This is a genomic window from Gemmiger formicilis (assembly GCF_018784445.1).
Lineage (GTDB): Bacteria > Bacillota > Clostridia > Oscillospirales > Ruminococcaceae > Gemmiger.
Genome location: NZ_WQOH01000052.1, coordinates 97,439 through 212,413, shown reverse-complemented (window position 1 = coordinate 212,413; position 114,975 = coordinate 97,439). Strand labels below are relative to the sequence as shown.

Genomic DNA, 114,975 nt, shown 5'->3' with positions numbered 1-114,975 from the left:
TGGCTGCGCGGAATTTCTGGCTGAAATACGCGCCCGAGCAGTAGCCCATCTGGGCCGCGACCTCGCCGGGGGATGCCCCGCGTGCCAGCAGCTGGGCCGCATACTCGATGCGCATGGCGGAAAATTCCTCCATGGCCGTGCGGCGCAGCCGGGCGCGGAAGGCCTGCTGCAGCTGGGGACGGGTGCAGCCCAGGGCCTCGCAGACCTCGTCCACTTTCAACTCCCGTTCCAGGTTTTCGACAAAATAGGCGCGGGCATCCTCCACCAGGGCATTCTGGCGGCGCTCCCGCCGAACGCGGGCCACGGGGCGGCGCAGGCGGCGGCAGCGCCGGGCCAGCAGGATCAACAGGTTTTCCAGGTGGATGATGAACTGCTGCATCGCGCCGAAGGGCAGCTCTTCTTTTACGACGGGCCGCCCGCCCGGTACGGGCGCGGCATCGAACAACTCGTTGGCGGCGTTGGCCAGCCAGCTCAAATCGTGCTGCTCGGCGGGCTCGGCGTGGAGCATCGCACCCCGGAACCGATCCATGGCCGCGCCGGTGCAGTAAAAATCGATGCGCAGCGTCTCGGGCGGGACCTCCCCCACCGTCGTCATGGCGAACACCTCGCCGGGCTGGTGGAACAGAAGCCCGCCCGCCCGCAGCAGCACATGGCGGTCGTCGCAGCGTTCCTCAATGGTGCCGCTGCGCACAAAAATCAGCTGCCAGGCCTCGGTCTCGCTGGGCAGAAAGGAGTCGTCGGCGCGCCATTCGGTGGTGTGGGCGGCGGGAACCGCCTCGACCCGCAGCGGAAAATCATCGTTCAGCATGGGGCCTCCTTATGCCGCCACGGCTCCCGGCCAGGCATCGGCGGTTTCGTCAGATGTGTCTGCCGTCAATTCACGCCGGAACACCCCTGGCTCGACCTGGGTCAGCAGCGGGAACTGTTCCAGCTCCGGACAGGTGTCGGTCAGGCCCAGGCAGTAGGCCGTCAGCGGGCTGATCTCCTTCGTGATCACGTCAAACCGGCTCGTGCCGTCGTCCTCGTAGGTGCTTACCATGATGTCGTCGGGGTAAGTCTCGGCCACGTAGTCTATCAATGCGCGGTCCACATAGGGGTCGCCGCTGCCCTCGTAGAGGTCAGGTGCTCCGAACAGGTGCAGGATCTCGTGGGCGTAGGTCGCCGGGCTTTCCCGCTCACCGTCGGTGTAGGCGTCGTGGCGGTACAGGCAGCTGTACTCGTAGTAGAAATACTCGCCGTCGTCGGCATAGTGGGCCATTGTGAAGGACGTGCCGCTGATGGGTAGGTAGAACAGAAACCCGATGTGCCGCGTGCCGTAGACCGCCAAGCGGCTGTCCGCGGCCAGCGACTCACACAGGGCGTCCATTTCCTCAATGAAGGCGGTGCTCTCGTCGGAATCCTCGCCCCCGCGCATGGCAGACTGCACAAGATAGCTGCGGGTCAGGGCGGCGTTGCTGCCATCCTCGGTGCGGTCACAGATTAAATCCGGCATCACGCCGTAGCTTTCGGCCTGGGCTGTGATCCAATCCACGGCCATCCGGGTTTGCTGCACGGCGGCGGTGCGGTCGGCCTCGTCCCAGGTCAGGCCGCGGGCGGCGTCGTTCAAAAAGACACTGACCAGCACCGTCGGCTCACTCAATAGGGACGCGCTGCCGTATTTTTTTTGCTCCTCGGTAAAGGTGGGCGTCGGTTCCGGCGTCGGCGTGGCGGCGGGGCTTTCGGCCTTCGGCAGCTCGGCCGGGATGCGCTGCACCGTCACTTGGGCTGCGCAGCCGCAGAGCAGCGCCACGGCCAGCAGCAGGGCGGCCATTTTTTTGTACATGGCGGGCCTCAAATTTCCAGAACGGCCTTACCATTGTGGTCGGCCAGTTCCAGCGTGACCTCGCGGCCATCCAGCCGGCCATCCACCAGTGCCTCGGAGACCGGATCCTCGATGGTCTTGCGGATGGTGCGGCGCAGTTCACGCGCACCGTACTTGGTGGAGCTTTCGGCTACGATGTCCGCCAACGCGGGCTGGCCGTAGTGCAGCGTGATACCGTGGGCGGCCAGGCCGGGCTTGTACTCGTCCAGCATCAGCGCGGTGATTTTTTCAAGGTTTTCTTCGCTCAGCGGGTGGAAGGTGATGATCTCGTCCACGCGGCCGATGAACTCGGGGCGCAGGAACTCCTGCAGCGCCTTCAGGCTGCGGTCCGCGCTGGCGACCTCTGCCTTTTTGCCAAAGCCTGTTGCCCCGGCTGTGTCGGTGGAGCCTGCGTTGGACGTCATGCAGATGACCGTGTTGGAAAAGTCCACCGTGCGGCCCTGGGCGTCGTTGATCTTGCCCTCGTCCAAAATTTGCAGCAGGATATTCATGACGTCAGGATGCGCTTTTTCGATTTCGTCAAACAGCACGACGCTGTACGGATGGCGGCGCACCTTCTCGGTCAGCTGCCCGGCCTCGTCGTAGCCGACATAGCCCGGAGGTGAGCCGATCAGGCGGGACACCGCGTACTTTTCCATATACTCGCTCATGTCGATGGAGATAAGCGGGTCAACAGTGTCAAACAGCTGATTTGCCAGCTGCTTGACCAGCTCGGTTTTGCCGACGCCGGTGGGGCCGACGAAGATGAAACTTGCAGGGCGGTGGCGGCCGGACAGGTCCGCCCGGGCGCGTTTGATGGCCCCGGCCACGGCATGGACGGCCTCGTCCTGGCCGATGATGTGGGCTTTCAGGGCATCTTCCAGCCCTTGCAGGCGGCCGTACTCGGTCTCCTTGATCTTCACGGCAGGCACACCGGTCCACAGCTCAATGACCTGGGCCACGTCGTCCATTGTGACTTCAATTTCAGCCACTTTCAGCTGCAGGGCGGGCAGCTTTTCGCGCTGCTTCGCCAAATCGGTCTTGACCTGGGCCAGCGCTTCGTAGTCGATGGCGGCGTCCTGGCCGTTCTGCGGCTCGGGGTTTTCCAGCTCGTGCTCGCGGGCTTCCAGGTCGGCCACGGTGCGCTGCGTCTCGATCAGTTCGGTGATTTCGGGGTGGCGCAGGTTGCAGCAGGCGCAGGCCTCATCCAACAGGTCAATGGCCTTGTCGGGCAGGAAACGGTCGGTGATGTACCGCTCGGACAGCTTGACGATGCTCGTCACGATGGGATCCGGCACGCGGACGCAATGGTGCTTCTCGTAGTAAACGCGGATGCCCTTGATGACCTCGATGGTGTCCAGCAGCGACGGCTCCTCGACCTTGACGGGCTGAAAACGGCGTTCCAGCGCGGAGTCTTTCTCGATATATTTGCGGTACTCGGCAAAGGTCGTCGCGCCGATGACCTGCATCTGCCCGCGGGAGAGCGCGGGCTTCATGATGTTGGCAGCATTCATCGAGCCATCGGAGTCGCCCGCACCCACGATGGAGTGAATCTCATCGATGAACAAAATGATGTTGCCGGCGGCCTTGACCTCGCTGATAAGGCCCTTGACGCGCTGCTCAAACTGGCCGCGGAACTGGGTGCCGGCGACGAGGGAGGTCATATCCAGCAGGAAAATCTCCTTGTCCTGCAAACGCGCAGGGACTTTGCCCTCGGCAATGCGCTGGGCAATGCCCTCGGCAATGGCAGTCTTGCCGACACCGGCCTCGCCGATGAGGCAGGGGTTGTTCTTCTGGCGGCGGCAAAGAATTTGGATCGTGCGGTAAATTTCGCGGTCGCGGCCAATGATGCGGTCGGTCTTGCCGTCGCGGGCCTTCTGGGTCAGGTTCTCGCAGTAGGTATCCAGGAACTTGCGGCGGGGGGCCTTGTCCTTCTTGCCGTTTTTTCCCTTGGCGTCGTCAGTTTTCTGCTGGCGCGCACCAAAGCCGAAGGGGAAAACCGGGCTGCCGCCGGGGACAAAATCGTCCTGCGGGGCGTTCTCGTCGCCGCCGTCGGTCATATCGCCGCCCATCATGGGGGCCATCATGCCGGAGTCGGCGGCCTCCTGCAAAAAGCTGGACATACGCTCTTCCATGCTCTCCAGGTCCTGGTCGGACATACCGAACTGTTTCATCAGGTCATCCACCGGCTGGATGTGCATAGCACGCGCGCAGGTCAGGCAGTAGCCCTCCTGGATGGCCTTGCCGTTTTCCAGCCGCTGCACAAAGACAACGGCCGGGCGTTTCTGGCATTTAACACAAAGCATATACTTCACCTCTATGGAAAGTGCCGCATGGGCACGTGGGATTGCTGAAAATTTGTGGGGGCGTCCTCAACGCCCTGCGGCGGCATATGGGCATGACCACCCCGCCGTACCACCTTATTACTATTATCAAGCAAACCCTGCCAAAATGCAAGTTTTGGCGGGGTTTGTTCAAAAAATGTTTAATAATGGACTAAAAACGGATTGAACGCGCCAAAAAAGCTGTACCCGACGCTGCGCTGCAATACGGCGGTGTTCAGCCAGTCCAGCCCGCCCGCGGTGACGCTGACGAGGAACCAGAGCACCAGAGCCAGCAGCCAGCAGTCCAGCGCGCCGGTGCACAAGCCCAGTGCCAGGCCCAGCAGGCGGTTGACGCCGCCTACCAGCGGCACGCCGTTGATGCCGCGCAGCAGACGTACCAGCAGGGCGAACACCCACCGTACCACGACGCAGAGCAGCACGAACAGAACGACCTGCACCAGCGGCAGGAAAAGCGGCTCCAGCAGTGCGGTGATTTTTTCCGGCAGCTGGTCGCCTGCGGTTTGCAGCCCGGCGGCCACGGCAGTGCGCAGGCTTTCCGGTAAAAAGTCCAGCCCCTGCACGGCAGCGGCCATGTCCCCGCCCGACTGTGCCACGGCCTGATCCACCTTGTTGGCGATGGCGTCACTGAAGAAGCGCTGGTAAATTTCCGGGGCCAGCGCGCGGCTGCCCCATACGGCAATGCCCACGCCAAGCACCGCGCCAATCAGCTCAGCCAGCCCGGCAAGGAAACCCTTCTGCCAGCTTTTGACCGCGGCGAAGGAAAACACGATAAGGAAGAGAATATCATAGAGAATAGCGGGAGAAAATGACATAGATGGGTACTTCTTTCTGTGTAAATGTTTTGGGGTGCGCATGGCTTCCCCCAAGGGGGAAGGCTTTTAGTTCGGTGCCTCCAGCACGCTGGCCCTGCTCCCGGTAAACACCAGCGTCTGGGCGGCGTCCAGCACGGCCAAAGGGCGGGCATCGAGGCTGCTCTGCACCCACTTTTGCACGCCGTCGTAGCCGAAGCACTCCACAGCGTTGGGGCACAGTAAATAGATATCCGTGTCGGTGGCCGACACGCCAAACGCCTGCCGGGCGGGAATTTCCGCCATGGCAGCCAGGTTTTCATCCAGCGTGACCAAGCTGTTGCCGCCGCGCACATTCAGCAGCAGCGCGGTCTGGCGGCGGCCCGGTGCGGCACTTTGCAGCGTGGCACCGCCAAAATCATACCGCGCGGTCTCGGTGCCGGTGCGGGGGTCCAGCACGGCAATGTAGGTATCAAACACCGCCATGACGCGGCTCTCGCTCTGCCAGTCCAGCCGCAGCAGCATACTCCCCTGCTGGGCCGTGTAGACCGGACCTTCGGTGTCGGCGTCGGTGTTCATAAAATAGACCGAACAGCTCAGCTGGCCATCGCGGGCGGCCAGCATCCCGGCGGCAAATTTGCGGCTGTCGGGGGCAAAATCCACCGCGATAGGGGTGCCGTCGGACTGGGTCATCTCCCAGCTGTACGTCTGCCGCATCGAGGGGTCATAGATGCGCACCTGGGCGGCGTAGCGGCCCGACTCGGTCACAACGGCCAGCGAGTTATTGTTGGACATGGCGCAGAGCAGGATGCCGCTGTCAAAATTCTGGGAGTAGAGCGTGCGGGTGCGGCTGCACACGGTCAGCTCGTTGCCTGCGCGGTTGTACACGGCAAAGCGGGTACCGCCCACGGCCAGCACCGGCCGCGCGTAGGATGGCTGCAAGCTGAGGATTTTGGATCCGTAGGCCGAGTAGACGAGCACGTCCTCGGCCCCCAGTTCCACAAAGCCACCGGCCAGCGGCTCGATTTGCAGCGGGTCGGTGATACCGGTGGTGGCGGGCCAGCCGCCGTCGGTGCGGTCAATGTACAAAATGGCGCTGTCGATGGTATCGCCCAGCAGCGCCAGCGACGCGGAGAGCGTACCGGTCATGACCACGACGGCCACGGCCAGCGCGGCGATAACGACAGCGAAGAACACCCGCCGCCGATGCTGCCGCTGCTTGTAGAGCGGTGTCAGGGACTTGAGCCGCGCGGCGGTCTCCCCTGCTGCGGGGTCAGGCGTTTTGGGCGGGGGCGCACCGCGCCGCACCGGCTTAGGCACGCGCAGGCTGACATCCCCGCTGGTGCCGCGGATACCGGCTTCGGGGGCTTGCCCCTGTTCCCGCGCCAGCATCCGCTGCCGCCGCGCCAACCGTTCTTTTTCCGATTTGTTCATGGGGCGGGCCTCCTTTCGTTACGGTATCGCATTGTAGGGCAAGCAGGAGCTTGCGGGAAAGCTGCGGGCGGGGCATACCCCGCCCCTGCATACAGAATCCGTGGGGGCGCATTCCATAGGCGCCCGCGGGGCGTCGAGGACGCCGCCCCTACAAAACGGCGTTCAGCCTCGGATACTCTACCTTCTCCAAAAACAGCCCCTTTGCGGGCAGCGTCGGCCCGGCCTGGCGTCGGTCGCGGCTTTCCAGCAGTGCCGGGATGCTTTCCGGCGTGCGCTTGTGCAGCCCGGCGTCCACCAGCGTGCCCGCCAGGATGCGCACCATATTGTACAGGTAGCCGTCCGCTGTGACGGAAATGACAATTTGGTTGCCACTTTGTATAACAGTACAATCTGTAATTGTCCGCACTGTGTCGCCGTGGGCGGCGGCGCTGGAACCTGACGCACAGAGCGCCGAGAAATCATGCGTGCCTACGAACTGTTTTGTAGCAGCCTGCATGGCGGTCACGTCCAGCGGCGGGCCGACCCGGTAACAGGTGTCGAAAGTGAAGGGGTCATCGACCCGCGCATTTAAAATATAGTAGTGGTAGGTCTTGGCGTGGGCGGCGTACCGCGCGTGGAAGTCGTCCGGCACAGGCTGGATGTCTACCGCGCGGATATCCGGCGGCAGATGCGCGTTGAGCGCGGGCACCAGCTTTGCCATGGGCACCTTGCCAGTATAGCAGAAACTGAGCGCGAAACGCCGCGCATGGACGCCGGAATCGGTGCGGGAGCAGCCTTTTACATCGGGCCGCTGGCCCAGCACCGCCTGCATGGCGTCCTGCAAGACCGCGCACACCGTCGGTGCGTTGGGCTGCACCTGGAAACCGGCGTAGCGGGTGCCTTTGTAGCTTATCCAGAGTAGATAATTCATAGTAAGAACTGTGTAGGGGCCGGGTATGCCCGGCCCGGTCGTGTAAGAAAAGCAGGTACTTGCGGGAAAGCTGCGGGCCGGACATATCCGGCCCCTACAGGGCGGCAAAATCTTACGCCAACCCCGGCACAAACAACCGTGTGCAGGCAATGACTACCAACGCCACCGCGATTACCACCAGGCAGCGGAAATCCTCGCTCGTGAATTTCAGCTGCTTCAGCCGGGTGCGGCCCTCGCCGCCGTGGTAGCAGCGGCATTCCATAGCCATGGCCAGCTCGTCCGCGCGGCGGAACGCCGAGATGAACAGCGGAATCAGAATGGGCACCAGCGCCTTGATGCGCTGGGTGAAGGTGCCGCTGTCCAGCATGGCACCGCGGGCCTTCTGGGCGTTCATGATTTTTTCCGTCTCTTCGATCAAAGTCGGGATGAACCGCAGCGCGATCGTCATCATCATCGCCAGCTCATGCACGGGAAAATGCAGTTTCGCCAGCGGGCGCAGCAGGCTCTCGATGGCATCGGTCAGCACAATCGGGCTGGTCGTGTAGGTCAACAGGCTCGTGCCCGCGATCAGTGCGCAGACGCGTACCGCCAGCAGGATCGCGTACTTGACACCCTCAATATAAATGTTCAAAACCCAGAAGTGTACCAGCGGCTCCCCCTGCCCCGTGACGAAGAACAGGTTCAGCACCGCCGTAAAAATAACGATGGGCACGATGGGCTTTAAGCTCTTCAAAATCATCTTGCCGGGAATCTGCGCGATTTTGTACAGCGCCGCCAAAAGCGCAATGGACAGCGCCAGCCCCAGCGGATTCGGCGCAACAAACAGCACGACGATGTAGGCAATCGTGGCGACCAGCTTTAACCGCGGGTCGCAGCGGTGCAGCACAGAATGCCCGGGAAAATGCTGACCGATCGTGATATCTTTAAGCATTTACTGCACCTCCCCTGCCTGCTTGGCGGCCAGCGCCTTTTGGATGGTCTTGACCGCATAGGGTATCGTGTAGACGTCTGCGGGGATGTCAAGTCCCATCTGGCGCAGCTTTAAGAAAATCTGCGTGACCTGCGGCACAGACAGCCCCAGCTCCAGCAATTCCTGTGCGCGGGCAAAGACGTTTTCTACCGTGTCATACATGGCGATTTTGGCGCGGTGCATGACCAGCACGCGGTTGGCGTACTTGGCAATATCTTCCATCGAGTGGCTGACCAGCAAAACCGTGATGCCGGTTTTTTTGTGGTAGTCCTTGATCTGGCTCAAAATCGTGTCGCGGCCCTCGGGGTCCAGGCCCGCGGCGGGTTCGTCCAGCACCAGCACGCGGGGGTGCATGGCCATAACGCCCGCAATCGCAACGCGGCGCTTCTGCCCACCCGAAAGCTCGAAGGGGCTTTTTTCCAGCAGCTCATCCGATAAACCGACGAAGGCGGCGGCCTCCTTGATACGGCGCTGGATCTCGGCCTCGTCAAGGCCCATGTTGCGCGGGCCGTAGGCGATATCCTTGGCGCAGGTTTCCTCGAACAGCTGGTACTCAGGGTACTGCATGACCAGACCGACGAGAAAACGGAAGCTGCGCAGGTCAGCGCCCTGTTCCCACAGGTCTTTGCCGTCCACAAGGACGCGGCCCGACGTGGGGCGGTTCAGGCCGTTGAAATGGCTGATCAGCGTAGACTTGCCGCTGCCGGTGGAGCCGATGATGCCGACAAAATCGCCTTCCTCGACGGTGAAAGACACGTCGTCCAGCGCCTTGGTAGCGTCGGGCATCCCCAGGTTGTAGATGTAGCTTAAGTTTTCTACACGAATGATTTCGGACATAGTGATTCCTTTCCCGCCGGATACAGCCCGGGTGTGGTGCCGTTCCGGCATACGTGGGATGTTTCTGAACGAAAGGCTTCCCCCATCGGGGAAAGCAGTCAGCGGCTTGCCCGCTGACTGATGAGGGGCAGGTATGCGGATATTGCCCGTGAGCGGGATATCTCCGTGAGGCCGTCCCCCATCCGACCTCGCTTCGCTCGGCCACCTTCCCCCTCGGGGGAAGGCAGGGGTTACTTCAGCAGCTTAAACAGTTCCTCCGCGCACGCCTCCGGCGTAATCACGTTCTCCGGCATCGGGATCCCGGCCTTGACCAGCTCGTCGCGCAGTTCGGCGGCCTGGGGTACATCCAGATGGTAACTGTGCAGCTTCTCGGTCTGGCTGAACACCTGCTCGGGCGTGCCCTCCATTACGATGCGGCCCCGGCTCATGACCAGCACGCGGTCAGCCTGGGCGGCTTCCTCCATATAGTGGGTGATGGACACGATGGTGATGCCCGCCGCCCGCAGCTGGTGGATGGTTTTCATGACCTGGGCGCGGCCGTGGGGATCCAGCATGGCGGTGGACTCATCCAGCACCAGGCAGTCGGGCCGCATGGCGATAACGCCCGCGATGGCGACGCGCTGCTTTTGGCCGCCGCTCAACTTATACGGCGCAGCATCGCGTTTTTCGTAGATGCCGGCCAGCTTCATGGCCTCGTCGATGCGGGTGCGGATCTCCTCCGGCGGTACGCCGAGGTTTTCCGGCGCAAAGGCCACGTCCTCTTCAACGATGGTCGCTACGATCTGGTTGTCGGGGTTCTGGAACACCATGCCGACCTTCTGACGTACATCGTAGAGGTGGTCCTCGTTGCGGGTGTCCATGCCCTCCACGAGGACAGTTCCGGCCTCGGGCAGCAGAATCGCGTTGAAATGCTTTGCCAGCGTGGATTTGCCGCAGCCGTTCGCGCCCAGCACGGCCACGAACTCACCGCGGCGGATGTCCAGTGTCACGCCGTCCACAGCGTACTTTGGCTGCTCCGGATCATAGCGGAAGTGTACGTTCTGCGCCTGTAAAATCGATTCCTGATTTGGCATAATTACTTCTCCCAAATAGCCGTTGCGCCGCAGGGCACGACGCCGCCGGTGGCGGAGACCGGCAGGCCAATCTCATCACAGTGGGTGTGGCCGCCCTGGATGGGGCAGAGCGTCGTCTTGACGATGTACTCCATGACCGCCGGGCTAAGTCCTTCGGTGTAGGAGTTGATGGCGAAAAACAGCGGGTCGTCGCTCAGCACCTGCTCGGTCAGGGTGATGAGGTCGTAGACGTTGTCCTCCAGCTTCCAGATTTCGCCGCCCGGGCCGCGGCCATAGCTCGGCGGGTCCATGATGACGGCATCGTACCTGCTGCCGCGGCGGATTTCCCGCTGTACGAACTTGACGCAGTCGTCAACGATCCAGCGGCAGGGGCGGTCAGCCAGGTTACTGGCGGCAGCATTCTCACGCGCCCAGGCCACCATGCCTTTGCTGGCATCCACATGGGTGACGGAGGCACCCGCAGCCAGACAGGCCAGCGTCGCACCGCCCGTGTAGCCGAAGAGGTTCAGCACACGGATAGGGCGGCCAGCGGCCTTGATCTTTTCCTGGTACCAGGCCCAGTTCACGGCCTGCTCCGGGAAAACGCCGGTGTGCTTGAAGCCGGTGGGGCTGACGATGAGGGTCAGGTCATTCCAATGGATCTGCCATTTCTGGGGCAGCTTTTTGTGGTAATTCCACTGGCCGCCGCCCTTGGCGGAGCGGTAGTAGACGGCATCGGCCTTGGCCCACAGCGGGCTGGTCTCGTCGTTTTTCCAGATGACCTGCGGGTCGGGACGAATGAGCAGGGTCTGGCCCCAGCGCTCCAATCGGTTGTGGTTGGTGGCGTCGAGCAGCTCGTAATCCTGCCATGTATCAGCAGGGCGCATAGGCGGTTCTCCTTTCCAAAACGGTCAGCGGGGCGGGTTTTCCTCCAGCTTGACCACCAGTATATCGTCAAATTTTTCCAGCGAGCCCTCGGCCGGGTAGACCGGCATTTCTTTAAACGCCTCGCTGTCGATGATGTCATAGTATTCGTCAGTGTCCACTTCGCCGATCCAAACGCCGTGATAGTCGTACAGATAGTGCTTCCAGTTGCCCAGCACGCCCGCGCGGCCATCCCAGAAGACCATGTTCTTTGTGTAGGCGCTCTTGTCGAACAGGAAGTTGAACTTCTGCGCCTCGCTCTCGTCGGGCAGACCAGCGATCAGTACGCGGGTATCGGAGGTGTAGTCGGTGCTGTTGAAGACGCGGGTCAGAATGGCGGTGGACAGCGTGTCGACGTACTCGTAGGCCAGCGCAACGGTGCGGTAGGACGCATAGGCCGTGACGGTGCAAAGCCAGCACAGCACGACGGCCGCCGCCCCTGCCCCGACGCGGGCGAGCTTTTCCCACGCGTCGCAGCCGCGCGTCTGCTCGGCCAGCACGAGCGCGAAGGGCACCATCAGCTGCATCGGGTGGCTCATTAAAACGTTGATGTTGCCCTCAATCAGCACGTCAACGATGTTGATAGCCAGCGGCAGCAGCAGCCCCAGCGCGGCCAGCAGAATGGCCTGCGGCTTGCGGCGGCGTACCAGACGCAGCCAGCCGAGGAACAGCAGCACCGCCGTGCCCAGTAGAATCACCAGCAGCATCTTGCCGGTATGGTTGGGGCCAGAGGTGAAGTAATCCTTGAAATCACGATAGGCCTGCAGAATTTTGCTGCCCAGCCCGCTCAAGAAGCTGCCTGCGCCGAAGCCGCTCAGGCCGCCTTTGTCGGAAAGTTCGATGTTGTAGCGATGAATCTCAAACTGCAACACGGCAAAATACACCGCCGCGCCCAGCAGCCCCATCGCCAGCGCTTTGCCCGCGCGGCGGAAAATATCCGGCAACGGGCGCTCCTGCAGGCAGTCGAGCATCAGCGTCATAACGATGACGCCCGTCGCAAAGCCGATCCACGCCTGATAGCCGCCCATGCCGCAGGCCAGCGCCAGCACGGCCACCACAAACGACGGACACCCTTTCTTTGCCAGGACGAGGTAGGATGCCAGCGCGGTCATCAGCAGGCTGAAACCGTAGACATAGGCCATGTAGATGACAAGGTGCTGCTCGATGACAGACGGCGCGACGACGAGCGACACCGTGCTCAGAATCAGCAGCGGCTTGCTCTCGATGTGCCACAAATCGGCCAGCAGCAGCATGGCGACGGCGGTGCAGGCGGCGTTGAACGCCAGAAAGATTGCGGGCATGACGACGTTGCAACCCGCCGCGCTGAGGTAGCGCATCATCCACCGACCGATGGAGAGCGCCCAATTCTGATTCCAGTAATAGAATAGCCCCTCGTTCGTGCCGTCCGGGCTGGTGTAACCGTAGAACAGGAACAGCGCGTGGCACAAAAACATGCCGAGGAACGCCGCCTTGAACACGGCGAAGGCATATTTGCGGAAGGTCTCGGCGCAGCCGCGCCACTGCTCCCGCTCGGCGGTAAGCCATCTAGACAAGGTGTCCACTTCCCTTCTTGATTTTAGAACCTTTAAAACATACTCGTCTGGCCGCTGTCCTCTTCGTCGAAGCGCTTGGGCACGGCCATGTGCAGGTGCTCGTAGGCAAGGCGGGTCACGCAGCGGCCGCGCGGGGTGCGGGTCAGCATGCCCATCTGCATCAGGTAGGGCTCGCAGACATCGTAGAGCGTGACGCTCTCCTCGCCCAGCACGGCGGCCAGGGTATCCAGGCCAACCGGTCCGCCGTTGTACATTTCGATGATGGCGCGGAGCAGGCTGCGGTCCAGCTCGTCCAGGCCCAACTCGTCAATGTCCATCCATTTGCGGGCGGCGATGGCGGTCTCCCAGTCGATGGTGCCGTCGCCCTGCACGGTGGCAAAGTCGCGGGCACGCTTGAGCATGCGGTTGGCGATGCGCGGCGTGCCGCGGGCGCAGCGGGCCAGTTCCAGTGCGCCTTCCTCGGTGATGGGCACGCCCAGGATGCCGGCGCTGCGCATGATGATACGGCCAAGCTCCTTCGGGCTGTACAGCTCGAGCTTGAGCAGGATGCCGAAGCGGTCACGCAAGGGCCCTGTCAGCTGGCCCGCGCGGGTCGTGGCACCCACCAGCGTAAAGCGCGGCAGGTTGATACGGATGCTTTGTGCGCTCGGGCCTTTGCCAATCATGATATCCAGCGCGAAATCTTCCAGCGCCGGGTACAAAACTTCCTCAACCTGGCGGGACAGGCGGTGAATCTCGTCGATGAAGAGAATGTCGCCCTCCTGCAGGTTCGTCAGCAGGGCTGCCAGGTCGCCGGGCTTCTCGATGGCGGGGCCGGAGGTAATGCGGATCTGCACGCCCATCTCCTGTGCCACGATGCCGGCCAGCGTGGTTTTGCCCAGACCCGGCGGGCCGTAGAGCAGGATGTGGTCCATCGGCTCGCCGCGCTGCTGCGCCGCCCGCAGGTAGACTTTCAGGTTGCCCTTGGCCTTCTCCTGGCCGACGTAATCGTCCAACGTTTTCGGGCGCAGGCTGATTTCCTCGGCGTCGGCGGCGCTCATATCGGGGCTGACGAGGCGGCTGGGGTCAACGGTATATTCCTGGTTCAATTCGGCACTCCCCTTCTGTTACACGCGCGACAGGCTGCGCAGCGCAATGGTGATGATCTCCTGCACGGAGAGCGTTTCGTCCACGCGGGCCACAGCGGCAGCGGCGTCGCTGGCCGAGTAGCCCAGGCTGACGAGGGCGGCCACGGCCTGGGCCGGGGCGCTGGAGGGCGCGGGGGTCGCAATATTGCCGGAGAAGCCGGTACCGGCAGCCAGCCCCTTGCCAACCTTGTCTTTCAGCTCCAGGGCGATGCGCTGGGCCAGCTTCGGCCCGACGCCGGACGCCTTGGTGAAGGCCTTGTGGTCGCCGCTGGACGCCGCGAGGGCAACTTTTTCCGGCGTCATGATGGACAAAATCGACAGCCCGGCCTTGGGGCCGACGCCGGTGACGCCGGTCAGCATCTTGAAGCAGTCGCGCTGTTCCTCGGTGGCAAAGCCGTAAAGCGAGACGTCATTCTCGGTCACGTTCATGATGGTGTAAACGGTGCCCTCCTGCCCGGCGGAGGGCAGGGCTTCGCCGGTGGTGGCGGGTATCTGGACAAAATAGCCGACCCCGGCGCAGCTTATGACGACGGAATCCAGCGATTTTTTAATGATTTTTCCAGTCAGACAGTAAATCATGGTTGATCCTTCTTTTATAGGGGGAATTTGTTACCGCACAGGTGTGCCCATCAGGCGGCTGCGGCTGCAATGGCAGTGGGCAATCGCCATGCCCAGGGCGTCGGCGGTGTCGTCGGGCTTGGGGATGGTTTCCAGATGGAGCATCATGCGGGTCATTTCCTGAATCTGCTTTTTCACAGCCTTGCCATACCCGGTGATAGCCTGCTTGACCTGCATGGGGGTGTACTCATAGATCGGCACGCCGCACTGGGCAGCCGCCAGCAGAATGACGCCGCGGGCCTCAGCCACGCCGATGACGGTTGTCTGGTTGTGCTGGTAGTACAGCTTTTCGATAGAGAGGGCTTCGGGCTGGTAGCGCTTGCAGATATCCAGCACACCCTCGTAAATTTCGACGAGCCGCTGTTCAAAGGGCGTGTCTTTTTCGGTGATGACCGCGCCGTACCCGATGGGGGCAAAGCGGTTGCCGATGTATTCCACAACGCCCCAGCCCACAATAGCATACCCAGGGTCGATGCCTAAAACGCGCATGGTCCTATACCTCCCCACTATAACTGATATAGTATAGCATAAAATCGGGGGTACGTCCACTGCCTGCAAATAAAAAAGGCTTCCCCTTTGGGGAAGCTGTCCGCAGCGCGGACTGATGAAGGGCGACTTACCGCTATTGCCTCTTCAAGGGTTACTGTGGCACACGCGCCCCTCATCCGGCCCTGCGGGGCCACCTTCCCCCAAGGGGGAAGGCAAAGAGCTGCCACCCAACCTGCCTTTTCGCCGCCCTCAGCGCTTTCCGCAGCGGGCGGTACAGCACCAGCATGATGGCAAAATTGCCGACGCCGTGCATGGCGTCGCAGCTTAACCCACTCAGCCACCAGCTCAAGGCAAAGGCGGGGGCTTTACTGCTTACCCCTTCATTTGCTCCTTATGATATTGCAGCGTATACAGCTGGTAATACCGCCCATGCTTTGCCAGCAGCGCCTGGTGGCTGCCCTGCTCCAGAATCTTGCCGTGGGACAATACAATGATATTGTCCGCGTGCTGGATGGTGGAAAGCCGGTGCGCCACGATCAGCATCGTGCCGACAGAACGCATTTTTTCCAAGCTATCCTGAATCAACAGCTCGGTCTCGGTGTCGATATTCGCCGTGGCTTCGTCCAATATCATGACGCTGGGTTTGTGGATGATGGTCCGCGCAAAGCTCAGCAGCTGCCGCTGACCAGCCGAGAAATTGTTGCCGCGCTCGCGGACCTCCTCGTCGAGGCCGTGATCCAGCTTGTCAATGAACTTATCGGCGTTGACATAACGGCAGACCTGCATGATCTCCTCGTCGGGAATGCCTTCTTCCCGCAGGACGATATTGCTGCGGATCGTGCCCGAGAAGAGGAACACATCCTGCAGCATCTGGCCGAAGTGGCGGCGCAGCGACGAAATTTTGATTTTGCGGATGTCGATGCCGTCAATTAAAATCTCGCCCTTCTGGAACTCATAGTTGCGGCAGATCAGCGACAAAATCGTGCTCTTGCCCGAGCCAGTGGAGCCGACAAAGGCCACTGTCTCCCGGGGGCTCACATGGAACGACACGCCCTGCAAGACCCACTCGCCGGGGATGTAGCTGAACCAGACGTCGCGGAACTCAATGTCGCCCCTCACCTCGTCCAGCTCAACGGCGTCGGGTGCGTCCACCATCTTGGGCTGAATGTCCATGATAGAGAACACCTTCTCCGACGAGGCCAGCGCCGATTGCAGCCAGTTGAACTGCTCGGCCAGATTCTGGATGGGGGTGAAGAACTTGGAGATATACATATAAAAGGTAACGATAGTGCCGCCGGAAATTGTCTGCCCCAAAAACGCCGCGCCGGTCAGGTGGCCCATGCCGCCCAGGTAAAACAGACACAGGATCGAGCAGATGTACAGCATATACACCAGCGGCCGGAACACGCCGAAAACAAAAATCTGCTCCTGGTTGGCCTTGGCAAGCCGCTGGCTTTTCTCGCGGAACTCCGCCATTTTTTCATCCTCGCGGCCGAAAATCTGCGTGACCTTGATGCCGGAAAGATTCTCCGACAGGTAGGTGTTGATATCCGTCGTCGCGTCCTTGACCTTGCGGTAGGCGCGGCGGGAGAATTTGCGGAAAATCACCGTGAAAATCACGATGAACGGCACAAAGCACAGCACCATCAGCGTCAGCTCATAGTTGAGGGACAGCATGGCGATGAGAATGCCGAGGATGACGAAGATGTTCTTGGCCAGCGTGACCAGCAGGTTCGTGAACATCATCGAGATAGCGTTCGTGTCGTTGGTCACGCGGGTGACGAGCTTGCCGACCGGGATTTCGTTCAGCTGCTCGTGGGCCAGCGACTCAATGTGGGTGAACAGATCTTCGCGCAGGTCGGAGATAATGCGCTGGCCGACGCGCTGCAAAATGACGGCCTGGAAGTAGGTGCTTGCCATCGAAAACACCAGCACGCCCGCATAGACGGCCACGCCCGCAAAGAGGCGCGGCAGCGCAAACTCCCCGGCCACCAGTTCTTCCAGCGCACCGACGATGAGGGGCGAGATAATGTCGTAGGCAATCGAGAACAGCATCAGGAACAGCACAATGACAAATTTCGCCCAGTAAGGCTTGGCGTACCCGGCCAGGCGGCGCAGGATTTCGCTGTCCTTCATCGTGCGCTCAAAGCCCATCGTCTCCTTTTTGTCCTTGACAAGGGCATAGGCGAAAATCAAAATGGCCGTGACCGTGCCGATGACGCCCCCGACGAGAAGCAGCGGATTCAGGTTAGTCATTGCCGTCACCTCCCACTTCATCTTCCAGCTTTTGCAGGTCTACCATGCGGCGGTATTCGTTGCAGGTACGGTACAATTCGTCGTGCGGGCCTACGGCCTCCACCCTGCCGTCCTCGATAAAGATGATTTTGTCCAGCTGCTCCACCGTGGAAATACGGTGGGCAATCAGCAGGGTGGTCTTGCCCGCGCGGCTCGTTTTCAGGTTGTCGAGGATGATGCGCTCGGTGCGGGTATCGACTGCCGAGACCGAGTCGTCCAGAATCAAAATCGGCGCGTTTTTCAGCAGTGCCCGGGCAATCGAAATGCGCTGCTTCTGCCCGCCGGAAACGGTCACGCCGCGCTCGCCGAGGACGGTTTCGTAGCCATCTTTAAAGTCCACGATGTTGTCCCGCACATCGGCCAGCGCGGCGGCGCGGTCAATGTCCTCCCGGCTGGCGTCGTCCACGCCGAAGCCGATGTTGTGGGCAATCGTGTCCGAGAACAGGAAGTTATCCTGCGGCACATAGGCGCAGGCGTTGCGCACCGAATGGATGGACACGGTGTTCACGTCCTGCCCATCCACAAACAGCGTGCCGTCGGGCACATTGTAGGTGCGCAGCAGCAGATCTACCAGCGCGGTTTTGCCCGCGCCGGTCTTGCCCACGATACCGACGCTCTCCCCTGGTGCGATGGTAAAGGAAATATCCTTCAAAACATCGTACTCGCCGTCCGGGTAGCGGAAGTTCAGATGGCGGAACTCGATGCCGCCGCGGGGATTTTTCAAATCGGCCACGCCGTCACGGTCGGCCACATCGATGGGCGCGTCCAGCAGCTCGGTAATGCGGTTCAGCGACGCTTTGCCGCGGGCGGTCTTTTCAATCAGCATCGAAATCGCCATGATGGGCCAGACGATGGCCTCAAAGTAGCCGATGTACTCCACCAACTGGCCCGCGTTGAACTGGCCCCGGTAGACGAGCCAGCCGCCGTAACCGAGGATAACGCAGATGACCGATTCAACAAACAGGGTGACGAGGACCTCCAACAGTGTGGCAATTTTTGTATAGGTAACGTTGATTTCCTCGTTTTCCTTGTTTAACTTGCGGAACGCCATCAGCTCTTTCAGCTCTTTGACAAACGCCTTGATGACCGCAATGCCGGAGAAATTTTCCTGCGCAAAGTCCGATAGGTCGGAAAATGCCTGCTGGCGTTCCTCCCAACGCTTGGTCATGACCTGGCTCATCACGGTGCCAATGGCGAACATGACCGCCGCCGGGATCAGGGCCAGCAGCGTGAGTTTGATGTCCATGCGCCACATTTTGACCAGCGCCAGAATGCCCAGCACCGACGCATCAAAGAACATGAGGATGCCGTCGCCGAAGCACTCTTGGATGGTGTCCAGGTCGTTGGTATACAGGCTCATCAGGTTGCCCACTTTGTTGACCTGGTAATACTGCTGGGACAGCTGGCGGCTGTGGTCAAACATCTGCTCCCGCAGGTCGGCCGCCACCCGGACCGCCGAGCCGAAGAAACAAACGCGCCACAGAAAACGCCCGATGACCATGAGCACCACAATGTAGATCATGGGCAGGCAGATGTGTTGGAACAGCACTTCTTTGGTGAAGGCCATCGTCTGGCCGTCCACCACCACCTGCCCCAGGTTTACACCGTTGATGACCAGCCGGTACAGCTCCGGGATGAGAAGCTGGATATAATCCACCGTCAGCAGCGACAGAATACCCAAAAGCAGTACAGGCGCGTGCTTGAGGTAGTAGCGGTTGATATACTTGCCGAAAATCACGGCGGTTCTCCCTCCTTTTATACACACATTGCGGCCAGAGCCGTAAATATTTAGTATATCGTACCAGCGCGGATTCGTCAAGCGTCGCACAAAGAAAAGCGCCCTGTGCCGAACAATGGCACAGAGCGCGGAGAAGGCAGCGTGTTTTACGCGCCGAACACCTTGGTGTAGTCGGCCTGGAACTTCTCAATGCCGGCATCCGTCAGCGGGTGGTGGAGCATCTGCTCGATAACTTTGTAGGGCACCGTGGCAATGTCCGCCCCGGCCAGGGCGCAGTCCGTCACATGGATGGGGTTGCGCACGCTGGCGGCAATGATCTGGGTCTCGATATCGGGATAGTTGAGGAACATATCGTGGATCGTCTCGACCAGTTCGATGCCCGGCTGGCCGATATCGTCAAGACGACCCAGGAAGGGGCTGACGTAAGCTGCCCCCGCGCGGGCGGCCAGCAATGCCTGGTTGGCACTGAAAATCAGCGTGCAGTTGGTGGGGATGCCCTCGGCGGACAGCACCTTGATGGCCTTTAACCCCTCGGCAGTCAGGGGGATTTTTACCACCATGTGCTTCGGGTCCAGCGCGTAGATGGCGCGGCCCTCGGCGATCATGCCTTCGGCGTCGGTGGTGGTAGCCTTGACCTCGCCGGAGATGGGGCCGTCCACGATGGTGGCGATCTCCTTCAGCGTCTCGGCGTAGTCGCGGCCCTCCTTGGCAATCAGGCTCGGGTTGGTGGTGACACCGGCGATAATGCCCATGTCGTTGGCCTTGCGAATCTCGTCCACATTGGCGGTATCAATGTAGAATTTCATAAGACGAACCTCCTTATTTCTGCCCATAATAGGCATTTGGTCCATGCTTGCGCATAAAATGCTTGTCCAACACGTGCTGCGGTGCGGGATGGGCGTTGGGGTCGATGGTCAGGGTCAGGATCGCCATCTTTGCCACTTCTTCCAGCACAACCGCGTGATAGACGGCCTGGGCCGCATCCTTGCCCCAGGTGAACGGCCCATGGCTGGCGCAGAGCACGCCGGGCACGTGTACCGGGTCGATGCCGCGTTCTGTAAACGTCTCGATGATGACCTTGCCGGTGTTCTTCTCGTAGTCCTCGTCGATTTCCTCCGGCGTCAGCTCCCGCGTGCAGGGCACCGGGCCGTAAAAGTAGTCAGCATGGGTCGTGCCAAAGGCGGGCAGGTCGCGCCGCGCCTGGGCAAAGGCCACCGCGTGGGTGGAATGGGTGTGTACGATGCCGCCCAGCTGCGGGAAAGCTTTGTACAGTTCCAAATGCGTTTTCGTGTCGCTGCTGGGGTTCAGATCGCCCTCGACCTTGTTGCCGTCCAGGTCCATGACAACGAGCATTTCCGACGTAAGCTCGTCATATTCAACGCCGGAGGGCTTGATGACGAACAGGCCGCGCTCCCGGTCAATGCCCGAGACATTCCCCCAGGTGTAGGTCACAAGCCTCCGACGGGGCAGTTCCATATTGGCTTCATAAACTTGCTGCTTTAATGCTTCCAGCATAGGTTATCCTTTCAATTTCCACGCTAAATCGTTCAAGAACAGCTGCTGTTCCAGACTTTCCACCGTGGTATCTTTTGTGATATGGACAAATTCAATACCCATCATGTTGGCCCAGTCCTTCATCTGGTCGGCGGTCACATCGTAGGTCAGTGTCGTGTGGTGTGCGCCGCCCGCCGTGATCCAGCATTCCAGGCCGGTGGTCAGATCAGGCATAGCCTGCCACATGACGCGGGCCACCGGCAGGTTGGGCATGGGCAGAATCGGCTTGACGCAGTGGATGTCCTGGCAAATCAGCCGCAGGCGGCCGCCCATGTCGATGAGGCTCACGACGATGGCGTCACCCTCGTGGCCCTCAAACACCAGGCGGGCAGGCGGCTCACGGTCGCCGATGCCCAGGGGGTGAACCTCCACGCGGGGCCTGGCGGCGGCCACGGACGGGCAGACTTCCAGCATATGGGCACCCAGGCTGTACATGGCCCCGGGCACGAGGTTGTAGGTGTAATCCTCCATAAAGGCGGTGCCGCCGGTCTTGCCCTCGGCCATTGCCTTTATTATAGCAGTCATTGCGGCAACTTTCCAGTCCCCTTCGCCGCCGTAGCCATAGCCTTGGGCCATCAGATGCTGGCTGGCGATGCCCGGCAGCTGGCGCATACCGTACAAGTCCTGGAAAGTATTGGAAAATGCCTTGCACCCTTCGGCGTCCAGCATTTTCTTCATGGCGATTTCCTCGCGGGCCTGGTAGCGCACGGTCTCGATAAAGTCCGTGTCCTCGCTGGCAAAATCGTAGGCGGCGCGGTATTCATCCATCAGGGCGTCAATTTCCGCATCGGTCACGGCGTTCATCGTGTCCACCAGCTGTCCCACGGGCCAAGTGTTGACCTGCCAGCCGAGCTTTGCCTGCACTTCGACCTTGTCGCCCTCGGTCACAGCGACCTCGCGCATATTGTCGCCGAAACGCATGACCTTCAATTCTCTCGAGACCGCCACGCCAACGGCGGCACGCATCCAATCGCCCAGGCGCTTCTGCACGTCCTCGTCCTGCCAGTAGCCCGCAATGACCTTGCGGGGCATCCGCAGGCGGGCGGCGATAAAGCCGTGCTCGCGGTCGCCGTGGGCGGCCTGGTTCAGATTCATGAAGTCCATGTCAATCTCTTCATTGGGAATCTCGCGGTTGTACTGGGTGGCAAAGTGGCAGTAGGGCTTTTGCAGGTTGGCAAAGCCGTTGATCCACATTTTGCTGGGGCTGAAGGTGTGGCACCAGGTGATGATGCCCGCGCAGTGCTTGTCGTAGTTGGCCTCGCGCACCACGTCGGAGATTTCGGCGTTGGTCTTGGCGGTAACTTTGTAGACGATTTTGCAGGGCAGATTGCCGGAAGCGTTCAGCTTATCGGCCATCTCTGCCGCGCGGGCGGCGACGGTCTCGAGGACTTCAGGGCCGTACAAAAACTGACTGCCCACGACGAACCAAAATTCATAGGTATGCAACATAAAAGTTTCCTCCTTCTTTTAAATAACCAGTGCCTGCAGTACTCGGTAGGGGCCGGATATGTCCGACCCGCAACTTTCCCGGAAGTGCACACTTGCCTTACACGACCGGGCCGGGCATGCCCGGCCCCTACGGCGGGGAAATTTTTCAGGACACCACCGCCCGCTCGGCGTTCAGCGCATTTTTATATTCGATCAGGAACTTCGCGAACCCATCTGTATCGTCGGCATCCGGGGCCAGCGTTACGCTTCTGGCATCAGCGAACACGCAGCGGTTCAGATATGCCGTCAGCGTCTCCCCTGCCCCGCGGTACAGGCGGTAGGCCGCCAACAGCGCCATGCCGTAAGGGCCGCCCTCGCCCGCGGTCTCCATGCAGGTGACGGGCGCGCCTGCCGCAGTGGCCAGATACCGCTGCGCCACGCCCGGCGTTTTGAAAATGCCGCCGTGGCCCAGCAGCGTATCCAACGCCACGTGCTCCTGCTTCAAAATGTTTAGCCCCAGCGCCAGCGTGGCAAAGGCCGAATAGATATTGGCCCGCATAAAGTTCGCCAGTGTAAAATCACTGTTTGGGCGGCGCAGCAGCAGCGGCAGGCCCGCATCAAAGTGGGTCACGCTCTCACCGGAGATATAGTTGATGGGTACCACGCCGCCGCAGTCGGGCGCACCCTTCAAAGACTCGTTGAACAGCCGGGTGAACAACGCGCCCTTGTCGATGCCAGCCCCGCAGAGCGCCGCGCTCTCGGCCAGCAGATCGACCCAGGCGTTCAGGTCGCTGGTGCAGTTGTTGCAGTGGACCATGGCCACCGCCGCGCCATCGGGGGTCGTGACCATGTCGATTTCCGGGTAGACCTTGGAAAGCGGCTTTTCCAGCACGACCATGGCAAAAATACTCGTGCCTGCGCTGACATTGCCGGTGCGCGGGGCCACACTGTTCGTGGCGGCCATGCCGGTGCCTGCGTCGCCTTCGGGTGGGCAGAACGGCACGCCGGGCTGCAAAACGCCGGTGGGGTCCAGCAGCTTCGCGCCCTCGGCTGTCAGCGTGCCCGCGTCCTCACCTGCGGGCAAAACGGTGGGCAGCAGACTGGCAAGGTCTACAGGATAGCCCTGCTTTGCCGCCAACGCGTTGAATTTTTCCAGCATGGCAGCGTTATACCCGCCGGTGGCGCTGTCAATCGGGAACATACCGCTGGCGTCGCCCACGCCCAGCACCTTGCGTCCGGTCAGCTGCCAGTGTACATACCCGGCCAGCGTTGTGAAGAAATCCAGCTGCGGCAGGTGCGGCTCGCGGTTCAGCATGGCCTGGTACAGGTGCGCTACGCTCCACCGCTGGGGGATGTTGAACCCGAACGCCGCGGTCAGCGCTTCCGCCGCTTGGCCGGTCATCGTGTTGCGCCAGGTGCGGAACGGCACGAGCAGATTGCCCGCCGCGTCAAAAGGCAGATAGCCGTGCATCATGGCCGAAATGCCGATGCAGCCCACCGTGGTCAGCGGCTGGCCGTACCGGGCTTGCACATCGGCGGCCAGGGCGGCGTAGGCGGCCTGCACACCACGCCAGACTTCGTCCAGCGGGTAGGTCCAGACACCGTTTTCCAGCCGATTCTCCCAGGTAAAGTCACCCTGAGCGACCGGCTTGCAGGCATCGTCCACCAGCACCGCTTTAATGCGGGTGGAGCCGAACTCAATGCCGAGGGTACAATTTCGTAAGGTAAGCATGGATTTTCCTCCTTGACAAGTGGAGCTTTGTTTTCTATGATGAAACTGTCTGGATGTTCAAAATGAAGGGGGGCAACCTATGGGAACGGTTTTCAATAAGGAAGAAATGCTGGTTTTGTTGCAGGATTTCCACCGCCTGACCGGGCTGCGCACCGTGGTGTTTGACACCTACGGCATGGATATCCTCTCTTACCCGCCGGAGCTGCCTGCCTACTGCAAGCTGGTGCGCGGCGTGCCGGAAGGGGTCATCGGCTGCCATCTGTGCGACCAAAACGCCTGCCGCAACGCCACGCGGCGGAAAGAGACGGTCATCTACACCTGCCACGCCGGGCTGATCGAGGTCATCACGCCGATTTTGATAGACGGCGCGGCGGTGGGATTTCTGCTGCTAAGCCATATCGTGCAAGGCGCGGACGAGGCGGCCGAGTGGGCCGTGGCCAAGGAGCGCTGCGCACCCTACGGCATCGACGAAGCGGCGCTGCACAGCGCCTACGATGCCCTGCCCCGCACGCCCTACCCGACGCTGAAATCGGCATCGGACCTGCTGGCGTTGGCAGCGTCCGCGCTGTACCAACAGGGTTTGGCGCGGCTGAACCCCGGCAGCAGCGAGGCACGGCTGGGCCAATATCTGAGCGACCACCTGGCAGAGGAACTGACCAGCGAAAAGATCTGCCGGGCGCTGTCCTTGAGCCGCACCGGGCTGTATTATCTCTCCCGCCAGACCTACGGCTGCGGCATCAATGAGCAGATCACCCGGCTGCGGGTGCAGCGGGCCATGGAACTGCTGGCCACAACGTCCCTGTCCAACGTGGAGATCAGCCGCCTGACCGGGTTTTCGGACTACAACTATTTTTACCGTGTGTTCCGCCGACAGACCGGCCTGACCCCGCGCCGCTACCGTACCTCTATGGTAGCAGATACCTAGCCGCCAGAATAGGAACATCTGTTTTAAAAATTGGATTTTTGTTCAAAAAAATGCCCGGCTGCACCTTGCAGCCGGGCGTTTATAATGGCGGGACTCGAAGCGTTCACCCGCCGTAATTGCACTCTAAAAGAAAAATCCCCACCGTAAATCGGTGGGGATTTTTAGAGTGCGCGGTACAGGACTCGAACCTGTGACCTCCTGCACGTCAAGCAGATGCTCTACCAGCTGAGCTAACCGCGCATAGTTGCGCCGCCTGTTGGCGACGCATATTAGTATAGCAGATTGCTTTACAAATTGCAAGCCCTTTTGGCAAAAAAATTCAACTTTTTCAGTCCAGAATGCGCCCATCGGTGGAAATCGTCACGACCTGCCATGGAATGAACTTGCCGGACGCCTGCAACGCACGCTTGGCGGCGTTTTCCAGCCCGCCGCAGCAGGGCACTTCCATCCGCACGATGGTGACTTCCTTAATATCGTTGTTGCGGATGATGGCGGTCAGCTTTTCGCTGTAATCCACATCGTCCAGCTTGGGGCAGCCCACCAGCGTGATGTGCCCGCGGATGAACCGTTCGTGGAACGCGGCGTAGGCGTAGGCCGTGCAGTCAGCGGCAATCAGCAGCTTGGCACCGGCAAAGTAGGGCGCGTTGATGGGCACCAGCCTGATCTGTACCGGCCACTGGCGCAGCTGGCTTGGGGCCATCGTGGGGGCGGTGCTCTCCCCTGCCGCGTCGGCGGGGTGCAGGGCCTTGGCCATGCTGCCCGGGCAGACGTGCATTGTTTTGGGGGCACTGCCGGGGCAGCTGTGGGGCGCGTGGGCGGCCTTGTGTGCCTTGGCGGCCTGGACGGCGGCCTCGTTGTAGGGCGCAGCCTCGCGCTGCTCAAACGTGATGGCCCCGGTCGGACAGTGGGGCAGGCAGTCGCCCATGCCGTCGCAGTAATCGTCGCGCATCAGTGTGGCCTTGCCCCCGACCATTGCAATAGCGCCTTCGTGGCAGGCGGCGGCGCAGGCCCCGCAGCCGTTGCATTTTTCCTGGTCGATATGAATGATCTGTCGTTTCATAGTCAGCCTCCTTGACTTTATGCTGCTATTTTACTACAATGGCAGAAAAGAATCTGTTGTAGTAACAACATACGAGGTGCAAAAAATGGAAAGCTGCAAACTGCCCGATGTGCCGCTGTTCCGCGGCCTGACCGAGACGGAGGCCGCCGCGGCCATAGAGGCCCTGCGGATGCGCCGCCGCCCCTTTGCCAAGGGCGAAGTCCTGTTGGAGGCCGGCTGCACCGCGCCGCCATTGGGCGTGGTACTGGCGGGCCGCGTGCATATGGAGCATCTGGACGTCTGGGGCAGCAAAACGCTGTTGGGTCAGGCCGGGCCGGGCGATCTGTTTGCCGAGACTTACGCCTGCCTGCCCGAGGAACCGCTGCTGGTCAGCGTGGTGGCAGCCGAAAGCGGCGAGGTGCTGCTTTTGGACACCGATCAACTATTGCGGTGCGGCTGCGAACCGTGGCGCTGGAAGATGACCCAAAACCTGCTGCGTATTGCTGCCCGCAAAAACCTGGGGCTGGCCCAGCGCAGCCTGTACACGGCTCCCAAGACGATACGCGGGCGCATCACGGCGTATTTTTCGGTGCTGGCGCGGCGCAGCGGCAGTATGCAGTTCAATCTGCCCTTTGACCGTCAGCAGCTGGCCGACCACTTGGGCGTTGACCGCAGCGCCCTGAGCAATGCCCTCTCCCAGATGCAGCGCGAGGGCCTGCTGACCCTCGACCGCCGCAAGGTGGAGCTGAGACAGGTGGACGAGCTGTAAACGGGCAGCAAGCAGTAAAATACCATTACAGCCCATATTTTTCGTATGTTTCCATCAAAACATCGGCAAGCGGACGGCCTGCCGATGTTTGTATTTATGTGTACAGTGAAAGTGAGTGTGTACCAAAAGAAAAAGACACATGAATCTTAACGATTCCATGTGTCTTTTAGAGTGCGCGGTACAGGACTCGAACCTGTGACCTCCTGCACGTCAAGCAGATGCTCTACCAGCTGAGCTAACCGCGCATATTGCGTCACCACTTGGCGACGCAGATTATTATAGCAGATGCCAATGCAAATTGCAAGGGATTTTTTGAAAAAAGTTTGGATTTTTTCAACTTTTTTCCGCGCCAGGTCACTGCACCGTGGTTTCCACCTGGGGTGCACCGCCTGCCAGCTGTTCGGCGGTCAGGGGCGCGGGGGCTGCGGCGGGCTGTTCCAGCTTTTCGCGGGCCACGGCCAGCATCAGCTTGATGCGGTTCTCCTGGTTGACGCGGGTTGCGCTGGGGTCGTAGTCCACCGGCGTGATGTTCGCATCGGGGTGCAGGGCGCGGATCTTGTTGATCATACCCTTGCCTACGATGTGGTTGGGCAGGCAGCCGAAGGGCTGGGCACAGACGATGTTGCCATAGCCGCCCTCGACCAGCTCGATCATCTCGGCGGTCAGCAGCCAGCCCTCGCCCATCTTGGCACCCAAAGAGATGATACCCTCTGGCTTTTTCATCAGCTCGCGGAAGGAGCCGGGCGCGTAGAAGCCGTACTTGCGCATGGCGTCGTAGCTGGCGCAGCCGATGCCGTCCAGCCAGCTCAGGAACGCATCCGCGCCGCCCGCGACCAGCTTGTTGCCGCCGTACAGGTCGATGTCCAGCTTGTAGTTGGCCACGCAGTACTCTACAAAGCCCATCAGACCGGGCAGGTTGACCTCGCAGTCCTGGCTCTCAAGGAATTTTTCCAAATCGTTATTGCCCAGCGGCGAATACTTGACGTAAATTTCGCCGACAACGCCGACCTTGACCTTCGGTACGCGGGTGATGGGGATGGTGGCGTAGTCCTTCGCGATGTCGTAGAAGCGGCGTTTCATATCGTGGGCGGAGTAGTTCCTGTCGCCGCGAATCCAGCCCTGGATGGTGGCGATCCACTTTTCGGTCATGGCGTCGGCGTCGCCCTTGTGATCCTCATAGGCGTGGGTCTGGCTGCGCAGGGCCACCAGCATATCACCGTAGAAAATCGATGCAATGACTTTGCGCAGCAGCGGTACAGTCAGCGGCAGGCCGCTGCCCTTTTCCAGACCGGAGAAGTTCAGCGACGCGACCGGGATATTGCCGTAGCCCGCCTTGACGAGAGCCTTGCGCAGCAGCTTGATGTAGTTGGACGCGCGGCAGCCGCCGCCGGTCTGGGTGATGAGCAGCGCCGTGTGGTCCAGGTCGTACTTGCCGCTGTTCAGCGCGTCCAAGAACTGACCGATGACCAGCAGCGCCGGGTAACAGGTGTCGTTATGGACGTATTTCAGGCCCAGCTGGGCGACCTCGCTGCCGCAGTTGCCCAGCACCTCGGTCTGGTAGCCCTCGCTGGCCAGCGCCGCCTGCATGAGCCGGAACTGGGTGACCGCCATGTTGGGAATCAGGATTTTATGGGTCTTTACCATATCCTTGGTAAAATTGGGAGTCATGTATTCCATGGGTTGCCTCTTACTTATGGTCTTCTTTCCGTTCTTCCAGTGCTGCAAACAGGCTGCGCAGGCGGATGTTCACCGCGCCCAGGTTCGTGATCTCGTCGATCTTCAGCTGGGTGTACAGCTTGCCGCCCGCCTGCAAAATCTCGCGGGTCTCGTCGGTGGTCACGGCGTCCAGGCCGCAGCCGAAGGACACCAGCTGCACCAGATCCATGTCGGGCTGTTCGGTGCAGTACTTGGCGGCGGCATACAGGCGGCTGTGGTAGGTCCACTGGTTCAGCACGGCGGTTTGGAACTTCTGCTCGTGCCAGCTGACGGAATCCTCGCTGACGACGGCCGCGCCCTGGCGGATAATAAGCTGGTTGATGCCGTGGTTTACCTCTGGGTCAACGTGGTAGGGGCGGCCCGCCAGAACGACGATATGCTTGCCTTCCTTGCGGGCAGCGGCGATGATCTCGGTACCCTTGTCGCGCAGCTGCTGCATATGGCGGGCGTACTCGTCGTAAGCCGCATCGATGGCCTCATGCACGGCCTTTTTGTCCAGCCCCGGGAAATATTTGTCCAGCGCCTGCTGGAATTTCTTGTAGAAATCCTTGCGGCGCTCGAGGTTGAAGTAGTCGTAGATGAACTTCGTCGCGTTCAGCTCGGGGCAGTTGCCCTCCAAAACCTCGGGGTAATAGGCGACGACCGGGCAGTTATAATGGTTGTCACCCAGGTGCTCGTCCAGGTTATAGCTCATGCAGGGGTAGAAGATCGCATCCACGCCCTGCTCACACAGCCAGCGGATGTGGCCGTGGGTCAGCTTGGCCGGGAAGCAGGCCGTGTCGCTGGGTATGGTCGCCTGGCCGCTCTGGTACAGCTTGCGGTTGGAGAAGGGGCTGACGACGACCTCAAAGCCCAACTTGGTGAACAGTGTGTGCCAGAACGGCAGCAGCTCGTACATATTCAGGCAGAGCGGGATGCCGATTTTGGCGCGGGGGCTGGCCGGGGCGGCTGCCTTGCGGTAGTCGTCCAGCAGCTTCAGCTTGTAGGCGTAGAGGTCCAGATCCTCATTGTTGGCCTTGCCGGTCACGGGTTTATCGCACCGGTTGCCGGAGATAAACCGCTTGCCATCGGCAAAAACGTTGACGGTCAGCTGGCAGTGGTTGCCGCAGCCGTTGCACTGCACGGTGTTGACCTTCTGGCTGAACGCTTCCAGCTCGGCCTCGGTCAGGACGGTGCTGTGGGCGTTCTCGCCCGCGCGGCTCTTGCCGTACAAGGCTGCGCCGTAAGCGCCCATCAGGCCTGCAATGTCGGGGCGGATGACGTTGACGCCCATCTCTTTTTCAAAGGCGCGGAGGACCGCTTCATTATAGAAAGTACCGCCCTGCACGACGATGTTGCGGCCCAGCTCTTCCGGGCTGGACGCGCGGATGACCTTGTACAGCGCGTTCTTGACGACGGAAATCGACAATCCGGCGCTGATATTTTCAATCGATGCACCGTCCTTCTGTGCTTGCTTGACAGACGAGTTCATGAACACGGTGCAGCGGGAGCCAAGATCGACCGGTTTGTCGGCAAACAGGCCCAGCGCGGCGAACTCCTTGACATCGTAGCCCAGCGCCTGGGCAAACGTCTGTAAAAAGCTGCCGCAGCCGGAGGAACAGGCCTCGTTCAGGAAGATGTTGCTGATGGCACCATCCTCGATCTTGAAGCACTTCATGTCCTGGCCGCCGATGTCGATGATGAAATCGACGTCGGGCAAAAAGTGCTTGGCGGCGGTGAAGTGGGCCACCGTCTCCACCAGCCCGCGGTCACAGTGGAACGCATTCTTGACGAGTTCCTCGCCGTAGCCGGTGGTGGTCACGCTGGCAATTTGCAGGCCCGGGTGCTCCTGATAGAGTTTGAGCAGCGTCTCTTTGACCAGCGGGATGGGGTTGCCTAGGTTCGGACGGTAGCTCTCGAACAGAATGTTGGCGTCGTTGTCGATGACCACCAGCTTGATGGTGGTGGAGCCGGAGTCAATGCCGATATGTACCGGCCCACAGTCTGCACCAAAGGGCAGGCAGGGCACGGTGGCTTTCAGGTGGCGCGCGTGGAATTCCTCGTACGCCTGCTTATTGGCAAACAGCGGTGGCAGGCTGACGTAGGTGGCCGTGGCACTGTAATCGTCCAGGCGCTTGGCAACCTCGCGCAGGTCGGATTCCTCGTCGGCGTAGAACGCAGCGCCCATGGCGACGAAGAGAAGGCTGTTCTCCGGCAGAGTGCCGGTGACGCCCAGCGTACGGTCAAAGCTCTCGCGCAGGGTCTTGGCGAAAGTCAGCGGACCGCCGAGGTACAGAATGTTGCCCTTGATGGGGCGGCCCTGGGCCAGGCCCGCAATGGTCTGGTTGACGACGGCCTGATAGATGGAGGCCGCGATGTCGCCCGCCTGCGCACCCTGGTTGATGAGGGGCTGGATGTCGCTTTTGGCAAACACGCCGCAGCGGCTGGCGATGGTGTAGGTGCGGGTCGCGCCCTGGGCGGCCTTGTCCATCTCGTCGGCACCCATCTTCAGCAGGGTAGCCATCTGGTCAATGAACGCGCCGGTGCCGCCGGCACAGCTGCCGTTCATGCGGACCTCGGTACCGTTGGTTAGGAACAGAATTTTTGCGTCCTCGCCGCCCAGCTCAATGATGCAGTCGGTGCCGGGGGCCAGGCGGTTGGCTGCCACGCGGGTGGCGAAAACCTCCTGCACAAAGGGCACCTTACAGCTGTCGGCCAGGCCCATGCCGGCCGAGCCGGAGATGGCCAAATATGCGTGGCCGTCGGGCAGGTACTCTGCCGCGACCTTTTCCAAAAGGGCCTTGCCCTTCTCTAAAATATGGCTGAAATGACGTTCGTAGGTAGAATAGATGATTTGATCGGCGTCGTTCAGCACGACACATTTAATCGTGGTGGAACCAATGTCCAGACCAACTCTCATAGGATTTTGCCTCCTGCGGGTATGAGTGTCTGCGGGATACCGTAGGCCGGGTCTGCCCCATGGCGATACAATATCAGCTTATATTATACAGGTTTCGGCAACATTCGGCAAGGGGCGCGGCGCCGAAAAAACGTTGTCAAATGCGAAAATTTGTACAAAAAAACACGAAAGCGGTGCGGAGATGATCCGCACCGCTTTCGCGTCAAAAGAAAAGAGGAGTATGGATGAAAAACTTGGGGTCCTGTTCTGGGGGCCGGGTCCCTGCTCCCTTCCCGGAGAACACTTATAGTATATCCGGCAAATGTGTCAAAGTCGTGAAGGAAAATTCAACAAATTAAGAAGGGTTTGTGAACAAACGGGAGGCTCTTACAGCAAAAACCACCTGGCTTTATGCCAGGTGGTCATGTACTTTATTTACTGATCGTCCCCATTCAGCCGATCAATCTGGTCCTGCAACAGCTGCGACACAGGCCGCCGGGTGTTGCGCAGGCGGTGAACCGGGGCGGGGGCAGCGGGCTTATGCTGCACCGGTTGGGCCTTCGCCTTCACGCGCAGGCGCTCAGCGGGTTTGTCCCCTGCCGGGGCGGCAGTCTTGGCAGCCGGGTGCGGGGCGTTGACGGGGATATCCGTCTCCGGGGTGCCCTGGGCAAAGCTGCGCATATCGGTGCCCAGCTCTTTCAGCTCGGCCTCGGTCTGATCCAGCGCCTGGTAGATAGCCTGGGTCAGACCGTCCAGATCCAGCGTGGCAGCGCTCAAACGCTCGTCCACGCGGGCCAGACGCTCCCGCACAAGCATGACGCCCGACGCAATGCTGCGGGCGTTCTCGGCCATGCGGCTTTTCTGCAAATCGGCCTGCTGCTTCAGCTCTTTTTCGGCGCTGTCCGCATACAGGCGGGCGTCGGCCAGAATCTTACCGGCCTCCAGCTTGGCTTCCCGCACCAAATCGGACGTGGGCGCAGCGGGGGCAACGGTAGTGTTCAGCTGCCGGGCCGAAGCCAGCTGCTTTTGCAGCTCGTCCACCTGCTGCTGCAAGTCGTGGCATTTCAGCTGCCAGATGTTGGCGTTCTTCTGGTTTTCGCGCTGGGTGGACTGGAACGACGCGGTCTTTTTCTTGATGGTCTCCAGCTGCTCGTCCGCCTCGCGGCGCTTGGCCTCGGCGGCGTCGGCACGCTGGGTGGCGGCGGCCAATTCGGCTTTCAGGGCTTCAATGCGGCTGTCGCCGGCACTGCGCTCATTGCGCAGGTCGTCCAACTTGGACTGCATCTGCTGCAGCTGGCGGTTGTATTCCAGTTCGTGCTGCTGGGCCTCGTTTGCCAGGGCGTTCATGTAAGCCAGCACATCATTTTTATCAAAGCCGAACAAGCTGGAACGGAAACCCTGTTCCTGAATGTTCATCGGTTCAGACGGCATGGCTTTTTACATCCTCTCGCAGCAAAATTTATCAGGAACGCTTGTTCAAGATGCTGAGCAGGTCGTCAAAGTAATCGCCGTCATCCTCTTCCTCGGCGGGGGCAGCGGGCTGGGCGGCCACGGGAGTATCCATGCCGGTACTAAAGGACTGGGTGAAGATGGGGTTGGGCATAACCGGGTTGATCTGCTGCTGGGCAGGCTGCACCGGGCGGGCCGGAGCGTCGGACTGCTGGACCGGCTGCTGCGCAGCGGGCTGGGTGGCAGCGGCGCGCTTGGCGTCCACATGGGCCTGGATGGGCTCGTCCACCTCGGGCGTGCTCTCGAAGCCGGTGGCGACAACGGTAATGCTCATCTCGTCGCTCAGGCGCTCGTCGAACGCAGTACCCCAAATGATGTTGGCATCGGGATGTGCGCTCTGGGTGATCATGCTGGCAGCGGTCTCGACATCCTCCAGGCCGATATCCGGGCTGGACGTGATGTTGATGATGACGCCGCGCGCACCGGCAATGCTGGTCTCCAGCAGCGGGCTGGAAATGGCAGCCTTGGCGGCGTTCTCGGCCTTGCCGGCACCCTTGGCGACGCCGACGCCCATGTGGGCGAAGCCGGCGTCCTTCATGATGGAGCGCACGTCGGCAAAGTCCAGGTTGATGAAGGCCGGGATGTTGATCAGGCTGGAAATGCTCTCAACGCCCTGGCGCAGCACGTTGTCAGCGGCCTCAAAGGCGTTCATCAGGGTAATCTTCTCCTGGCTGATGAGCTTCAGGCGCTCGTTGGGAATGACGATCAGAGAGTCGACGTGCATCATCAGGGAAGCGATGCCCTGCTCGGCCTGGGCCATCTTGCGCTTGCCCTCAAAAGCGAAGGGCTTGGTGACGATGCCGACGGTCAGGATGCCCAGGTCATGGGCCGTCTCAGCCACGACAGGGGCAGCGCCCGTGCCGGTGCCGCCGCCCATGCCGGCGGTGATAAAGACCATCTGCGCACCCTTCAGGGAGTTGGTGATCTCGTCCTTGCTCTCCTCGGCAGCGCGCTGGCCGATCTCCGGGTCAGCACCGGCGCCGCGGCCCTTGGTCAGCTTGGCACCAAGCTGGACCTTCTGGGTGGCCTTGGAGTTGAGCAGAGCCTGCTGGTCAGTGTTCATCGCAACGAACTCGACACCAGACAGACCTGCCTCCACCATACGGTTGACGGCGTTGCCGCCGCCGCCACCTACGCCGATAACCTTGATATTGGTTACATTTTGCATTTCTTCATCGAGAACGAATGCCATGAGTGTATCCCCCTAAAAGTGAAGTTGTTTAACCGGATCCTATGGGTTTGGCCCGCATATGGGCACACTGATCCGCGATTTTTTACATATAACTGATTATTAGAATATCAAATTTTACAGACAATTTCAATACCCCAAGGGCAAATTCATAAAAAAAGTGGTAGGGATACGGCATACGCTGCTCTTTTTTCTCTTATCTCTTATCCAATTTCCGCCCCCAGTCGCCTTATCTCCCCCGGCAAATCGGCATACCCCCTGCGGATATGCCCCGGGTCGCGCAGGGTGGTCGTGCCGTCTGCGCCGAGGGCGGCCACCAGCAGGGCGGCCCCGCCGCGCAGGTCGGGGGCGGTCACGGCGGCACCGCGCAGCCGTGACCCGCCTGCAATCATCAGCCGCCGCCCTTTGGCCGTTACCTCCGCGCCCATAGCGGCAAAACCGGCGGCGCAGGCAAAGCGGTTGGGGAACAGGCGGTCAAAAATTTCGCTCTTCCCTTCTGCCGCCAGCAGTACGGCGGCTGCCAGGGGCGCGGTGTCGGTGGCAAAGGCGGGCCAGGCGTCGGCACAAAGCTGCACCCCGCCCCGCAGCGGCACGGCGGGGTTGCGGGCCAGTCCGGCCCAGTCCGGTCCGTTCTCGATCTGCACGCCGGTCTGCGCCAAAAATTGCAGAAATGCGCCGTACAGGGCTGGGTCACAGCTGGTAATGCGTATGTCTCCGCCCGCGGCCGCCAGCGCGGCGGCGTAGGTGGCAGCGGCAATGCGGTCGGGCAGCGGGGCGTGCACCGCCCCGCCCAGGGGCCGCCCGCCCTGCACCGTCAAAATCGACGTGCCGTAGCCGGAAATGTCAGCCCCGCAGGCGCACAGAAAGGCAATCATATCGCCGATTTCCGGCTCCCGCGCCGCGCCTCGCAGCACAGTACGGCCCTGGGCGCAGCAGGCGGCCATCAGCAGTGTCATTGTAGCACCGACGCTGGGCAGCCGCAGCGTGAAATCCACCCCATGCAGCGGCCCTTTGCGCCGCAGCGTCACGGCGATGCCTTCTAATTCTACCTCGGCCCCCATGGAGGCCAACCCGGCCAGGTGGATATCCACAGGACGCGGCCCCAGGCGGCAGCCGCCCGGCAGGGGCAGCCGCACATACCCCGCCCGGCAGAGCAGCGGCGCCAAATAGAACACCGAGCTGCGCATGGCCCCGGCCAGGTAATCGGGAATCTCGCCGCAGAGAGCATCGGCGGGGCGGGTGCAGATATCCGCACCGCAGCGCTGCGCGTCGGCCCCCACAGCCTGCAAAAGGGCCAGGCTGGTGTCAACATCGGCCAGGGCGGGCACGCCGCGCAGACGGCACGGCCCGCCGCAGAGCAGTGACGCCGCCAGCAGCGGCAGGGCGCTGTTTTTGGCCGCCGCCGGGCGGATGCTGCCGTGCAGGGGCTGCCTGCCGTGAATCGTGATCGTCTGCATGAGCGGGCCTCCCTGAATGTGTTCTACCTTGTTATATGCCGCCTGCCCGGCCACATATTACAACAGCATCGGTTGTATCTGCACGCCGCGCAGGGCGGCTTCCAGGGTGTCGGGCAGAAGGGTAAAATCGCTCTTTAAGCTGCACGGCTTTTTGTAGCTGTCGTCCTGGCCGAAGGGCACAAAATAGTAGTGTCGCCGCTGCAAAAGCTGGCCCAGCGCCGGGGCACTGCCCGAAAGCCCATCGTTCGTGGACGGTGCGATGACGATGGGCCGTCCGCCGCGCAAAAGGCTCTTGGCGGCCAGTGTGACCGGGGTCGAACTGATCCCTGACGCCAGCAGGGCCATCGTTGTGCCGGTGGCCGGGGCAATGACGAGGGCGTCGGCCAATTTCTGCGGGCCCAGCGGCTCGACGCCCTGCAAGGTGGTCAGCGGTTTGTGGCCGGTGACTTCGTACAAGGTCTGCCGCAGGGCGGCGGCCGTGCCGAAGCGGGTGTCCTGCCCGGCAGCGCTGGCGCTTAAAATGGGTAGGACATCCCACCCCCGCGCGGCGAGCAGCCGCACCTGGGGCAGCACGGCGGAAAAGCTGCAAAAGCTGCCGCACAGCGCAAAGGCAACCGTGCGTTTCGGTTGGGTGGTCATGGGGTGCTCCTTTCCGCGTATTCGCCGCGTTCCTCTAAAATTGTCAGAACGGTCTGCGCAATCAGTGCCCCGGCTGTTTGGGGCGCACAGCGGCCCGGCAGGGCCAGGGCGTGCTCAGCGTGCAGACCCAGTTCCTCGGCGGCGGCAAAATCGGTGCCGCCCGGCAGGCTGGCAAGATCGATGATCAGCGCCCCGCCCGGCAGTTTTTGCAGCAGTGCCCGGGGCAGCACCGGCGCGGGGATCGTGTTGATGACGGCGTCAAACTCCGGCAGCAGCCCGGGCAGGGCGGTCAGCGGCGCGGCGCGGCAGCCCGCACACCGGGCGTTGGCGCGCTGCTCGGCACTGCGGGCAGCCACAGTGACGCGCCCGCCCAGAAGTCCCAGCCGCCGGGCCACGGCGCGGCCTACCCGGCCATAGCCCAGCACAAGAAAGTCACTCTCCCAAATCGTGCGCTGACGCAGGCGCAGCAGCAGTTCCAGGCAGCCTTCGGCGGTGGGCACGGCGTTCAGAGATTCCAGTTCGGGCCGCAGGAAGTAATCCACCAGCGGCAGATTGGCCTGCCGCACGGCGGTGCGCACCGGCATACCGGGACGGCCCGCAAAAATCCATGTGCCCTGCCCGGCCCCCTGCAAGGCGCGGGCAACTTCGTCGCTGACGCGGCCCTGGGACATGGGCAATAAGATGTAATCGGCTGCGGCGGCATTGTCGGCTGCGGTCACGCCGTAGCCTGCACGGCGCAGCACACGCGCCGCCGCCTGCTGGCGGGCATCGTGCCCCACTACGCAAAATGTTTTCGGCATAAGCGCTCACCTCGGTTGGTTTTGGGATATAGTATGCCGGGGCGGCGGGAGGTGTGAATTGCCTAAGCCTTCACTCCTCGGGGGAAGCCTTGTACAACAAAAAAACAGCACCCGCCGTTTTCAGCGGGTGCCGTTATATAATATCAATAATTCTTCAACCCATCGCATTGCCCGCGCCAGACAAGCAGCGGGTTGATGGGTACGGTGCCGATGCGCATTTCGGCGACGACGGTCTTGCTGCAAACGCCCAAAAGCTGGCCCTGCTTGACGTTCTCGCCAGCCTTGACGTTCAGCGCACCCAGGCCGTAGAAGATGCTCTTGAGGCCCGCGCCGTGCTCGATAACGACGGTATTGCCGTAGATGCCGCCCAGGTCCTCGGCCAGCAGCACGCGGCCGCTGGCGGGCACGATCATCGAATCGTTGGACTTCTTCGGCTTGATGACGACATTTGTCGCGGTGCGGCCGCCGTAGCCGTAGTTGGTGCTGCGTTCGCTGCGGGCGCGGCCTGCATACTCGGTCATGCCGTAAATCAGCGGTGTATCGAAGGAATCCAGGAACGGCTGCACAAAACCGCCCACGGCCCACTCGATGCTGTCATCCGTGGTGGCAAGCACCTTGGTGACGGCGGCGGGGGCGTCGCTCTCGCCGATGTAGGGCGAGATCATCTGGGACGTTTTGCTGTAATCCTTATAGGTGTAGGACGCCGCGCGGATGGACAGCGTCATATCCTCGGTGTAGCCGTCGGCGGTGACGGTCAGGGTCACGTTGCCGGTGCTCTCGTTCCAGGGAATGGGCAGATAGCAGATCCAGCCGTTGGCCGCCTGGACAAAGCCGGGGGTCTGCAAGGCCGTTTTGATGGCGGGGGCTTCGCCGCTCAGCGTCGGGCCGACGCGCACCGCCGCCACGCTGCCCTGCTGCACGGACGGCGTGCAGAGCTGCATGGTGGGCTTGATGTTGACCGTGAACTGGAACTGCCAGGTCTCGGTACCGGTGACACTGGAATCGCGGTCGGACGAACTTCCATCGACCTTGACGACGAGCTTGGCGTCGTAGGTGCCGTTTTCTTCAAACAGATAGCTGCGGAAGCCGGTGACGCCGCCGTCGTACAGGGTGTTCTTGTCGGCATCGGTGACAGTCAGCGTGGCCGTGTAGCCGGACGGTGTGACGACCACATCGGGCGACGCGCCGGAGACCGGCGTGTCCAGCACATAGGGTGCGGAACTCAAGGTTTCGGCGTAGGTGCGCTTAAACAGGTTGCCCACAACCGGGACGTGCCAGCTGTACGCCGTGGGGCTTATCTCCTGTCCGTCGAAGGTCGCCTTGATGGTGGGGAGCATATCGGGCGTGGCGCTGCGGTAGAGCCAGGCTACGCCCGCCCCTGCGATGATGAGCACAAAGGTGATGACCAGCAGCAGCCATTTGATCATGCCGAACCCGGCGCGGCCCAGCTTTTGCGGGATGGTGTCGTCGGGCTCGTCGTCCTCGTCGGCGGTGTCGTCAGCGTCCGGCGCGGGGGCTGCGCTTTCCTCTGCCGGGACGTCGGGAATGTTCTCCTCCAGCCCGGCCATGATCTGGGAAATCGAGAGCTGCGCCGTGCGGGAAATGGTGGCAGCACGCGCTTTTTCTTCGGGGGTGTCGTCGGGGTCGATGTCGTCCGCAGGGGTGTCCTTGGCCTCGTCGGCAGGGGTGTCGCCGCTCACGTTCTCGTCGGCAGGAGCATCGTCAGCGTCTGGGACGCTGGCAGATTCTTCTTCGGTGGGAGCATCGTCCGGTTCGGCAGGGGCGGATTCGGCTTCGGCTGGATCGGCAGACTTCGCAGATGCCTCGGGCGTATCTTCGGGGGCATCCGCAGGTGTGGCTTCTTCCGCCGGGGCGTCGGCAGGCTGCGGCGGAATGGGGACATCCCGCCCTACGGTCTCCGGGGCAGCGGGGGTCTCCGCCGGTTCGGCGGGTTCGGGCTGCTCGGGGGTATCGGATGCCGTGTCAGGTTCGGCAGCCGGGGCCGAGTCAGCCGCAGGGACAGCCGTCTCGGCGGGACTGGGGGCATTGGCGGCCGGTTCCTTTTTGCGGCTGCGTTTGCGGTGCTTCGGGTTGGGTGCTTCCTCCCAATCCACGGCAGCCGCGGTGTTCTTCTCTTCTTCCATGGTTTCTCCCACTCTTCTAATAACTCGATTCCCTAGGATGTAGGGGCGGTATCCTCGACGCCCCGCAGCTTTTGGGCGGGTGGTCGTTTGCCCTTCGTGTGGGGCCCGCCGTATAATATTTATTCCGACTCTCTGAATTGCAGACCACTGTTGCCGTTCAGGGCGATCTGCGGGTCGGTGGATTTGCTGCCAATGCGCAGCTCATAAATCAAATTGTGGGTCGTCCCGGCAGTGCCCAGAGGGTCGCCGGTGGAAACCGACTGCCCGCGCTCCACATCCACGGTTTCCAGGCCGTAGAGGTAGCTTTTGACGCCGCAGCCGTGATCGATGACCACCGTGCCGCCGGTCAGGGTCAGCGTGCCCGCAAAGACCACGTTGCCCGCCTGGGGCGCGGTGACGGTTTCGCCGTCTGGGGCGTCGTAGGTCAGGCCGGTGGCCTGGCCGCTGCGCTGGCCGTCCTCCATCTGGGTCGTGCCGTATTCCATCGTGACAGCGCCCGCGCTGGGGGCCTCAAAGCGACCGTTCCACAGCTTGGCAGAACTGCCGGTGGTGTACAGCGGCCAGATGGCATTGCGGAATTCCTCGCCGCCGCCCACGTCCTCCTCGACAGGGACAGCCTGGGTATCGTACATCGTGCGGGTCACGGTGAGGGTGATATCTTTTTCCAGCGTGCCGCAGGTCAGGTGCAGCGTGTGGTCACCGCCCTCGGCGTTGTAGGTCACGGGCAGGTAGCCCATGTACCCGCTGGACGTCTTGCGGAACCAGACCGTGCCCAGGTCGCTTTCGACGCTGGGCTCGCCGTCCAGAATGCCGGACAGCTGGATGGCAACGATGCTGCCCTGGGCCGCACGCTCGGTGCTCAGGGTCACTTTGGGGTTCATGGCCATCGTGAACCCGGCGCGGTAGGCGTACCAGCCCGCCGGGTCGCCGGGGGCGTCGGCGTCGTTGTGGTAAGCCGTTACGATGATCTGATAATCACCGTTCTGGGCATAGGTATAGGTGTTGCAGCTGGATTTATCGCCGCTCCAGGCCGTGCCGTCGGGCGCGGTAATCTGCACCGTGGCCGATGTGACCCATGCGGGCAGCGTCAGCTGGGGGGTGGTATCGGTGAAAGTGCCCAGCTTCTGCACGGTCAAATTTGTGGGGCTTTCGTATGTTTTTGTGACTTTATCACCCAGCACCGGGACAGTCCAGTCCCAGCCGTTGGATTCCAGCGTGATATCGCCGAATTGCACAGGCTCCTGCGGGAGGGCGTCCTCGCCGGTGCGGTTGTACAGGAATGCCGCTGTTCCGCCCAGGATCGCGGCAACCATCACGGCGACCATCACCAGCCAAAGCAGCAGTTTACGCATAATTCATATTCTCCATTACCAAAAGACCGGACGCCGCCAGCGCCCGGCCGGAAGGTGTTTTGCGCGGGAAGGAAATTACTCCTCCGTCGGTGCGTCGGGGATCTTCTCGTAGGTGGTGGTGTCCTCGTCGTCCTCGTCGTCAAAATCATCGTAATCGTCGCTGAACAGCAGGCGCTCGTACTCGTCCAGCTCCTTCTCGCGGTGGTACAGGTACAGCGCGGCGGCGGTCAGCGCACCGGCAGCGGCAAACAGGAAGGCCAGAACGGCACCGAAGGTAGATTTCTTCATCATAATGGGTTCTCCTTTACATAAAAACTGCACAGATGCGCGAGTTTTGGAAACGCATACAGAAATGGATGATTTGCTGATTCTATTATACCCGACGCGGCGGGCAAATACAACACTGCAATTTGTAAAATATTCCTGGATTTTTGCGCCGCTTTTTGCCGGAAATGTGATGCCGCCCGGCTCTGCCCCGTCTTGACAAGCGGCCCCGAATGCGTTTTACTATATTAGTACTTTAAATCGGAAAAGAGGATGATCCCCTATGCAAAACACCTTTGCCAGGGAGAGCGTACTAAAAAATGTACTGCGGTTCTCGCTGCCGTACCTGCTCTCCTACTTTTTGCAGACGCTTTACGGCATGGCGGACCTGCTCATCATCGGCCAATTTGACGGTGTGGCGGGCACGACGGCGGTGTCCATCGGCAGCCAGGTCATGCACATGGTCACGGTCATGCTGGTGGGGCTGGCTATGGGTATCACGGTGGGCATCGGCCACGCCGTCGGTGCGGGCGAAAACCGCCGCGCGGGCAGCACCATCGGCAACGGCGCAGTGCTGTTCCTGGTGCTCTCGGCGGCGCTGGCGGCGCTGCTGGCGGGGCTGGTGGGACCCATCACGGCCATCATGTCCACCCCGGCCGAGGCCGTTGCGGGCACCCGGGCGTACCTGACCATCTGTTTTATCGGCATCCCCTGCATCACGGCGTACAACATCATTGCGGCCATCTACCGCGGGCTGGGAGACTCTAAAAGCCCGATGTACTTTATCGCGGTGGCCTGCGCGGCCAACATCGTGCTCGACCTCGTCTTTATGGGGGCGCTGGGCATGGGGCCTGTGGGCGCGGCGCTGGGCACAACGCTGTCCCAGGCCATCAGCGTCGTGGTCTCGCTGGCGGCAATCTTAAAGCGCGGGCTGGACGGCGTGCAGCTGCAGAAAAGCGACTTCCGCCCCCGGCGTGCCATCATCGGGCGCATCCTGCGCGTCGGCGTACCGGTGGCCATGCAGGATGGCTTGATCCAGATTTCGTTTTTGATCATTACCGTCATTGCCAACCGGCGCGGCCTGACGGACGCAGCTGCTGTGGGCGTGGTGGAAAAGTTCATCAGCTTTGTGTTCCTGGTGCCGTCGTCGATGCTCTCCACCGTGTCGGCGCTGGGCGCACAGGAAGTCGGCGCAGGCCGCCACGACCGTGCATCGGCTACGCTGCGGTACGGCATCGGCATTACGCTGGGCTTTGGTGCGGTGGCGGCCGTGCTGGTGCAGTTCATCGCGCCGAATGTCGTGGGGCTGTTCACCGCCGACGCCGCCGTCATTGCGGCGGGCGCGTGGTATCTGCGCGGGTATATTTTCGACTGCTTCTTTGCCGGGGTGCATTTCAGTTTCAGCGGGTATTTCTGCGCCTATGGCCGCAGCGAGCTGTCGTTCATCCATAACATTTTGTCCATCGTGCTCGTTCGCGTGCCGGGGGCGTACCTGACGTCGAAGCTCTTCCCGGACAACCTGCTGCCCATGGGCCTGGCGACGGCCTGCGGCTCGCTGCTGTCGGTTATCGTTTGCCTGGTGATGTATACGGTGCTGAAGCGCAAAGGCTCGTTTGGGGGAAGGGGATAATGCCGTGGGGGAAAAATTTATCCCGCCCCTGCAACACAAAAATGCGGTCTCCGCGCGGGAGGCCGCATTTTTGTGTCATTTTAGAACAATTTATCCACCGGGTACAGCCCGTCCTCGCTCATCTTTTTCAGCGCGGCTACCAGCTCGGGTTTATCCTCGCGGTAGGTTATGCCGTGCCATTTGTCGGCGCTGGTCAGGACGTGGACGTCCGCCTCACCGCGCTCCAATGCGCCGGTCACGACGGTGGGCAGGTAATATTCGCACTTCATCGGGTTGACGGGCAGGCTTTCCTTCAAAAACGCCGCAAACCCGGCCTTGGCCTCCTGCACATAGGCGGGGGTGAAGCCCCACAGGTTCATTGATACAACGCTGTCGGCAGGCAGGTCGGTCCAGGTACTGCCGCCGTCCTCGCTGTAATGGATGCCGCCGCCGTAGGGGGCGATGCAGGTGCGCTCGGTCACGCTGACCAGATTGTGATCGGCATCGGTCACGCAGACGCCGCGGCTGACGCTGCCGTTGGCGCTGACCGTGTTGCCCAGCAGAAAGCCCACCATGGCCCAGGCGTAGCGGTCGCCGTCGGCGTGGGTGCTCAGGTAGTCGTAGATGAGCTTAAAGCCCTGCGGGCCGTAGTAGTCGTCGGCGTTGATGACCGCGAACGGCGCATCGCCGATGGCTTCCTCGGCCACCAGGATGGCGTGGGCCGTGCCCCAGGGCTTGACGCGGCCTTCCGGCACGGTGAAGCCGGCGGGCAGTTTGTCCAGCTGCTGGTAGGCATAGCGGACCTCGAACCCGGCGCGCAGGGCGCGGGCACCGACGGCCTCCTTGAAGGCCTGCTCGATCTCATGCTTGATGATGAACACGACGGTCTTGAACCCGGCGCGGCGGGCATCGTACAGGCTGTAATCCAGGATGGCCTCGCCCGACGGCCCGACCGGGTCGATCTGCTTCAATCCGCCGTAGCGGCTGCCCATTCCGGCAGCCATGACAACTAAAATGGGTTTGGTAGACATAGAAATTTGCTCCTCTTGTTTTGTAGGGGAGGAATTTATCCCTCCCGGGGACTTGGCGGGTAGATGCCCGAAAAAACAGCGCTGCCATGTAGGGGCGGCATATATGCCGCCCGCGGCTTTCCGGCAGAGGGCCGATAATGGGGAACTTGCGGGCCGCATATATGCGGCCCCTACATCTCTGCCGTGGTTTAGCGCCGCAGCAGCGGCAAACGAGCCGGGAGGGATAAATCCTTCCCCTACGAACTTACTTTTCAGTTTACTCCTTTTCCCCTTCCGTTGCAACCCCTGGCAAAACACAAAAATTCCATACAAAAACCGCAGATTGTGACGCGGTTTGCTATGGCAACTTTGCACAGAAGATGCTATAATGAGGAAAAACCATGACCGGGAGGGAAAAACAAGATGGAACATACCGGAAAACGCGCCCTGGTGCTGGCTGGCGGCGGGGCCAAGGGCAGCTACCAGATCGGCGTCTGGCGTGCCTTGCAGGCGCTGGACTGGACGCCCGATATCATCACCGGTGCCAGCGTCGGTACGCTGAACGGCTGTCTTTTCACAATGGGCAAAATTCAGGAGGCCGAGGATCTGTGGCGCGGTCTGGAGATTCATGACGTGCTGGAAATTCCCGAAACGCTCAAGCCGGACGAACTGCGCCCTTTCTTCCTGGATATCATCCGCAGCGGCGGGCTGAACGTGGAACCGCTGACCGAGACCATTGACCGCCTCATCGACGAGGATGCCGTGCGTACATCCCCCATCCACTATGGCCTTGTCATGACCGAACTGGGCAGCCTGCGCAGCGTGCAGTGCCCCATTGAGGATATCCCCCTGGGCCAGCTGAAAGACTATATGCTGGCGTCCAGCGCCTGCTTCCCTGCCCTGCGCCCGCGGGAAATCGACGGCGTGAAGTACATTGACGGCGGCTGGCGCGACAATATGCCGCTGGACCTGGCTGCCAAGATGGGCGCGGCGGAACTGCTGGGCGTCGATGTGGACGGCATCGGCATCGTAAAGCCCAACACCACCGGCCTGCCCACCCGCATTGTGCGCAGCCATTGGAACTTAGGCCCGACGCTGGACTTTGCACCGGCCCGCGCGGCGCGGAACATTGCCCTGGGTTACTTTGACACGATGCGGCTGTTTGGCCGCTGCGGCGGTACGGCCTACGCCATCCTGCCCGACAATGAGGAATACCTGGCGCACTTTGCCGAATGCTACCAGAAAAAGCTCGCCGAGGTCTGTGCCCGCGCCCCGGAAATCGATCTGGTCGAGAAGAACGCCCGCCAGAGGGCCAACTACCCTGCGCCCTACGCGCCGAACCCCAGCGCCCCCACCCGCGGTGCGCTGGCCCCGCTGGAGCTGGCCGCTGAGCGCGTCGGTGTGCCCGAGGACATAGCCTACACGCCCAAGCTGCTGGCCGCAACGTTTATGGGCAGCTTTGACAAGGACCCGGCAGACCGCTTCCCCGCCCTGCTGGATGGTAGTGAGAACACCCTTGTGACCGAACGTGCCATCGCCGCCGCCGTGCCCGAGGAGTTTGTGACCGCCCTCGTCAGCAAAGTGCTGGGCGAGATGCCGATTTTGTAAGGGCAGTACCGCATAATTCTAAGTGCCGATACGGCGAGCGAGGTGCGGCAGCTGCTAAGCCAAAAGCGCAGATAATACTGGATGTCTTATCGAGCATTTTGGCAACGCAGATGCCGTGCCGCAGCCGCCGGAGCGGTGCTTAAGCCGTAAGGCGGGAATTGTGCGGTATTGCCTAAGGAAATTCAATAAAGGAGGCCTACTCTATGCACACCTACACCGGCGTGCCGGCGTCGCCCGGCATTGTGGCCGGCCCGGTCGAACAGATCGACCACGGTACCACCGGCCTGCACCGCATCGTATGCGACCCCTTCCGGGAACGCGCGCTCTACGATGTGGCCGTTGTGCTGGCCAAGGATGAACTGCGCCGTTTGAGCCAGCGCGCCAAAGGCCCCGACGCGGATATCCTGCTTTTCCAAATCGCGCTGTTGGAGGATGAATCCTTTACCAACGAAATCGGCGATTACATAGCCGCCGGTGCAGGCGGTGCCGCCGCCGTGGAACGCGCCGAGCAGATTTTCGCCAACCGCTTAAAAAATGTCGATGATGAGTACATCCGGGAGCGCAGCGTCGATGTCTGCGACGTCTGCCGCCGCGTGGTGGATATCCTGGATGGCCGCCCGCGCCGCCGCCTGCATCTAAAGCGGCCCAGCATTCTGGTGGCTGACCGGTTCTTCCCCAGCGATTTGTTCAGCCTGGATCGCCGCATGGTGCTGGGCCTTGCCAGCGACAAGGACAGCACGGTCAGCCACGCCGCCATTATGGCGCGCAGCATGGGCATCCCCGCCGTGGTGCAGCTGGGCGAGGGGGCTTCTGCCATGGCGGCCGGGCGGCGGGCTATTCTGGACGCCGACAGCGGCACGCTGGTCGTGGAGCCGGACGGCGCACAGATCGCCCAGGCTGACTGTAAAATCGCCCTGAGCCGCCTGCACGGCGCACCGCCCGACCCGGCGGATACCCTGCCCTGCCTGACGAAAAACGGCACGGCGTTCCGCTTAATGCCCACCTGCAACCTGAGCGATAACGACCTGCCCCACACCCACGGCGCGGCGGGCGTGGGCATTGTGCGCACCGAGACGGCGCTGTTGTATGACCAGAGCACGGCCACACAGACCACCCGCCTGCGCGAACTGCTGAAAAACGCCGAGGGCGTCCCCCTGCTGGTGCGCAGCTGCGATACCCGCGCCGACGACGACGCCCCCTGGACCGGGGAGATGCAGGCTTGTATGAAAGGCCACCGGCTGTTCAAGCCGCAGATCAAGGCCATGCTGCAGGCTGCCCCGGACGGCGATCTGCGGGTGGTATTCCCGATGATCACCGACGTGAGCGACTGGGACGACTGTCTGCGCGAGGTGCAGGACTGCCGCGATGAGCTGCTGGAAGCGGGCTGCGAGACCGGCCCACTGACGATGGGCTGCGTGGTGGATATGCCCAGCGCCGCCCTGATGGCGGGCGACCTGATGGACCACGGTGCGCAGCTGCTGGCCGTGGATATCGAGGACCTGACCCGCTACACGCTGGGCCTTGTGCAGGACCCCACCGCTGCCATCAGGCAGCTGGCAAACCCCGCCGTACTGCGGCTGGTGCAGCATATTCTGGAGGAAGCCCAGGCCCGTGGGATGCAGGTGTACTTATGTGGCATCACCGTGGCCGCCGTCAGCGCCATGCCCGCGTATTTGAAGCTCGGTGTGCGCACCTTCAGCGCCGAACCGGCGGCCATTATGCCGCTGAAACGACTGCTGATGGAGCAGGAAGTATGACCACAAAAAAGTAGGGGAAGGATTTATCCCTCCCACAGCGTGCGCCATGATTACGATGTTAAATCGCAGCAGAGTTGTAGGGGCCGCATATATGCCGCCCCTACCCAGTGGCGTTGTTTTTGCCGCGTGCCTGCAACAAGGTTCCCGGGAGGGATAAATCTCTCCCCTACACACATTTAATAAATGAAAATGCCCGCCGTATTTCTACGGCGGGCATTGTTCATGCGATCAATTACTGAGCGGCAGCCTTGTTGGCGCGCTTAGCCATGCGGCTGATCTTGCGGGCAGCGGTGTTCTTATGGATGACACCCTTGCTCTTAGCAGAGTCGATGGCAGAGACAGCGACCTTAACGACGGTCTCCTTGTCAGCAGCATTGCTGTCGATGGCAGCGTTTGCCTTCTTGACCACTGTTTTCAGGTTGGACTTGATGGTCTTGTTGTGCAGAGCCTCTTTCTTGGCCTGAACAACGCGATCCTTCTGAGATTTAATATTAGGCATTCGTTCCACCTCCTTGGTTCCCCATAACAGTACAAGTTATCCTACCATACTTTTCCGAAAGTTGCAAGTGTTTTTTGAAAAAAACTTCATAGAAAGCAAAAAGTCCGCATAAATTTCTGGTACAGAGGGGGTGTGTGCCATGGGAAAGCTGCGCCGTTGGGCCGCTACGGCCCTGTGCGGGGCCGTGTTTGCGGGCGGTGTGCTGGCCGTGGCGGCGGCCTGTGCGGCTTGCCCAGGATGGGCATGGCTTATCCGCGGTGCACTTTTTTTGCAGGACCCCGGCGCAGCAGCTGCCGTCAGCTGGCCCGCCGACGCTGCCCAGACCGTCTACAAACCCCAGCGGCCCGATCGCCGACCGACGCCGTTGCCCACGGTGACGCCCTCCCCTGCCCCGACACAGGCCCCCACCGCAGAACCGACGCCCGGACCCACGGCCACGCCCCTGTCCAGCGCCGTGCCGGAGCTGCCGAAATCAGAATCTGCCGGGCGCATCCGCAGCGTGACCCTCAAACAGGGCAGCGGCGACGGCTATGTGCAGCTGGCGGCGGGCAGCATCAAAAACAGCACCGAGCACCCCGACGCCGACCTGCGCGCTGCCGTGACGACCCAGAGCCTGCCGTTTGCCATCGAGAAAAACAGCGGTGAGCCGCAAATTCTCATCATGCACACCCACGCCACCGAGAGCTACCAGACCTGGCCCGACCCGGTGTTTGACGAAAATTACACGGCCCGCAGCAAAAATACCGCGCTGAACATGGTGGCCGTGGGGGCCGAGATGGCCCGGGTGCTGAACGCGGCGGGCATAAACACCCTGCACGATACAACGCTCTACGACGCGCCCGGCTACACCAGCAGCTACCAGCGCAGCCGCGCGGGCGTGCAGGACTATCTGGCGCGGTATCCGTCCATCAAAATCGTGCTGGATGTCCACCGCGACGCCATCGAGGACAGCGACGGCACGCGGGTGAAGCCGGTGTGTGAAATTGACGGCGAGAGCACGGCGCAGGTCATGGTCATTGCCGGGTGCGACAACGGCGGCAGCGCCGCCCTGCCCAACTGGCGGCTGAACCTGCGCTTTGCCGCCGCGTGGGAAGCGGCCATGGAGGGTGCATATCCCGGGCTGACAAGGCCGGTGCTGTGTGGGTACAGGTTTTATAACCAAGACCTGACGACCGGTAGCCTTTTGATAGAAATAGGCGGCCACGCGAACACGCTGGACGAAGCGCTGCGAGCGGGAAGGTATGCAGCGGAAGGACTGGTGAAGGCGGTGGGGTGAGAGATAAAGGAAAGGCGGCAAGAGCAACGTTTGCCATAGTCCCCTCTTTACTTTTTATAAAATACCTGCTACAATAGCTATATTCATCGTATAAAGAGGAGTGGACTATCCATGCAGAGAACGGAACTTGCATCGCTGTACAAGGCCACCCCCGCAGACGGTACCAAGGTCACTGTCTGCGGCTGGGCAAAAACCGTGCGCGATTCTAAAAATATCGGCTTTATCTCGCTGTCCGACGGCAGCTGCTATAAGCCCGTCCAGATCGTTTTCCAGGCTGACAAGCTCGCCAACTATGCCGAGATCGCCAAGTGCGGCCTGTACACGAGCTTTGAGGTCACCGGCACGCTGGTCGTGACCCCGGGCGCCAAGCAGCCCTTTGAGATCAACGCCGACGAGATCACGGTGCTTGGCCCCTGCGGCGGTGATTATCCGCTGCAGAAAAAGAAGATGGGCATGGATTACCTGCGCACCATGACCCACCTGCGCCCCCGCACCAACACCTTCAACGCGGCGTTCCGCGTGCGCGGCCAGGCGGCGTTTGCCCTGCATCAGTTCTTCCATGAGCACGGCTTTACCTACGTGCATACGCCGATTTTTACCGGCTCTGACTGCGAGGGCGCCGGTGAGATGTTCCAGGTCACGACCCTCGACCTCAACGACATCCCCCGCAACGACGAGGGCGGCGTTGACTATACGAAGGACTTCTTCAAGCGCCCGGTCAACCTGACCGTCTCCGGCCAGCTGGAAGCCGAGGCCATGGCGATGGCGCTGGGCAACGTCTACACCTTCGGTCCTACCTTCCGCGCCGAGAAGAGCTACGACACCCGCCACGCCGCCGAGTTCTGGATGATCGAGCCGGAGATGGCTTTCGCCGACCTGAACACCTACCTGGAGACCGCCGAGGCCATGACCCGCTACGTCATCCGCTACCTGCTGGACAACTGCCCCGACGAGCTGGCCTTCTTCAACCAGTTCTTTGACAAGGGTCTCATCGAGCGCTTGGAACTGGTTGCCAGCAGCGACTTTGCCCGCGTGACCTACACCGACGCCATCGAGCTGCTGAAGAAGAACAACGACAACTTCCAGTACAAAGTCGAGTGGGGTACCGATCTGCAGACCGAGCACGAGCGCTACCTGACCGAGCAGATCTTCAAGAAGCCGGTGTTCGTCACCGACTACCCGAAGGAAATCAAGGCGTTCTATATGCGCCAGAACGAGGACGGCAAGACTGTTGCTGCTGCCGATATGCTGGTGCCCGGCATCGGTGAGCTGATCGGCGGCTCTCAGCGTGAGGAGCGCCTCGATGTGCTGGAGGCCCGCATGAAGGAGCTGGGTCTGAACACCGCCGACTATGACTGGTATCTCGACCTGCGCCGCTACGGCAGCGTCAAGCATGCCGGCTACGGTCTGGGCTTTGAGCGTCTGCTGATGTATGTCACCGGCATCCCCAACATCCGCGACGTCATCCCCTTCCCCCGCACCTGTGGTGGTTTTTGATGGAGCCCATTGCCGCACCGCTGCTGCAATGGTTTAACGCAAACAAGAGGCTCCTGCCTTTCCGGCAGGAGCCTTCTGCGTACCACATCTGGGTCAGCGAAATTATGCTGCAGCAGACCCGCGTGGCAGCGGCGATACCCTATTATGAACGTTTTATCGCGGCTTTGCCGAACCCTGCCGCCCTGGCGGCCTGTGAGCCGGACGCCTTGCGCAAGCTGTGGCAGGGCCTTGGCTATTACAACCGCGTCAACAATATGCAGAAAGCCGCCCGCATCGTCTGTGAGCAGTACGGCGGAGACCTGCCCGCCGACTACGACGCCCTGCGCAGCCTGCCGGGCATCGGAGACTACACGGCGGGCGCGGTGGCGAGCATTGCCTTTGGCATCCCCGCCCCTGCGGTGGACGGGAACGTCCTGCGCGTCTTTGCGCGGCTGTACAACGACGACGCCGACGTGATGAACCCGGCGACGAAGCGGCTGTTTACAGAGCGGGTTTTGGCGCAAATGCCCAAAGCCACACCCGGCCCCTACAACGAGGCCCTGATGGAGCTGGGTGCGCTGGTCTGCGTGCCCGGCACGCCCCGGTGCGGGGAATGCCCGCTGGCCGACCTGTGCCAGGGGTATGAGGCGGGCCGCGCGGCGGAACTGCCCGTGAAGCCCGCGCCCAAGGCCAAGAGCAAAGTGCCGGTGACGGTGGCGCTGATTGAAAGCGAGCGTGGGTTACTATTACAGCGGCGGCCCGCCCATGGCCTGCTGGCCGGATTGTGGCAGCCCGCCGCATGGGAAAAGGCGCTGACAAGGGACGAACTGTGCGCTGCGCTGGCGAAACTGGGCGTGCAGGCCGCGCTGGCCGCGCCGCTGCCGCCCGCAAAGCACGTATTTACGCACAAGGTTTGGGAACTTGGCGGGTGGAAAGGCACGGCGAAAGCGTGTGAGCTGCCCGACGGCTATGTCTGGGCAGCCGCCGAGGACTTGGCCGAGGTATACCCCGTGCCGAATGCGTTTGGGGCGTATGTGAAGGCGAAATAGTAGAGTTGTAGGGGCCGCACATGTGCGGCCCGCGGGTTTCCCATTAGTGTCCGTTAGCCTTTTACCTGCGGGCCGGGCATGCCCGGCCCCTACAAGGGCAATAATAACACAAAGAGGAGCGTTACCCACATGCGGGTGGCGCTCCTCTTTGTTTTTACATACTATGGTTTGTGGTTACTCCAAATTCCCCGTCAGCAGCATCGTCGCTGTCAGCGCGGCCAGGGGCGCGGTCTCGCATCGCAGGATGCGCGGGCCTAAGCCTACCGTCACGGCCCCGGCAGCTTTCGCAGCGGCGGCCTCCTCGACGGAAAAACCGCCCTCGCTCCCGGTGACGATGGCAATGCGCTTGTACCGGCTGGGGTGCAGGATCTCCCGCAGCGGCGCACCGCCGCCCTCGTAGAAGAACAGCACAAGGTCAAAATCCGCAAATGCCTTGCACACCGCACCAAAATCCGGCAGCGGCATCGCCACATGGGGCAGCATTGCGCGGCCTGCCTGCTTGGCGGCTTCGGCGGCAATGCGGTTGTACCGCTCGCACTTCACATCCTCTTTTTTAGGCGATGCTACGCAGTATCGGCTGAAAAACGGTACAACTTCAGTCACGCCCAGCTCGACGCTGTGGCGGATGACTTCTTCCAATTTGCCCGCCTTGGGGTAGCCCGCAAACAGCGTTACGGCGCAGTCCGGCTCGGCCTTGCTGGTTGTGCCGTCGGTGACGGAAAACTCCACCCGCCCCGGCTCAATGGCCGTGACCGTGCCGAGATATTCCAACCCGTCCGGGCCGCAGAGGACGACTTCCTCACCCAGTTTGGCACGCATGACGTCGGCTAGGTGGTGGGCATCGCTGCCGGTCAGCGCGGCGCGGCCGTCGGCCAGCTCCCGGGTAAAATAACGATGCGGCATACTTTACGCCTCTTTCTTTTCGCAGATGATGCAGACCCAGCCGCGCTTTTCCTTGACCTCGATGGGCGCAAGACCTGCGGCTTGCAGCCCGGTGAGCACTTCATCCTTGCGCTCGGTGATGATGCCGCTGGCGATGAAACGTGCGCCCGGGGCCATCAGCGGCGGCACGTGGGGGGCCAGCGACAGGATGGCCGCCGCCACGATGTTGGCCGTGATGATGTTGTACTGCCCGCTGGCCTGGTCGGACAGATCGCCGACGAGGACTTTAAAGTGGTCGGCCACGCCGTTGCGCTGGGCGTTCTCACCCGCGGTGCGCACGCACATCGGGTCGATGTCCACGCCCTCGGCCTCGGCTGCGCCGAGCTTCAGTGCGGCAATGGCCAGAATGCCGGAGCCGGTACCGATATCCAGCACCCGCTCGCCGCCCTTGACCAGGCTGTCCAGCGTTTCCAGGCAGAGCGAAGTCGTCTCGTGCGTGCCGGTGCCGAAGGCCATGCCCGGGTCCATGATGATCTTGATGCGGTCGGTCTGGTGATCCTCCCACCCGGGCACGATGGCAAGACGGTTGCCAATATCCATTGCGTGGTAGTATTTTTTCCAGCCGTTCTGCCAGTCCTCCTGCTCGACGCCGGTGGTGTTAAGCTGATAGTTGATGCCGCTGTTCTGCAGGCGTTCCTCAAACAGGGGCAGAACCTCGGCGGGGTTTTCATCGGGTGCAAGGTACATATGTACGATGACGACGTCGCGGGGCTTGTCCAGCAACTCCTGCTCGATGAGGTCCACGTGGGCAATCTCCCACGCCTGCTGTTCCAGGTCGCTGTAATCCTCGATATAAATGCCGCCGTTGGCGACCATCGTTGCGATGGCCTCGGCCGTGTCTGCGTCACGCTTGGCGACGGTAATGCTGATGTCAGTCCATTCCATGTGGGTGGCTCCTTGTTTATAAAGTGTGTCGCAAATGGCGGCGGTCAGAGGACTGACCGCCCTACAGGGCAGCCGCATGGTAGGGCGGCCAGTCCTCTGGCCGCCGCTGGGCAGCACCCGTGATGCGTAATTTTACCTATTATACCGTATTTTCCCCCACAATTCAATCACAGAAAGGAGAAATCCCTATGCAAATCCTGCGCCTGTCCCCTGCTGCGTGCGAAGAACTCTACCACACGGCGCTGCCGCGGGATTTCCCTGCGGCGGAGCTCAAACCCTTTGCCGAGATACAGCGCCTGTTGGACGCGGGCATTTACGAGCCGCTGCTGCTGACCGACGACGCAGGTGTGCGGCTGGCCTACGCGTGGCAGGTCGTGCTGCCGGGCCAGCGGACGGCGCTGTTGGACTACTTTGCCGTGCGGTGTGACCTGCGGGGCGGCGGCGTTGGCACCCAGGCATTGCAGCTCGTCAAGGCCTACGACGCCATGCGGGTGCATGATCTATTGTTGGAGTGCGAGCACCCCGCCGAGGCCCCCGACCCTGCCGTGGCGCGGCGGCGCATCGGGTTTTACCTGCGGGCGGGGGCGCGGGCCACGGCGCTGGAAAGCCGGGTGTTTGGCACGCGGTACGCCGTGCTTTCCCTGCCCTGCGGCGGCACGGTTCCCGACGCCGCCCTTTGCAAAGAGCTGCGCGCACTGTACAAAACGATGATACCGCAGCCGTATTATCGCGGGAACGTTATATTTTACGGCAACTAAGCCCATACTACCCCCAAAAGGAGGTATGGACTGTGAAACTGGACCCCAAGCAATATGACGAAATGGTAAACCGCGCGTCGCCGCCTTCGCCGGTGGTGCGGGACTGCGTGTGGGCGTTCTGCGTCGGCGGGGCTATCTGCACCCTGGGCGAGGGGCTGCGCCAGCTGTTTTTGATTTGGTACGACAAAACGCTGGCAGGCACCCTGACGAGCATTGCGCTGATTTTCCTCGCCGCCGTTTTCACGCTGCCGGGCTGGTATCAGAAACTGGCCGCCAAGGCGGGCGCGGGTACGCTGGTGCCCATCACTGGGTTTGCCAACTCGGTCGTCAGCCCGGCGATTGAGTTCAAGGCCGAGGGCTGGGTGACAGGCGTAGGTGCAAAGATTTTTGGCATCGCCGGGCCGGTCATCGCCTTTGGCACGCTGGCCAGCTTTGTGTGGGGCGTCATCTACTGGCTGTTGGGAAAGGTGGGGTGACACATGATACGAAAGGGTGATACCCTGCTGTTTGACGCGCCGCCCACCGTGGCGGCCTGGGCGGCGGCGGGCGGCAAAAAGGAGAGCGAAGGCCCACTGGCCTCGGCCTTTGACTTCGTGACCCAGGACGCGGGCTTTGGTGAGCAGGGCTGCGAAAACTGGGAGCAGGCCGAAAGCATTTTGCAGCGCAAGGCGGCGGAACTCTGCCTGCGCAAGGCGGATACACCGCGCACGAAGGTGGATATCGTCTTTGCGGGCGACTTGCAGGCCCAGTGTACGGCCAGCAACTACACGATGCGGGAGCTGGGCGTGCCGTTCGCGGGCGTGTACGGCGCGTGTTCTACGATGGCAGAGACGCTGGGGCTGGCCGCTGCGTTTGCGGCGTCCGGTATGGCAGAACGCGCCATGGCACTGACCAGCAGCCATTTTTGCGCAGCAGAACGGCAATTCCGCACACCACTGGAATACGGCGCCAAGCGCACCCCCACGGCCCAGTGGACGGCCACAGCGGCGGGAGCCTGCCTGGTGCGGGCGCACGGCGGGCAGGGCGTGCCGGTGCTCTCGGTGACGTTTGGCCGCGTGCAGGATTTTGAGGTACACGACATCAACAACATGGGCGCGGCCATGATGCCCGCCGCGGCATCCACGCTGCTGCGCTATTTTGCGGCGACCAACACCCGCCCGCAGGACTTTGACGCGATCTTTACCGGGGACTTGGGCGAGGTCGGCTCGGCCCTTTTGCGAGAGCAGATGGCAAAGGAGGGCGTACCGCTGGACAACCATCAGGACTGCGGCTGCCTGCTGTATGACACACAGGGCCAGAATGTGCAGGCGGGCGGCAGCGGGGCCGGGTGCAGCGCGGCGGTGCTGTGCTGTAAAATACTGCCCATGCTGGCGGCTGGTCAGCTGCGCCGCGTGCTGTTTATGGCCACCGGGGCGCTGATGAGCCAGACCACGTTTTTGCAGGGCGAGAGCATTCCAGGCATTGCCCACTGCGTTGAGCTGGGAGGTGCGGTATGAACTACGTCTGGGCGTTTGTGGCAGGCGGCCTAATTTGCGTCGTGGGGCAGTTGTTTATCGATTATACCAAGCTCTCCCCTGCCCGGATTTTAACCGGGTATGTGGTGGCGGGCGTAATTTTAAGCGCCGTGGGTCTGTACAAGCCGCTGGTGGACTTTGCCGGGGCTGGGGCCAGCGTGCCGCTGCTGGGTTTTGGTCATCTGCTGGCCCAGGGCGTACAGAACGCCGTGGACGAGTGCGGGCTGCCCGGCGCGTTTACCGGCGGGCTGACAGCCGCCAGCGGCGGGATCGCGGCCAGTTTGATTTTTGGAGTATTGGCCGCGTTGGTGGGGAAAAGTAAGGATCAGAACTGAGTTGAGAAAGCCTTCCTTTGACAAGGGAGGCCTTTCTGTTTTATACTAGGTATGGTGTAAAAACAGAAGAAGAGGTTTTCAGCTCTCATGCAAAAACAACTCACTACAGGCCCGGTCATGCCTACGATGCTGCAGTTTGCGGTGCCTATGATTTTGGGTGATTTGCTGCAGCAATGCTACAATATTGCCGATACCCTCATTGTGGGGCGGTTCATCGGCACCGGGGCGCTGGCGGCGGTGGGGTCGGCGTTCACGCTTATGACCTTTTTAACGTCCATCCTGCTGGGTCTTGCCATGGGCAGCGGCACGGTGTTTTCCATCAAATATGGTCAAAAGGACGATGCAGGGTTAAAAGAGGGCATCCTTGCCAGCTTTGTGCTGCTGGCGGGTGTCACGGCGGTGCTGGTATTTGCTGTGTACGCCGGGTTCGACGGCATTATCTGGTTCCTGCGCATCCCTGCCGAGATCGACGCCATGATGCGGACGTACCTGCGCATCGTGTTTGCGGGGCTGGCTGCGACATTTCTCTATAATTATTTTGCGTCGCTGCTGCGGGCGCTGGGCAACTCGGTCGTGCCGCTGGTGTTCCTGGCGGTGTCGGCGGGGCTGAACATCGTGCTCGACCTTTGGTTCGTCTGCGGGCTGGGGCGCGGCGTGGCCGGTGCCGCCGAGGCGACCGTCATTGCACAGTACGTCTCCGGCGTGGGCATTGCGCTGTACACCTGGTTCGGGTTCCCGCTGCTGCGAGCGGCCTGTCGGGCCAAGCTGCGGCCCGCCCGCATAAAAGAAATCGCGTCCTTCTCGGCGCTGACCTGCATCCAGCAGTCTGTCATGAATCTGGGCATCCTGGCCGTGCAGGGGCTTGTCAACAGCTTTGGCACGGTGGTCATGGCGGCGTTTGCGGCGGCGGTCAAAATCGACGCCTTTGCGTACCTGCCGGTGCAGGATTTCGGCAATGCGTTCTCGATCTTCTTGGCGCAGAACTACGGTGCACAGGAGAAAGGCCGCCTCAAACAGGGTATGCGCGGCGCGTTTGCCGCGGCGGCAGGGTTCAGCGTGGCGGTCAGCGCTGTGGTGTATGGGTTTGCCGCGCCGCTGATGCGGATCTTTATTGATGCGGGCGAGATGGATGTCATCGCCGAGGGCGTGCGGTATCTGCACATCGAGGGCGCGTTTTATTTAGGTATCGGCTGGCTGTTTTTGCTGTACGGCCTGTACCGCGCCGTGGGGCGGCCGGGTATGTCGGTGGTGCTCACGGTCATTTCGCTGGGCATCCGCGTGGCGCTGGCCTATACGCTTTCGGCAATCCCGGCGGTTGGCGTGGTCGGCATCTGGTGGAGCGTGCCCATCGGCTGGTTTTTGGCCGATGCTGTGGGGCTGGGGTATTATTGGTGGAAACGGCGGACGTTGTTTGAGATGCGGTGAAAACCGCTAGGCAGAGTTGTAGGGGCCGCAGCCTTCCCGCAAACGACCGCTCTCCCTACGCGCCCGGGCCGGGCATGCCCGGCCCCTACGGATAAATATCAAAAAAGGGATGCAGGCCGCAAAACCTGCATCCCTTTTCTTATGCTATTTTACTGTGCGCTCGACCCCAGGGCAACGTTCAGCGTCAGCACCTTACCGTCGCGCTCGACCTGCAAGGCCACCGTGTCGCCAATGGATTTATCCTTCAGGTAGTTCTTCAACGCGGAGGTATCGCTCACCGCCGTGTCATCCACGGCCAGCACGCGGTCGCCCGCCTGCACGCCGCCGGCTTCGGCACCGCTGCCCTTGGTGACTTCCACCACGTAAACGCCCATGGTGGAAACGCCCAGCTGCTGCGCGGTCTGTGCGTCGGTCACATCAACGATCTTGACGCCCAGCGCCGGACGCGCCACGCTGCCGCTCTCAATCAGCTGCTGGCCGATTTCCATGGCTGTGTTGATGGGAATGGCAAAGCCGATGCCCTCGGCTTCACTGTAGCTGCTCTTGGCGTTGACAATGCCGATCAGTTCGCCGTTGCCGTTGAAGAGGCCGCCGCCAGAGTTGCCCGGGCTGATGGACGCATCGGTCTGGATCAGCGTCATATCGTTGTCTTGCACCGTGACCTGGCGGTTCAGGGCGCTGACAACGCCGTCGGTGACGGTGTTGGACAGCGTACCCAGCGGGTTGCCGACGGCCACGGCCACTTCACCCACGGCCAGCGCGTCGCTGTCGCCGATGACCGCCGGGGTCAGGCCGGTGGCGTCGATTTTCAGTACCGCGATATCGGAGGTGGAATCCTGGCCGACGATGGTCGCGTCATAGCTCTCATCGCTGCCGTCCAGCTGGACCTTAACACTGGTTGCGCCGCTGACAACGTGGGCGCAGGTCAGAATGTAGCCATCCTGGCTGATGATGACGCCGGAACCAGCACCGCTCTGCACGTAGTAGCCGCCGAACCAGGTCTGGCTGCTGCTCATCTGCTCGGTGGTGATGGCCACGACGCTGGGCGAGACGACAGACGCGATCTGCTGGACGCTCATGTTCGTGCCGCCGGTGCTGCCTGTGGTGGTGGCGTCGGTGTCCGTACTGCGCTGCACCTGTTGCACAACGACCTGGCTGCCTGTCAGGCCCATGCGGCTGGCGGCCACTGCGCCGCCAAAACCGCCGCCGAAGCCCAGCGCCACAACGCCGACACCGGCCAGCACGCGGAGCAGGACCTTGCGGCCGCCCTTCTTCTTCTCGGGCATGGGGGGCTGCTGCGGGGCGCTGGCGTAGCTGTACCCATTGTAGCCGCCGCTGCCGCCATTGCCGCCGCTGAAGCTGCTGGTGTAGCCGCTGTTGTCCTGCTGGAACTGCGGGCTTGCGCCGCAGCCGGAATAATCCGTGCGGGCGGTGTTTGCGGTGTTGGCCCCGCTGGAACCTACATTGGGGTAGGCGCTGTCCTGTGCGGGCTGCTGCGGGGCGGTTTGTTCGGGCTGTGCAGGCTGCGCATTGTTCTGTGCAGGCTGCCCGCCGGATGTATTGTTATAGAGACCGGAGTAATCGTATTCGTTGCTCATATGGGTCGTCTCCTTTCGCTTTCGATGCTTACAGTATACAGGGTAATTGTGAAATAGGTTTCGTCAGAGAGTGAAAACTCTGTGAAAAGCGGTGAAAACCGTGATAAATTCTCCGTTGCGCCGCGCAACAGGATGTGCTATAATCAAATTATAAAGTATACATACAAAAGGGAGGCGTTTTCTGTGAAAAAGATGATCCTGCGTGTTCTGTTGGCGCTTTTGCTGCTGGTATTGCTGGCGGCAGCCGGGTTTGGCGTGCTGTATGCCGGGCGGCTGCGCACGGTGAACAGCATTGAAAAAATCACCGATTACAGCGACTATAATCTCTACCGCATGGACGTCCGGTACGATTACAGCATCGACGATGTCATCAACTACGGCATCACCGACAATCAATCGATGATCGATGCCATCCTGAAGGAAACGCTTCCCCTGCTGCCCATCCATATGAAAGCCCCACAGTTCGGGTGCAGCGCCTTTGCAACGGTGCAGGATAGGCATATCGTGATGGGCCGCAACTACGACTTCAAGCGTGATACCTCGGCCATGCTGGTCTATTGTACGCCGAAGGACGGTTACAAATCCGTGGCGCTGGCCGCGCTGGACAATATCTCGGCCAACCAGCCGGATGTGAGCATGGCGAAAAAGCTCGCCTGCCTGACCGCACCGTTCATCTGTCTGGACGGTATGAACGAGAAGGGCGTGTCCATCGCCGTGCTGACGCTGGACAGTGAGCCGGTCAACCAGGACACCGGCAAGCAGAAAATTTTTACGACCCTTGCCATCCGCCTGGTGCTGGACCGCGCCGCCACGACCCAGGAGGCGGTGGACCTGCTGGACAGCTACGATATGTTTGCAACGTCGGGGCGAGACTACCACTTCTTTGTCACCGATGCCGCCGGCGATGCCCGTGTCATTGAGTACGACCCGGAGCAGGAAGGCCGCCCGCTGCGCTGGACGGCGATGCAGGCCATCACGAACTTTTACGGCTGCTATGCCTATTTAGTGCAGCCGAACCAGAAAAATGGCATCTACGGCCATGGCAAAGAGCGCTATGACGCCATTATGGACGTTCTGGCAATGCGCGATTCTGATGGGAATATCCCAGCGGATACCGCCTGGCTGGCGTTGCAGGCATCCGCCCAGGACCCCAACCCCGAGGACGTGACCAGCAATACCCAGTGGTCGCTGGTGTATGACGATAGCGCGCTGACCGCGCAGATCGCCCTCCGCCGCAACTGGGACGATGTGATCCATTACGACCTGAACACAAACACGATTGACGGGTAACGACTATGCAGATCAAGCAGGAAAAAGGGCACTACACTTTATATAAGGAGAACGAGGCCATCGGCATGGCGGTCGTGGACGGCGCGACCATCCTGCGGTTGGAGATCGTACCCGAGTGGCGCGGCCGCGGCTATGGCAGTTACTTAGTCAAAGAGCTGCTGCGGCGCGGCGGCGGGCTGGACCCCAAGCAGGCCACCCGGTTTACTGCGCCCCTGCCCCGGGACGAGGCGGGCCGTGCGCTGGCGCGGCGGTTCGACTTTTTACCCGAGGGCGGGCGGCTGGTGCGCCGCCGCGTGCCCGACTTGTCTGCTGTGCAGCTCTGCCATGAATTTTTGGAGGCCCACCTGACCCCCGGCGGGCTGTTTCTGGACGCGACCTGCGGCAACGGCAACGATACGCTGTTCCTCTGCCGCCTGGCCGGGCAGAATGGCCGCGTGCTGGGCATGGATATCCAGCCCCAGGCCGTGGACCGCACGAACCGCCGCCTGAAAGAGGCCGGGTATGATAAAATCGGCCGCGCGGTGCTCTACGATCACGCCCGGCTGGGCGAACTGGTGCAGCCCGGCAAGGTGGATTGCGTGCTGTTCAATTTCGGCTGGCTGCCCGGGGCCGAGCATGATATACATTCGACTGCTGATGGCAGTGTGCCCGCCCTGCGTGCGGCGCTGGATGCCCTGCGCCCCGGAGGGGTGCTGGCGGCGGTGCTGTACAGCGGCAAGGTCATCGGCGATGCCGAAAAGCAGGCGGCGCTGGCGTTCTTCCGCACGCTGCCGCTGACGAAGTATACGGTACTGGTCTGTGAGTTTGCCAACTGGGCTGACACTGCCCCGCTGCCGTGCTTTGTGATTAAGAAATAAAAAAACTGCCATGCATCTTTCGCGATGCATGGCAGTTTTTTGTAATTATTCCGGCGCTCCCCCGCCCAATCGGGGGATTGGACAGTGCTTGATATACCAGGCAAACAGCACCGACGAGATACTCCAGGTGATGGGATACGCCCAGAACACGACACCGATCTGATGGATAAAGTGCAGCGTGATGGTGATATAGGTGATGCGCAGCGCACACCAGACCATCAGCATGACCATCATTGGCACGACCGGGCGGCCCAGCCCGCGCAGAATGCCCGCCGAGCAATGGCTGAACGCCAGCAGGCAGTAGAACAGTGCGGCCGTGTGGGCCTGCTGCACGCCGAAGGCAATGACCTCCGGCTCACGGCTGAACGCGCCGATGAGCCACGGCGACCCAAAGTAAATGCACAGGCCGACGATCTCGGCCATCAACACCGAGCAGAGGGAACCGAATTTCATGCCCTTTTTTACGCGGTCAGGCTGGCCTGCACCAACATTCTGGCTGACGAAGGTCGCCAGCGCCATCGAGAAGCAGGTCACAGGCAGGAAGGCGAAGCCCTCCACCTTGCTGTACGCGCCGCAGCCCGCCATGGCCTGCGCACCGAACGAGTTGATGTTGGACTGCACAATAACGTTGGCAATCGAAATGACCGAGTTCTGCACGCCGGAGGGCAAGCCCTGCACAATGACCGCCTTGAGCGACGGGCCGTCAAATCTGACTTCCCGCCAGCGGACGGCCCATGCTTCTTGGGATCGCATCAGCTTGGCGAAGGCGAGAATGGCGCTGACCGTCTGGGAGGCAATGGTGGCGAAGGCTGCCGCGCCCACGCCGAAGCGCAGCCAGCCGACCAAAATTAAATCCAGAATAATATTGATGATGGACGCTGTGATAAGATACTCCATCGGGCTTTTGCTGTCGCCCACAGACTGTAAAATACTCGCACCTACATTGTACATAACAACGGCGATCGAGCCCATAAAGTACATACGGAAGTAGGAAATCGAGTTGACGAGCACGTCGGCGGGGGTGCCCATCCAACGCAAGATCTGCGGGGTCAGGATGACGCCGACGACTGTCAGCGCCACACCGGCGGCCAGGCCCAGCGCCACGGTGGTGTGGATGGTGCGGCGCATCCTGTCCCAATCTTTGGCACCGAAATACCGTGCCACCACGACGCCCGCACCCAGCGAAACGCCATTGACGAAGCCGGTCAGCAGAAAAATCAAACTGCCGGATGAGCCGACGGCGGCCAGCGCCTCGCCGCCCAGAAAGTTGCCGACGATCAGGGAGTCGGCGGCGTTATACAGCTGCTGGAACAGGTTGCTGACGAAAATCGGCAGCGCAAACAGCAGCATCCCTTTGGCCACGCTGCCCTGTGTCAGTGTGGTTTTTTGTTTTGTTTCCATGTTTTGCTTTTTACACCAATACGTCCTTGATCAACAAACTCAACCCGCCGGTGGCCGAATGGATGAACTCAACGGCATCGTCGGAACTGCACAATTCGGCGGGGATTTTAATTTCAATGCCGGATTCGGTCTTGAAACTGCGGCTTTCCAGCTTTTTGATGCGGGCGGGGGTCACGGTCACGCGGTCGTTCTCCTGCACGCCGGTCTCGGCCAGGGCTTCCTCAAATTTCGGCGCGGCCAGGGGAAAATTCTCCCGGATACGCTCGCGCACGTCCTCGACGGAGATTTGATTGTCCACGGCCTGGTTGCGCACCAGCAGCTCCACGGCGGTCTCGGTGCCGCCGTCAAAGGGCGGTACATCGTCCAGTTCCTCCGGCTCGGGGTAGGCCTCCTTCACCGCGGCGACGGCAGTCTCGCAGACGGCTTTCAGCTTGGCTTTCTCCTGCAAAGCCTCGGTGCAGCCGAACACGCGGGTGGAAAGGTAGAAGTCCTTTTTATCGTCCAGCGTGAATTTTTTCTCAATGAGCCGCACCGTGCCGTTGGCGCGGTCGATAAGGGCGGCTTCGTCGGCCTTGGGCGTGCCGGGCAAAAGGGTCCGCTGCGGGACCATGCTGCTGAACCGACCGTTGCCCATCAGCTCGGTGTGGTGGGTGTAACCGGGGCGGTAGTTTAATTTCAGCACGCCGTAGAACGGTACGCCGTCGGCGGTGAAATCCACCACGGCCAGATCGCCCGCCGGGATGGCCTGGTATTGCAGCATCTGCTCAAAAATCACGCCCGCAATGCGGCGGGACAGGTCGATGAAATCGTTGTTCTGCGCCATTTCGGCGGCAAAGGCCGAATCGGGCAGAAAGCGGCAGTTCTTGACCTCGTCGCTGGCAAAGGCGCGCTCAAGGGTGGCGGTGTAGTATTCGTACAGGTCGGCGTCCATATCCATGGCGCGGTCCGACAAAACCGGCTCCGACGCGCCGGGGTCGAGCAGGTGCAGCACGACCTGGTTGAGTTTGAGTTCCATAGTTTGCAAAGCTCCTTAAAAATGGCGATAAATTTTATTATACCACGATTTGGCAGGTTTGGGTAGAGCCTGCGGCGGGCAGAATGAAAATGAGGTGATTTTGTTGGATAAGAAATTGGATAGAAAACAAAAGGACGAACTGCTAAGCCGCACGGTGCCCAGCCGCCAGAAGCAAGCCAAGGAATACTTGCAGGGCCGCAGCCCCGGCACGATGCAGCGCTACGCCCCCGACGCCTACGCCGACAGGCGGGAAGGCTGGGTGGAGAGCGAGGAGACCGTGCGGGACCTGGTGGACTGGCGGGAGGAGGCAATTTATTAAAAGAGGCGGCGGGGGCGGAATCCCTCCGACCTCGCTTTGACAAGGGAGGCTGTCCGCGGCAGCGGACTGAGGGATTCCTACTTCGCCGTCAGTTTGCTGTTTGCCTTGCGGGTAAAACGCTCGTTATCCACGATATACCGCTCATGGGTCGCGGTGGCAACTTCGGTAACATCGTCGTAGACGCGGGCGGTGAAGCACAGGCGGCGGTCCTCAACAGCGGTCAGCTCACAGTCGCATTGCACGACCATCCCCACCGGGGTGGGGGCTGTGTGGGCCAGCGTCAGCGCCGTGCCGACGGTGCCCTGGTCCAGTTCCAGCTCTGCCGCGACGGACTGCCAGCAGGTCTTTTCAATTAAAGCGGCTACGGCCGGGGTAGCCAGCACCGGCAGCTCGCCGCTGCCCATGGCCTGGGCTGTATTTTCGGTGGTGACACGCAGCGCCGCGTGCCCTTTGATACCGGGGGTAAGCATAAGTCAATATCTCCTATTATACTTTTTTATTTAATTTATAATAACACACTTTCCGACAAAAAGATAGTAGGGGCTGGGCATACCCGGCCCGCGCGTGTAAGGCGGACGGCCATTTGAGGGAAAGTTGAGGGCCGGGCGTGCCCGGCCCCTACATGACGACAAAATTTTCCTAACATCTTGCACTTTCCCGCTATTTCTGCTATCCTTATAAAGATAAGCAAGGAGGCTGCGGTTTTTGGGTAAAAAACGTTCAGTCTCCCTTTTTTGCGGCCATTGTGAGGAGGAATTTTATTTATGGCAGAAAAAATCGATTACTCGCAGGGCATCTATGATGCCAAGCAGCTGGGCACGCCCAAGCTGCTGATCCTCGGCGCACAGCATATGTTCGCCATGTTCGGCGCTACCGTGCTGGTGCCGCTGCTGACCGGCCTGAGCGTCAGCACCACCCTGCTCTGCGCAGGTCTGGGCACGCTGCTGTTCCACTTCCTGTGCAAGGGCAAGGTCCCCGCGTTCCTGGGTTCCAGCTTCGCGTATCTGGGCGGCTTTACCATCGTGACCAACGGCGGTGCCAACCCGGAGAATCTTCCCTACGCCTGCGCGGCCGTGGCCCTGTCCGGCCTGGTCTACGTGCTGTTCAGCGCGCTGATCTCCGCGTTCGGCATCCGCAAGATGATGAAGTTCTTCCCCCCGGTCGTCACCGGCCCCATCATCATCGCCATCGGTCTGATCCTGGCCCCCAGCGCCATCAACAACTGCCAGAGCAACTGGCTGCTGGCCTTCGTCGCGCTGGCAACCGTCATCGTCTGCAACATCTGGGGCAAGGGCATGGTCAAGATCCTGCCCATCCTCATCGGCGTGCTGGTTTCCTACGCCGTGGCGCTGGTCACCGGCGCAGTTGACTTCCAAGCCATCGGTGCTGCCGCCTGGTTCGGCATCCCCCTGCATAAGGATTCCATGGGTCTGTTCGCCATCGACGGCAGCGAGACCTTCATCAGCGCCGTGTTCACCATCGTGCCCATCGCGCTGGCAACCATGATGGAGCATATCGGCGATATTGCCGCTATCTCCGCCACCACCGGCAAGAACTACATCCGTGACCCGGGCCTGAACAAGACCCTGCTGGGCGACGGCCTTGCCACCGCCATGGCCGGCCTGCTGGGCGGCCCCGCCAACACCACCTACGGCGAGAATACCGGCGTGCTGGCCCTGACGAAGATTTACGATCCCCTCGTCATCCGCATTGCAGCTGTGTTTGCGCTGATTCTGAGCTTCTGCCCGAAGTTTGAGGCCGTCATCAACACGATCCCTTCCGGCATCGTCGGCGGCATCAGCTTTGTGCTGTACGGCATGATCTCCGCCATCGGTGTGCGCAATGTCGTTGAGAATAAGGTCGACTTTACCAACTCCCGCAACCTGATTATCGCCGCCGTCATTCTGGTCAGCGCCCTGGGCTTCAACTCTGTGGGCGGCATCAGCTTTGGTCTGGGCAATGTCACCATCAACCTGTCCGGTCTGGCTATCGCCGCCATCGCCGGTATCCTGCTGAACGCTATCCTGCCCGGCAACGACTATGAGTTCGACGAGGGCAGCAACGAGCCTGAGTCCGCCAGCCTGCGCGTTTGATAAACGGCTGCCAGGCGGCGGGGTGAGGGCACCCCGCCCTACGACCAACCCAAATGTGCGGCGTAGGGCGGCATACCCACATACCGCCGCAGGCAGCACTTTACGGAAAGGAATGCTTCTATGACCGCTTCCGACTTCACCAACCTGCACCTGCAATACAAATCCGCCCAGGCTGACGGCGAGGTCCCTGCGGTCATTGAACATGACTTCCCGGGCGGGCGGATGGTGGATCACTACTTTGTCACCCCCTCCCCTGCTTTCTGGGCTGACGAGGGCGTGCAAAGTCTCGACGGTGTGTCCGGCATCCTGTTTTTGCAGCAGCCCGACGGTGCGCCGTGGAAGATACTCGTCCATGAGCAGAGCATGATTAAAGAAGTTGTCTTTGACTTTCCCGAGGAAGAGTTCCGAAAAATGCTGGCTGACAACGGCGTGACCCTGCCAGGCGAGCCGGGCTTTGCCCCCATCACCGACTAAGATTTTTTCCCCCCCCGGATGTGAGAATTTTCACATCCGGGGGATTTTTTTGTGTTTTTCTATTGACAAAGTGTATATTAGGATGTATCATATGAACAAACGAACATATGAAGGGATGATGACGGTGTCTGAGAACGAAAAAACAGGCGAAAAGCTACCTGAAACCGCCCAGCTGGGTGAGGCCGACATCCGCCGCCTGCAGGATGACCTGCCCAATGACGAGGTGCTGTACGACCTGGCCGAACTGTTCCGGGTGTTCGGCGATTCAACGCGCATCAAAATTTTGTATGCACTGTTTGAGAGCGAGCTTTGCGTCAATGATATCGCCCAGGTCGTGGGTATCTCGCAGAGCGCTGTCAGCCACCAGCTGCGGCTGCTGAAAACCAGTAAGCTAGTCAAGTTCCGCCGTGAGGGCAAGGCCATGTATTATTCCCTGGATGATGACCACGTTCGCAGCATGATCGCGCTGGGCATGGAGCATACGGAAGAGTAAAAAGCCTCCCCCTAGGGGGAAAAAGGTGGCCGAGGGCCGGATGAGGGGCGGCGTTTCGGCAGTGACCCGCCAACGAGTAATAACGGCAAGTTTGCCCTTCATCAGTCCGCTTCGCGGACAGCTTCCCCCTCAGGGGAAGCCTTTTAATCCAGTTACCCATATTAAAAAAATATTTATTTATACAAAGGAGTCCACCATCATGCAGAAGAAATTCAAGATCGAAGTCGATTGCGCAAACTGCGCTGCTAAAATCGAGACCGCTATCAAGGAACTGCCCGGTGTTAAGAACGCCAGCGTCAGCTTTATGGCCCAGAAGCTGCTGCTCGAGGCCGACGACGATAAGTTTGACGCCGTGCTGAAGGATGCCGTCAAGGCTGCGAAGAAGGTCGAGCCTGATTTCGAGATCGAGCTGTAAGTTCGCCCATATAGCGGCCCATCCCGACGATGGGCCCTTTTTATACCCAAAATGGAGGTCATATCCATGACGAAGAAGCAAAAAAAGACACTGAAGCGCATTATCATCGCGGCGGTGCTCACGGCGGTGCTGGCGCTGCTGTTCCACTTTGCGGAGCTGCCCTGGTTCGTGCAGTTGGTGCTGTGGCTGGTGCCGTATCTGGTCATCGGCCACGATGTCCTGCGCAAGGCGTTCATGGGCATCAAGAGCGGCGAGATCTTTGACGAGAACTTCCTGATGGCGGTCGCCACGGTGGGTGCCATGGGCTGCGGTGAATACGCCGAGGGCGTGGCCGTTATGCTGTTCTACCAGATCGGGGAGCTGTTCCAGTCCTATGCCGTCGGCAAGAGCCGGGCGAGCATCTCGGCGCTGATGGACATTCGCCCCGACAGCGCGAACTTGGAGGCCGAGGACGGTACGGTTTCCGTCGTTGACCCTGACGATGTACCCATCGGTTCCACCGTCGTCGTCAAGCCCGGCGAAAAGATCCCGCTGGACGGCGTGGTCCTCTCCGGTGAGTCCACGCTGAACACCGCCGCCCTGACCGGCGAGAGCCGCCCGCGCACTGTGCGTCCCGGCGATGAGGTCATCAGCGGCTGCGTGAACGACGACAGTGTGCTGCGCGTCCGGACGACAAAAATTTACGACGAGTCCACCGTTGCGAAAATTCTCGACCTGGTGGAAAATTCCAGCCTGAAAAAGTCCCCCGTCGAGAACTTCATCACGAAGTTTGCCCGCTACTACACCCCCGCCGTCTGCATCGGCGCACTGGTGCTGGCCATTGTGCCGCCGCTGTTCCTGGGCGGCTGGCTTGACTGGATCATGCGTGCGCTGACCTTCCTGGTCATCAGCTGCCCCTGTGCGCTGGTCATTTCTATCCCCCTCACCTTCTTCGGCGGCATCGGCGGCGCGTCCAAGTGCGGCATCCTGGTCAAGGGCGGCAACTACCTCGAGGCCCTGTCCAAGACCGGCGTTGCCGTGTTTGACAAGACCGGCACCCTGACGAAGGGCGTTTTCAAAGTCACCCACACCGCCCCTGTTGACGGCGTGAGCGAGAAGGATCTGCTCGAGAGTGCCGCGCTGGCCGAGAGTTTTTCGAGCCATCCCATCAGCAAGAGCCTTCGCGAGGCCTGCCCCGACCTGGATGCCCGCCGCGCCTTTGACGCGCAGGAAATCGCGGGTCACGGCGTGAAAACGCAGGTCGATGGTCATACCGTGCTGGCCGGCAACGCCCGCCTGATGGAGAGTGAGGGCGTCACTTACACCGCCGCCGAGGGCGCAGGCACCATCGTCTACGTCGCCCGCGACGGACAGTTCCTCGGCTCCATCCTGATTTCCGACGAGGAAAAGCCCACGGCCAAGGCGGCCATGCAGGGCTTGCAGGCCCAGGGCGTGCGTACCGTCATGCTGACCGGCGACACCCCTGCGGTGGCTGAATTGGTTGCGAAAGATTTGGGCATCGATGAGGTCCACGCGGGCCTGCTGCCCGCCGATAAAGTCGAGTGGGTCGAGAAGCTGCTGGGCCAGAAACCCGCAAAGAAAGAGCTTGCCTTCGTGGGCGACGGCATCAACGATGCGCCGGTGCTGATGCGTGCCGATATCGGCATTGCTATGGGTGCGCTGGGCAGTGATGCCGCCATCGAGGCCGCCGATGTTGTGCTGATGGACGACGACCCGGCAAAAATCAGCCTGGCGATGCGAATTTCCCGCAAGTGCATGACGATTGCCTACCAGAACATTGTGTTCGCGCTGGCAATCAAGGCGCTGTGCCTGATTCTGACCGCGCTGGGCATTACCAATATGTGGTGGGGCGTTTTTGCCGACGTCGGCGTCATGGTGCTGGCCGTGCTGAACGCGACCCGGATGCTGAATGTGAAGCAGTACCAGTAAAATTTGCATAAGAACAGGCGTGTGCCCGATGTGGGTACACGCCTGTTTGGGTTTCGGGCAGTGGGGAACGGCTTTTGCCGTCTGCTATTACATCAACCCCTCCGGGTCGAGGTACGCACCATCCTTGATGCACTCCAAGTGCAAATGCGCCTCGCCGCTTGCCTCGGCGGGGACGCTCCCCGCCTTGCCGATTGCGGTGGCGGTCGTCACGCTGTCCCCGGCTTTGACTTCCGTGTCAGTCAGCCCGCAGTACCGCCAGGTCACACCGTTCTTGTCGGTGATTTCCACCACATATCCCCACAGTGCGTCCTCGGTTACGGAATCGACCTTGCCCGCCTTGGCCGGGTACACACTCTCCCCTGCCGGGGCTGCGTAGTCCGCGCCGTTGTGGGTGCGCCAGTCGCCCAGCGTCGCACTGTACACCAGTTCATCTCCGCTGAATGCTGCCAGCGGCTTGGCGTCCCAGATGCCAGGGGCTGCGGCCGCCTGCGCCGAGGTGGTGCTCTCGGCGGGTGGTGTGGTCGTGCGCGGTTCAGCCGTCGGTGCGGTGGTGGGCGCTGTCGTCGGCTTGGGCACATCCTGGGCGGGTTTGTCGATGGCCGTGTCCGGCTGCGTCCAGGTCGTGTCGTCCTGCAAAGCCTCCTTGCGGAGGCGCGTCAGGTCGGCCACGTTGCCCACGATGCTGCGCAGTGCCAGAATGCCCGCCGCCGTGGCCGCAAACACCATAGCCAGACAGAACAGGTACAGCCCTTTTTCCTTAAAAAATTGCTTGATATGGTTCATCTTGCCCCATCCTTTTCTTGTGGAAATGTTGTGTATGCCGTTAGTTTGGGCCGCCCGCGGCGCTTTATACACGGTATGTGAAATACGTTTTGTATAATTGCAAAATATAATACAAATCGTTGCGCTGCGCCTGAAAATTTCCGTTGCATTTCCGCACAAAACCGTGTATTATATACTATTGGATTATTATAGAGGAGTGTGCCCCGATGTGACGACCTCATAATTTCATTTTTGCCCGCCGGGCAAAAACACCACCATATTTATTATCTATTATCTTTTATCTATTATCTAAACCAAGGGAGTAATCATGGCATCATTGCGCGAAGAAATCGAATCCCGGCGCACATTTGCAATCATCTCGCACCCCGACGCCGGTAAAACCACACTGACCGAAAAACTGCTGCTCTACGGTGGGGCCATCCAGACCGCCGGCTCCGTCAAGGGCAAGCAGAGCGCCAAGCACGCGGTATCCGACTGGATGGATATTGAGAAGCAGCGCGGTATCTCGGTCACCTCCTCTGTCCTGCAGTTCAACTACCAGGGCAAGTGCATCAACATTCTGGATACCCCCGGCCACCAGGACTTCAGTGAGGACACCTACCGCACCCTGATGGCGGCGGATTCCGCCGTCATGGTCATTGACGCCGCCAAGGGCGTTGAGGCCCAGACCATCAAGCTGTTCAAGGTCTGCACGCTGCGCCACATCCCGATTTTTACCTTCATCAACAAGATGGACCGCGAGGCCCGCGACCCGTTTGAACTGATGGAGAACATCGAGGAAATCCTCGGCATCAAGACCTACCCGATGAACTGGCCCATCAGCTGCGGCAAGGACTTCAAGGGCGTCTACGACCGCAACGCCAAGCGAGTGCTGGCCTTTGAGAGTGACGGCCGTGCCAACGGTGTGAAGATGGTGGACGAGGTCGAGGCCGAGCTGGGCGACGCCCGCCTGGACGACCTGATTGGCGCTGCCAACCATGAGAAGCTGGCTGAGGACATTGAGCTGCTGGACGGCGCGGCGGAAGAGTTCGACCTCAACGCCGTGCAGCACGGCGAGCTGTCCCCCGTGTTCTTCGGCTCGGCTTTGACGAACTTCGGTGTTGAGCCGTTCCTGAAAGAGTTCCTGCGCCTGACCCCCACCCCGCTGCCCCGCAAGGACGCCGTGGGCGGCGAGCTGGTAGAGCCGTGCAGCGACCAGTTCAGCGGCTTTATCTTCAAGATTCAGGCCAATATGAACAAGAACCATCGCGACCGCATCGCGTTCTTGCGCATCTGCTCCGGCAAGTTTGAGCGCGGCATGGAGGCTTTCCATGTGCAGGAGGGCAAGAATATCAAGCTCGCCACCGGTACCAGCCTGATGGCCGACGACCGCGCCATTGTCAGCGAGGCTTACGCGGGCGATATCATCGGCCTGTTCGACCCGGGTATCTTCTCCATCGGCGACACGCTCTGCACCGGCAAAAAGCACGTGCAGTTTGCGGGTATCCCGACCTTTGCGCCCGAGCATTTTGCCCGCGTGACCCAGGTGGACACGATGAAGCGCAAGCAGTTCGTCAAGGGCATGGAACAGATTGCCCAGGAGGGCGCGATCCAGATTTTCCGCGACCTCGGCTCCGGCATGGAGGAAGTCATTGTCGGTGTTGTCGGTGTGCTGCAGCTGGAAGTGTTGGAGTACCGCCTGAAAAACGAGTACAACGTCGATATCCGTATGCAGCAGCTGCCCTATGAGCATCTGCGCTGGGTGCTGAACGACCCCGACGAACTGGACATCAAGCATCTGGACGTGACCAGCGACACCCGCGCCATTGAGGATATGAAGGGCAACCCGCTGCTGCTCTTCGGCAGTCCGTGGAGCATCAACTGGGCCGAGCAGCACAACGAAATGCTCAAGCTCTCCGAGTTCGGCAACCTGACGTTCTAAGGGGAGGCATTTTTGATGCTGGCGCAGCTGAAAAAACACCTGACCCCGCACGAACTGTGGGAGGATGCGAAGTTTTTCTTCCTGCTGAACCTGGGGCTTATCGCCACGGCCGTGGGCATTGCCGTTTTCAAAACGCCCAACCACTTTGCGTTCGGCGGCACGTCGGGTCTGTCCATCGTGCTGGCAACGCTGTTTCCCCGCTTCAACGTCGGCGCGTTCATGTGGTTTGTCAACGCCGCGCTGGTGCTGCTGGGGTTTGTCTTTCTGGGGATCAAGTCCATGGGCTGGACCATCTACTCATCCTTTGCGCTGTCGTTCTACGTCAGCCTGTGTGAGCGGCTTTACCCGCTGGACCACCCGCTGACGAACGATGTGTTTTTGGAACTGTGCTTCGCGGTCATCCTGTCCGCGGTAGGCGCGGCCATCGTCTTTAACATCGGCGCGTCCACCGGAGGCACCGACATTGTAGCGATGATTTTGAATAAGTACACCAGTATGCCGGTCGGCCGTGCGCTGATGGTCAGCGATGTGGGCATTGTGCTGGTGGGTGCGTATCTCTACGGCCCAGCCACCGGGCTGTACTGCATCCTGGGCATGATTTTAAAGAGCACCGTCGCTGACAGCGCGATTGAGAGTATCAATATGCGCAAGGTCTGCACGGTCGTGACGTCAAACCCAACGCCGGTGCGTGATTTTATCGTGAACGACCTGCACCGATCGGCTACGATGGAGCAGGCCGAGGGTGCCTACACCCACGACGAAAAGTGGGTGCTGACCACCGTGTTGACCCGCGGCCAGGCGCAGAAGCTGCGCCTGTATGTGCGCGGCCTGGACGACCACGCGTTTATAACCATCGTCAACAGCAGCGAGATCGTAGGCAAGGGGTTTAGGGCGATTTGAACTCCAAGGCTTTCTCCCCTGGGAGAAATCGGCCCCGCAGGGCCGGATGAGGGGTGAGCTGCCCGCAAGAAACCGAAAACGGTCAATAGGGCAGACCTGCCCCTCATCAGTCCGCTTCGCGGACAGTTTCCCCTTAGGGGGAAGCCTTTTAGGAAGCACCTATCTTCGGATGGGTGCTTTTTCTATTGTAACCAGGTTGTAATCACCCCCGAAATATGCTATACTTTTTATGCGTATCGTAAGCAACCTGTATAAGAAACTTGAACGAGGGGAACCTCTTTTTATGAGATATTCAAAACATTTGACCTATTCGGAACATATGTTCCTGCGCAGCCGGCTGAACCGGGTGCGGCATATCACACTGGACCCGGACGGCCCCGGTGTGGTGCGCATCCATATCGTGCCCTGCCATAAGCCCGACCACGAGACGCCGTTCACCGTGATTTTGAACGGCCAGGATATTCTGCCGCTGAACGTCAGCTGGGCCATTCTGCTGACCAACCTCATCGAGGCTTTAAAACCCTGCACCGGCAAAGAAATACGTCCTGAAGAATGGGCGGCCATCAACGCCCAGGCTGTGGCGGCCACCCGCAAAATTTACCGCAAGACCGAGTATGCGCAGATCGAGAGCGATTTGCAGCTGCTGGTGGACAGCCTGTGTACGATTGCCCGGGGCGGCGAGCCGCCGCTGACCGTGCAGCCTATGAGCCTGGCCGAGTACGCGCCCCGCATGGTGGCCCCCCACCGCATGGATCTGATGGTCAGCTCGATGGTCAAGGATGGCGCGTGGCACTGCAACCAGAAATGCCTGCACTGCTACGCCGCAAACCAACCGCTTTCCGCCGTGCCGGAGCTAGACACAGACCAATGGCTGGCCGTGATTGAAAAATGCCGCAACGCGGGCATCCCGCAGCTGACCTTTACCGGCGGCGAGCCGACGCTGCGCCATGATTTGGTCAAGCTGGTGCAGGCTGCGCAGTGGTTCGTCACCCGGCTGAACACCAACGGCCGTATGCTGACCAGCATGATGTGCAAGGAACTCCACGAGGCCAGTCTCGACGCCGTGCAGATTACCTTCTACTCCGCCGACGCCGATATCCACAATGAGCTGGTGGGCGTGGACGGCTACAATGACACGTTGAACGGCATCAAAAACGCGCTGGCCGCCGGGCTGAATGTGAGCCTGAACACTCCGCTGTGCAGCCTGAACCGGGATTACCTGTCCACGGTCAAACTTGCCCACGAGCTGGGCATACGCTACCTGACCTGCAGCGGGCTGATCCCTGCGGGCAACGCCGAAACTGCCGCCAGCCGCGCCGTGCGCCTGACGCCGGAGGAGCTGGAAGCAACGCTGCGCCCCGCCATGGAGTACGCCGCCGCAAACGGTCTGGAAATCAACTTTACCAGCCCCGGCTGGCTCAGCGAGGATACGCTGCGCGGTTTAGGCTTTACCCAGATCCCCAGCTGTGGGGCCTGTCTGTCCAACATGGCGATTGCGCCGGACGGCACCGTGCTGCCCTGCCAGAGCTGGCTGACCGGCAAGGGCCTGGGGAACCTGCTGCGCACACCCTGGCAGCGCATCTGGCGCAGCGACGAATGCCGCGCCATCCGCGGGCAGAGCGCCAAAATGGAGCGCCGCTGCCAGCTGGGAGAGACCCCGATGCAGGAGGGCTGCTGATGAAAACGAGTGTTCTGCGCTGTCTGGCGCTTTTGTGGGCTGTCCTGCTGTGCGGCAGTCTGCTGGCTCTGCCCGCTGCGGCGGCCGAGGTGGACGCCCCCTACGCCGAGAGCGGCGACATGGATTATATCCGCAGCTACATCGTGACCGTGGATCCGAGGGAGGACGGCACGGCGGATATTACCTACGACATTGACTGGCAGGTCATTGACGGCGACGCCACCGACTATTTGAGCTGGGTCAAAATCGGCCTTGCCAATGCCAGCGTGGACGAGCTGACCCCGCTGACCGATACGATTTCCGACTTGCAGTATTCCAGCGACGGCGGCAGCTATGCCAAGGTCGTGTTCAACCGCCGCTACTATGCCCCCGATGTGGCCGCGGCGAATGGCGGTGAGAGCAGCGTACATTTTGTGTTCAGCGTACATCAGAGCCACCTGTTCACACGAAATGACGACGGTACGGCAAACTTCAACTTTACACCGGGCTGGTTCGACGATTTGAGCGTCGGGAATATGCAGGTGCGCTGGCGCAATTACGACGGCTTTGTGGCGGATAATACTGGCATGGACGGTGATTACCTGACCTGGGATTTCGGCGCGATGGGCCACGGCCAGGCGGCCAATGTCCATGTGACAGTACCCATTACGAACGCCGCCGCCTTTGACCCGGGGGCCGAGATGACCACCGACGACTACGACAGCGGTGAGGATTTAGAGGGAATCATCGTGCTGCTGGCGTCGGCTGTTATTGTGCTGCTGGCGGTGGCAATCATCATCATTGCGGTGGCCTCCCAGTCCCCTGACTGGGGCGGCGGCTTCGGCAGTGATATCGACCCCGATGACTGGTTCTGGTACACCAACGGCGTACACACGATCCGCCGCGCCCGCAGCGCACCCCCGCCCACCGGCTACCACCGCACCGACCCACCCCCGGAGTACCGCTCCGGCGGCGGCAAGACCCGCGGCGGCGGTGTGGGCCGCAACCACAGCAGCCATTCCAGCTGTGCGTCCAGCTGCGCCTGCGCGTGTGCATCCAGTTGTGCGTGTGCCTGCGCCTGTGCAGGCGGCGGCCGCGCCGGGTGCAGTGTGAAGGACTTCTACACGGTAAAAATCCCTAAGGCAACACCGCACAATTCCCACCTGACGGCTTAAGCACCGCTCCGGCGGCTGCGGCACGGCATCTGCGTTGCCAAAATGCTCGATAATGTCGGGTTGCGGTACCCGCATCGTGCTTCGGGGGCAAAAGCCCCTCGCACTCTGCGACCGCTGCCCCTGCTTCGGTTCGCTGTATCCGCCACTGGCGGCGCTCACCTTTGCAGCATCCAGTATTATCTGCGCTTTTGGCTTAGCAGCTGCCGCACCTCGCTCGCCGTATCGGCACTTAGAATTATGCGGTATTGCCCTAAGAAAAATGCAGGGGCCGATGTCAGCATCGACCCGGAAATCGAGGATGGAAAATGAGCCTGGAAGATCAGTACGATGCCTGGGTCCGCGGCCTGATGGGCGGCGGCAAATACGCCGCCAATGAGCAGCAGGCCGAAGCTGCCAGCGATGCCGTGCAGCAGATGCAGGCCCAGCTGGAAGCCCTGAGCGCGGCCCAGAAACGCCAATCCGCCGCCAGCAGTGCGCTGGGCGCGGTGCAGAAAGCCGGTGCCGCCACCGCCGAGAATGTGCGCAAGATGAGCAGTGAACTGACAAAGTCGCTGAAACAGGATGGCCTGCTGGGCGGCACGGTGGCCGCGCCCTCCCCTGCCCCGGCTGCCAACGGCAAGGCAGATTTTACCGGTGTGACGGATAAAATCAAAGCCCAGGTGCTGGGGCAGGATGCCTTCGTCTCGGCGCTGGTCAAGGCGTTCCGCCGCCCCTTTGTGCTGGGCACGGCGGAGGATACCACCCGCGCCCGCAGTGTGATGCTTCTGTGCGGGCCCAACGGCACCGGCCGCCACTACGCGCTGAAATGCGTGGTGGAAGAACTGGCCGCCCGGGGCATCCTGCGCAGCGCGTCGATTGAGACGCTGGACTTGGCGCTCTACCCCGGCCCCGCGCAGGAGAAGCTGTTTTTGCAGGATCTTTACGCGGCGCTGCAGTCCGACGCCGAGGTGCTGGCCTTTGAGCATTACGAGGGCTGTGCCGCCAACTATTTAAATATGCTGTCCACGCTGGCCATCGATGGTACGCTGGCGCTGTCCAGCCGGTACGTCTTGCAGCGCGGCATCCTTGTCGATGTCGGCACAGCGCTGGCCCCCGGGGCCATCGGCGAATTGCAGGCGGGCGGTAAATACTTTGTGTTCTACTCCAACAAGGGCGAGGCCGCGCTGGCGGACCACTTCGGCGCAAAGTTCGTGGATACCGTCGCGGGCGATATCTGCCGCACCGAGGCGTTCACCCCCGATGCGCTGGCGGCTGTGGCCGCGCGGGAGCTGAATTTTCTCGTCAAACGCACCCGCAAGCAGTGCGGACTGGCACTGTCCATGGGCGCGGATGTACGGGATCTGCTGGCAGCCCAGTACGGCAAGACCAGCGGTATGCAGGCCATGCGCGATTACTGCGAGACGGTCTACCGCGCCATTGCCGAGTATGTGCTGGATGCTGACGCGACACCCGCCGAGGGCACGCCTGCCGTGCTGACGGCGGTGGACGGCAAACTGTGCATGGCTGTGAATGGCGGCAAGGCCATTGACCTGCTGGCACTGCTGCCCCAGCAGTACCGCGGCGACGTGGATGCCGTGGAGGCCGAGCTGGACGGCATCATCGGCCTGGAGGAAATCAAAAATTATGTGCGGGATATCGCCAAAAACGTGCAGACCCAGCAGCGCCGCAAGGCCCAGGGCCTGAAGGTGGCCGAGGTCAATATGCACATGATCTTCACCGGCAACCCCGGCACCGGCAAAACGACGATTGCCCGCATTCTGGCGAAATATCTGAAAGCCATCGGCGCACTGCGCGGCGGCCAGCTGGTGGAAGTGACCCGTGCGGACCTGGTAGGCCGCTATGTGGGCCACACGGCCCCGCTGACAAACTCGGTCATCCAGAGCGCCCTGGGCGGTGTGCTGTTCATCGACGAAGCCTACGCCCTCTACCGCGGCGGTGAGGACAGCTTCGGGCTGGAAGCCATCGACACGCTGGTCAAGGGCATTGAGGATCACCGCGACGACCTGGTCGTCATTCTGGCGGGCTACACGAAGGAGATGCAGCTGTTTTTGAGCGCGAACTCCGGCCTTGCCAGCCGCTTCCCGAATCAGATCGAGTTCCCGGATTACTCGGGCGAGGAGCTGTATAAGATTCTGTGCTCGATTGCCAAGGGCAAGGGCTACACACTGGACGACGCCTGCAAGCTGCCGCTGGTGACCTACTTTGACCGCAAGCAGGTCGAGGACGCTGCCACCAACGGCAACGGCCGTATGGCGCGCAATACCTTGGAAAAAGCAATTTTGAACCAGTCTAAGCGGCTGGTGGCCGACCCGGATGCCAGCCTGGAACTGCTGCTGCCAGGGGATTTTGAGTTGGAATAAGGCAAAGTTGCAGGGGCCAGGCATACCTGGCCCCTGCATATAGCGACAAAAAATGGACACCTGACATTTCATCAGGTGTCCACTTTGTTTTATAAAACCAATTTTACCGTGCCGTGTAATCCGAATCCAGCTCGGCCAGGATGCGCTCGCTGGTCTCGCGGGTGTCAGTCATGCGGACGGCGTTGCGCAGCGGCAGCACAGAGCGCGGCGTCACAGAAAGCTCGTCCACGCCGATGGCGAGGAACGTCTCGGTCAGGGCCAGGTCTGCGCCCAGCTCGCCGCAGATGCCCACCCAGATGCCGTTCTTGTGGGCGTTCTCCGTCACCATCTGGATCAGGCGCAGCACAGCCGGGTGGTGCGGGTCGTAGAAACGGCCCAGGTCGTTGTTCTGGCGGTCGCAGGCCAGCGTGTACTGGGTCAGGTCGTTCGTGCCGATGCTGAAGAAGTCCACTTCCTTCGCCAGGCGGTCGCTCATCACAGCGGCAGCGGGCGTCTCGATCATAATACCGATCTGCACGTCCTCGCTGTACGGCGTGCCCTCGTGCTTCAGTTCACGTTTGACTTCCTCGCAGAGCTTCTTTGCCTCGCGGACTTCCCAGACGGACGTGACCATCGGGAACATAATGCCCAGCTTGCCGAAAGCCGACGCACGGAACAGTGCGCGCAGCTGGGTCTTGAAAATCTCCGGCCGGGTCAGGCAGATGCGCAGCGCGCGCATACCCATGGCGGGGTTGTCCTCCTTGGGCAGGTTGAAGTAGCCAATCTGCTTGTCCGCGCCGATGTCCAGTGTGCGGATGATGACTTCCTTGCCGTCCATGTCGGAGAGCACCTGCTTGTAGGCCTCAAACTGCTGGTCCTCGGTCGGATAGTCGCTGGTGTTCAGGTACAGGAACTCGGAGCGGAACAGGCCAATGCCGCCGCCGTCGTTGACCTGTACGGCGTGGACATCCTCGGGAGAGCCGATGTTGCAGTAGATGCGGATGGTCTTGCCGTCCTTCGTCGCGTTGGCCTGGCCTTTCAGCGTTTCCAGCAGGCGCTGCAGACGCAGCTGCTCGTCGCGCTTCTTCAGCAGGCGGTCGCGGGTGTCGTCGTCGGGGTCAATGACCAGTGCGCCGGTAGCACCGTCCGCAATGGCCTGGCGGCCCTCGTATTCGGGCTTCAGGGCGTCGCCCATGCCAACGATGGCAGGGATGCCCATGGTACGGGCCAGAATGGCCGTATGGCTGGAGCCGGAGCCGCCCGCCGTGATGAAGCCGAGAATCTTTGACTTATCCAGCTGGATCGTCTCGGAGGGGGCCAGGTCGTCGGCGCAGAGCAGCACCGGCACATCGGACGCAATTCCGCCCTGCACGATGCCGCACAGGATGCTGAGGATGCGCTGGCTGACGTCCTTGACGTCGGCGGCGCGGGCCTGCATATAGGCGTCGTCCATCGAGGCGAACATCTCGGCAAACTGCTCGGCTGTGTCGGAGACGGCGGCCTCGGCGTTCATCTTCTGGTTGAGGATGCGATCTTCGATGGCCTCCTCGTAGTCAAGGTCCTCGGCCATCATCTGGTGGGTCTCAAACAGCATGGCGGCCTCGTCGCCGGCTTCCTTGCGGGCCTGCTCGGCCAGAACGCCCAGTTGCTCGACTGCGCCGGTCTGGGCGCCTTTAAAGCGATGCCACTCGGCGTCTGTATCCTCTACGGTATAGCGCTTGATCTCGGCCGTGGCGCGGCGGTAGAAGTAGAGCGGGCCAACGCCGACACCGGCGGAAACGCCCTTGCCCTGAATCGTGATCATGGGAAAACCTCCTTACAAAAAGGGCCGCGCCCGCCGTTCTGGTGTGGCGGCCGCGGCCGTAAATGAAATCGGAATTACAGATGCTCGTTGAAGAACTTCTCCATGGCGGGGGCGGCGGTCTCCTCGTCGGCGCCCTCAATCTTGACGGTGACGGTGTCGCCGCACTTGATGCCCATGCCCATCAGAGCCATCAGGCGGGTGGCGTCAACGGACTTGCCGTTCTTGTCCACGATGGTGACGGTGCTCTGGCAGGTCTTGGCCTCTTTTGCAAGCATACCGGCGGGACGTGCATGGATGCCGACCGGCTCTTTGATGGTATACGTGAATTCTTTCATAGCTTTTTCCTCCCATAAGTGCGCAGCGGTAGAGCGCGGCGCAATCATTAAGCTGTTATTATAATAACATACTGCGCCGTATACGTCAACGGAAAAAGAGCCAAAAACACCCCTAATCTTTGGTGAATTTGTTAAAAATTTTCGGCAGGGACTGCACCGAAAAGCCATAACATGGGAGATTTTGTCATTTGGCGTCATTTTGCAAGAAAATCCCGCAGCACGTCCTCGGGGCGCGGGGTGTGCAGCGGATAACGGGCGCGCAGCGCGGGGGCGGCGCTGTCCATGATGTAGGGGGTGTCCACGATGTCCAGCATTGATACATCGTTAAAGTTGTCGCCAAAGGCCATGACCTCATCGGGGGCAATGCCCAGCACGCGGCAAAGGGACTGTACGCCGACGCCCTTGTTTGCGGTCGTGGTGTCGATCCAGTAGGGGCCGGCCACTGCGCAGTTGGCCTGCTGCCAGCGCGGCACAAAGCGGTCGACATAGGGCGCGACCCCCTCGTGCAGATAGACCGACACCTTGACGATCTCCTCCGGAATCTCGGACGGGTCGGCAATGACCTTGTACCGGTTGCCGATGAACCGGATGCGGTCGAGCATGCCGAGGCCCCGCTCCATCAGGTAGGCGCAGTTCTGACCGGAAAGCATGACCTCTCCCTGACCGTCGCTGTTCTGCCACATATCGCGGGCGATTTCCTCGGCCAAGGCGCGGGGCATCGGATTTTCCGCAATGCACTGCTCGTCCTTGAACAGGACGCCGCCGTTCTCGCACAGGAAAACGCAGCAGTCGGCCACAGGCTCAAACAGCAGGCGCAGGCTGGTGTACTGCCGCCCCGACGCCGGGCAGAACAGGATGCCCCGGTCATGCAGGGCGCGGATCTGGTCAAAAATTTCGCCCTCCAGCTTCTGGCGGCCGTATTGCAGCAGCGTACCGTCAATGTCGCTGCAGATCATTTTGATGGACATAGTACAACTCCTTTTATTTCGCGCTTTTATTGTACCACAGGTGGCGGTGACTTTTCAATTTCGATTTCATTTTGTATAATAGATATAAGGGGCGGCGTCCCCGACGCCCCGTAGGACGATATCGAAAGGAAGAAAACCTATGCCTTTTATCACAGTGAACGCCCACTCCCCTGCCGATTACGGTGCGGCCTTCGCAGCGGAAAACGCGACAATCGCGGGCAGCGTGCGGCTGGAAAAGAACAGCAGCGTCTGGTATGGCGCGGTGCTGCGGGCCGATACCGGGCGCATCACCATCGGCGAGAACTCCAACGTGCAGGATAACGCTGTGCTGCACACCGGCCCCGGGCTGGATGTGACGATAGGGCGCGGCGTGTCCATCGGTCATGGAGCCATCGTCCACGGCTGCACAGTGGGCGATAACTGTTTAATTGGGATGCACGCCACGATTTTGAACGGCGCAGTCATCGGCGCGGGCAGTTTGATTGCCGCCGGGGCGCTAGTGCCGGAAAAGATGGTCGTGCCCGCAGGCAGCCTTGTCATCGGCGTGCCGGGAAAGGTCATGCACCCGGTCAGTGCGGCGCAGGCCGCAGGAATCAAAGCAAACGAGGAAGAGTACCTGGAATTGGCGAAGCTGCACGCGAAAGCCCCGAATTTGTAGGGGGGCGGCGTCCTCGACGCCCCGCGGAGGGAGCAAGACCACTCTCTGCAAGGCAATTTCAATGGGCATTGCAGGGCAAAACGATCGTATACGGGAAGGCCGAGGGCCGGGCATGCCCGGCCCCTACCGTTCAATAAACCAAAAGAGGATGCCGTCAACCAAACAGCACCCTCTTTGGTTTTTATTTCAGCACCGCACCCAGGTTGGCGCTTGTAACAAGCCTTGCGTAGCGTGCCAGCCAGCCGGTCTTGATGTTCGGCTCGGGCTGGATGTAGGCGGCTTTGCGGGCGGCAAGCTCGTCGTCACTGACGGCCAAGTGGATAGACGCATTCGGAATATCGATCTCGATGGTGTCACCCTCCTTGACGAGGCCGATGGGGCCGCCGGAGGCTGCCTCGGGGCTGACATGGCCGATGGCCGCGCCGCGGGACGCACCGGAGAAGCGGCCATCGGTGATGAGCGCCACGGTGGTGTCCAGCTTCATGCCCGCCAGCGCACTGGTGGGGTTGAGCATCTCACGCATACCGGGACCGCCCTTGGGGCCTTCGTAGCGGATGACTACGACGTCGCCGGGGTGGATGTCCCCTGCGTAGATGGCCGCAATGGCGGTGTCCTCACTGTCAAAGACGCGGGCCGGGCCGCTGTGTACCTGCATTTCAGGCGCAACGGCGCTGCGCTTGACGACACAGCCGTCCGGCGCAATGTTGCCCCACAGGATCTGCAAACCACCGGTCTGGCTGTACGGATTGTCGATAGAGCGGATGGCCTTGTTGTTGAGAATCTTCGCGCCCTGGATGTTCTCCCCCAGGGTCTTGCCGGTGACGGTGGGCACATTCAGGTCCAACAGGCCCTTCTTGGCCAGCTCGGCCTGCACAGCCGGGATGCCGCCCGCCTCGTACAGGTCGGGCATATGGGTCGGGCCTGCGGGGGCCAGGTGGCAGAGGTTGGGCGTCTTGGCGGAAATCTCGTTAAAGAGCTTCAAATCAATGGGGCAGCCTGCCTCCTGGGCAATCGCCAGCAGGTGCAGTACCGTGTTGGTGGAGCAGCCCAGCGCCATGTCACAGGTCAGGGCGTTGCGGATGGAGCGCTCGTTGATGATCTGACGGGCGGTCACGCCGCGGTTGACCATGTCCATGATGGCCATACCGGCGTGCTTTGCCAGCTGCAAACGCTTGGCGTAAACGGCGGGAATCGTGCCGTTGCCGGGCAGGGCGATACCGATGGCCTCGCACAGGCAGTTCATGCTGTTGGCGGTGTACATACCGGAGCAGGAGCCGCAGCCCGGGCAGCAGTTGCAGGTGCAGTCCTCGAGCTGATCGTCGTCGATGAGGCCCGCTTTGTAGGCACCCACGGCCTCAAACATTTTGGAAAGGCTGACTTCCTCGCCGCCATAGCGGCCGGCCAGCATCGGGCCGCCGCTGCATACCACGGCGGGCACATCCATACGGACGGCGGCCATGACCATGCCGGGAACGATTTTATCGCAGTTGGGCACGAGAACCAGGCCGTCCAGCTGGTGGGCCATGAACATCGTCTCGACGCTGTCACAGATCAACTCGCGGCTGGCGAGGGAGTATTTCATGCCCACGTGGCCCATGGCGATGCCGTCGCAGACACCGATGGCGGGGATGAGGATGGGCGTACCGCCTGCCATGCGGACGCCGGCCTTGACGGCGTCGGCAATTTTGTCCAGGTTCATGTGGCCGGGTACGATCTCGCTGTGGGCGGACACAACGCCGATGAGCGGGCGGTCCAGCTCCTCCGGTGTGTAGCCCAGCGCATAGAACAGGCTGCGGTTCGGGGCCCGCTCCGGGCCTTTTTTGACGTTATCGCTGTTCATAGTTTTTCTCCGTTTTTCTATCAGGGGCACTTGTAGGGGCGAGGCATGCCTCGCCCTCAACTTTGCGGCAGGCACCGGATAAAAGGGTGGCCGCCGCCAGGTTAAGGGCCGGGCATGCCCGGCCCCTACAAGTTGCCGGTAATGCGCGTATTGTTACAATTACAAACTTACTTCTTCAGCCAGCTCATCATCTTGCGGAGCTCGGCACCGACCTTCTCGATGGGGTGGTTGGCGGCGATGCGGCGCTGGGCCAGGAAGTGGGTCTTGCGGCCGCCCTTCGGGCTCATCTCGGTCAGGAACTCACTGGCAAAGGTGCCGTCCTGGATCTCCTTCAGGACCTGCTTCATCTCCTTGCGGGTGTCCTCGGTGATGAGGCGCTTGCCGGTGCGGTAGTCGCCGTACTCGGCCGTGTTGGAGATGGAGTAGCGCATCTTGGAGAAGCCGCCCTCGTTGATAAGGTCAACGATGAGCTTCATCTCGTGGCAGGTCTCAAAGTAGGCCATCTCAGGGGCGTAACCGGCCTCGACCAGCGTGTCAAAGCCAGCCTGGATCAGCTCGCAGACACCGCCGCAGAGCACAGCCTGCTCGCCGAACAGGTCAGTCTCAGTCTCCTCCTTGAAGGTGGTCTCCAGGATGCCGGCACGACCGGCGCCGATGCCGGAAGCGTAAGCCAGGGCAATCTCCTTGGCCTTGCCGGTGTAGTCCTGCTCAACGCAGATCAGGGACGGGCAGCCCTCGCCCTCGGTGTACAGGCGGCGGACGATGTGGCCGGGGCCCTTGGGGGCAATCATGATGACGTCAACGTTCTTCGGCGGGGTGATGGTCTTGAAGTGAATGTTGAAGCCGTGGGCGAATGCCAGGGCCTTACCCTCGGTCATGTAGGGGGCAACCTGAGAATTGTAGATGTCGGCGCACAGCTCGTCGGGAACCAGCATCATGACGACGTCACCGGCCTTGGCGGCCTCCTCGACTTCCATGACCTTGAAGTTCTCGTGGGTGGCGGCAAACTCGGAGGCTTTCTCCCAGTGGGCAGAACCCTTGCGCAGACCGACGACGACATTGACGCCGCTCTCGGCCAGGTTCTCGGAATGAGCGTGGCCCTGGGAGCCGAAGCCGATGACGGCAACGGTTTTGCCGTCCAGCACGCCAAGGTTGCAGTCGGAATCGTAATACTTGTTGATAGCCATTGTGGTGTCTCCTTTGTTGTTGATACTTTTTATATTTGTAATTTTAATTGGGAAACGAAAATAAAAATCCGTAGGGGCGCATTCTATATGCGCCCGTGCAGTGCAGCCTACGGCGGGCGGATATGGAATCCGCCCCTACAGGCATTGAAAATTTACGAGCAGCTCAATGGCAGTGCGTCCCGGGCAGCGGCAGCTGTGCCTCTCCGACCTCCTGCGCGGGTTTCTGCATATGCTGGTGCTTGCCGCCGCGCTCGAGAGCAGTGACGCCGGTGCGGCAAAGCTCCAGAATCTCATAGCCCTTGAACATCGTCAGGAAAGCGTCGATTTTATCCGGCTTGCCGGTCAGCTCAAATACCATGCTGTCAGGCGACAGGTCGATGATTTTCGCCTTGTAGATGCTGGAAATCTCCCGCAGCTCGGCGCGGTTTTGGTTGTCGCAGGCTACCTTTAACAGCAGCAGCTCGCGCTGTAAGCTCTTGTCGGGGTCCAGCTCAAAGACCTGGCGGGTGACTTCGAGGCGTTCCGTCTGCAAAATCAGCTGGGTCATGGCCTGCTCGCTGCCGCGCAGCGTGACCGTAATGCGGCTGACTTTGGGGTCATTCGTAGCCGAGACGGTCAGGCTGTCAATGTTGAAGCCACGGCGGCAGAACAGGCTGGAAATGCGGGCCAGAACGCCGTTGGAGTTATCGACCAGCAGGCTGATGACCCGCCGGGTGTTGTTGTTTTGTTCCATGCGTGTCACCTCATTCCATGATGATATCGTTGATGGTGCCGCCGCCGGGGATCATCGGAAGGACTTTTTCATCCTTGCCGATGCGGCAATCAATCCAGCTCGGGCCTTTCTGCTGCATGGCGTCGGCGAAAGCCGCCTTGAACTCGGCGGGAGTCGTGGCGCGGTAGCCCTTGGCCCCAAAGCCCTCGGCCAGCTTGACAAAGTCGGTGCGGCGGTGCGGGTCGGTGTCGGAGTAGCGCTTCTCGTAGAAAGTCGTCTGCCACTGGCGCACCATGCCAAGCACCTGGTTGTTGAAGATGACTGTGATAATGGGCAGGCCATAGCTGACGGCAGTGCAGGCCTCGTTCAGGTTCATGTGGAAGGAGCCGTCGCCGGTCAGCATGACGACGCGGGCATCGTTGCCCAGCGCCATCTGTGCGCCGATGGCCGCGCCGTAGCCGAAGCCCATCGTGCCCAATCCACCGCTGGTCAGGAACCCACGGCTCTTGGTGTGGTGCAGGTATTGCGCCGCCCACATCTGGTGCTGGCCGACGTCGGTGACGTAGACGGCCTCGGGACCGGCCTGGCTGCAGATTTCGTCGATGATCTGATGGGGTTTCAGCTCGGTATCGCTGTCCACCGGCTTATAATCGTTCTTCTGCCAGCTGCGGATCTGCTCCATCCAGAGCTTGTGCTCGGTCTTTTCGACGTAGGGCAGAATTGCCTGCAAAATGTAGCTGGCGTCGCCGGTCAGGCTCAAATCGACGTCGACGTTCTTGCCCAGCTCGCTGGGGTCGATGTCGATTTGAATGATTTTTGCGCGCTTGGCAAAGCTGTCGGGGTTCAGCGCCACGCGGTCACTGAACCGCGTGCCCACGGCGATGACGAGGTCGGCCTCGTCGATGGCCTTGTTGGCGGCGTAGCAGCCGTGCATACCCAGCAGGCCCAGATTGTGCGGCTCGCCGTAGCTGAGAACACCCGCGGCCATCAGGGTGTAGGTGGCGGGCATGCCGGTCTTTTCCAGCAGGTCGCGCAGGGGCTGGCAGCCCGCCGCACTGCGCACACCGCCGCCGAAATAGACGATGGGGCGCTCCGACTCGTTGATGAGGCGGGCGGCTTCCTTGACGTCCTCTTCATTATAATAGGTCACGGTGCGGATGAGTTCCGGCGCTTTGGGGGTGAACTCGCAGGACGCCGCCGTGATATCCTTCGGGATATCGACGAGCACCGGGCCTTTGCGGCCGGACTGTGCAATGCGGAAGGCCGCGCGCATCGTATCGGCCAGATCCTCTACCCTGCGCACCGTGTAGTTGTGCTTGGTGATGGGCATTGTGATGCCCTCAATGTAGGCCTCCTGGAAGGAGTCTTTACCCAGCAGCGTCGTGGCGACATTGCCGGTGAAGGCTACCATCGGCACGCTGTCCATGTAGGCCGTGGCAATGCCGGTGACAAGGTTCGTCGCACCCGGGCCGCTGGTGGCCAGCACAACGCCGGTACGACCCGTGGCGCGGGCGTAACCGTCCGCCGCGTGGGACGCGCCCTGCTCGTGAGCGGTCAATACGTGGCGTATACGATCGGAGTTTTTATACAACTCGTCATACAGATTCAGCACTGCGCCGCCCGGATAGCCGAACAGGGTATCGACGCCCTGCTCGACCAACACTTCGACGAAGATCTGTGAACCGGTCAATTTCATGGTGTTTGCTCCTTCCTACTTCCTGTGCGACTTCCCCGGGGCATCCGTATGGCGGGGTTCCCTCACCCCGCTGCGGCCCGGTAAGGGGCAATATAAGAAAACAGGCTTTGCCCCTTGCTTTTCCAAGAGACAAAGCCTGTGCATTTCACATACTCTGCGGTACCACTCTCATTGGGGCGTTGCCCCCACCTCATGAACCTCTAACAAGGTCCGGCACTGTAACGGGTGCGCCCGTACCGCCCTACTGTGATTTTCGGGTGGTCTGCTCCGGGATCAGTTCGCGGCTTGCCTGCCTTGCTGCCTTGCACCGACCGGCAGTTCTCTGAAAGGGGCGGAACCGTTACTAACTTCCCATCCAAGCATTATCTGGATTTATGGTAAACTATACCGTACTTTTGCATGTTTGTCAAGACTTCTTTGAAAATTATGCAACAAACCTTGCAACTTTTTGTCGCGGCAGTTATACTGGGGTAAAGAGTGTTTCTCTTGGGAAAGGATTATAAACTATGTTACGTAATGAATGGCTGGCCCATCTGGATGGGCTTGTGGTGTTTCGCGGCCTGCTGGCGGCCGAGCCGCTGTGCACGCTGCGTGCGGCGCTGGCGGCGGACGATGCCGCCCTGACCGGCGCAGTGGCCGCGTTTGAGGCGGCGCTGTTTGCCCGCGGCACCAACTGGACTGATGCCCTGCTGGAAGCGGTGCTCGAGGATGAGAACCTTTGTTTAAAGGTTGCCGCCGGGCAGGAGGCCGGGCCGGTGCTGGAAAAGGCAATGGATGATGAATTGGACTTTCTGCAAGCGTTGGGCCGTGCACCGCTGGACGAGGTGTTCCCCGATGCGGCAGCGTTCCTGCCCCGGTGGCAGGTCACGCCCGACGCCGATTACCACGCGGCCTACGCAGCCCGCCGTGCGGCCATGGGCCAGAAGGGTTACGGTATGTTTGCCCGCCACCATGTCTTTGCGCTGGAAGAGGGTCGCCTGGTGCCGGTGCGCTACCCCGACCCGCAGCGTTTGAGCGAGCTGCCCGGCTACGAGCAGGAGCGGGAGAAGGTCATCGCCAACACCCGCGCCCTGCTGGAAGGCCGCCCCGCCAATAACGTTTTGCTGTACGGCGATGCGGGCACCGGAAAATCCAGCACGGTCAAGGCCATTGCCAACGAGTTCGCCCCCGACGGCCTGCGCCTGATCGAAGTGAAGAAAAACCAGCTGTACCAGATTCCTGCCCTGATGGACGAACTGGCGAAAAATCCGCTGAAATTCATCCTGTTTATCGACGATTTGAGCTTTGCGTCCAACGACGATAACTTTGCCGCGCTGAAAGCGATTCTGGAGGGGGGCGTCGGCGGGCGCAGCCATAACGTGGCGGTCTACGCAACCAGCAACCGCCGCCACCTGGTCAAGGAGACGATGGCCGACCGCAGCGGCGACGACCTGCACGCGATGGACACTCGCCAGGAACTCATGAGCCTGTCGGCCCGGTTCGGCCTGACGGTGACGTTCCAGCAGCCCGACAAGGACCGCTACGACCGCATTTTGCTGGAACTGGCGAAGCAGTACAACGTCCAGATGCCCAGCGACCAGCTGTTCATCAAGGGCGCGGCCTTCGCTCTGCGTGCCGGCGGCCGCAGTCCCCGCGTGGCAAAACAGTTTGTGGAATTGCTGGCGGCGGGGGTCAAGGTCTGACCTTGACAGCGAAGAAATAAGAGAGAGGAGAGAGTCTGGCAAGAGGAAATCTCTTTTCTCTTGCCTTAGTTTACGTTTACGCCCTCTCTGTCACCAGCTTAAATCCGGCCTCGGTCAGCTTCTCCTTGATCGTCTCGATCTGCGCGGCGTCGCGGGTCTCTAGCCCCAGCTTAAGGAAACAGCTGGTGATGGCCATGTTCGCGTCACTGCGGTCGTGGTGGACGCTGACGACGTTTGCGCCGCAGGCCGAGACAATGTCGCTGACCAGGCTTAGCTGGCCGGGCTTGTCCTCCAGGGCAATCATCAGGTTCGTCTTGCGGCCGCTCATGACCAGGCCGCGGGTGATAACGCGGGAGAGAATGTTCACATCAATGTTGCCGCCGGAAATCAGGCAGACGGTTTTCTTGCCCGCCAGCGGCAGCTTGCCGAACAGCGCGGCGGCCACCGGCGTGGCACCTGCGCCCTCGGCCACGAGCTTCTGGTTCTCCATCAGCGCCAGGATGGCGGCAGCGATCTCGTCCTCGCTGACCGTGACAATGTCGTCCACGTACTGGCTCACCATGTCAAAGGTCGTCTCACCGGGCGTCTTGACCGCAATGCCGTCGGCAAAGGTCACGGCGGAGTCCAGCGTCTCGTACTTGTGATCGTGGAATGCGTGCTCCATGCTGGGGGCACCCGCCGCCTGCACGCCGTAGATTTTTACCTCGGGACGCAGGCTCTTGATGGCAAACGCCACGCCGGAAATCAGACCGCCGCCGCCGATGGGCACGATGACCGCGTCCACATCGGGCAGCTGGTCGAGGATCTCCAGGCCGATGGTTCCCTGCCCCGCAATGACCAGCTCGTCGTCATAGGGGTGGATGAAGGTCATGCCGGTCTGCTCCTGCAGTTCCACGGCGCGGTCATGGGCGTCGTCGTAGGTGCCCTTGACCAGCTCGACCTCTGCGCCCAGCCGCTTGGTGCTTTCCACTTTCATAATAGGGGCACCGTCCGGCATACAGACAACGCTCTTGATGCCCATGCGGGTGGCGGCCAGCGCCACGCCCTGTGCGTGGTTGCCCGCCGAGCAGGCGATGACGCCCTTGGCACGTTCTTCCGCCGAAAGCTGGCTGATTTTGTAGTACGCGCCGCGCACCTTGAAGCTGCCGGTGACTTGCAGGTTCTCAGTTTTCAGGTAGAGGTCAGTGCCCGGGCAGAGGCGCGGGGCGGCAATTAAATCCGTTTTGCGGGCGACCTGCTTTAAAATGAACTTTGCGTGGTAGATTTTATCCAGTGTAAGCATGGCGTGCTCCTTCATTTTTGACAAGAATTCAGCCCGACCCGGGACTTGCCGGATCGGGCCGGGCCGCACCCTTGCGGCCGGGACACTGACATGAGTATAGTTGAAATTTGCTAATTTGTAAAGTGAAATATTTTCATGATTAAACTGCACAATTAGTCTGCTTAATTATTGTGCAATTCTACCACTATGTTCTAACCCGAGGATGTTGTATAATAGGACTAACGATGGCAAAATATGTTTGCTTTTTAACAATCATCTGTTACGTCAAGGAGGCAGTTTCCGTATGGATATCCGTTATTCCTGTAACCAGCGCGATTTCAAGCGCTACACCACCGAGGAAACCCGAAACGAAATGCTCATCACCGGCCTGTACAAGGCGGACGAGGTCGTGGCCGTGTACAGCCACGTGGACCGCATGGTGACGCTGGGCTGTATGCCTGTACACGAGGAAGTCCCCATCGACAAGGGCATCGACGTCTGGGCCAACTTCGGCACCCATTACTTCCTGGAGCGCCGCGAGATCGGCATTTTCAATATCGGCGACGGGGCCGGCACCATCACGGCGGACGGCCAGGAGTACCACCTGAACTACAAGGACTGCCTGTACATCACGAAGGGCAACGAAAAAGTTACTTTTAAGAGTGACGATCCCGAGCACCCGGCCAAATTCTACATGGTTTCTGCCCCGGCCCATTGCAGCTACGAGAACAAGCTCATCACCATTGAGCAGGCCGCCAAGCGCCCCCTGGGCAGCGTTGAGACCTGCAACAAGCGTACCATTAACCAGTTTATCCACCCCAGTGTCCTCAAGACCTGCCAGCTGTCCATGGGTATGACCGCCCTGGAGCCGGGCAGCAACTGGAACACCATGCCCAGCCACACCCACGAGCGCCGCATGGAGATCTACACCTACTTTGAAGTTCCCGAGGGCCAGGTCGTTTTCCATATGTGCGGTGAGCCTACCGAGACCCGCCACATCGTCATGCACAACTACGATGCCGTCATCAGCCCCTCCTGGAGCATCCACAGCGGCGTAGGCACGTCGAATTACACCTTTATCTGGGCCATGGGCGGCGAGAACATGGAGTTTGACGACATGGACAATATCGCTACCACCGACCTGCGCTGAACGCAAAAAACGCACATATCTTGCGTTTACTTACGCAAAAAATGCGCAACAAATTTTGCGCACCACGCATCCCGTTTACTTAAATTCATGCGCCCGAGATACGGACGCTTGAATATATGACTGTTACAAACTTTAGGAGGTTTTGCATCATGTCTGTTTGCACCCCGAAATCCTTCGACCTGACCGGCAAGGTCGCGCTCATCACCGGCGCTTCCTACGGCATCGGCTTTGCCATTGCTACCGCTATGGCAAACTGCGGCGCTAAGATCGTCTTTAACGACATCAAGCAGGAGCTGGTTGACAAAGGCCTGGCCGCCTACAAAGAGGCTGGCATTGAGGCCCACGGCTATGTCTGCGACGTCACCAATGAGGACGCCGTCAACGCCATGGTCAAGCAGATTACCGAGGAAGTCGGCCACATCAATGTGCTGGTCAACAACGCCGGTATCATCAAGCGCATCCCGATGATCGAGATGACCGCTGCCCAGTTCCGCCAGGTCATCGACGTTGACCTGAACGCTCCCTTCATCGTTGCCAAGGCCGTTATCCCCGATATGATCGAGCAGGGCGGCGGCAAGATCATCAACATCTGCTCCATGATGAGCGAGCTGGGCCGCGAGACTGTCTCCGCCTATGCTGCTGCCAAGGGCGGCTTGAAGATGCTGACCAAGAACATCGCTTCTGAGTACGGCCAGTACAACATCCAGTGCAACGGCATCGGACCTGGCTACATCGCCACCCCGCAGACTGCCCCCCTGCGCGAGATCCAGCCCGATGGCTCTCGTCATCCCTTCGACCAGTTCATCGTTGCCAAGACCCCCGCTGCGCGCTGGGGTGAAGCCGAGGATCTGGGCGGCCCCGCCGTCTTCCTGGCCTCTGAGGCTTCCGACTTTGTCAACGGCCTGATCCTCTACGTCGATGGCGGCATCTTGGCCTACATCGGCAAGCAGCCGGGCTGATACATTCTTCGGAGAAGAAAGTAATCAAAGAAGCTTTCAAAATTTATCCCATGAAAGGGATATATAATAAAGCAAAAAGGACATCCGCTCGTAAAAAGGCGGATGTCCTTTTTTTGATTTGGTGCTTTTGTAGGGGCCGGGCATGCCCGGCCCGCAACTGTACGGCAAAAGCGCTTTTACGGTAAGGCTGCGGGCCGCACATGTGCGGCCCCTACCTCGCAACGCTTGTAGGGGGCGGCGTTCTTGATGCCCCGCGGCAGGACTGAATCTCTCCCCTACTGCCGTAACTTTACTCGATGGTCACGCTCCACTTGAACTCTTTCGTCTCGCCGGGGGCCAGCTCGATGTGGCGGCCTTCCTCATTGACGGAGTTTGCCCAGCCGTTCCACGGCTCCATGCAGACGAAGCTCTCGGCGTCCTGCTGCCAGAGTACGCCGTTGGAGAAAACGCTCTCGTCAAATGCGACGGTGACTTTGTGGCCGTTGCCGGCATCGGTCAGCTGCATCGGGCTTTTTACGCCGGTCAGCAGACGGATGGAGTCGGCGCTGCCTTCCTTGCGGGTCAGCGTGATCGTCTCGGGCGCGGCGGGCTGCTCACCCTTGGCGCTCTCGCTGCAGGTGGCGGCGTCAATGGCAAAGGAGACATTGTCGAGACTGGTCACGCCGAAGTAAGGGTGGAAACCAACGCTGAACGGCAGCGTCTTGTCACCGGTGTTGGCGACGGTCAGAGCCAGCGTGGCGGTATTGCCAACCAGCGTGTAGCGCATGGTCAGGGCAAAATCAAACGGATAAACGAACTTTGTCAGACCGTTGGGGGTCAGGGTCAATTCAATGGCGCTGTCGTCGGCGCTTTTGACCTGCCAGGGCACCAGGTCGGCCAGACCGTGGACCTCGATGGGATAGGCTGTGCCGCCGAAGTGGTGCACGCCGCCGTCCGGCTTGCCGCAGTTTGGAAACAGGATGGGGATGCCGCAGCGGGGGCGGTCGGTGGATTCAAAGTTCTTATCGCGCAGCCACAGGTACTCATCACCGTTCTTGGTGAAAGAGGTAGCCATGCCGCCCTTCTCGGGCGTGACGGTGAACGCGCACTCGCCGTCGGTCAGGGTCAGGGTCTTATACGATGCGCCGTACTTTTCGTAGACGCCAGTGGTAAGTTTGGGCATAAATACATTCTCCTTATCAAATGCTTGTAGGGGCCGCACATGTGCGGCCCGCAACTTTGTGGAAAGCACCCGATTGCGGGTAAGTTGCGGGCCGGGCATGCCCGGCCCCTACAGCGTAGTGGTTTTTTCGTGTTTAATTATACCACAAACAGGCTTACAATACAACGCCATCCTTGAAAATCGAGATCTCGCGGAAGCCCTTTTTCTCGGCGCAGGTCTGCTTGCCGGAGGCAACGTCCAGCACCAGCTGGTACAGGTCGGCACCGGCCTCGTCCAGCGTGCGCTCACCGTCGGCGACAACGCCCGCATTGAAATCGATCCAGGTCTTTTTCTTGGCGGCCAGCTGGCTGTTGGTGGCAATCTTCAGCGTCGGGGCGGGGGCACCAAAAGGCGTGCCGCGGCCCGTGCTGAACAGCACCATATGGGCACCGGCGGCAGTCAGCGCGGTGGCGGAAACCAGATCGTTGCCGGGGCCGTACAGCATATTCAGGCCCTTGGTCACGACCGGTTCACCGTAGCCGATGACGTCCATGATGGGGGCGGAGCCGCCCTTCTGCACGCAGCCACAGGACTTGTCCTCCAGCGTCGTGATGCCGCCCTGCTTGTTGCCCGGGCTGGGGTTATCATAGACGACCTCGTTGTGGCTGATGAAATACTCCTTGAAGCCGTTGATCATCTTGACAGCCTTCTCAAAGACTTCCTCGTTCTGGCAGCGGTCCATCAGGAAACCCTCGGCACCAAACATTTCAGGCACCTCGGTCAGCACGGTGGACCCGCCGCGGGCGCACAGCATATCGCTGAAACGGCCAATCGTCGGGTTGGCGGTGATGCCGGACAGGCCGTCCGAGCCGCCGCACTTCATGCCGATGACCAGCTCGCTGGCGGGGATCGCCTCGCGCTGGAACTGTCCGGCGTAGGCGGCCAGCTCCTTCAAAATCTCGCGGCCTGCTACCAGCTCATCCTCGACATCCTGACAGGTCAGGAACTTGACGCGGTCGTGGTCGTAGTCGCCCAGCTCTGCCAGGAACTGCTCGTGGGTCAGGTTCTCGCAGCCCAGGGAGAGTACGAGCACTGCGCCCGCGTTGGGGTGGCGCACCAGAGAGGCCAGCAGCTTGCGGGTCTGGGCATGGTCATGGCCGGTCTGGGAACAGCCGAACGGATGGGTAAAGGTGTACAGGCCGTCGATGCTGCCGGTGACGAGATCCTGGTTATCGCGCACCAGCGTCTTGGCGCAGTCGTTGACGCAGCCGACGGTGGGGATGATCCAGATTTCGTTGCGGATAGCGGCGCGGCCGTCCTTGCGGCGGTAGCCCATAAAGGTCTCGGGTGCAACCGGGGTCAGCGGATGCACGTTGGGATGGTAGCTGTACTCGACCTCGCCGGAGAGGTTCGTGTGGATGTTGTGGGTGTGCATCCAGGTGCCGGGCACGGCGTCCGCCGTGGCATGGCCGATGGGAAAGCCGTACTTGATGACGTTTTCGCCCTCTTTGATGGGGGCAATGGCCATCTTGTGGCCCTGGGGGATATCCTCGACGGCGGTGATGGTGGTGTTATCGACCGGGACGGCCGTGCCCTTGGCGATGGGATGCAGGGCGACGACGACATTATCTTTGGGGTTGATCTTAATGGCGATGGGCATAAGATGTCTCCTTACTCATAATAGAAACTGGGGCCGGAGGGCATTCTCCGGCCCCAGTGGGGTACGTTTTAAGCCTTCCACCTTGGGGGAAGGTGGCCGTAAGGCCGGATGAGGGGCAGGTGTGCGGGGGGGGGCAGACCGTAAACGGTCAATATCGGCAGACGCGCCCCTCATCAGTCACCTTCGGTGACAGCTTCAGTCTACGCGCTAAGAGCCGCCTTCGGCGGTTGCGCTCCGACACGCGCCTGCGGGCGCAGTCCCTCGGGGAGAAGCCTTTATGGGCTTACAGGCAGCTCTTGTAAGCGGCCAGCGCACCATTCTCACGGATATTGGTCAGGTTCTTGACGGTGGCTTCCTCGAAGCCGGGAACCTTGGTCAGATCCTGGCCCCACATCTTCTCGTTGGTCATGACGGCGTGGACAAGCGTCGGGATGTCGTCGTTCTTGTGCTCGTTGTAGAACTCAAGGACCCAGCGGTCGTCGGAGACCGTGTACTCGTTGCCCTTGGCACGCTTGCAGACCAGGCCCTTGTCGGTCAGCTCCTGCACATCGTTGGTGTAGAAGGCGATGTAAGCGGCAAAGCTCATGGTCAGGCAGGTGGGCAGCTTGCCGTTCTTCTCGACATACTCGAGGAAGGACGGCATATTGCGGGCACGCCACTTGGAGGTGGAGTTCAGGGAAATGCTCATCAGCTCATGGTTGACGAATGGGTTATTGAAGCGGTCCTCAACAGCGGCGGCGAACTTCTTGCAGTCCTCCTGATCCAGCGGCAGAATGGGGACGACTTCCTCGGACAGCATCTTGTTCATATAGCCCAGAACGGTGGCGTCGTGCATACAGTCGCGCACGATGTCAAAACCGGCCAGGTAAGCGCCCAGGACAAAGCCGGTGTGGGCACCGTTCAGGATGCGGACCTTGCGCTTCTTGTAGGGACTCATGTCGGGGGTCACGAAAACGCGATCCTCAAGACCGGCTTTGCGGAAAGGCAGGATATCGTTCAGCTTGGTGTCGCCCTCGATGACCCAGACGCCAAAGACCTCGCCGACGTCCAGCAGGGGATCAGCGTAGCCGTGCTTTTCTTCCAGCTCGGCAACTTCCTTCGGGTCACGGATGCGGCCCGGAACGATGCGGTCAACCAGAGAACCGCAGAAGGTGCAGTCCTCGTTGACGTACTTCTTGAAGCCGTCCTCCAGGCCCCACTGCTCGATGTACTGGTTGACGCACTTGAGCAGCTCCTTGCCGTTGTTGTCAATCAGCTCACAGGCCAGCATGATGATACCCTTTTTGCCGGCCTTATAGCGGTGGTACAGCACCTGAGTCAGCTTGCCGGGGAAGCTGGATGCGGGCTCGTCCTCCAGCTTGCAGGCGGGGTCGTAGGCGATGCCGGCCTCCGTGGTGTTGGAAACGATGATTTCCAGGTCGTCGCTGGCGGCGACTTCCATCATCTGGTCGAAGCCTTCCTTCTCATACGGGTTCAGGCAACGGGAGACACTGGAGATAACGCGTTTGTCATCGACCTTCTGGCCGTTTTCACTGCCGCGCAGGTACAGGGTGTACAGGCCCTCCTGCTCGTTGATCATCTTGGAAAGGCCCGGGGCGATGGGCTGGACCAGAACGCACTTGCCGTTCCAATCGGCCTTCTCGTTGGCCAGATCGAACCAATAATCTACAAATGCGCGCAAGAAGTTACCTTCGCCGAACTGCAGTACTTTCTCGGGTGCATTCTTCAGAATGTAGCCGTTGTAGCCGGATTTTGCAAGAACTTCATAATTCAAGGTTTCCATAAACGCTTCTCCTTACTTAATAACAATTCTGGTGCGCGGCAGTGGGGGCCGCAGCACGCCTTGTTACCTACATTGTATTTTTTTTGGCCTGGTTCGTCAAGTTTCATTCTGTAATCAGCGCACATATTTTGCGCAATTTTCTGGCCTTTTTTGGGATTCCACATCTTGCACAACAAGCCACCGCATTTTTTGGCTATAATTTCGATTAACGAGCAATTTTCGCAACTTGCTAAAGCATTTTTTATTATGTATAATAGTAGCAGAAGTAGCAGAGTATGTGGTTTTGGGCCGAAAAAGATGCGCAAAGTATGTGCTATCCGGCCCGGTGCCCACTCCCCCGCTATCATCCTTATAATGTATATAATGAAGGAGTGTCTGTACATGAAAGCGTTTATGGATAAGGACTTTTTGCTGGAGACCCCCACCGCGCAGCACCTGTACCACGATTATTCGGCCAAGCTGCCCATCATCGACTATCACTGCCATATTCCCCCGCAGGAAATTTATGAGAACCGCCGTTTTGAGAATATTGCGCAGGTCTGGCTGGGCGGCCATCAGGTCCTGGCCGACGGCAGCGACTACTACTTCGGTGACCACTACAAGTGGCGCGTGATGCGCTCCAACGGCGTGCCCGAGGAGTATATCACCGGCGACAAGCCCGACCGCGAGCGCTTCCAAAAGTTTGCCGAGAGCCTGGAAATGGCCATCGGCAACCCGATGTATACCTGGTGCCACCTCGAGCTGAAGAAGTACTTCGGCTATGAGGGCGTGTTGAACGGCGAGACTGCCGAGGAAGTCTGGAACCTCTGCAATGAGAAGCTGCAGAACGACCCGAAATTGACCGTCCGCGGCCTGATCGAGCAGAGCAACGTCGCCATGGTCGGCACCACCGACGACCCCATTGACTCCCTCGAGTGGCACAAGAAGATCAAGGAGGACCCCTCCATCAAGGTTGTCGTCGCTCCTTCCTTCCGCCCCGACAAGGCCCTGAACATCCGCAAGGAGGGCTTCGCCGACTACATTCACAAGATGGAAGAGGTCGTGGGCCGCAAGTTTGCCTGCGCCGACTGCGTTGCCAGCGCCCTGGAAGAGCGCCTGGAATTCTTCGTCGAGATGGGCTGCCGCGCTTCTGACCACGGCCTGGACTATGTCCCCTACGTTGACACCGATGCCGAGAAGGCGACCGCCGCGTTCAAGAAGGCTATGGCCGGCGAGACGCTGACCCAGGAGGAGGGCGACGCCTACACCACCTACCTGCTGCTGAAGCTGGGCGCTGCCTACAAGAAACACAACGTTGCTATGCAGATTCATTACAGCTGCCTGCGCAACGTTAACGACAAGATGTACCGCAAGCTCGGCCCCGACACCGGCTTTGACATGATTGCCGTGACCGATTGCAGCGCCACCGTCAGCAGCCTGCTGAGTGCACTGACCAAGGCTGATGCCTGCCCGAAGGTCATCCTGTACAGCCTGAACCCCGCCGACTTTGATATGCTGGGCACCATCCTGGGCGCGTTCCAGGACGACGAGATCCCCGGCAAGATCCAGTTGGGCTCCGCCTGGTGGTTCTGCGACACTGACGACGGTATGTACCAGCAGATGAAGACCCTGGCCCGCCTGGGTCTGCTGGGCAACTTCATCGGCATGCTGACCGACAGCCGCAGCTTCCTGAGCTACACCCGCCACGAGTTGTTCCGCCGCCTGATGTGCAACCTGATCGGCAACTGGGTCGAGAACGGCCAGTACCCCAACGACGAGAAGGCTTTGAAGAAGATCGTTGAGGGTATCAGCTATTATAATGCCAAGCGGTATTTTAATCTGTGATATTCCTTGACTGAGATAGTGCAATTATAAACAGCACCGCCCCATCTGCTGATACGGCAGATGGGGCGGTGTTTTCTTTTAAAAGCAAGGCAGAGTTGTAGGGGCGGCACATGTGCTGCCCACGGCTTTCCCGCAAGCAGTCAGAGCCTTACACACGCGGGTCGGGCATGCCCGACCCCTACATGGCAGCACTTAGAGGTCGGTCTCGCTATTTTCGGAAGTCTCCGGGGAAATCTCCGGCACTTCCGGCATGGTGCGCAGCTGCTCCAGCGTAATGCCGTCCACATATTTGTTGATCAAATCATTCAGCCCGGACCAGAAATCCAGCGTGTGGCATTGGCCGCGGTGGGGGCAATCCACCGAGGAAGCCAGACACGGAATGGCCGTCAGCTCCCCTTCTACGGCGCGCAGAATCTCGCCGGAGGTGATTTCCGCCGCCGAACGGGCCAGGCGGTAGCCGCCCTGGGCACCGCGCACGCTGGATACCAGCCCCGCCTTTGCCAGCGGGGTGACGATCTGCTCCAAATATTTTAAGCTGATGCGCTGCTTGTCGCTGATTTCCTTTAACGGGATCAGATCATTGGGGCGGTTGGCAAGCTCCACCATCAGGCGCAAAGCGTAACGGTCACGGGTCGAGAATTTCATGTTCAGTCTCCCTTTTCCTGAGATTGTACTACTAATCATAGCATAATTATAGGAATTTTGCAAGCATTCAACCTATCTGCCTGGTAGGATATATGCAAAATGCCGAAATGTGCAATTTTATGCAAAAGGGTGTTGACAGAATGTGTTCACTGGCGTATACTGTGAGCCATGGAAAGCAAATCACCGCTGACCAAACAACGAGAGAAAGGGGTACAAGACTATGAACGCAGCCTATTCCGGCATGATGATGTGCATGTGCATGATGCGTAAGCGTCCTGTGCCAGCTTTCTTGCGCGCAAATTTCAGCGCATAAAGAAAACTTGCAGCGGGATGCCGGAGAAAACCGACATCCCGCTTTTGTTTGGAAAGGAAGTTTGTGACTATGGAAAGAGGTTCCATCTACAAGCAGCCCGGTGTGCGAATGTGACGTTTGAGGGAACAACACATTCACAAAACAACACACCTGACAATAAAAAGGAGATTACTACCATGAAAAAACTGATTTCTGCAACGCTCGCCGCCACCCTGGCCCTGAGCCTGGCCGCCTGCGGCTCCACCGCTTCCACCACCGAGACCACTTCTTCCGAGGCTGCCTCCACCGAGAGCACCGCAGCTTCTTCTGAGGCTGCCGAGTCCACCAGCGACCTGGCCGGCACGACCCTGAAGGTCGCCGCCTCCCCCACGCCCCACGCCGAGATCCTGAATGTAGCCAAGGAGATTCTGGCGGAGCAGGGCATCGACCTTGAGGTCGTTGAGTTCAGCGATTACGTCCAGCCCAACCTTGTGACCGAGAACGGCGAGGTTGACGCTAACTACTTCCAGCACACCCCCTACCTCGACAGCTTCAACGAGGAGAACGGCACCCATCTCGTCAGCGTCGGCGCTGTCCACTATGAGCCGTTCGGCATCTACCCGGGCAAGAGCAGCGACCTCGCCAACATCGCTGACGGCGCAACGATCGCCGTGCCCAACGACACCACCAACGAGGCCCGCGCCCTGCAGCTGCTGGCCGCTCAGGGTTTGATCACCGTGCGTGACGGCGCCGGTCTGACCGCCACCGTCAACGACATCACCGAGAACCCCCATAACGTGAAGATCGAGGAAATCGAGGCTGCCCAGCTGCCCCGCACCGTGCAGGACGTTGACTTTGCCGTCATCAACGGCAACTACGCAATAGAGGCTGGCTTCTCCGTCGGCAAGGATGCTCTTGCCACCGAGGACGCATCCTCTGAGGCTGCCCAGACCTACGCCAACGTTCTGGTCGTGAAGGAAGGTAACGAGAGCGACCCCGCCATCCAGGCCCTGTACGCCGCCCTGACCAGCGACAAGGTCAAGGATTACATCAACAGCACCTATGACGGCGCGGTCGTGCCCATTTTCTAAGAAAAAACATATCCGCGGTAAGGTCGTAGGGGCGAACATTGCTCGCCCCTACAGTGCAAGGTACCAAACAGCAAGAAAAACCTTGCAACCTGTCGTGAAATAGAGTAGAATTAACAGCGAATGGGTTTTACACTCATTCGCTATCTTTGTAAGTGAGGGAGAATACCCATGATCGAACTGCAACACCTGACCAAGCGCTTTGCCACGCAGGGTGGCACGGTCGTCGCGCTGAACGACATCAACCTGACCATCCGGGATGGCGATGTCTACGGCATCATCGGTATGTCGGGCGCCGGAAAATCTACGCTGGTACGCTGCATCAATATGTTGGAACGCCCCGACGAGGGCAGCGTCATCGTCAACGGGAAACAGATGCAGGACCTGAATGCGGCTGACCTGCGCGCCGCCCGCCGCGAAATTACGATGATCTTCCAGCAGTTCAACCTGCTGATGCAGCGGACCTGCCTGCGCAACATTATGTTCCCGATGGAGCTTGCCAAGGTCCCTAAGGAAAAGGCCGAGGCCCGCGCCCGCGAACTGCTGGAACTGGTCGGCCTGCCTGACAAAGCCGACGCCTACCCTGCCCAGCTGTCCGGCGGCCAGAAACAGCGCATTGCCATTGCCCGCGCCCTGGCGACCGACCCGAAGGTGCTGCTCTGCGACGAAGCGACGAGTGCCCTTGACCCCAACACGACCCACGCCATCCTGCAGCTGATCCAGAAGATCAACCGCGAACTGGGCATCACGGTCGTCATCATCACCCACCAGATGAGCGTGGTTGAGGAAGTCTGCAACCGCGTGGCGATTTTGGACAACGGTACCGTTGTCGAGGAGGGCGGCGTGCAGGCCATCTTCAGCCATCCTACTTCCAAGGCGGCACGCCGCTTGGTCTACCCTGCCGGTGCGCCCAAAGCCGAGGCCCTGCCCGGCCAGCGCCTGGTGCGTGTGGCCTTCGGCGGCACCCAGACCACCGACAAGCCGCTGGTGGCAAGTCTTGCCATCGAGTGTGGTGCGCTGGTATCCATCATGGCGGCCGACACCCGCATTGTCAACGGCCAGACGCTGGGCAGCATGCTGTTGGCTCTGCCCGACGACGACAAGGCCGAAGCGGCCATCGAGTACATTAAAAATTATCCCGGCATTACCTATGAGGAGGTGAACGGCTGATGGCAGAGTTTTTTGCAGGCAAGGACTGGCAGACGTTCTTGCAGATTTTGCCCACCATTCCGTTTGAAACGTGGGAAACGATTTGGTCCACGGTCGTGGCCACCCTGCTGGCGCTGGTCATTGGCCTGCCGCTGGGTGTCTGCCTTGTCACCGGCGAGCAGGGTGGCGTGCGTCCCCTGCCCCGTTGGGTCATGGCGTTGCTGAACGGCCTGGTCAACCTGCTGCGCAGTGTGCCGTTCCTGATTCTGATGATCATTGTCATCCCGCTGTCCCGCGCCATCGTGGGCACATCCATCGGCACGGTGGCATCCATTGTGCCGCTGGTCATCGCGTCCTTCCCCTTCGTCTCGCGCCTGGTTGAAACGAGCATGCGCGAGGTCGATGCGGGCGTCATCGAGGCCGCCCAGAGCATGGGGGCGACGCCGCTGCAAATTATCACCAAAGTTATGGTGCCCGAGAGCATGCCCAGCCTGGTTGCCAACGTGACGATTGCAGCTACGACCATCATGGGGTACGGTGCCATGGCCGGTATCATCGGCGGCGGCGGCCTGGGCAAAATTGCCATCAACTACGGCTACTACCGCTTTAACGTGGTGCTGGAGTTCTTCGCCACCGCCCTGCTGGTCGTGCTGGTGCAGATCTTGCAGACCGTTGGCACGAAGCTGGCCATCAAGTGCGATAAGCGCATCCAGAAATAAATTATATGAAATTGCACAGTAGGGGCGGGGCTCTGCTCCGCCCGGGAACGTGGCCTCGGCCGCAAAGTCCCCGGGCGGACTGGAAGCCTGCCCCTACTGCGTTATAGGGAAAAGCAAAGAATTAACATATTTTTCAAATTGGCGTGACAGGCCGGACATAAATGTGGTGTAGTATATAGACAGAGTCAAGGGGATGCCCCGAGACAACAACTATCACTGACGCCCCGGCCATGCCAGAAGCAATCGCTTCGGCTGCGGCGCAGACAACCAATAAGGCCGCGAGGCCATTTGAATAGATGAAAAATCCCGCATCGTGTGATGCGGGATTTTTGGTGTACCGAATTACAGCGCGTTTACGTCCTCAATCAGCTGCTCCACGGTTTCATCCTTCGTGGCCCAGCTGGTGCAGATGCGCACGGCGGTGTGGTGCTTGTCAGGCTTGCCCATGTGGGTCATGGCGTAGCGCTCGGTCAGCTTGGCGTACCACTCGTCGGGCAGGGCAAAGAACTGTTGGTTCGTCGGGGAGTCGTGCAAAACCTTACAGCCCTTTGCCTCAAACGCGGCGCGGATGTGCAGGGCCTGTTCGTTGGCATGGCGTGCCATCGTGAAGTACAGGCTCGTCTCGCCGCCGTCCTCGCCGTCCAGCAGGGCCAGGAACTGCTCACCCAGCAGGCGGCCCTTGGCCAGCATGCCGCCGTGTTGCTTGATGCAGTAGCGGAAATCCGGCTTCAGATCGTCGTTGGTGATGACGACTGCCTCGCCGAACAGCGCACCGCATTTTGTGCCGCCCAGGTAGAACACGTCGCACAGGGCGGCGTAATCCTGCAGGCTCAAATCGTTGGCGGGGCTGGTCAGGCCGTAGGCCATGCGGGCACCATCCACAAACAGGTACAGCCCCAGCTCATAGCAAGCGGCGGAAAGTTCGGTCAGTTCTTCCTTATTATAGAGGGTGCCGACCTCGGTGGGGTTCGAGATATACACCATACCGGGCTGCACCTCGTGCTCGTGGCTGGCGTTGGCGCGGTGTTCCTCGACGGCCTTGCGCACCTGGCGGGCCGTGATCTTGCCGTTTTTGCCGGGCAGAGCCAGGCATTTGTGGCCGGTGGCCTCGACTGCGCCGGTCTCATGCACATGGATGTGCCCGGAATCCGCGCAGAGCACGCCCTGCCAGGGCTTGAGCGCCGCCGCAATCACGGTCAGGTTCGCCTGCGTTGCGCCGACAAAGAAATGCACATCGGCGTCGGGGGCATCGCACAGGCTGCGTATCTGTGCAGCAGCCTTGGCGCAGTATTCATCCTCGCCATAGCCGGGGGTCTGGTCAAAATTGGTTTGCTGCAAAAGGTCCAGCACGGCCGGGGCCGCGCCTTCGCCGTAGTCACATTCAAAACGAAGCATATTCTTAACTCCTTACACGTTAGTATGTACGCTGCTAGTAGGGGCAAACATTGTTCGCCCGCGCCGCACGGCGGGTGTTGCACTAATTATAACACTGTGATTCCGCGCTTGCAAGTTTCGCTGTACTACGCTATAATAATAGTACTTTGTGAGAAAAGAGGAATATTATGGAACCCGAAAAACAGCGGGAAGGCTTCGGCTCACGCCTTGGCTTCATCCTTGTCAGCGCGGGCTGTGCCATCGGCATCGGCAACGTCTGGCGCTTCCCCACCGTCACAGGCCAGTACGGCGGCGGTATCTTTGTCTTGTTCTACCTGATTTTCCTGGTGCTGATGGGCCTGCCGGTCCTGACCATGGAGCTGGCCGTCGGCCGCGCCGGGCACGGTGCTGCCCGCAGCGCCTACAAGGCGCTGGAACCACAGGGCAGCAAGTGGCACATCCACGGCTGGTTCTGCATGGTGGGCTGTATACTGCTGATGATGTACTACACCACCGTCTCCGGCTGGATGCTCGATTACTTCTTCCGCTTCCTGACCGGCAATTTTGACGGCCTTACGTCGGAACAAGCGTCTGGCATCTTTGGCGAGATGCTCTCGAGCCCCGTGGAAATGGTGTTCTGGATGGTCATTATCACGGTGGCAGGCTTCATCGTCTGCGGCCGCGGCCTGCAAGGCGGCCTGGAAAAGGTCGGCAAATGGATGATGAGCGCACTGCTCGCTCTCATCCTCGTCTTGGTCGTCCACAGTTTTACCCTGTCCGGTGCGGGCGACGGCCTGGCCTTCTACCTGCTGCCAGACTGGTCCCGCGCCAGTGAGCAGGGCCTGGGCAACGTCATCACGGCAGCGATGAATCAGTCGTTCTTCACCTTGAGCCTGGGCATCGGTGCGATTGAAATTTTCGGCAGTTACATGGACCGCCGCTTTACCCTGCCGGGCGAGGCCGCGCGTATCTGCGTGCTGGACACCTTTGTGGCGGTCTGCGCAGGGCTTATCATCTTCCCGGCCTGTTTCTCCTTCGGCATTTCACCCGACGCAGGCCCGAGCTTGATTTTTATTACCTTGCCCAACGTCTTTACGAACATGGCAGGCGGCCGCCTGTGGGGTACACTGTTCTTCCTGTTCATGACCTTCGCCAGCTTCTCCACGGTCATTGCAGTGTTTGAGAACATCATCGCCTGCGCCTGCGAGGACTTTGGCTGGGACCGCCACAAAGCCTGCATCGTGGGCACGGCGGCGCTGGTGCTGCTGGGTCTGCCCTGTGCGCTGGGCTACAATGTGTGGAGCTTTATCCAGCCCATGGGCGCAGGCAGCACGGTATTGGATTTCGAGGATTTCCTCGTCAGCAACCTGCTGCTGCCGGGCGGCAGTCTGGTGTATCTTTTGTTCTGTGTCACCAAATGGGGCTGGGGCTTTGACAAGTATGCTGCCGAGTGCAACACCGGCGACGGCCCCAAGATGCCCCGGTGGGTCAAGCCGTATTTCAAGTATGTGCTGCCGGTGCTGATCGCGGTGATTTTGGTGCAAGGGCTCGTCTAAAGGATTGGCGGCAGCCTGCCCGAAGGCAGCTTTCTTTTGGCAGCAAAAGAAAGCTGGCAAAGAAAACTGCCGCTGTTGCGACGCAGCGGACCCGCGCCTCGGGGGCTGCACGCCCCCGAGCCCCCCAATAAGGAAGTTGAAAGCCCCGCTGGCTACGCGAACGCAGTATTACTGTTCGCGCTTAACGCCAGCGGGGCTTTCGCCACTTTTGAGTCGGGTGTTTCCCCGAACCCCCGCAGGGGGAAGGGGTGGCCCCCTTGTTAAAGGGGGCTGTCCGCGTTAGCGGACTGGGGGATTCCGACGGGCTTTGCCGCAGCTGCCGTGGACGGGGAGGACTGCCGCCCTCCCTTGCCCCTCTCGTTTTGCCCGTTTGCCGTTTATTACATATGCTCGCCTATCCACCGCTTCATCTCATCCGCAATCGCCTCAAACGCCTTGGCGGTATCAGGATTCTCCGTCTTAAAATCCAGCAGCTGCCACAGCCAGCCCTGCTCATCTACGATGCGCAGGCTCTCGGGATAGCACAGCTCAAATACCAGCGACGCATGGCCCACCGCATTGTCGGCGGGCCATTTTTTCAGGCTGTGCAAAATGCAGTGGTGCTCGTAAAATGCGTCCAGCACAGCGGGCGTTACTGGACTTTGGCGCAGGGCCTCGGTGCTGACGCTGTAGATTTCCTCCATCGGCGTTTCAACGTTGACGCGCAGAATATCGATTTTATCGGCATCCCGCAAAATCTGGCAGAACATCCGCGTGCGGTCGTCCAACTTTTCCGGCAGGCGGAAGGCACTGTGCCACGCCACCGCCGTGCGCAGCAAGGCGTCCTCGGCGGCATCGTCTATATAGTCGCGGATGTGCCCCTCGTCAAACAGCACGCTTGCACTCAATGCAGCGTGGTTGATGGACTGGGCGTCGATGAAGGTGTTGTACCGCCGCAGCTGCTCAAAGCGGCCGACATCGTGCAGCATACCGGAAAGCCAGGCCAGATCCGCATCCTCCGGCGGCAGGGTCAGGCTTTTGGCAATGCAGTCACACAGCGCGGCCACGCGGTAGGTGTGGTCGATTTTCAGCTTGACCTTCGGGTCGGCGGCGTTGTAGTGCGCGGCGTAGTCGGCAAAGGCTTTCTGTGCGCGGGCACGGTCGATTTTCATAATGATCACTTCCTTGCCTCTATTGTAGCATATTTGCACCGGGGCGCAAATTGCATTGTTTATAAAATTTCATCAACAGCAGACTACATTTTTGTACAAAATCCTTGACAATGTCCGCGAAAACGGCTATTCTTAAAGTAGAAATTTGCGAGGAAGGCGGTGCATACGATGAACGCCAAAGGAGACGCCAACCGCAGTGTACGCATGACCAAACAGCGGCTCTACCAGGCGCTTATTACGCTGTTGCAGCAGAAAAGTCTGCGTGAGATCACGGTCCGGGAACTTACTGAGCTGGCCGGGATCAGCCGCGGGACGTTCTATTTCCACTATGCTGATATCTATGCCCTGATGGATCAGATGGAGGCTGCCCAGCTGGCGCGGCTCAATGACCTGATGGACAGTCTGCTGCCCGGCATCTCGCAGGAGGAGGTTCCCCCTGCCCTGGTGGCACTGTTCACCTACATGACCGAGAACCCCGACCTCTGCACAGCGCTTTACGGCAAAAGCTGGGAGTCGGAGTTTACCCGCAACGCCAAAAAGCTGATTGCCGAGCGCTGCTTGGGCGAGTTCGCGCCGGGCGGCGGCACCGAGGAGCAGAAATATACGCTGGTCTTTGCAGTGAACGGCTGCTTTGGTACCATCGTTGCCTGGCAGGAGGCTGGGTTTGACCTGCCGCCGGCAGAGATCGCCCGCATTACCTGGCAGGCCATACGCGCTGTAAAAGAGCGGATTTGACCCGGGCAATTTCCGCTTGCCAGCCTTGCCTTTTTGGGCGCGGCGGGATATAATAAACTTACAACACACCCCTTGTGGTGCTTTAAGAAGGAGAGATTACCATGGGATTTTTTGATTTTCTGAAAAAGGCTTCTGCACCGGCTACCCCTGCAGAGCCGACGTTCCCCCTGACCCTGGCGGCTGACGCCAAGGGCACCGTTGTAGCGATGGAGAACATCCCCGACGAAGTGTTTGCACAGGGCATCCTGGGTAAGTGCTGCGGCATCGAACCCACCGAGGGCAAGGTCTTTGCCCCGGTCGACGGCGAAATCACCCAAGCCCCGGACAGCGGCCATGCGCTGGGCATTATGGGCGTAGGCGGCGTCGAGGTGCTGATCCATGTCGGCGTTGACACCGTCGAGATGAAGGGCGACGGCTTCAGTCCGAAGGTCAAGGAAGGCGACAAGGTCAAGAAGGGTGACCTGCTGCTGGAAATGGACCTGGACAAGATCGCAGCCGCCGGCCACCCCGCCGTGGTCATCACGGTCGTGACCAACACCGACGACTTCAAGGACGTTGAGGTCGTTGCCTCCGGCGATGTCGAGCCGGGCGCTGATCTCATCAAAGTCAGCAAGTAAATTGCACTACAAAAAAACCGGGCACCTGCTGTGGTGCCCGGTTTTTCGTTGCAGGGGAGTGGTGCCTGCATCCGCCCCTGCAATAAGGTTGGCAACAGAAAAATCTTACGGCAATACCGCATAATTCTAAGTGCCGATACGGCGAGCGAGGTGCGGCAGCTGCTAAGCCAAAAGCGCAGATAATACTTTGTGTATTATCGAGCATTTTGGCAACGCAGATGCCGTGCCGCAGCCGCCGGAGCGGTGCTTAAGCCGTAAGGCGGGAATTATGCGGTGTTGCCTTACGCCTTCTCCACCTCATACTCGCTGAACGTCACGCTGACGCTGGCGTTGGCAGCGTCCACAGTCGTAGAATAATCCTCCACGGTCACAGTATACTCGCTGGTGCCCTGCACCAGAACATTGCCGTTGTTGTCCTTGATTGTCACGGCGCGGCCCTGGTCGTCCACGACGGTGCCCTCACAGGCCAGGGCGGACAGGGTGCTGTCCCGGTCACGATCCACTTGGAGTCAGCGCGTTGGCAGAAACGGCCGTCACGGTGCCTGTATAGGTGGCTCCCGCCGCCGCAGCGGTGGCAGAACCTTGTTGAACAGGTGTGAAATTGTGGGAGAAACTGTGTGTGAATTCTTAAACCGCCGCGCTTGACAAACGCCCGCCGTTGTGTATAATGGAAACTGGACATAAAAACAGGGGCGCTGAGGGGCATCCTCGGCTGAGATCGAAACAAACCGCAGTTTCGGGTCGCCTTGAACCTGATCCGGGTAATGCCGGCGTAGGAAGTTTGACCCACCAGTCATAACGCTTTTGCGCCTGCAATGTATGTTGTGGGCGCTTTCTTGTTTTTATGTTACATTTTTTTGAGGAGTGGAATCCATGTCCAAAACCTATTCCAAGACCCGCACTCTCGTTGAGTGCGCCCTGATGATCGCCCTGGGCACTGTGTTGGCGAACATCAAAATTTTCGAGATGCCCAACGGCGGCTCCATTACGCTGCTGAGTATGCTGCCCTTTATCCTGATTTCCTTCCGCCACGGCGCGAAATGGGGCCTGTTCACCGGCTTTGTCAACAGCCTTTTGCAGATGCTGCTGGGCTTCTACGCACCCCCGGCCCCCGGTCTGCTGCCGCTGGTGGGTATGATCCTGTTGGACTATGTGCTGGCCTTTACCCTGCTGGGCCTGGCCTGCGTCATTGCCAAGCCGTTTAAGAACCGCCTGGTTGGTGTGGCTGTCGGCACGGCGGCGGTGTGCGGCATCCGCTTCCTGTGCAGCTTCCTGTCCGGCGTGCTGATTTGGGGCAACCTGAGCGACGGTCTGCCCGCTTGGACGTACAGCCTGACCTACAACGGCAGCTACATGCTGCCGGAGACCATCCTGACGACGATTGCGGCCGTGCTGATCTACAAGGCAGCCCCCCAGCTGTTTGCGGCGCAGGAGAAGTAAAGTAACAAACGGCCTCCCTGAGGCGTGTGCCGGTAAGACAGTAATTTGAGAGAATTACGAAATCGGCAACTGCGAAACAGGATCGGACAAAACAGGCGACATTCAACTTCGGTTGGATGCCGCCTGTTTTTGTGCGTTTAAGGGTCGAAAAACGCTTGTTTTCTGCTCTGTAAGGCAAGGATAGTGAAACGGGTGAAGTAGTAGTCATTCTCGTGGTAAATCCCCACGAAACAGCAAATCACGCTATGATGAATATCGTTCCCTGATGAGCATGAATATTTGCGATTACGCTAATTACCCCACAAAACGGTAAAACCAATAGGTGGGGATTTCAATGCGGAGTATGTCCGGCAGCATAAAAACCATCAAATCGGCTTGCGAACACAGGAAAGTTACATTTTAAAGTGCTGACTTTTGAAAAGCCTATTGAGAACCGCGCTATCGCCGTGCTACAATGTGTGTACACACAAGTGAGAGGTTCGTCGGATGGAAAATTTATTGTCTTTTACATTCAATATGGACAGCAATCCAGAGGAGGACCTTAAAGCGGTCAACGAGTATTGATCTTCGGAGCAACCTCAGGTCGGAGGAACGTTATGATAATTAACTGCGTATGGGAGCATAATGGCAACGACACCTTGCTTTATGCGGTGGATTTTGTAGGTGCATATACCCGTGGCGAAAGCCTTGAAATCGCAAAGGCAAAGATGCCACAGGAAATCGTTTCTTATTGCAACTGGCTGGGCATGGAGGCCGAGGGCAAAGCGGAAATCGTGATCGTCGGAGAAAAATGCTCCGAGCTTACAATTCGGGATGCGGATTCCGATGTGCTTTTTGAAAGCGAACAAGCACAACTGACAATAGAAGAATATAAGGCGCTTAAAACCCTTGCGCTGAAGTCAGCAAAGGATTTCCTTGCATTGTACGAATCTATCCCGGATAAGAACGAAGCCGCCATACCGGAGCGCAAGACCTTTTACGGACGAGTCCCCCGCACAGCAAATGAAATGTACGAGCATACAAAGAATGTGAATACATATTATTTTGCGGAGATTGCTGTGGATGCCGATCATGACGGCAACATATACGAATGCCGCAAGCGGGGATTTGAATCGCTTGAATCTAACCCTGATTTTCTGCAAAATACCGTCAGAAAAGGCAGCTATGGTGAGGATTGGTCACTGCGTAAAGTCCTGCGCCGTTTTATCTGGCATGACCGTATCCACGCAAGAGCCATGTATCGAATGGCGATAAAAGTGTTCGGGGCGGAGAATGTGGTAAATCCGTTTTACTTTTTTGATGAAGGAGTTTTAACATAATGGCAAGAACCGAAACGGTTGAATTTACAAATATGTGCATCGAGTACGATCTTGTGGGCTATATTCCCGTGGATGAGCTGCTAAAAGCGGAACAGGCATGACCGAAATCATGCCTGTTCCAAGAAATTTGATTTTACTGTCTTACCAGCAGGGAGCTTGCGTCCGTTCCCTACAACAAAAAGCAGCCCCGGTATGAACAACGCATACCGGGGCTGCCCTGTTTTATAAGTATCAGTAGCTCATAATGTCCTTCACGACGCCGGACATGGAGAAGAGCTTGGCGGAAATGTGGTCAAGATAGACAATGCCGAGCTTGTGGCCGGTCTCCTCGTTGTAGAGGTCGGCCAGCTGGGGCATGGTCTGGAAGGCCGCGGCCTGCGCCTCGGGGCTGTTGTCAAAGTTTGCGGTGCCCTGAATGCGCATCCACTCGCCGCGGTCATTGGCGGCGCAGATTTCCAGGTTCGTGTTGTCCAGCAGCTGCTTGTAGGCGGCCTTGTGCTTGCCCAGGCCGATGCACAGGTGGTCGTTGTACCACATGGCAAAGCCGATGGGCCGTACACGGGGCAGATACCCCTCGACGGTGGCAAGGTAGAATGTAGGATTCTCTTTCAGAAATTCCATGATCTCTTCATTCGGTTTCATGCTGATCCCTCCCGCAGTTTTACAGTGCAGCCAGCGCGTTTTTGATGCGCGCAGCGGCTTCCTTAGTGCGCTCGGCATCGCCGAACGCCGTTAAACGGAAATAGCCCTTGCCGCAGGGGCCGAAGCCCTCGCCGGGGGTGCCCACCACGTGGGCGTTTTCCAGCAGCCAGTCAAAGAACTCCCAGCTGCCCATGTTGTTGGGGCAGCGCAGCCAGATGTAGGGGCTGTTCTTGCCGCCGCAGTACCAGATGCCTGCCTCGTCCAGCGCAGCCGCAATGACGGCGGCGTTGGCGCGGTAGTAGTCGAGGTTCTGCTGGATCTCCTTCATGCCTTCCTCGGTAAAGACGGCCTCGGCACCACGCTGTACAACGTAGGCAACGCCGTTGAACTTGGTGGTCTGGCGGCGCAGCCACATCTTGTTCAGCTTGCCGTCGGCCAGCGCCTTGGGCACGACCGTGTAGCCGCAGCGCGTGCCGGTGAAGCCAGCAATCTTGGAGAAGCTGCATACCTCGATGGCGACTTCCTTCGCGCCTTCGACCTCGTAGATGCTGCGGGCGAGGCCCTGCTCGGAGACAAAGCACTCGTAGGCGGCATCAAACAGGATGACCGCGTCGTTAGTCTTGGCCCAGGCGACCCAGGCTTTCAGCTGTTCGACGGAGTAGGTCGCGCCGGTGGGGTTGTTGGGGCTGCAAATGTAGACGATATCCGCATGGGGCGCTTCGTCGGGCATCGGCAGGAAGTTGTTCTCCGCTGTGGCGGGCAGGTACAAAATCTTGCGGCCGGCCATGACGTTGTCGTCCACGTAGACCGGGTAGACCGGGTCGGGAACGAGAATCGTGTTGTCCTGGCTGAACAGATCCAGCAGGTTGCCCAGATCGCTTTTGGCACCGTCAGAAATGAAGATTTCCGTCATATCCAGCGCAACGCCGTGACCGGTGTAATAGTTCTGGATGGCGCTGCGCAGGAACTCATAGCCCTGCTCGCTGGGGATATAGCCGTGGAAGGTGCCCTTGTGGCCCTGCTCCTCGACGGCTTTGTGCATGGCCTCGGTCACGGATGCCGCCAGCGGTAGGGTGACGTCGCCGATGCCCAGACGGATGATGTCGGCGTCCGGGTTTGCCTTCTGATAGTCGGCCACCTTGTGGGCGATGGTGCTGAAGAGATAGCTCTCGTTCAGTTCTGCGTAATGCGGATTCAGCTGCATGATAGTCCCCCTCTTATTTATACCTTTATATAGTTTAACTTTACCACAATTCGGGCGAGTGTGCAATAGGGTTTTTACGCGGTGCGTGGTGCGGTAGGGGCCGGGCATGCCCGGCCCTTGCGTGTGGGGCAGACGAGCGTCTATGGAAAGGCGGAGGGCCGCACATGTGCGGCCCCTACATGGCGTCCTGTCGGTTTACTTGTTCTCGTTGTCGTACAGCGTTTTGCACTTCTCGTCAATTTCCTTGGCGGGCAGGGATACCGCCATGGCGATTGCGGCGTTGCGGCATTCCTCTGGGGTAAAGCCCATGTCCGCCAGGGGGAAATGCTGTAAAATTGTCTCGACCAGGTCGTCGTAATACCGGGCGTAGAGCACGCCGCGGTCAGTGATATAGATTTTGCCGTACCGCCGCCGCACAATGACCCCCTGCTTCATCAGGCTGGTCAAAATGCTGGTCACGCTGGGCTTGGTTACGCCCATGACCTGCGCGAGGGCCAGCGGGGAAACCTCCGTGTTTTGCTGCGCCAGATGGTGGATGGCCAGCAGATACCGCAGGTTGGAATCGGTCAGGGTCATGGCATCTCTCTCCTTTACGCCAAAAAGGGGCGCAGGCCACGAACGGACCCGCGCCCCTTTTCAGGCACTATTGTGTTTAGTTGCTGTGGCAGGCACCGCCGCAGGTTTTGCAGTTCCCTGTGCATCCGCCGTGACCGCCGCATCCGCCGCCCCCGCAGGAGCCATCGCAGCAGCCAAGGCCGCCGGTCTTGTGTTCATGATACAGAAGCCAGCCGGTACCGCCGAAGACGATGATCGAGACGATGATCGTGGACAGGTTAAAGTTGGTGGCCAGAAATTCCATCATAAGAAATCGCTCCTTTCCGGAAGCATTATACACTCAAAATTATTTGGAAGCAACAGCTTTCTTGGAGTTGAACTGAACCTCGTTGACGCCCTCGTACTTGTTGGGGCGGAACAGCAGGTAGATCGTCATGGCAATGATGGCGACTGCCACGATGGTGAAGAAGTTGAAGCTGACCTCACCGGTGATCAGACCGCCGATCTGGTAGACGACCAGAGAAGCGCAGTAGGCAAACAGGCACATATAGCCGATGGCGATGGCAGTCCACTTGCCGTTGTTCATCTCGCGCTTGATGGCGCCCATAGCGGCGAAGCAGGGAGCGCACAGCAGGTTGAAGATCATGAAGCTGTAAGCGGAGAGGGCGGTGAAGCTGGCAGCAACCTCGGGCCAGATCTCGTCGCCGTTGTCAGACAGCTCGTCAGCATAGTGATACAGAACACCGAAGGTACCGACAACATTCTCCTTGGCAATCAGGCCGGAGATGGACGCGACGGTTGCACGCCAGTTGCCGAAGCCCTGCGGGATGAAGATCCAGGAAATTGCGCTTGCAACGATAGCCAGGATGGAGTTGTCCTGATCCTCGACCATCGTGAACGCGCCGTTCTCGAAGCCGAAGCCCTGCAGGAACCACAGGATGATGGTGGCAGCCAGAATGACGGTGCCGGCACGCTTGATGAAGGACCAGCCGCGCTCCCAAGTAGCGCGCAGGACGTTGCCCCATGCGGGCACATGGTAAGCGGGCAGCTCCATAACGAACGGAGCAGGATCACCGGCGAACAGCTTCGTCTTTTTCAGGATGATGCCGGAGATGATGATGGCTGCAAAGCCGATGAAGTAAGCAGAGGTGGCGACCCAGCTGCTGCCGCCGAACAGAGCACCTGCGATCAGGCCGATGATGGGCATCTTGGCACCGCAGGGAATGAAGCAGGTGGTCATGATCGTCATACGGCGGTCACGCTCGTTCTCGATGGTACGGGAAGCCATAACACCGGGAACGCCGCAGCCGGTACCAACCAGAATGGGGATGAAGCTCTTGCCGGACAGACCGAAGCGGCGGAAGATACGGTCCATGATGAAGGCGACACGGGCCATGTAGCCGACGTCCTCCAGAATGGACAGCAGGAAGAACAGAACGAGCATCTGGGGAACGAAGCCCAGGACCGCGCCGACACCGGCGACGATGCCGTCCATGATCAGGCCGTACAGCCAGCCAGCAACACCGATGCTCTCCAGCAGGCCGCCGAGGGCATTCGGGACGATCTCACCGAACAGAACATCGTTCGTCCAGTCGGTGGCAAAGGTGCCGATGCCGATGCCGCCGTCCGCAACGGAGGTGCCCATCGCGATGGCGTACATCAGCCACATGATGAGGGCGAAAATCGGCAGCGCCAGAATACGGTTCGTGACGATCTGGTCGATCTTATCGGAGGCGGTCAGGTTCTCGGTGCGGGGCTTCTTCTTGACGGCCTTGTCAACAACACCGTTAATGTAAGCGTAGCGCTGGTTGGTGATGATGCTCTCGGCGTCATCATCCATCTCCTTCTCGCAGTCAGCGATGTGGGCGTCGAGGTGGTCGAGCAGCTCTTTATTCAGGTTCAGCTCGGCCTGCACCTTGTCGTCACGCTCGAACAGCTTGACGGCGTACCAACGCAGGAAGCGGTCATCGACCTTGCCCTGGATGGACTCCTCAATGTGGGCGATGGCGTGCTCAACACTGCCGGTAAAGACGTGAGGCAGCTCGCCGGCCTTGCCCTTCTTGGCGGCGGCGACGGCCATCTCAGCGGCCTTCTCGCTGCCCTCGTTCTTCAGGGCGGAGATCTCGACGGCCTCGCAGCCCAGCTCCTTGGACAGCTTGTTCAGGTCGATCTTGTCGCCGTTCTTGCGGACGAGGTCGATCATATTGACGGCCATGACCACGGGGATGCCCAGCTCGATCAGCTGGGTGGTCAGATAGAGGTTGCGCTCGATGTTGGTGCCATCGATGATGTTGAGGATGGCGTCGGGCTTCTCGTTGACCAGGTAGCCGCGGGCGACGACCTCTTCCAGCGTGTAGGGAGACAGAGAGTAGATACCGGGCAGGTCCTGGATCACGACGTCGTCGTGGCCCTTCAGCTTGCCTTCCTTCTTCTCAACGGTAACGCCGGGCCAGTTGCCGACATACTGGTTAGAACCGGTCAGGCTGTTGAACAGGGTGGTTTTACCGCAGTTCGGGTTGCCTGCCAGAGCAATTTTAATTGCCATTGATTATACCCCTTTCTGAAATTTACTCAACCTCGATCATTTCAGCATCAGCCTTGCGGACGCTGAGCTCGTAGTTACGGACGGTCAGTTCCATCGGGTCGCCCAGGGGGGCTACCTTGCGGACGTAGACCTTGGTGCCCTTGGTCAGGCCCATGTCCATGATGCGG

At 60.3% G+C, this 114,975-nt stretch carries 100 protein-coding genes, 2 tRNA genes, 1 riboswitch and 1 other annotated feature (2 of these 104 only partly in view); of the genes, 39 read left to right on the top strand and 63 right to left on the bottom strand.

Going from position 1 to position 114,975, the window contains the following annotated elements:
- The 20 genes from GPK89_RS13525 to GPK89_RS13430 all read right to left on the bottom strand — a co-directional run.
- Positions 1 to 808: the 5' portion of an AraC family transcriptional regulator gene (locus GPK89_RS13525; RefSeq protein ID WP_215693880.1), read on the bottom strand. It extends 125 nt beyond the left edge of the window; only the first 808 of its 933 coding nucleotides appear in the window; it begins with the start codon at positions 806 to 808; its stop codon lies beyond the left edge, outside the window.
- A gap of 9 nt (positions 809 to 817) precedes the next feature.
- Positions 818 to 1,822 carry a hypothetical protein gene (locus tag GPK89_RS13520; protein WP_215693878.1) on the bottom strand — a complete coding sequence of 335 codons (1,005 nt, stop codon included), beginning with the start codon at positions 1,820 to 1,822 and terminating at the stop codon, positions 818 to 820.
- Positions 1,823 to 1,830: 8 nt separating this feature from the next.
- Positions 1,831 to 4,146 carry an ATP-dependent Clp protease ATP-binding subunit gene (locus tag GPK89_RS13515; protein WP_215693876.1) on the bottom strand — a complete coding sequence of 772 codons (2,316 nt, stop codon included), beginning with the start codon at positions 4,144 to 4,146 and terminating at the stop codon, positions 1,831 to 1,833.
- A gap of 179 nt (positions 4,147 to 4,325) precedes the next feature.
- Complete coding sequence (locus tag GPK89_RS13510; protein ID WP_215693874.1) at positions 4,326 to 4,997, bottom strand: CvpA family protein; 672 nt, start codon at positions 4,995 to 4,997, stop codon at positions 4,326 to 4,328.
- Between the two features lie 66 nt (positions 4,998 to 5,063).
- Positions 5,064 to 6,407 carry a DUF5711 family protein gene (locus GPK89_RS13505; RefSeq protein WP_215693872.1) on the bottom strand — a complete coding sequence of 448 codons (1,344 nt, stop codon included), beginning with the start codon at positions 6,405 to 6,407 and terminating at the stop codon, positions 5,064 to 5,066.
- 148 nt (positions 6,408 to 6,555) lie between these two features.
- Positions 6,556 to 7,317, bottom strand: coding sequence for a tRNA pseudouridine(38-40) synthase TruA (gene truA, locus GPK89_RS13500; RefSeq protein ID WP_215693870.1), 762 nt, complete (start codon positions 7,315 to 7,317; stop codon positions 6,556 to 6,558).
- Positions 7,318 to 7,429: 112 nt separating this feature from the next.
- Positions 7,430 to 8,248, bottom strand: a complete 819-nt coding sequence (locus GPK89_RS13495; protein ID WP_215693868.1) for an energy-coupling factor transporter transmembrane component T family protein — start codon at positions 8,246 to 8,248, stop codon at positions 7,430 to 7,432.
- Entirely contained in the window at positions 8,249 to 9,124 is an 876-nt protein-coding gene (locus GPK89_RS13490) for an energy-coupling factor transporter ATPase (RefSeq protein ID WP_215693866.1), read from the bottom strand. It lies immediately after the preceding gene.
- A gap of 230 nt (positions 9,125 to 9,354) precedes the next feature.
- Positions 9,355 to 10,197 (bottom strand): energy-coupling factor transporter ATPase, encoded by an 843-nt coding sequence (locus GPK89_RS13485; protein ID WP_215693864.1) that lies wholly within the window; start codon positions 10,195 to 10,197, stop codon positions 9,355 to 9,357.
- 2 nt (positions 10,198 to 10,199) lie between these two features.
- A complete protein-coding gene (locus GPK89_RS13480; protein WP_215693862.1) occupies positions 10,200 to 11,063 on the bottom strand; it encodes a class I SAM-dependent methyltransferase in 864 nt (287 codons plus the stop codon).
- A 24-nt stretch (positions 11,064 to 11,087) separates the two neighbouring features.
- The gene (locus GPK89_RS13475; protein ID WP_215693860.1) at positions 11,088 to 12,653 is read right to left on the bottom strand and encodes a glucosyltransferase domain-containing protein; all 1,566 of its coding nucleotides are present in this window, start codon (positions 12,651 to 12,653) and stop codon (positions 11,088 to 11,090) included.
- Positions 12,654 to 12,685: 32 nt separating this feature from the next.
- Complete coding sequence (gene ruvB / locus GPK89_RS13470; protein WP_215694064.1) at positions 12,686 to 13,693, bottom strand: Holliday junction branch migration DNA helicase RuvB; 1,008 nt, start codon at positions 13,691 to 13,693, stop codon at positions 12,686 to 12,688.
- Positions 13,694 to 13,759: 66 nt separating this feature from the next.
- Positions 13,760 to 14,359, bottom strand: a complete 600-nt coding sequence (gene ruvA / locus GPK89_RS13465) for a Holliday junction branch migration protein RuvA (protein ID WP_215693858.1) — start codon at positions 14,357 to 14,359, stop codon at positions 13,760 to 13,762.
- 30 nt (positions 14,360 to 14,389) lie between these two features.
- Positions 14,390 to 14,887 (bottom strand): crossover junction endodeoxyribonuclease RuvC, encoded by a 498-nt coding sequence (gene ruvC / locus GPK89_RS13460; RefSeq protein WP_215693856.1) that lies wholly within the window; start codon positions 14,885 to 14,887, stop codon positions 14,390 to 14,392.
- Positions 14,888 to 15,259: 372 nt separating this feature from the next.
- Complete coding sequence (locus GPK89_RS13455; RefSeq protein WP_215693854.1) at positions 15,260 to 17,143, bottom strand: ABC transporter ATP-binding protein; 1,884 nt, start codon at positions 17,141 to 17,143, stop codon at positions 15,260 to 15,262.
- Positions 17,136 to 18,920, bottom strand: a complete 1,785-nt coding sequence (locus tag GPK89_RS13450; RefSeq protein WP_215693852.1) for an ABC transporter ATP-binding protein — start codon at positions 18,918 to 18,920, stop codon at positions 17,136 to 17,138. Before GPK89_RS13450 ends, GPK89_RS13455 begins: the two co-directional genes overlap by 8 nt.
- A gap of 146 nt (positions 18,921 to 19,066) precedes the next feature.
- Positions 19,067 to 19,726: a fructose-6-phosphate aldolase gene (gene fsa / locus GPK89_RS13445; protein WP_215693850.1), complete on the bottom strand. Its 660-nt coding sequence runs from the start codon at positions 19,724 to 19,726 to the stop codon at positions 19,067 to 19,069.
- Between the two features lie 13 nt (positions 19,727 to 19,739).
- Positions 19,740 to 20,435 carry an L-ribulose-5-phosphate 4-epimerase gene (locus GPK89_RS13440; protein ID WP_275951439.1) on the bottom strand — a complete coding sequence of 232 codons (696 nt, stop codon included), beginning with the start codon at positions 20,433 to 20,435 and terminating at the stop codon, positions 19,740 to 19,742.
- Positions 20,436 to 20,438: 3 nt separating this feature from the next.
- On the bottom strand, positions 20,439 to 21,923 hold the full coding sequence (gene araA, locus GPK89_RS13435) for an L-arabinose isomerase (RefSeq protein WP_215693848.1): 1,485 nt from the start codon (positions 21,921 to 21,923) through the stop codon (positions 20,439 to 20,441).
- 145 nt (positions 21,924 to 22,068) lie between these two features.
- A complete protein-coding gene (locus GPK89_RS13430; RefSeq protein WP_215693846.1) occupies positions 22,069 to 23,634 on the bottom strand; it encodes a xylulokinase in 1,566 nt (521 codons plus the stop codon).
- A gap of 79 nt (positions 23,635 to 23,713) precedes the next feature.
- Between GPK89_RS13430 and GPK89_RS13425 the strand changes: the two genes are divergently transcribed.
- A complete protein-coding gene (locus GPK89_RS13425) occupies positions 23,714 to 24,559 on the top strand; it encodes a PocR ligand-binding domain-containing protein (protein ID WP_215693844.1) in 846 nt (281 codons plus the stop codon).
- A 167-nt stretch (positions 24,560 to 24,726) separates the two neighbouring features.
- On the opposite strand, the gene GPK89_RS13420 is transcribed toward GPK89_RS13425, so the two are convergent.
- Both GPK89_RS13420 and GPK89_RS13415 read right to left on the bottom strand, forming a co-directional pair.
- Positions 24,727 to 24,799 (bottom strand) — tRNA-Val (locus GPK89_RS13420).
- Positions 24,800 to 24,887: 88 nt separating this feature from the next.
- Entirely contained in the window at positions 24,888 to 25,619 is a 732-nt protein-coding gene (locus GPK89_RS13415) for an ATP-binding protein (protein ID WP_215693842.1), read from the bottom strand.
- A gap of 85 nt (positions 25,620 to 25,704) precedes the next feature.
- Between GPK89_RS13415 and GPK89_RS13410 the strand changes: the two genes are divergently transcribed.
- Positions 25,705 to 26,367, top strand: a complete 663-nt coding sequence (locus tag GPK89_RS13410; RefSeq protein ID WP_215693840.1) for a Crp/Fnr family transcriptional regulator — start codon at positions 25,705 to 25,707, stop codon at positions 26,365 to 26,367.
- A gap of 172 nt (positions 26,368 to 26,539) precedes the next feature.
- On the opposite strand, the gene GPK89_RS13405 is transcribed toward GPK89_RS13410, so the two are convergent.
- The 11 genes from GPK89_RS13405 to GPK89_RS13355 all read right to left on the bottom strand — a co-directional run bounded on the left by GPK89_RS13405 (position 26,540) and on the right by GPK89_RS13355 (position 40,342).
- A tRNA-Val gene (locus tag GPK89_RS13405) sits at positions 26,540 to 26,612 on the bottom strand.
- 109 nt (positions 26,613 to 26,721) lie between these two features.
- On the bottom strand, positions 26,722 to 28,044 hold the full coding sequence (locus GPK89_RS13400) for a 2-hydroxyacyl-CoA dehydratase (protein WP_215693838.1): 1,323 nt from the start codon (positions 28,042 to 28,044) through the stop codon (positions 26,722 to 26,724).
- A gap of 10 nt (positions 28,045 to 28,054) precedes the next feature.
- Positions 28,055 to 30,982 carry an acyl-CoA dehydratase activase gene (locus GPK89_RS13395; protein WP_215693836.1) on the bottom strand — a complete coding sequence of 976 codons (2,928 nt, stop codon included), beginning with the start codon at positions 30,980 to 30,982 and terminating at the stop codon, positions 28,055 to 28,057.
- 414 nt (positions 30,983 to 31,396) lie between these two features.
- On the bottom strand, positions 31,397 to 32,392 hold the full coding sequence (locus GPK89_RS13390; protein WP_215693834.1) for a hypothetical protein: 996 nt from the start codon (positions 32,390 to 32,392) through the stop codon (positions 31,397 to 31,399).
- A 31-nt stretch (positions 32,393 to 32,423) separates the two neighbouring features.
- Complete coding sequence (gene ftsZ, locus GPK89_RS13385; RefSeq protein ID WP_215693832.1) at positions 32,424 to 33,662, bottom strand: cell division protein FtsZ; 1,239 nt, start codon at positions 33,660 to 33,662, stop codon at positions 32,424 to 32,426.
- 200 nt (positions 33,663 to 33,862) lie between these two features.
- Positions 33,863 to 35,116, bottom strand: coding sequence for a UDP-N-acetylglucosamine 1-carboxyvinyltransferase (locus tag GPK89_RS13380; protein ID WP_215693830.1), 1,254 nt, complete (start codon positions 35,114 to 35,116; stop codon positions 33,863 to 33,865).
- Positions 35,117 to 35,173: 57 nt separating this feature from the next.
- A complete protein-coding gene (locus GPK89_RS13375) occupies positions 35,174 to 35,755 on the bottom strand; it encodes a dipicolinate synthase subunit B (protein WP_215693828.1) in 582 nt (193 codons plus the stop codon).
- Complete coding sequence (locus GPK89_RS13370) at positions 35,752 to 36,555, bottom strand: NAD(P)-dependent oxidoreductase (protein ID WP_215693826.1); 804 nt, start codon at positions 36,553 to 36,555, stop codon at positions 35,752 to 35,754. Before GPK89_RS13370 ends, GPK89_RS13375 begins: the two co-directional genes overlap by 4 nt.
- Positions 36,556 to 36,698: 143 nt before the next feature.
- Positions 36,699 to 38,699, bottom strand: a complete 2,001-nt coding sequence (locus GPK89_RS13365) for a peptidoglycan DD-metalloendopeptidase family protein (protein WP_215693824.1) — start codon at positions 38,697 to 38,699, stop codon at positions 36,699 to 36,701.
- 119 nt (positions 38,700 to 38,818) lie between these two features.
- Positions 38,819 to 40,051, bottom strand: a complete 1,233-nt coding sequence (locus GPK89_RS13360; protein WP_215693822.1) for a murein hydrolase activator EnvC family protein — start codon at positions 40,049 to 40,051, stop codon at positions 38,819 to 38,821.
- A 75-nt stretch (positions 40,052 to 40,126) separates the two neighbouring features.
- Positions 40,127 to 40,342, bottom strand: coding sequence for a phosphatase (locus GPK89_RS13355; protein WP_252261668.1), 216 nt, complete (start codon positions 40,340 to 40,342; stop codon positions 40,127 to 40,129).
- A 256-nt stretch (positions 40,343 to 40,598) separates the two neighbouring features.
- Here GPK89_RS13355 and GPK89_RS13350 point away from each other — a divergent pair, with 256 nt between their 5' ends.
- Complete coding sequence (locus tag GPK89_RS13350) at positions 40,599 to 41,945, top strand: MATE family efflux transporter (protein ID WP_215693820.1); 1,347 nt, start codon at positions 40,599 to 40,601, stop codon at positions 41,943 to 41,945.
- Positions 41,946 to 42,025: 80 nt separating this feature from the next.
- Here GPK89_RS13350 and GPK89_RS13345 read toward each other — a convergent pair whose 3' ends face one another.
- Positions 42,026 to 42,955, bottom strand: coding sequence for a nucleotidyltransferase family protein (locus GPK89_RS13345; protein ID WP_215693818.1), 930 nt, complete (start codon positions 42,953 to 42,955; stop codon positions 42,026 to 42,028).
- Between the two features lie 402 nt (positions 42,956 to 43,357).
- Between GPK89_RS13345 and GPK89_RS13340 the strand changes: the two genes are divergently transcribed.
- Both GPK89_RS13340 and GPK89_RS13335 read left to right on the top strand, forming a co-directional pair.
- Entirely contained in the window at positions 43,358 to 44,542 is a 1,185-nt protein-coding gene (locus tag GPK89_RS13340) for a patatin-like phospholipase family protein (RefSeq protein WP_215693816.1), read from the top strand.
- Between the two features lie 203 nt (positions 44,543 to 44,745).
- Positions 44,746 to 46,299, top strand: a complete 1,554-nt coding sequence (locus tag GPK89_RS13335; RefSeq protein WP_215693814.1) for a putative PEP-binding protein — start codon at positions 44,746 to 44,748, stop codon at positions 46,297 to 46,299.
- Positions 46,300 to 46,531: 232 nt separating this feature from the next.
- On the opposite strand, the gene rpsT is transcribed toward GPK89_RS13335, so the two are convergent.
- Positions 46,532 to 46,798, bottom strand: coding sequence for a 30S ribosomal protein S20 (rpsT, locus tag GPK89_RS13330; RefSeq protein ID WP_215693812.1), 267 nt, complete (start codon positions 46,796 to 46,798; stop codon positions 46,532 to 46,534).
- Between the two features lie 139 nt (positions 46,799 to 46,937).
- Here rpsT and spoIIP point away from each other — a divergent pair, with 139 nt between their 5' ends.
- The 3 genes from spoIIP (at position 46,938) to GPK89_RS13315 (ending at position 50,599) form a co-directional block, all read left to right on the top strand.
- Positions 46,938 to 48,074, top strand: coding sequence for a stage II sporulation protein P (spoIIP, locus tag GPK89_RS13325; RefSeq protein WP_215693810.1), 1,137 nt, complete (start codon positions 46,938 to 46,940; stop codon positions 48,072 to 48,074).
- A gap of 111 nt (positions 48,075 to 48,185) precedes the next feature.
- Positions 48,186 to 49,571, top strand: a complete 1,386-nt coding sequence (gene asnS, locus GPK89_RS13320) for an asparagine--tRNA ligase (protein WP_215693808.1) — start codon at positions 48,186 to 48,188, stop codon at positions 49,569 to 49,571.
- A complete protein-coding gene (locus tag GPK89_RS13315; protein WP_215693806.1) occupies positions 49,571 to 50,599 on the top strand; it encodes an A/G-specific adenine glycosylase in 1,029 nt (342 codons plus the stop codon). The genes asnS and GPK89_RS13315 overlap by 1 nt, the downstream gene beginning before the upstream one ends.
- Positions 50,600 to 50,773: 174 nt before the next feature.
- On the opposite strand, the gene GPK89_RS13310 is transcribed toward GPK89_RS13315, so the two are convergent.
- Both GPK89_RS13310 and prmA read right to left on the bottom strand, forming a co-directional pair.
- The gene (locus tag GPK89_RS13310) at positions 50,774 to 51,502 is read right to left on the bottom strand and encodes an RsmE family RNA methyltransferase (RefSeq protein WP_215693804.1); all 729 of its coding nucleotides are present in this window, start codon (positions 51,500 to 51,502) and stop codon (positions 50,774 to 50,776) included.
- A gap of 3 nt (positions 51,503 to 51,505) precedes the next feature.
- The gene (gene prmA / locus GPK89_RS13305) at positions 51,506 to 52,426 is read right to left on the bottom strand and encodes a 50S ribosomal protein L11 methyltransferase (protein WP_215693802.1); all 921 of its coding nucleotides are present in this window, start codon (positions 52,424 to 52,426) and stop codon (positions 51,506 to 51,508) included.
- Between the two features lie 188 nt (positions 52,427 to 52,614).
- Between prmA and GPK89_RS13300 the strand changes: the two genes are divergently transcribed.
- The 5 genes from GPK89_RS13300 to GPK89_RS13280 all read left to right on the top strand — a co-directional run bounded on the left by GPK89_RS13300 (position 52,615) and on the right by GPK89_RS13280 (position 56,458).
- Positions 52,615 to 53,184, top strand: coding sequence for a hypothetical protein (locus GPK89_RS13300; protein WP_215693800.1), 570 nt, complete (start codon positions 52,615 to 52,617; stop codon positions 53,182 to 53,184).
- A gap of 32 nt (positions 53,185 to 53,216) precedes the next feature.
- Positions 53,217 to 53,660, top strand: a complete 444-nt coding sequence (locus GPK89_RS13295; RefSeq protein ID WP_215693798.1) for a SpoVA/SpoVAEb family sporulation membrane protein — start codon at positions 53,217 to 53,219, stop codon at positions 53,658 to 53,660.
- A 3-nt stretch (positions 53,661 to 53,663) separates the two neighbouring features.
- Positions 53,664 to 54,680 (top strand): stage V sporulation protein AD, encoded by a 1,017-nt coding sequence (locus GPK89_RS13290; RefSeq protein ID WP_215693797.1) that lies wholly within the window; start codon positions 53,664 to 53,666, stop codon positions 54,678 to 54,680.
- Positions 54,677 to 55,033, top strand: a complete 357-nt coding sequence (gene spoVAE, locus GPK89_RS13285; protein WP_215693795.1) for a stage V sporulation protein AE — start codon at positions 54,677 to 54,679, stop codon at positions 55,031 to 55,033. Before GPK89_RS13290 ends, spoVAE begins: the two co-directional genes overlap by 4 nt.
- A gap of 87 nt (positions 55,034 to 55,120) precedes the next feature.
- Positions 55,121 to 56,458 (top strand): MATE family efflux transporter, encoded by a 1,338-nt coding sequence (locus GPK89_RS13280; RefSeq protein WP_215693793.1) that lies wholly within the window; start codon positions 55,121 to 55,123, stop codon positions 56,456 to 56,458.
- 149 nt (positions 56,459 to 56,607) lie between these two features.
- On the opposite strand, the gene GPK89_RS13275 is transcribed toward GPK89_RS13280, so the two are convergent.
- Positions 56,608 to 58,056, bottom strand: coding sequence for a S1C family serine protease (locus GPK89_RS13275; protein WP_215693791.1), 1,449 nt, complete (start codon positions 58,054 to 58,056; stop codon positions 56,608 to 56,610).
- Positions 58,057 to 58,248: 192 nt separating this feature from the next.
- Between GPK89_RS13275 and GPK89_RS13270 the strand changes: the two genes are divergently transcribed.
- The gene (locus GPK89_RS13270; RefSeq protein ID WP_252261676.1) at positions 58,249 to 59,346 is read left to right on the top strand and encodes a linear amide C-N hydrolase; all 1,098 of its coding nucleotides are present in this window, start codon (positions 58,249 to 58,251) and stop codon (positions 59,344 to 59,346) included.
- 5 nt (positions 59,347 to 59,351) lie between these two features.
- Positions 59,352 to 60,203, top strand: coding sequence for a GNAT family N-acetyltransferase (locus tag GPK89_RS13265; protein ID WP_215693789.1), 852 nt, complete (start codon positions 59,352 to 59,354; stop codon positions 60,201 to 60,203).
- 45 nt (positions 60,204 to 60,248) lie between these two features.
- Here the strand turns inward: GPK89_RS13265 and GPK89_RS13260 are convergent, their stop codons facing one another.
- Positions 60,249 to 61,604 (bottom strand): MATE family efflux transporter, encoded by a 1,356-nt coding sequence (locus GPK89_RS13260; RefSeq protein WP_215693787.1) that lies wholly within the window; start codon positions 61,602 to 61,604, stop codon positions 60,249 to 60,251.
- 10 nt (positions 61,605 to 61,614) lie between these two features.
- Complete coding sequence (locus GPK89_RS13255) at positions 61,615 to 62,619, bottom strand: nucleoid-associated protein (protein WP_215693785.1); 1,005 nt, start codon at positions 62,617 to 62,619, stop codon at positions 61,615 to 61,617.
- A 103-nt stretch (positions 62,620 to 62,722) separates the two neighbouring features.
- Between GPK89_RS13255 and GPK89_RS13250 the strand changes: the two genes are divergently transcribed.
- A complete protein-coding gene (locus GPK89_RS13250) occupies positions 62,723 to 62,938 on the top strand; it encodes a hypothetical protein (RefSeq protein ID WP_215693783.1) in 216 nt (71 codons plus the stop codon).
- Positions 62,939 to 63,015: 77 nt separating this feature from the next.
- On the opposite strand, the gene GPK89_RS13245 is transcribed toward GPK89_RS13250, so the two are convergent.
- On the bottom strand, positions 63,016 to 63,408 hold the full coding sequence (locus GPK89_RS13245; protein ID WP_215693781.1) for a thioesterase family protein: 393 nt from the start codon (positions 63,406 to 63,408) through the stop codon (positions 63,016 to 63,018).
- A 294-nt stretch (positions 63,409 to 63,702) separates the two neighbouring features.
- Here GPK89_RS13245 and GPK89_RS13240 point away from each other — a divergent pair, with 294 nt between their 5' ends.
- The 5 genes from GPK89_RS13240 (at position 63,703) to GPK89_RS13220 (ending at position 68,342) form a co-directional block, all read left to right on the top strand.
- Positions 63,703 to 65,031: a uracil-xanthine permease family protein gene (locus GPK89_RS13240; protein WP_215693780.1), complete on the top strand. Its 1,329-nt coding sequence runs from the start codon at positions 63,703 to 63,705 to the stop codon at positions 65,029 to 65,031.
- Positions 65,032 to 65,151: 120 nt separating this feature from the next.
- A complete protein-coding gene (locus GPK89_RS13235; protein WP_215693778.1) occupies positions 65,152 to 65,505 on the top strand; it encodes a hypothetical protein in 354 nt (117 codons plus the stop codon).
- Positions 65,506 to 65,596: 91 nt separating this feature from the next.
- Positions 65,597 to 65,998, top strand: coding sequence for an ArsR/SmtB family transcription factor (locus tag GPK89_RS13230; RefSeq protein WP_252261667.1), 402 nt, complete (start codon positions 65,597 to 65,599; stop codon positions 65,996 to 65,998).
- A 199-nt stretch (positions 65,999 to 66,197) separates the two neighbouring features.
- Positions 66,198 to 66,413: a cation transporter gene (locus tag GPK89_RS13225; RefSeq protein ID WP_215693776.1), complete on the top strand. Its 216-nt coding sequence runs from the start codon at positions 66,198 to 66,200 to the stop codon at positions 66,411 to 66,413.
- 66 nt (positions 66,414 to 66,479) lie between these two features.
- Entirely contained in the window at positions 66,480 to 68,342 is a 1,863-nt protein-coding gene (locus GPK89_RS13220; RefSeq protein WP_215693774.1) for a heavy metal translocating P-type ATPase, read from the top strand.
- A gap of 87 nt (positions 68,343 to 68,429) precedes the next feature.
- Here the strand turns inward: GPK89_RS13220 and GPK89_RS13215 are convergent, their stop codons facing one another.
- A complete protein-coding gene (locus GPK89_RS13215; RefSeq protein WP_215693772.1) occupies positions 68,430 to 69,125 on the bottom strand; it encodes a M23 family metallopeptidase in 696 nt (231 codons plus the stop codon).
- Between the two features lie 307 nt (positions 69,126 to 69,432).
- Here GPK89_RS13215 and GPK89_RS13210 point away from each other — a divergent pair, with 307 nt between their 5' ends.
- From GPK89_RS13210 to GPK89_RS13190, 5 genes are all read left to right on the top strand, one after another.
- Complete coding sequence (locus GPK89_RS13210) at positions 69,433 to 71,046, top strand: peptide chain release factor 3 (protein WP_215693770.1); 1,614 nt, start codon at positions 69,433 to 69,435, stop codon at positions 71,044 to 71,046.
- A 15-nt stretch (positions 71,047 to 71,061) separates the two neighbouring features.
- Positions 71,062 to 71,946: a YitT family protein gene (locus GPK89_RS13205; RefSeq protein WP_215694055.1), complete on the top strand. Its 885-nt coding sequence runs from the start codon at positions 71,062 to 71,064 to the stop codon at positions 71,944 to 71,946.
- Between the two features lie 283 nt (positions 71,947 to 72,229).
- A complete protein-coding gene (locus GPK89_RS13200) occupies positions 72,230 to 73,624 on the top strand; it encodes a radical SAM protein (protein WP_215693768.1) in 1,395 nt (464 codons plus the stop codon).
- Positions 73,624 to 74,778, top strand: a complete 1,155-nt coding sequence (locus GPK89_RS13195) for a hypothetical protein (protein WP_215693766.1) — start codon at positions 73,624 to 73,626, stop codon at positions 74,776 to 74,778. The genes GPK89_RS13200 and GPK89_RS13195 overlap by 1 nt, the downstream gene beginning before the upstream one ends.
- Before the next feature lie 305 nt (positions 74,779 to 75,083).
- Positions 75,084 to 77,138, top strand: a complete 2,055-nt coding sequence (locus tag GPK89_RS13190) for an AAA family ATPase (protein WP_215693764.1) — start codon at positions 75,084 to 75,086, stop codon at positions 77,136 to 77,138.
- A 103-nt stretch (positions 77,139 to 77,241) separates the two neighbouring features.
- Here the strand turns inward: GPK89_RS13190 and ptsP are convergent, their stop codons facing one another.
- From ptsP to GPK89_RS13175, 3 genes are all read right to left on the bottom strand, one after another.
- Positions 77,242 to 78,921 (bottom strand): phosphoenolpyruvate--protein phosphotransferase, encoded by a 1,680-nt coding sequence (gene ptsP, locus GPK89_RS13185; protein ID WP_215693762.1) that lies wholly within the window; start codon positions 78,919 to 78,921, stop codon positions 77,242 to 77,244.
- A gap of 74 nt (positions 78,922 to 78,995) precedes the next feature.
- Positions 78,996 to 79,256 carry an HPr family phosphocarrier protein gene (locus tag GPK89_RS13180; protein ID WP_215693760.1) on the bottom strand — a complete coding sequence of 87 codons (261 nt, stop codon included), beginning with the start codon at positions 79,254 to 79,256 and terminating at the stop codon, positions 78,996 to 78,998.
- 194 nt (positions 79,257 to 79,450) lie between these two features.
- Entirely contained in the window at positions 79,451 to 80,224 is a 774-nt protein-coding gene (locus GPK89_RS13175; RefSeq protein ID WP_215693758.1) for an HAD hydrolase family protein, read from the bottom strand.
- A 139-nt stretch (positions 80,225 to 80,363) separates the two neighbouring features.
- Here GPK89_RS13175 and GPK89_RS13170 point away from each other — a divergent pair, with 139 nt between their 5' ends.
- A complete protein-coding gene (locus GPK89_RS13170; RefSeq protein WP_215693756.1) occupies positions 80,364 to 80,882 on the top strand; it encodes a gamma carbonic anhydrase family protein in 519 nt (172 codons plus the stop codon).
- Between the two features lie 181 nt (positions 80,883 to 81,063).
- Here GPK89_RS13170 and ilvD read toward each other — a convergent pair whose 3' ends face one another.
- The 4 genes from ilvD to ilvB form a co-directional block, all read right to left on the bottom strand.
- Entirely contained in the window at positions 81,064 to 82,722 is a 1,659-nt protein-coding gene (gene ilvD / locus GPK89_RS13165; RefSeq protein ID WP_215693754.1) for a dihydroxy-acid dehydratase, read from the bottom strand.
- 167 nt (positions 82,723 to 82,889) lie between these two features.
- On the bottom strand, positions 82,890 to 83,909 hold the full coding sequence (gene ilvC / locus GPK89_RS13160) for a ketol-acid reductoisomerase (protein ID WP_215693752.1): 1,020 nt from the start codon (positions 83,907 to 83,909) through the stop codon (positions 82,890 to 82,892).
- Between the two features lie 163 nt (positions 83,910 to 84,072).
- A complete protein-coding gene (gene ilvN, locus GPK89_RS13155; RefSeq protein WP_215693750.1) occupies positions 84,073 to 84,642 on the bottom strand; it encodes an acetolactate synthase small subunit in 570 nt (189 codons plus the stop codon).
- 10 nt (positions 84,643 to 84,652) lie between these two features.
- A complete protein-coding gene (ilvB, locus tag GPK89_RS13150) occupies positions 84,653 to 86,317 on the bottom strand; it encodes a biosynthetic-type acetolactate synthase large subunit (protein WP_215693748.1) in 1,665 nt (554 codons plus the stop codon).
- Positions 86,318 to 86,439: 122 nt separating this feature from the next.
- Positions 86,440 to 86,684: a binding site (T-box leader), on the bottom strand.
- Positions 86,685 to 86,823: 139 nt separating this feature from the next.
- Between ilvB and GPK89_RS13145 the strand changes: the two genes are divergently transcribed.
- Positions 86,824 to 87,999, top strand: a complete 1,176-nt coding sequence (locus GPK89_RS13145) for an ATP-binding protein (RefSeq protein ID WP_215693746.1) — start codon at positions 86,824 to 86,826, stop codon at positions 87,997 to 87,999.
- A gap of 76 nt (positions 88,000 to 88,075) precedes the next feature.
- On the opposite strand, the gene ilvA is transcribed toward GPK89_RS13145, so the two are convergent.
- Entirely contained in the window at positions 88,076 to 89,281 is a 1,206-nt protein-coding gene (ilvA, locus tag GPK89_RS13140) for a threonine ammonia-lyase (protein ID WP_215693744.1), read from the bottom strand.
- 283 nt (positions 89,282 to 89,564) lie between these two features.
- Between ilvA and kduI the strand changes: the two genes are divergently transcribed.
- Together kduI and GPK89_RS13130 are read left to right on the top strand one after the other, a co-directional pair.
- Positions 89,565 to 90,410: a 5-dehydro-4-deoxy-D-glucuronate isomerase gene (gene kduI / locus GPK89_RS13135; RefSeq protein WP_215693742.1), complete on the top strand. Its 846-nt coding sequence runs from the start codon at positions 89,565 to 89,567 to the stop codon at positions 90,408 to 90,410.
- Between the two features lie 149 nt (positions 90,411 to 90,559).
- On the top strand, positions 90,560 to 91,369 hold the full coding sequence (locus GPK89_RS13130) for a gluconate 5-dehydrogenase (RefSeq protein ID WP_215693740.1): 810 nt from the start codon (positions 90,560 to 90,562) through the stop codon (positions 91,367 to 91,369).
- 289 nt (positions 91,370 to 91,658) lie between these two features.
- On the opposite strand, the gene GPK89_RS13125 is transcribed toward GPK89_RS13130, so the two are convergent.
- From GPK89_RS13125 to GPK89_RS13115, 3 genes are all read right to left on the bottom strand, one after another.
- Positions 91,659 to 92,531, bottom strand: coding sequence for an aldose epimerase (locus GPK89_RS13125; RefSeq protein WP_215693738.1), 873 nt, complete (start codon positions 92,529 to 92,531; stop codon positions 91,659 to 91,661).
- Between the two features lie 154 nt (positions 92,532 to 92,685).
- Positions 92,686 to 94,170, bottom strand: a complete 1,485-nt coding sequence (locus GPK89_RS13120) for a UxaA family hydrolase (RefSeq protein WP_215693736.1) — start codon at positions 94,168 to 94,170, stop codon at positions 92,686 to 92,688.
- Positions 94,171 to 94,453: 283 nt separating this feature from the next.
- Positions 94,454 to 95,953, bottom strand: a complete 1,500-nt coding sequence (locus GPK89_RS13115; RefSeq protein ID WP_215693734.1) for a tagaturonate reductase — start codon at positions 95,951 to 95,953, stop codon at positions 94,454 to 94,456.
- 381 nt (positions 95,954 to 96,334) lie between these two features.
- On the opposite strand from GPK89_RS13115, the gene uxaC reads away from it, so the two are divergent.
- Positions 96,335 to 97,777, top strand: a complete 1,443-nt coding sequence (gene uxaC, locus GPK89_RS13110; protein WP_215693733.1) for a glucuronate isomerase — start codon at positions 96,335 to 96,337, stop codon at positions 97,775 to 97,777.
- Positions 97,778 to 97,969: 192 nt separating this feature from the next.
- On the opposite strand, the gene GPK89_RS13105 is transcribed toward uxaC, so the two are convergent.
- Complete coding sequence (locus GPK89_RS13105) at positions 97,970 to 98,422, bottom strand: RrF2 family transcriptional regulator (protein ID WP_215693731.1); 453 nt, start codon at positions 98,420 to 98,422, stop codon at positions 97,970 to 97,972.
- Between the two features lie 489 nt (positions 98,423 to 98,911).
- On the opposite strand from GPK89_RS13105, the gene GPK89_RS13100 reads away from it, so the two are divergent.
- The 3 genes from GPK89_RS13100 (at position 98,912) to GPK89_RS13090 (ending at position 101,670) form a co-directional block, all read left to right on the top strand.
- Complete coding sequence (locus GPK89_RS13100; protein WP_215693729.1) at positions 98,912 to 99,805, top strand: MetQ/NlpA family ABC transporter substrate-binding protein; 894 nt, start codon at positions 98,912 to 98,914, stop codon at positions 99,803 to 99,805.
- A 168-nt stretch (positions 99,806 to 99,973) separates the two neighbouring features.
- On the top strand, positions 99,974 to 100,972 hold the full coding sequence (locus tag GPK89_RS13095; RefSeq protein WP_215693727.1) for a methionine ABC transporter ATP-binding protein: 999 nt from the start codon (positions 99,974 to 99,976) through the stop codon (positions 100,970 to 100,972).
- Positions 100,972 to 101,670, top strand: coding sequence for a methionine ABC transporter permease (locus tag GPK89_RS13090; protein ID WP_215693725.1), 699 nt, complete (start codon positions 100,972 to 100,974; stop codon positions 101,668 to 101,670). Before GPK89_RS13095 ends, GPK89_RS13090 begins: the two co-directional genes overlap by 1 nt.
- Positions 101,671 to 102,012: 342 nt before the next feature.
- Here the strand turns inward: GPK89_RS13090 and GPK89_RS13085 are convergent, their stop codons facing one another.
- Positions 102,013 to 103,065 carry a threonine aldolase family protein gene (locus GPK89_RS13085; RefSeq protein WP_215693724.1) on the bottom strand — a complete coding sequence of 351 codons (1,053 nt, stop codon included), beginning with the start codon at positions 103,063 to 103,065 and terminating at the stop codon, positions 102,013 to 102,015.
- A gap of 167 nt (positions 103,066 to 103,232) precedes the next feature.
- Here GPK89_RS13085 and GPK89_RS13080 point away from each other — a divergent pair, with 167 nt between their 5' ends.
- Positions 103,233 to 104,600, top strand: coding sequence for a sodium-dependent transporter (locus tag GPK89_RS13080; RefSeq protein WP_215693722.1), 1,368 nt, complete (start codon positions 103,233 to 103,235; stop codon positions 104,598 to 104,600).
- Positions 104,601 to 104,980: 380 nt separating this feature from the next.
- Here the strand turns inward: GPK89_RS13080 and GPK89_RS13075 are convergent, their stop codons facing one another.
- Positions 104,981 to 105,751 (bottom strand): HD domain-containing protein, encoded by a 771-nt coding sequence (locus GPK89_RS13075; RefSeq protein WP_215693720.1) that lies wholly within the window; start codon positions 105,749 to 105,751, stop codon positions 104,981 to 104,983.
- A 168-nt stretch (positions 105,752 to 105,919) separates the two neighbouring features.
- Here GPK89_RS13075 and GPK89_RS13070 point away from each other — a divergent pair, with 168 nt between their 5' ends.
- Together GPK89_RS13070 and GPK89_RS13065 are read left to right on the top strand one after the other, a co-directional pair.
- Positions 105,920 to 106,486, top strand: coding sequence for a TetR/AcrR family transcriptional regulator (locus GPK89_RS13070; RefSeq protein WP_215693718.1), 567 nt, complete (start codon positions 105,920 to 105,922; stop codon positions 106,484 to 106,486).
- Between the two features lie 101 nt (positions 106,487 to 106,587).
- On the top strand, positions 106,588 to 107,103 hold the full coding sequence (locus tag GPK89_RS13065; RefSeq protein WP_215693716.1) for a PTS sugar transporter subunit IIA: 516 nt from the start codon (positions 106,588 to 106,590) through the stop codon (positions 107,101 to 107,103).
- Between the two features lie 281 nt (positions 107,104 to 107,384).
- Here the strand turns inward: GPK89_RS13065 and GPK89_RS13060 are convergent, their stop codons facing one another.
- Positions 107,385 to 107,606 (bottom strand): hypothetical protein, encoded by a 222-nt coding sequence (locus tag GPK89_RS13060; RefSeq protein ID WP_215693714.1) that lies wholly within the window; start codon positions 107,604 to 107,606, stop codon positions 107,385 to 107,387.
- Positions 107,607 to 107,781: 175 nt separating this feature from the next.
- Positions 107,782 to 107,899: riboswitch (TPP riboswitch) on the top strand.
- Positions 107,900 to 107,976: 77 nt separating this feature from the next.
- On the opposite strand from GPK89_RS13060, the gene thiT reads away from it, so the two are divergent.
- Together thiT and GPK89_RS13050 are read left to right on the top strand one after the other, a co-directional pair.
- Positions 107,977 to 108,543 carry an energy-coupled thiamine transporter ThiT gene (gene thiT / locus GPK89_RS13055; RefSeq protein ID WP_215693712.1) on the top strand — a complete coding sequence of 189 codons (567 nt, stop codon included), beginning with the start codon at positions 107,977 to 107,979 and terminating at the stop codon, positions 108,541 to 108,543.
- A gap of 596 nt (positions 108,544 to 109,139) precedes the next feature.
- Positions 109,140 to 109,862: a hypothetical protein gene (locus GPK89_RS13050; RefSeq protein ID WP_215693710.1), complete on the top strand. Its 723-nt coding sequence runs from the start codon at positions 109,140 to 109,142 to the stop codon at positions 109,860 to 109,862.
- A 231-nt stretch (positions 109,863 to 110,093) separates the two neighbouring features.
- Here GPK89_RS13050 and GPK89_RS13045 read toward each other — a convergent pair whose 3' ends face one another.
- The 6 genes from GPK89_RS13045 to GPK89_RS13020 form a co-directional block, all read right to left on the bottom strand.
- Positions 110,094 to 110,504 carry a pyridoxamine 5'-phosphate oxidase family protein gene (locus GPK89_RS13045; RefSeq protein WP_215693708.1) on the bottom strand — a complete coding sequence of 137 codons (411 nt, stop codon included), beginning with the start codon at positions 110,502 to 110,504 and terminating at the stop codon, positions 110,094 to 110,096.
- 19 nt (positions 110,505 to 110,523) lie between these two features.
- Positions 110,524 to 111,708, bottom strand: coding sequence for an LL-diaminopimelate aminotransferase (locus tag GPK89_RS13040; protein WP_215693706.1), 1,185 nt, complete (start codon positions 111,706 to 111,708; stop codon positions 110,524 to 110,526).
- 195 nt (positions 111,709 to 111,903) lie between these two features.
- Positions 111,904 to 112,284 carry a metal-dependent transcriptional regulator gene (locus GPK89_RS13035; protein ID WP_215693704.1) on the bottom strand — a complete coding sequence of 127 codons (381 nt, stop codon included), beginning with the start codon at positions 112,282 to 112,284 and terminating at the stop codon, positions 111,904 to 111,906.
- 76 nt (positions 112,285 to 112,360) lie between these two features.
- The gene (locus tag GPK89_RS13030; protein ID WP_215693702.1) at positions 112,361 to 112,570 is read right to left on the bottom strand and encodes a FeoB-associated Cys-rich membrane protein; all 210 of its coding nucleotides are present in this window, start codon (positions 112,568 to 112,570) and stop codon (positions 112,361 to 112,363) included.
- A 39-nt stretch (positions 112,571 to 112,609) separates the two neighbouring features.
- A complete protein-coding gene (gene feoB / locus GPK89_RS13025; RefSeq protein WP_215693700.1) occupies positions 112,610 to 114,808 on the bottom strand; it encodes a ferrous iron transport protein B in 2,199 nt (732 codons plus the stop codon).
- A 22-nt stretch (positions 114,809 to 114,830) separates the two neighbouring features.
- On the bottom strand, positions 114,831 to 114,975 hold the 3' portion of the coding sequence (locus tag GPK89_RS13020; RefSeq protein WP_215693697.1) for a FeoA family protein. It continues 77 nt past the right edge of the window; only the last 145 of its 222 coding nucleotides appear in the window; its start codon lies beyond the right edge, outside the window — the gene reads right to left on this strand; the stop codon is at positions 114,831 to 114,833.

Coding starts and splice junctions, on each gene's coding strand:
- GPK89_RS13520 (WP_215693878.1), bottom strand. CDS start 1,822: ATGTACAAAAAAATGGCCGCCCTGCTGCTGGCCGTGGCGCTGCTCTGC.
- GPK89_RS13515 (WP_215693876.1), bottom strand. CDS start 4,146: ATGCTTTGTGTTAAATGCCAGAAACGCCCGGCCGTTGTCTTTGTGCAG.
- GPK89_RS13510 (WP_215693874.1), bottom strand. CDS start 4,997: ATGTCATTTTCTCCCGCTATTCTCTATGATATTCTCTTCCTTATCGTG.
- GPK89_RS13505 (WP_215693872.1), bottom strand. CDS start 6,407: ATGAACAAATCGGAAAAAGAACGGTTGGCGCGGCGGCAGCGGATGCTG.
- truA (WP_215693870.1), bottom strand. CDS start 7,317: ATGAATTATCTACTCTGGATAAGCTACAAAGGCACCCGCTACGCCGGT.
- GPK89_RS13495 (WP_215693868.1), bottom strand. CDS start 8,248: ATGCTTAAAGATATCACGATCGGTCAGCATTTTCCCGGGCATTCTGTG.
- GPK89_RS13490 (WP_215693866.1), bottom strand. CDS start 9,124: ATGTCCGAAATCATTCGTGTAGAAAACTTAAGCTACATCTACAACCTG.
- GPK89_RS13485 (WP_215693864.1), bottom strand. CDS start 10,197: ATGCCAAATCAGGAATCGATTTTACAGGCGCAGAACGTACACTTCCGC.
- GPK89_RS13480 (WP_215693862.1), bottom strand. CDS start 11,063: ATGCGCCCTGCTGATACATGGCAGGATTACGAGCTGCTCGACGCCACC.
- ruvB (WP_215694064.1), bottom strand. CDS start 13,693: ATGAGCGCCGCCGACGCCGAGGAAATCAGCCTGCGCCCGAAAACGTTG.
- ruvA (WP_215693858.1), bottom strand. CDS start 14,359: ATGATTTACTGTCTGACTGGAAAAATCATTAAAAAATCGCTGGATTCC.
- ruvC (WP_215693856.1), bottom strand. CDS start 14,887: ATGCGCGTTTTAGGCATCGACCCTGGGTATGCTATTGTGGGCTGGGGC.
- GPK89_RS13455 (WP_215693854.1), bottom strand. CDS start 17,143: ATGACTAACCTGAATCCGCTGCTTCTCGTCGGGGGCGTCATCGGCACG.
- fsa (WP_215693850.1), bottom strand. CDS start 19,726: ATGAAATTCTACATTGATACCGCCAATGTGGACGAGATTCGCAAGGCC.
- GPK89_RS13440 (WP_275951439.1), bottom strand. CDS start 20,435: ATGCTGGAAGCATTAAAGCAGCAAGTTTATGAAGCCAATATGGAACTG.
- araA (WP_215693848.1), bottom strand. CDS start 21,923: ATGTTGCATACCTATGAATTTTGGTTCGTCGTGGGCAGTCAGTTTTTG.
- GPK89_RS13430 (WP_215693846.1), bottom strand. CDS start 23,634: ATGCTTACCTTACGAAATTGTACCCTCGGCATTGAGTTCGGCTCCACC.
- GPK89_RS13425 (WP_215693844.1), top strand. CDS start 23,714: ATGGGAACGGTTTTCAATAAGGAAGAAATGCTGGTTTTGTTGCAGGAT.
- GPK89_RS13415 (WP_215693842.1), bottom strand. CDS start 25,619: ATGAAACGACAGATCATTCATATCGACCAGGAAAAATGCAACGGCTGC.
- GPK89_RS13410 (WP_215693840.1), top strand. CDS start 25,705: ATGGAAAGCTGCAAACTGCCCGATGTGCCGCTGTTCCGCGGCCTGACC.
- GPK89_RS13400 (WP_215693838.1), bottom strand. CDS start 28,044: ATGGAATACATGACTCCCAATTTTACCAAGGATATGGTAAAGACCCAT.
- GPK89_RS13395 (WP_215693836.1), bottom strand. CDS start 30,982: ATGAGAGTTGGTCTGGACATTGGTTCCACCACGATTAAATGTGTCGTG.
- GPK89_RS13390 (WP_215693834.1), bottom strand. CDS start 32,392: ATGCCGTCTGAACCGATGAACATTCAGGAACAGGGTTTCCGTTCCAGC.
- ftsZ (WP_215693832.1), bottom strand. CDS start 33,662: ATGGCATTCGTTCTCGATGAAGAAATGCAAAATGTAACCAATATCAAG.
- GPK89_RS13380 (WP_215693830.1), bottom strand. CDS start 35,116: ATGCAGACGATCACGATTCACGGCAGGCAGCCCCTGCACGGCAGCATC.
- GPK89_RS13375 (WP_215693828.1), bottom strand. CDS start 35,755: ATGACCACCCAACCGAAACGCACGGTTGCCTTTGCGCTGTGCGGCAGC.
- GPK89_RS13370 (WP_215693826.1), bottom strand. CDS start 36,555: ATGCCGAAAACATTTTGCGTAGTGGGGCACGATGCCCGCCAGCAGGCG.
- GPK89_RS13365 (WP_215693824.1), bottom strand. CDS start 38,699: ATGGAAGAAGAGAAGAACACCGCGGCTGCCGTGGATTGGGAGGAAGCA.
- GPK89_RS13360 (WP_215693822.1), bottom strand. CDS start 40,051: ATGCGTAAACTGCTGCTTTGGCTGGTGATGGTCGCCGTGATGGTTGCC.
- GPK89_RS13355 (WP_252261668.1), bottom strand. CDS start 40,342: ATGATGAAGAAATCTACCTTCGGTGCCGTTCTGGCCTTCCTGTTTGCC.
- GPK89_RS13350 (WP_215693820.1), top strand. CDS start 40,599: ATGCAAAACACCTTTGCCAGGGAGAGCGTACTAAAAAATGTACTGCGG.
- GPK89_RS13345 (WP_215693818.1), bottom strand. CDS start 42,955: ATGTCTACCAAACCCATTTTAGTTGTCATGGCTGCCGGAATGGGCAGC.
- GPK89_RS13340 (WP_215693816.1), top strand. CDS start 43,358: ATGGAACATACCGGAAAACGCGCCCTGGTGCTGGCTGGCGGCGGGGCC.
- GPK89_RS13335 (WP_215693814.1), top strand. CDS start 44,746: ATGCACACCTACACCGGCGTGCCGGCGTCGCCCGGCATTGTGGCCGGC.
- rpsT (WP_215693812.1), bottom strand. CDS start 46,798: ATGCCTAATATTAAATCTCAGAAGGATCGCGTTGTTCAGGCCAAGAAA.
- spoIIP (WP_215693810.1), top strand. CDS start 46,938: ATGGGAAAGCTGCGCCGTTGGGCCGCTACGGCCCTGTGCGGGGCCGTG.
- asnS (WP_215693808.1), top strand. CDS start 48,186: ATGCAGAGAACGGAACTTGCATCGCTGTACAAGGCCACCCCCGCAGAC.
- GPK89_RS13315 (WP_215693806.1), top strand. CDS start 49,571: ATGGAGCCCATTGCCGCACCGCTGCTGCAATGGTTTAACGCAAACAAG.
- GPK89_RS13310 (WP_215693804.1), bottom strand. CDS start 51,502: ATGCCGCATCGTTATTTTACCCGGGAGCTGGCCGACGGCCGCGCCGCG.
- prmA (WP_215693802.1), bottom strand. CDS start 52,426: ATGGAATGGACTGACATCAGCATTACCGTCGCCAAGCGTGACGCAGAC.
- GPK89_RS13300 (WP_215693800.1), top strand. CDS start 52,615: ATGCAAATCCTGCGCCTGTCCCCTGCTGCGTGCGAAGAACTCTACCAC.
- GPK89_RS13290 (WP_215693797.1), top strand. CDS start 53,664: ATGATACGAAAGGGTGATACCCTGCTGTTTGACGCGCCGCCCACCGTG.
- spoVAE (WP_215693795.1), top strand. CDS start 54,677: ATGAACTACGTCTGGGCGTTTGTGGCAGGCGGCCTAATTTGCGTCGTG.
- GPK89_RS13280 (WP_215693793.1), top strand. CDS start 55,121: ATGCAAAAACAACTCACTACAGGCCCGGTCATGCCTACGATGCTGCAG.
- GPK89_RS13275 (WP_215693791.1), bottom strand. CDS start 58,056: ATGAGCAACGAATACGATTACTCCGGTCTCTATAACAATACATCCGGC.
- GPK89_RS13270 (WP_252261676.1), top strand. CDS start 58,249: ATGATCCTGCGTGTTCTGTTGGCGCTTTTGCTGCTGGTATTGCTGGCG.
- GPK89_RS13265 (WP_215693789.1), top strand. CDS start 59,352: ATGCAGATCAAGCAGGAAAAAGGGCACTACACTTTATATAAGGAGAAC.
- GPK89_RS13260 (WP_215693787.1), bottom strand. CDS start 61,604: ATGGAAACAAAACAAAAAACCACACTGACACAGGGCAGCGTGGCCAAA.
- GPK89_RS13255 (WP_215693785.1), bottom strand. CDS start 62,619: ATGGAACTCAAACTCAACCAGGTCGTGCTGCACCTGCTCGACCCCGGC.
- GPK89_RS13245 (WP_215693781.1), bottom strand. CDS start 63,408: ATGCTTACCCCCGGTATCAAAGGGCACGCGGCGCTGCGTGTCACCACC.
- GPK89_RS13240 (WP_215693780.1), top strand. CDS start 63,703: ATGGCAGAAAAAATCGATTACTCGCAGGGCATCTATGATGCCAAGCAG.
- GPK89_RS13235 (WP_215693778.1), top strand. CDS start 65,152: ATGACCGCTTCCGACTTCACCAACCTGCACCTGCAATACAAATCCGCC.
- GPK89_RS13230 (WP_252261667.1), top strand. CDS start 65,597: ATGAACAAACGAACATATGAAGGGATGATGACGGTGTCTGAGAACGAA.
- GPK89_RS13225 (WP_215693776.1), top strand. CDS start 66,198: ATGCAGAAGAAATTCAAGATCGAAGTCGATTGCGCAAACTGCGCTGCT.
- GPK89_RS13220 (WP_215693774.1), top strand. CDS start 66,480: ATGACGAAGAAGCAAAAAAAGACACTGAAGCGCATTATCATCGCGGCG.
- GPK89_RS13215 (WP_215693772.1), bottom strand. CDS start 69,125: ATGAACCATATCAAGCAATTTTTTAAGGAAAAAGGGCTGTACCTGTTC.
- GPK89_RS13210 (WP_215693770.1), top strand. CDS start 69,433: ATGGCATCATTGCGCGAAGAAATCGAATCCCGGCGCACATTTGCAATC.
- GPK89_RS13205 (WP_215694055.1), top strand. CDS start 71,062: ATGCTGGCGCAGCTGAAAAAACACCTGACCCCGCACGAACTGTGGGAG.
- GPK89_RS13200 (WP_215693768.1), top strand. CDS start 72,230: ATGAGATATTCAAAACATTTGACCTATTCGGAACATATGTTCCTGCGC.
- GPK89_RS13195 (WP_215693766.1), top strand. CDS start 73,624: ATGAAAACGAGTGTTCTGCGCTGTCTGGCGCTTTTGTGGGCTGTCCTG.
- GPK89_RS13190 (WP_215693764.1), top strand. CDS start 75,084: ATGAGCCTGGAAGATCAGTACGATGCCTGGGTCCGCGGCCTGATGGGC.
- ptsP (WP_215693762.1), bottom strand. CDS start 78,921: ATGATCACGATTCAGGGCAAGGGCGTTTCCGCCGGTGTCGGCGTTGGC.
- GPK89_RS13180 (WP_215693760.1), bottom strand. CDS start 79,256: ATGAAAGAATTCACGTATACCATCAAAGAGCCGGTCGGCATCCATGCA.
- GPK89_RS13175 (WP_215693758.1), bottom strand. CDS start 80,224: ATGTCCATCAAAATGATCTGCAGCGACATTGACGGTACGCTGCTGCAA.
- GPK89_RS13170 (WP_215693756.1), top strand. CDS start 80,364: ATGCCTTTTATCACAGTGAACGCCCACTCCCCTGCCGATTACGGTGCG.
- ilvD (WP_215693754.1), bottom strand. CDS start 82,722: ATGAACAGCGATAACGTCAAAAAAGGCCCGGAGCGGGCCCCGAACCGC.
- ilvC (WP_215693752.1), bottom strand. CDS start 83,909: ATGGCTATCAACAAGTATTACGATTCCGACTGCAACCTTGGCGTGCTG.
- ilvN (WP_215693750.1), bottom strand. CDS start 84,642: ATGGAACAAAACAACAACACCCGGCGGGTCATCAGCCTGCTGGTCGAT.
- ilvB (WP_215693748.1), bottom strand. CDS start 86,317: ATGAAATTGACCGGTTCACAGATCTTCGTCGAAGTGTTGGTCGAGCAG.
- GPK89_RS13145 (WP_215693746.1), top strand. CDS start 86,824: ATGTTACGTAATGAATGGCTGGCCCATCTGGATGGGCTTGTGGTGTTT.
- ilvA (WP_215693744.1), bottom strand. CDS start 89,281: ATGCTTACACTGGATAAAATCTACCACGCAAAGTTCATTTTAAAGCAG.
- kduI (WP_215693742.1), top strand. CDS start 89,565: ATGGATATCCGTTATTCCTGTAACCAGCGCGATTTCAAGCGCTACACC.
- GPK89_RS13130 (WP_215693740.1), top strand. CDS start 90,560: ATGTCTGTTTGCACCCCGAAATCCTTCGACCTGACCGGCAAGGTCGCG.
- GPK89_RS13125 (WP_215693738.1), bottom strand. CDS start 92,531: ATGCCCAAACTTACCACTGGCGTCTACGAAAAGTACGGCGCATCGTAT.
- GPK89_RS13120 (WP_215693736.1), bottom strand. CDS start 94,170: ATGCCCATCGCCATTAAGATCAACCCCAAAGATAATGTCGTCGTCGCC.
- GPK89_RS13115 (WP_215693734.1), bottom strand. CDS start 95,953: ATGGAAACCTTGAATTATGAAGTTCTTGCAAAATCCGGCTACAACGGC.
- uxaC (WP_215693733.1), top strand. CDS start 96,335: ATGAAAGCGTTTATGGATAAGGACTTTTTGCTGGAGACCCCCACCGCG.
- GPK89_RS13105 (WP_215693731.1), bottom strand. CDS start 98,422: ATGAAATTCTCGACCCGTGACCGTTACGCTTTGCGCCTGATGGTGGAG.
- GPK89_RS13100 (WP_215693729.1), top strand. CDS start 98,912: ATGAAAAAACTGATTTCTGCAACGCTCGCCGCCACCCTGGCCCTGAGC.
- GPK89_RS13095 (WP_215693727.1), top strand. CDS start 99,974: ATGATCGAACTGCAACACCTGACCAAGCGCTTTGCCACGCAGGGTGGC.
- GPK89_RS13090 (WP_215693725.1), top strand. CDS start 100,972: ATGGCAGAGTTTTTTGCAGGCAAGGACTGGCAGACGTTCTTGCAGATT.
- GPK89_RS13085 (WP_215693724.1), bottom strand. CDS start 103,065: ATGCTTCGTTTTGAATGTGACTACGGCGAAGGCGCGGCCCCGGCCGTG.
- GPK89_RS13080 (WP_215693722.1), top strand. CDS start 103,233: ATGGAACCCGAAAAACAGCGGGAAGGCTTCGGCTCACGCCTTGGCTTC.
- GPK89_RS13075 (WP_215693720.1), bottom strand. CDS start 105,751: ATGAAAATCGACCGTGCCCGCGCACAGAAAGCCTTTGCCGACTACGCC.
- GPK89_RS13070 (WP_215693718.1), top strand. CDS start 105,920: ATGAACGCCAAAGGAGACGCCAACCGCAGTGTACGCATGACCAAACAG.
- GPK89_RS13065 (WP_215693716.1), top strand. CDS start 106,588: ATGGGATTTTTTGATTTTCTGAAAAAGGCTTCTGCACCGGCTACCCCT.
- thiT (WP_215693712.1), top strand. CDS start 107,977: ATGTCCAAAACCTATTCCAAGACCCGCACTCTCGTTGAGTGCGCCCTG.
- GPK89_RS13050 (WP_215693710.1), top strand. CDS start 109,140: ATGATAATTAACTGCGTATGGGAGCATAATGGCAACGACACCTTGCTT.
- GPK89_RS13045 (WP_215693708.1), bottom strand. CDS start 110,504: ATGAAACCGAATGAAGAGATCATGGAATTTCTGAAAGAGAATCCTACA.
- GPK89_RS13040 (WP_215693706.1), bottom strand. CDS start 111,708: ATGCAGCTGAATCCGCATTACGCAGAACTGAACGAGAGCTATCTCTTC.
- GPK89_RS13035 (WP_215693704.1), bottom strand. CDS start 112,284: ATGACCCTGACCGATTCCAACCTGCGGTATCTGCTGGCCATCCACCAT.
- GPK89_RS13030 (WP_215693702.1), bottom strand. CDS start 112,570: ATGATGGAATTTCTGGCCACCAACTTTAACCTGTCCACGATCATCGTC.
- feoB (WP_215693700.1), bottom strand. CDS start 114,808: ATGGCAATTAAAATTGCTCTGGCAGGCAACCCGAACTGCGGTAAAACC.